Source organism: Amycolatopsis sp. NPDC104775 (genome assembly GCF_055583325.1).
The window spans coordinates 366,440-474,210 of sequence record NZ_JBVJOE010000004.1 but is presented as its reverse complement, the minus strand read 5'-3'; the positions used below and the strand labels follow the sequence as shown (position 1 = coordinate 474,210).

The 107,771-nt window shown below is 64.2% G+C and carries 138 protein-coding genes, 2 tRNA genes and 1 pseudogene (1 of these 141 cut by a window edge); 44 read left to right on the top strand and 97 right to left on the bottom strand.

Annotation, left to right across the window (positions count from 1 at the left end; all coding sequences use genetic code 11):
* The 16 genes from ACZ63D_RS20855 to hrcA all read right to left on the bottom strand — a co-directional run.
* Positions 1-301 carry the 5' portion of a hypothetical protein gene (locus ACZ63D_RS20855; RefSeq protein ID WP_465355967.1) on the bottom strand. It extends 119 nt beyond the left edge of the window, so 301 of the gene's 420 nt are visible here — the first part of the coding sequence; its start codon is at positions 299-301; the stop codon falls past the left edge of the window.
* A complete protein-coding gene (locus ACZ63D_RS20850) occupies positions 298-1,116 on the bottom strand; it encodes an isoprenyl transferase (RefSeq protein WP_465355966.1) in 819 nt (272 codons plus the stop codon). The genes ACZ63D_RS20855 and ACZ63D_RS20850 overlap by 4 nt, the downstream gene beginning before the upstream one ends.
* Positions 1,117-1,142: 26 nt before the next feature.
* A complete protein-coding gene (gene recO / locus ACZ63D_RS20845; protein WP_009080945.1) occupies positions 1,143-1,919 on the bottom strand; it encodes a DNA repair protein RecO in 777 nt (258 codons plus the stop codon).
* Between the two features lie 49 nt (positions 1,920-1,968).
* On the bottom strand, positions 1,969-2,427 hold the full coding sequence (locus tag ACZ63D_RS20840) for a CD225/dispanin family protein (RefSeq protein ID WP_465355965.1): 459 nt from the start codon (positions 2,425-2,427) through the stop codon (positions 1,969-1,971).
* 45 nt (positions 2,428-2,472) lie between these two features.
* Positions 2,473-3,843 carry an RDD family protein gene (locus tag ACZ63D_RS20835; RefSeq protein WP_465355964.1) on the bottom strand — a complete coding sequence of 457 codons (1,371 nt, stop codon included), beginning with the start codon at positions 3,841-3,843 and terminating at the stop codon, positions 2,473-2,475.
* Positions 3,844-4,018: 175 nt separating this feature from the next.
* Positions 4,019-4,468 (bottom strand): DUF2752 domain-containing protein, encoded by a 450-nt coding sequence (locus ACZ63D_RS20830; RefSeq protein WP_465355963.1) that lies wholly within the window; start codon positions 4,466-4,468, stop codon positions 4,019-4,021.
* Positions 4,465-4,794 (bottom strand): CD225/dispanin family protein, encoded by a 330-nt coding sequence (locus ACZ63D_RS20825; protein ID WP_465355962.1) that lies wholly within the window; start codon positions 4,792-4,794, stop codon positions 4,465-4,467. The genes ACZ63D_RS20830 and ACZ63D_RS20825 overlap by 4 nt, the downstream gene beginning before the upstream one ends.
* 75 nt (positions 4,795-4,869) lie before the next feature.
* Positions 4,870-5,769 (bottom strand): GTPase Era, encoded by a 900-nt coding sequence (gene era / locus ACZ63D_RS20820; RefSeq protein ID WP_465355961.1) that lies wholly within the window; start codon positions 5,767-5,769, stop codon positions 4,870-4,872.
* Positions 5,766-6,104, bottom strand: coding sequence for a cytidine deaminase (locus ACZ63D_RS20815; RefSeq protein ID WP_465355960.1), 339 nt, complete (start codon positions 6,102-6,104; stop codon positions 5,766-5,768). Before ACZ63D_RS20815 ends, era begins: the two co-directional genes overlap by 4 nt.
* Positions 6,097-7,422 (bottom strand): hemolysin family protein, encoded by a 1,326-nt coding sequence (locus ACZ63D_RS20810; protein WP_465355959.1) that lies wholly within the window; start codon positions 7,420-7,422, stop codon positions 6,097-6,099. Before ACZ63D_RS20810 ends, ACZ63D_RS20815 begins: the two co-directional genes overlap by 8 nt.
* 9 nt (positions 7,423-7,431) lie before the next feature.
* Positions 7,432-7,983, bottom strand: a complete 552-nt coding sequence (gene ybeY / locus ACZ63D_RS20805) for an rRNA maturation RNase YbeY (protein ID WP_043837412.1) — start codon at positions 7,981-7,983, stop codon at positions 7,432-7,434.
* Entirely contained in the window at positions 7,980-9,026 is a 1,047-nt protein-coding gene (locus ACZ63D_RS20800; protein ID WP_465355958.1) for a PhoH family protein, read from the bottom strand. Before ACZ63D_RS20800 ends, ybeY begins: the two co-directional genes overlap by 4 nt.
* Before the next feature lie 94 nt (positions 9,027-9,120).
* Positions 9,121-9,498, bottom strand: a complete 378-nt coding sequence (locus ACZ63D_RS20795) for a histidine triad nucleotide-binding protein (protein ID WP_465355957.1) — start codon at positions 9,496-9,498, stop codon at positions 9,121-9,123.
* 486 nt (positions 9,499-9,984) lie between these two features.
* Complete coding sequence (locus tag ACZ63D_RS20790; RefSeq protein ID WP_465355956.1) at positions 9,985-10,737, bottom strand: 16S rRNA (uracil(1498)-N(3))-methyltransferase; 753 nt, start codon at positions 10,735-10,737, stop codon at positions 9,985-9,987.
* A 2-nt stretch (positions 10,738-10,739) separates the two neighbouring features.
* On the bottom strand, positions 10,740-11,903 hold the full coding sequence (gene dnaJ / locus ACZ63D_RS20785; protein ID WP_465355955.1) for a molecular chaperone DnaJ: 1,164 nt from the start codon (positions 11,901-11,903) through the stop codon (positions 10,740-10,742).
* Positions 11,904-11,954: 51 nt separating this feature from the next.
* Positions 11,955-12,980 carry a heat-inducible transcriptional repressor HrcA gene (gene hrcA, locus ACZ63D_RS20780; RefSeq protein WP_465355954.1) on the bottom strand — a complete coding sequence of 342 codons (1,026 nt, stop codon included), beginning with the start codon at positions 12,978-12,980 and terminating at the stop codon, positions 11,955-11,957.
* A gap of 221 nt (positions 12,981-13,201) precedes the next feature.
* On the opposite strand from hrcA, the gene ACZ63D_RS20775 reads away from it, so the two are divergent.
* From ACZ63D_RS20775 to ACZ63D_RS20755, 5 genes are read left to right on the top strand one after another with little or no spacing between them, the layout of a single operon-like run.
* A complete protein-coding gene (locus ACZ63D_RS20775; RefSeq protein WP_465355953.1) occupies positions 13,202-13,696 on the top strand; it encodes a YbaB/EbfC family nucleoid-associated protein in 495 nt (164 codons plus the stop codon).
* On the top strand, positions 13,696-14,019 hold the full coding sequence (locus ACZ63D_RS20770; protein WP_465355952.1) for a type VII secretion target: 324 nt from the start codon (positions 13,696-13,698) through the stop codon (positions 14,017-14,019). The genes ACZ63D_RS20775 and ACZ63D_RS20770 overlap by 1 nt, the downstream gene beginning before the upstream one ends.
* A complete protein-coding gene (locus tag ACZ63D_RS20765) occupies positions 14,016-15,233 on the top strand; it encodes a PPE domain-containing protein (protein ID WP_465355951.1) in 1,218 nt (405 codons plus the stop codon). The genes ACZ63D_RS20770 and ACZ63D_RS20765 overlap by 4 nt, the downstream gene beginning before the upstream one ends.
* Positions 15,230-15,808, top strand: a complete 579-nt coding sequence (locus tag ACZ63D_RS20760) for a hypothetical protein (RefSeq protein ID WP_465355950.1) — start codon at positions 15,230-15,232, stop codon at positions 15,806-15,808. The genes ACZ63D_RS20765 and ACZ63D_RS20760 overlap by 4 nt, the downstream gene beginning before the upstream one ends.
* Positions 15,805-16,317: a hypothetical protein gene (locus tag ACZ63D_RS20755; RefSeq protein ID WP_465355949.1), complete on the top strand. Its 513-nt coding sequence runs from the start codon at positions 15,805-15,807 to the stop codon at positions 16,315-16,317. The genes ACZ63D_RS20760 and ACZ63D_RS20755 overlap by 4 nt, the downstream gene beginning before the upstream one ends.
* A 7-nt stretch (positions 16,318-16,324) precedes the next feature.
* Here ACZ63D_RS20755 and ACZ63D_RS20750 read toward each other — a convergent pair whose 3' ends face one another.
* Positions 16,325-17,818: a CoA-acylating methylmalonate-semialdehyde dehydrogenase gene (locus ACZ63D_RS20750; protein WP_465355948.1), complete on the bottom strand. Its 1,494-nt coding sequence runs from the start codon at positions 17,816-17,818 to the stop codon at positions 16,325-16,327.
* 130 nt (positions 17,819-17,948) lie between these two features.
* On the opposite strand from ACZ63D_RS20750, the gene ACZ63D_RS20745 reads away from it, so the two are divergent.
* The 3 genes from ACZ63D_RS20745 to ACZ63D_RS20735 all read left to right on the top strand — a co-directional run bounded on the left by ACZ63D_RS20745 (position 17,949) and on the right by ACZ63D_RS20735 (position 20,946).
* Positions 17,949-19,595 (top strand): PucR family transcriptional regulator, encoded by a 1,647-nt coding sequence (locus ACZ63D_RS20745; RefSeq protein ID WP_465355947.1) that lies wholly within the window; start codon positions 17,949-17,951, stop codon positions 19,593-19,595.
* A gap of 28 nt (positions 19,596-19,623) precedes the next feature.
* A complete protein-coding gene (locus ACZ63D_RS20740) occupies positions 19,624-19,995 on the top strand; it encodes an SSI family serine proteinase inhibitor (protein ID WP_465355946.1) in 372 nt (123 codons plus the stop codon).
* Between the two features lie 99 nt (positions 19,996-20,094).
* Positions 20,095-20,946, top strand: coding sequence for a hypothetical protein (locus ACZ63D_RS20735; RefSeq protein ID WP_465355945.1), 852 nt, complete (start codon positions 20,095-20,097; stop codon positions 20,944-20,946).
* A 6-nt stretch (positions 20,947-20,952) separates the two neighbouring features.
* On the opposite strand, the gene ACZ63D_RS20730 is transcribed toward ACZ63D_RS20735, so the two are convergent.
* The 3 genes from ACZ63D_RS20730 to ACZ63D_RS20720 all read right to left on the bottom strand — a co-directional run bounded on the left by ACZ63D_RS20730 (position 20,953) and on the right by ACZ63D_RS20720 (position 24,535).
* Entirely contained in the window at positions 20,953-22,446 is a 1,494-nt protein-coding gene (locus ACZ63D_RS20730) for a DUF4153 domain-containing protein (RefSeq protein WP_465355944.1), read from the bottom strand.
* A 368-nt stretch (positions 22,447-22,814) separates the two neighbouring features.
* Entirely contained in the window at positions 22,815-23,867 is a 1,053-nt protein-coding gene (locus tag ACZ63D_RS20725; protein ID WP_465355943.1) for a HAMP domain-containing sensor histidine kinase, read from the bottom strand.
* Positions 23,864-24,535 (bottom strand): response regulator transcription factor, encoded by a 672-nt coding sequence (locus ACZ63D_RS20720; protein WP_037813644.1) that lies wholly within the window; start codon positions 24,533-24,535, stop codon positions 23,864-23,866. Before ACZ63D_RS20720 ends, ACZ63D_RS20725 begins: the two co-directional genes overlap by 4 nt.
* Before the next feature lie 241 nt (positions 24,536-24,776).
* Between ACZ63D_RS20720 and ACZ63D_RS20715 the strand changes: the two are divergent.
* A pseudogene (locus ACZ63D_RS20715) lies at positions 24,777-24,941 on the top strand (cytosine permease); the annotation flags it as partial.
* A gap of 204 nt (positions 24,942-25,145) precedes the next feature.
* Entirely contained in the window at positions 25,146-25,349 is a 204-nt protein-coding gene (locus ACZ63D_RS20710; protein WP_465355942.1) for a hypothetical protein, read from the top strand.
* A gap of 459 nt (positions 25,350-25,808) precedes the next feature.
* On the opposite strand, the gene ACZ63D_RS20705 is transcribed toward ACZ63D_RS20710, so the two are convergent.
* The 4 genes from ACZ63D_RS20705 to ACZ63D_RS20690 form a co-directional block, all read right to left on the bottom strand.
* On the bottom strand, positions 25,809-26,210 hold the full coding sequence (locus ACZ63D_RS20705) for a hypothetical protein (RefSeq protein WP_465355941.1): 402 nt from the start codon (positions 26,208-26,210) through the stop codon (positions 25,809-25,811).
* A gap of 768 nt (positions 26,211-26,978) precedes the next feature.
* A complete protein-coding gene (locus ACZ63D_RS20700) occupies positions 26,979-27,248 on the bottom strand; it encodes a hypothetical protein (RefSeq protein WP_465355940.1) in 270 nt (89 codons plus the stop codon).
* Positions 27,249-27,892: 644 nt separating this feature from the next.
* On the bottom strand, positions 27,893-28,468 hold the full coding sequence (locus tag ACZ63D_RS20695) for a hypothetical protein (RefSeq protein ID WP_465355939.1): 576 nt from the start codon (positions 28,466-28,468) through the stop codon (positions 27,893-27,895).
* A 159-nt stretch (positions 28,469-28,627) separates the two neighbouring features.
* The gene (locus ACZ63D_RS20690; protein WP_465355938.1) at positions 28,628-29,275 is read right to left on the bottom strand and encodes a hypothetical protein; all 648 of its coding nucleotides are present in this window, start codon (positions 29,273-29,275) and stop codon (positions 28,628-28,630) included.
* A 637-nt stretch (positions 29,276-29,912) separates the two neighbouring features.
* Between ACZ63D_RS20690 and ACZ63D_RS20685 the strand changes: the two genes are divergently transcribed.
* Together ACZ63D_RS20685 and ACZ63D_RS20680 are read left to right on the top strand one after the other, a co-directional pair.
* Positions 29,913-29,984 (top strand) — tRNA-Glu (locus tag ACZ63D_RS20685).
* Positions 29,985-30,406: 422 nt separating this feature from the next.
* Positions 30,407-30,781 (top strand): helix-turn-helix domain-containing protein, encoded by a 375-nt coding sequence (locus ACZ63D_RS20680; protein ID WP_465356300.1) that lies wholly within the window; start codon positions 30,407-30,409, stop codon positions 30,779-30,781.
* A 12-nt stretch (positions 30,782-30,793) separates the two neighbouring features.
* Here the strand turns inward: ACZ63D_RS20680 and ACZ63D_RS20675 are convergent, their stop codons facing one another.
* From ACZ63D_RS20675 to ACZ63D_RS20530, 30 genes are all read right to left on the bottom strand, one after another.
* Positions 30,794-31,873, bottom strand: coding sequence for a hypothetical protein (locus ACZ63D_RS20675; protein ID WP_465355937.1), 1,080 nt, complete (start codon positions 31,871-31,873; stop codon positions 30,794-30,796).
* 73 nt (positions 31,874-31,946) lie between these two features.
* On the bottom strand, positions 31,947-32,261 hold the full coding sequence (locus tag ACZ63D_RS20670) for a hypothetical protein (protein WP_465355936.1): 315 nt from the start codon (positions 32,259-32,261) through the stop codon (positions 31,947-31,949).
* Complete coding sequence (locus ACZ63D_RS20665) at positions 32,258-33,256, bottom strand: glycoside hydrolase family 25 protein (RefSeq protein ID WP_465355935.1); 999 nt, start codon at positions 33,254-33,256, stop codon at positions 32,258-32,260. The genes ACZ63D_RS20670 and ACZ63D_RS20665 overlap by 4 nt, the downstream gene beginning before the upstream one ends.
* Entirely contained in the window at positions 33,249-33,614 is a 366-nt protein-coding gene (locus ACZ63D_RS20660) for a DUF1003 domain-containing protein (RefSeq protein WP_465355934.1), read from the bottom strand. The genes ACZ63D_RS20665 and ACZ63D_RS20660 overlap by 8 nt, the downstream gene beginning before the upstream one ends.
* Before the next feature lie 2 nt (positions 33,615-33,616).
* On the bottom strand, positions 33,617-33,916 hold the full coding sequence (locus ACZ63D_RS20655; protein ID WP_465355933.1) for a hypothetical protein: 300 nt from the start codon (positions 33,914-33,916) through the stop codon (positions 33,617-33,619).
* Positions 33,913-34,449, bottom strand: coding sequence for a phospholipase D-like domain-containing protein (locus tag ACZ63D_RS20650; protein ID WP_465355932.1), 537 nt, complete (start codon positions 34,447-34,449; stop codon positions 33,913-33,915). The genes ACZ63D_RS20655 and ACZ63D_RS20650 overlap by 4 nt, the downstream gene beginning before the upstream one ends.
* A gap of 10 nt (positions 34,450-34,459) precedes the next feature.
* Complete coding sequence (locus ACZ63D_RS20645) at positions 34,460-35,395, bottom strand: hypothetical protein (protein WP_465355931.1); 936 nt, start codon at positions 35,393-35,395, stop codon at positions 34,460-34,462.
* A 3-nt stretch (positions 35,396-35,398) separates the two neighbouring features.
* Positions 35,399-36,553, bottom strand: a complete 1,155-nt coding sequence (locus ACZ63D_RS20640; protein ID WP_465355930.1) for a siphovirus ReqiPepy6 Gp37-like family protein — start codon at positions 36,551-36,553, stop codon at positions 35,399-35,401.
* Positions 36,554-36,576: 23 nt separating this feature from the next.
* Positions 36,577-37,449, bottom strand: coding sequence for a phage distal tail protein (locus ACZ63D_RS20635; protein WP_465355929.1), 873 nt, complete (start codon positions 37,447-37,449; stop codon positions 36,577-36,579).
* Positions 37,446-40,517: a transglycosylase SLT domain-containing protein gene (locus ACZ63D_RS20630; RefSeq protein ID WP_465355928.1), complete on the bottom strand. Its 3,072-nt coding sequence runs from the start codon at positions 40,515-40,517 to the stop codon at positions 37,446-37,448. Before ACZ63D_RS20630 ends, ACZ63D_RS20635 begins: the two co-directional genes overlap by 4 nt.
* Positions 40,518-40,636: 119 nt before the next feature.
* Entirely contained in the window at positions 40,637-40,975 is a 339-nt protein-coding gene (locus ACZ63D_RS20625) for a hypothetical protein (RefSeq protein WP_465355927.1), read from the bottom strand.
* Positions 40,975-41,478 (bottom strand): HK97 gp10 family phage protein, encoded by a 504-nt coding sequence (locus ACZ63D_RS20620; protein WP_465355926.1) that lies wholly within the window; start codon positions 41,476-41,478, stop codon positions 40,975-40,977. The genes ACZ63D_RS20625 and ACZ63D_RS20620 overlap by 1 nt, the downstream gene beginning before the upstream one ends.
* 66 nt (positions 41,479-41,544) lie before the next feature.
* Positions 41,545-42,579 (bottom strand): phage tail tube protein, encoded by a 1,035-nt coding sequence (locus ACZ63D_RS20615; RefSeq protein WP_465355925.1) that lies wholly within the window; start codon positions 42,577-42,579, stop codon positions 41,545-41,547.
* Entirely contained in the window at positions 42,576-42,812 is a 237-nt protein-coding gene (locus ACZ63D_RS20610; protein WP_465355924.1) for a hypothetical protein, read from the bottom strand. The genes ACZ63D_RS20615 and ACZ63D_RS20610 overlap by 4 nt, the downstream gene beginning before the upstream one ends.
* A 9-nt stretch (positions 42,813-42,821) precedes the next feature.
* Positions 42,822-43,334, bottom strand: coding sequence for a hypothetical protein (locus tag ACZ63D_RS20605; RefSeq protein WP_465355923.1), 513 nt, complete (start codon positions 43,332-43,334; stop codon positions 42,822-42,824).
* Positions 43,331-43,780 carry a hypothetical protein gene (locus tag ACZ63D_RS20600; protein WP_465355922.1) on the bottom strand — a complete coding sequence of 150 codons (450 nt, stop codon included), beginning with the start codon at positions 43,778-43,780 and terminating at the stop codon, positions 43,331-43,333. Before ACZ63D_RS20600 ends, ACZ63D_RS20605 begins: the two co-directional genes overlap by 4 nt.
* On the bottom strand, positions 43,777-44,655 hold the full coding sequence (locus ACZ63D_RS20595) for a head-tail connector protein (protein WP_465355921.1): 879 nt from the start codon (positions 44,653-44,655) through the stop codon (positions 43,777-43,779). Before ACZ63D_RS20595 ends, ACZ63D_RS20600 begins: the two co-directional genes overlap by 4 nt.
* Before the next feature lie 12 nt (positions 44,656-44,667).
* Entirely contained in the window at positions 44,668-45,018 is a 351-nt protein-coding gene (locus tag ACZ63D_RS20590) for a hypothetical protein (RefSeq protein WP_465355920.1), read from the bottom strand.
* A gap of 2 nt (positions 45,019-45,020) precedes the next feature.
* Positions 45,021-46,151, bottom strand: a complete 1,131-nt coding sequence (locus ACZ63D_RS20585) for a hypothetical protein (RefSeq protein WP_465355919.1) — start codon at positions 46,149-46,151, stop codon at positions 45,021-45,023.
* A 17-nt stretch (positions 46,152-46,168) separates the two neighbouring features.
* On the bottom strand, positions 46,169-46,795 hold the full coding sequence (locus ACZ63D_RS20580; RefSeq protein ID WP_465355918.1) for a hypothetical protein: 627 nt from the start codon (positions 46,793-46,795) through the stop codon (positions 46,169-46,171).
* A 14-nt stretch (positions 46,796-46,809) separates the two neighbouring features.
* Positions 46,810-47,055, bottom strand: coding sequence for a hypothetical protein (locus tag ACZ63D_RS20575; RefSeq protein WP_465355917.1), 246 nt, complete (start codon positions 47,053-47,055; stop codon positions 46,810-46,812).
* Complete coding sequence (locus ACZ63D_RS20570) at positions 47,052-47,588, bottom strand: hypothetical protein (RefSeq protein WP_465355916.1); 537 nt, start codon at positions 47,586-47,588, stop codon at positions 47,052-47,054. The genes ACZ63D_RS20575 and ACZ63D_RS20570 overlap by 4 nt, the downstream gene beginning before the upstream one ends.
* Before the next feature lie 4 nt (positions 47,589-47,592).
* Positions 47,593-49,020 carry a hypothetical protein gene (locus ACZ63D_RS20565; protein WP_465355915.1) on the bottom strand — a complete coding sequence of 476 codons (1,428 nt, stop codon included), beginning with the start codon at positions 49,018-49,020 and terminating at the stop codon, positions 47,593-47,595.
* A gap of 191 nt (positions 49,021-49,211) precedes the next feature.
* Positions 49,212-50,210, bottom strand: a complete 999-nt coding sequence (locus tag ACZ63D_RS20560) for an HK97 family phage prohead protease (RefSeq protein WP_465355914.1) — start codon at positions 50,208-50,210, stop codon at positions 49,212-49,214.
* 14 nt (positions 50,211-50,224) lie between these two features.
* A complete protein-coding gene (locus ACZ63D_RS20555; RefSeq protein WP_465355913.1) occupies positions 50,225-51,418 on the bottom strand; it encodes a phage portal protein in 1,194 nt (397 codons plus the stop codon).
* Positions 51,419-51,423: 5 nt separating this feature from the next.
* A complete protein-coding gene (locus ACZ63D_RS20550) occupies positions 51,424-51,621 on the bottom strand; it encodes a hypothetical protein (protein ID WP_465355912.1) in 198 nt (65 codons plus the stop codon).
* The gene (locus tag ACZ63D_RS20545; protein WP_465355911.1) at positions 51,618-53,027 is read right to left on the bottom strand and encodes a hypothetical protein; all 1,410 of its coding nucleotides are present in this window, start codon (positions 53,025-53,027) and stop codon (positions 51,618-51,620) included. Before ACZ63D_RS20545 ends, ACZ63D_RS20550 begins: the two co-directional genes overlap by 4 nt.
* Positions 53,028-53,079: 52 nt before the next feature.
* Complete coding sequence (locus ACZ63D_RS20540) at positions 53,080-53,622, bottom strand: hypothetical protein (RefSeq protein ID WP_465355910.1); 543 nt, start codon at positions 53,620-53,622, stop codon at positions 53,080-53,082.
* Complete coding sequence (locus tag ACZ63D_RS20535) at positions 53,619-54,131, bottom strand: methyltransferase domain-containing protein (RefSeq protein ID WP_465355909.1); 513 nt, start codon at positions 54,129-54,131, stop codon at positions 53,619-53,621. Before ACZ63D_RS20535 ends, ACZ63D_RS20540 begins: the two co-directional genes overlap by 4 nt.
* A 15-nt stretch (positions 54,132-54,146) precedes the next feature.
* Positions 54,147-54,638 carry a hypothetical protein gene (locus ACZ63D_RS20530; protein ID WP_465355908.1) on the bottom strand — a complete coding sequence of 164 codons (492 nt, stop codon included), beginning with the start codon at positions 54,636-54,638 and terminating at the stop codon, positions 54,147-54,149.
* 921 nt (positions 54,639-55,559) lie between these two features.
* On the opposite strand from ACZ63D_RS20530, the gene ACZ63D_RS20525 reads away from it, so the two are divergent.
* The 16 genes from ACZ63D_RS20525 (at position 55,560) to ACZ63D_RS20450 (ending at position 64,130) form a co-directional block, all read left to right on the top strand.
* Positions 55,560-55,925 (top strand): hypothetical protein, encoded by a 366-nt coding sequence (locus tag ACZ63D_RS20525; protein ID WP_465355907.1) that lies wholly within the window; start codon positions 55,560-55,562, stop codon positions 55,923-55,925.
* Positions 55,926-56,010: 85 nt separating this feature from the next.
* Complete coding sequence (locus tag ACZ63D_RS20520; protein WP_465355906.1) at positions 56,011-56,223, top strand: hypothetical protein; 213 nt, start codon at positions 56,011-56,013, stop codon at positions 56,221-56,223.
* A 367-nt stretch (positions 56,224-56,590) separates the two neighbouring features.
* Positions 56,591-56,761 (top strand): hypothetical protein, encoded by a 171-nt coding sequence (locus ACZ63D_RS20515; protein WP_465355905.1) that lies wholly within the window; start codon positions 56,591-56,593, stop codon positions 56,759-56,761.
* Between the two features lie 86 nt (positions 56,762-56,847).
* Positions 56,848-57,204, top strand: a complete 357-nt coding sequence (locus ACZ63D_RS20510) for a DUF8033 domain-containing protein (protein WP_465355904.1) — start codon at positions 56,848-56,850, stop codon at positions 57,202-57,204.
* Positions 57,205-58,152: 948 nt separating this feature from the next.
* A complete protein-coding gene (locus tag ACZ63D_RS20505; RefSeq protein WP_465355903.1) occupies positions 58,153-58,323 on the top strand; it encodes a hypothetical protein in 171 nt (56 codons plus the stop codon).
* A gap of 1,254 nt (positions 58,324-59,577) precedes the next feature.
* On the top strand, positions 59,578-60,657 hold the full coding sequence (locus ACZ63D_RS20500) for a DUF3631 domain-containing protein (protein WP_465355902.1): 1,080 nt from the start codon (positions 59,578-59,580) through the stop codon (positions 60,655-60,657).
* Entirely contained in the window at positions 60,654-60,881 is a 228-nt protein-coding gene (locus ACZ63D_RS20495) for a hypothetical protein (RefSeq protein ID WP_465355901.1), read from the top strand. The genes ACZ63D_RS20500 and ACZ63D_RS20495 overlap by 4 nt, the downstream gene beginning before the upstream one ends.
* Positions 60,881-61,210: a hypothetical protein gene (locus tag ACZ63D_RS20490; protein ID WP_465355900.1), complete on the top strand. Its 330-nt coding sequence runs from the start codon at positions 60,881-60,883 to the stop codon at positions 61,208-61,210. The genes ACZ63D_RS20495 and ACZ63D_RS20490 overlap by 1 nt, the downstream gene beginning before the upstream one ends.
* On the top strand, positions 61,207-61,455 hold the full coding sequence (locus tag ACZ63D_RS20485; RefSeq protein WP_465355899.1) for a hypothetical protein: 249 nt from the start codon (positions 61,207-61,209) through the stop codon (positions 61,453-61,455). Before ACZ63D_RS20490 ends, ACZ63D_RS20485 begins: the two co-directional genes overlap by 4 nt.
* A gap of 254 nt (positions 61,456-61,709) precedes the next feature.
* Entirely contained in the window at positions 61,710-61,877 is a 168-nt protein-coding gene (locus ACZ63D_RS20480; protein ID WP_465355898.1) for a hypothetical protein, read from the top strand.
* On the top strand, positions 61,870-62,088 hold the full coding sequence (locus tag ACZ63D_RS20475; protein ID WP_465355897.1) for a hypothetical protein: 219 nt from the start codon (positions 61,870-61,872) through the stop codon (positions 62,086-62,088). Before ACZ63D_RS20480 ends, ACZ63D_RS20475 begins: the two co-directional genes overlap by 8 nt.
* 108 nt (positions 62,089-62,196) lie before the next feature.
* Entirely contained in the window at positions 62,197-62,595 is a 399-nt protein-coding gene (locus tag ACZ63D_RS20470) for a hypothetical protein (RefSeq protein WP_465355896.1), read from the top strand.
* A 6-nt stretch (positions 62,596-62,601) separates the two neighbouring features.
* Positions 62,602-62,817 (top strand): hypothetical protein, encoded by a 216-nt coding sequence (locus tag ACZ63D_RS20465; protein ID WP_465355895.1) that lies wholly within the window; start codon positions 62,602-62,604, stop codon positions 62,815-62,817.
* 80 nt (positions 62,818-62,897) lie between these two features.
* On the top strand, positions 62,898-63,119 hold the full coding sequence (locus ACZ63D_RS20460; RefSeq protein ID WP_465355894.1) for a hypothetical protein: 222 nt from the start codon (positions 62,898-62,900) through the stop codon (positions 63,117-63,119).
* On the top strand, positions 63,116-63,817 hold the full coding sequence (locus ACZ63D_RS20455; RefSeq protein WP_465355893.1) for a hypothetical protein: 702 nt from the start codon (positions 63,116-63,118) through the stop codon (positions 63,815-63,817). Before ACZ63D_RS20460 ends, ACZ63D_RS20455 begins: the two co-directional genes overlap by 4 nt.
* 25 nt (positions 63,818-63,842) lie before the next feature.
* Positions 63,843-64,130 (top strand): hypothetical protein, encoded by a 288-nt coding sequence (locus ACZ63D_RS20450; RefSeq protein WP_465355892.1) that lies wholly within the window; start codon positions 63,843-63,845, stop codon positions 64,128-64,130.
* A gap of 41 nt (positions 64,131-64,171) precedes the next feature.
* Here ACZ63D_RS20450 and ACZ63D_RS20445 read toward each other — a convergent pair whose 3' ends face one another.
* The 37 genes from ACZ63D_RS20445 to ACZ63D_RS20265 form a co-directional block, all read right to left on the bottom strand.
* Positions 64,172-64,504: an HNH endonuclease gene (locus ACZ63D_RS20445; protein ID WP_465355891.1), complete on the bottom strand. Its 333-nt coding sequence runs from the start codon at positions 64,502-64,504 to the stop codon at positions 64,172-64,174.
* A 203-nt stretch (positions 64,505-64,707) separates the two neighbouring features.
* Positions 64,708-65,379 carry a DUF7340 domain-containing protein gene (locus ACZ63D_RS20440; protein ID WP_465355890.1) on the bottom strand — a complete coding sequence of 224 codons (672 nt, stop codon included), beginning with the start codon at positions 65,377-65,379 and terminating at the stop codon, positions 64,708-64,710.
* A 105-nt stretch (positions 65,380-65,484) separates the two neighbouring features.
* Entirely contained in the window at positions 65,485-65,838 is a 354-nt protein-coding gene (locus tag ACZ63D_RS20435; protein ID WP_465355889.1) for a hypothetical protein, read from the bottom strand.
* Positions 65,839-65,847: 9 nt separating this feature from the next.
* Positions 65,848-66,192: a hypothetical protein gene (locus tag ACZ63D_RS20430; RefSeq protein ID WP_465355888.1), complete on the bottom strand. Its 345-nt coding sequence runs from the start codon at positions 66,190-66,192 to the stop codon at positions 65,848-65,850.
* Between the two features lie 359 nt (positions 66,193-66,551).
* On the bottom strand, positions 66,552-68,816 hold the full coding sequence (locus tag ACZ63D_RS20425) for an AAA family ATPase (protein ID WP_465355887.1): 2,265 nt from the start codon (positions 68,814-68,816) through the stop codon (positions 66,552-66,554).
* Between the two features lie 143 nt (positions 68,817-68,959).
* Positions 68,960-69,739, bottom strand: coding sequence for a hypothetical protein (locus ACZ63D_RS20420; protein WP_465355886.1), 780 nt, complete (start codon positions 69,737-69,739; stop codon positions 68,960-68,962).
* Between the two features lie 12 nt (positions 69,740-69,751).
* Positions 69,752-70,081 (bottom strand): hypothetical protein, encoded by a 330-nt coding sequence (locus ACZ63D_RS20415; RefSeq protein ID WP_465355885.1) that lies wholly within the window; start codon positions 70,079-70,081, stop codon positions 69,752-69,754.
* A gap of 37 nt (positions 70,082-70,118) precedes the next feature.
* The gene (locus tag ACZ63D_RS20410) at positions 70,119-70,952 is read right to left on the bottom strand and encodes a hypothetical protein (protein WP_465355884.1); all 834 of its coding nucleotides are present in this window, start codon (positions 70,950-70,952) and stop codon (positions 70,119-70,121) included.
* Between the two features lie 97 nt (positions 70,953-71,049).
* Positions 71,050-71,427, bottom strand: a complete 378-nt coding sequence (locus ACZ63D_RS20405) for a hypothetical protein (RefSeq protein ID WP_465355883.1) — start codon at positions 71,425-71,427, stop codon at positions 71,050-71,052.
* The gene (locus tag ACZ63D_RS20400) at positions 71,424-71,789 is read right to left on the bottom strand and encodes a hypothetical protein (protein ID WP_465355882.1); all 366 of its coding nucleotides are present in this window, start codon (positions 71,787-71,789) and stop codon (positions 71,424-71,426) included. Before ACZ63D_RS20400 ends, ACZ63D_RS20405 begins: the two co-directional genes overlap by 4 nt.
* Positions 71,790-71,805: 16 nt before the next feature.
* Positions 71,806-72,249 (bottom strand): DUF3310 domain-containing protein, encoded by a 444-nt coding sequence (locus ACZ63D_RS20395; RefSeq protein WP_465355881.1) that lies wholly within the window; start codon positions 72,247-72,249, stop codon positions 71,806-71,808.
* 7 nt (positions 72,250-72,256) lie between these two features.
* Positions 72,257-72,559, bottom strand: coding sequence for a hypothetical protein (locus ACZ63D_RS20390; protein WP_465355880.1), 303 nt, complete (start codon positions 72,557-72,559; stop codon positions 72,257-72,259).
* 60 nt (positions 72,560-72,619) lie between these two features.
* On the bottom strand, positions 72,620-72,811 hold the full coding sequence (locus ACZ63D_RS20385) for a hypothetical protein (protein WP_465355879.1): 192 nt from the start codon (positions 72,809-72,811) through the stop codon (positions 72,620-72,622).
* A 5-nt stretch (positions 72,812-72,816) separates the two neighbouring features.
* The gene (locus ACZ63D_RS20380) at positions 72,817-73,128 is read right to left on the bottom strand and encodes a hypothetical protein (RefSeq protein WP_465355878.1); all 312 of its coding nucleotides are present in this window, start codon (positions 73,126-73,128) and stop codon (positions 72,817-72,819) included.
* 228 nt (positions 73,129-73,356) lie between these two features.
* Positions 73,357-73,602 carry a hypothetical protein gene (locus tag ACZ63D_RS20375; RefSeq protein ID WP_465355877.1) on the bottom strand — a complete coding sequence of 82 codons (246 nt, stop codon included), beginning with the start codon at positions 73,600-73,602 and terminating at the stop codon, positions 73,357-73,359.
* 547 nt (positions 73,603-74,149) lie between these two features.
* Positions 74,150-74,221, bottom strand: a tRNA-Asp gene (locus ACZ63D_RS20370).
* Positions 74,222-74,457: 236 nt separating this feature from the next.
* Positions 74,458-75,201: a DUF7873 family protein gene (locus tag ACZ63D_RS20365; RefSeq protein WP_465355876.1), complete on the bottom strand. Its 744-nt coding sequence runs from the start codon at positions 75,199-75,201 to the stop codon at positions 74,458-74,460.
* Positions 75,202-75,232: 31 nt separating this feature from the next.
* Entirely contained in the window at positions 75,233-75,718 is a 486-nt protein-coding gene (locus ACZ63D_RS20360; RefSeq protein WP_465355875.1) for a hypothetical protein, read from the bottom strand.
* On the bottom strand, positions 75,711-76,019 hold the full coding sequence (locus tag ACZ63D_RS20355; RefSeq protein ID WP_465355874.1) for a hypothetical protein: 309 nt from the start codon (positions 76,017-76,019) through the stop codon (positions 75,711-75,713). The genes ACZ63D_RS20360 and ACZ63D_RS20355 overlap by 8 nt, the downstream gene beginning before the upstream one ends.
* A 20-nt stretch (positions 76,020-76,039) precedes the next feature.
* On the bottom strand, positions 76,040-76,384 hold the full coding sequence (locus tag ACZ63D_RS20350) for a hypothetical protein (RefSeq protein ID WP_465355873.1): 345 nt from the start codon (positions 76,382-76,384) through the stop codon (positions 76,040-76,042).
* A complete protein-coding gene (locus ACZ63D_RS20345) occupies positions 76,381-77,145 on the bottom strand; it encodes a hypothetical protein (RefSeq protein WP_465355872.1) in 765 nt (254 codons plus the stop codon). The genes ACZ63D_RS20350 and ACZ63D_RS20345 overlap by 4 nt, the downstream gene beginning before the upstream one ends.
* On the bottom strand, positions 77,145-77,366 hold the full coding sequence (locus ACZ63D_RS20340; RefSeq protein WP_465355871.1) for a hypothetical protein: 222 nt from the start codon (positions 77,364-77,366) through the stop codon (positions 77,145-77,147). Before ACZ63D_RS20340 ends, ACZ63D_RS20345 begins: the two co-directional genes overlap by 1 nt.
* Positions 77,367-77,631: 265 nt before the next feature.
* A complete protein-coding gene (locus tag ACZ63D_RS20335) occupies positions 77,632-77,916 on the bottom strand; it encodes a hypothetical protein (RefSeq protein WP_465355870.1) in 285 nt (94 codons plus the stop codon).
* Between the two features lie 93 nt (positions 77,917-78,009).
* Positions 78,010-78,288: a hypothetical protein gene (locus tag ACZ63D_RS20330; protein ID WP_465355869.1), complete on the bottom strand. Its 279-nt coding sequence runs from the start codon at positions 78,286-78,288 to the stop codon at positions 78,010-78,012.
* Entirely contained in the window at positions 78,264-78,458 is a 195-nt protein-coding gene (locus ACZ63D_RS20325; RefSeq protein WP_465355868.1) for a hypothetical protein, read from the bottom strand. Before ACZ63D_RS20325 ends, ACZ63D_RS20330 begins: the two co-directional genes overlap by 25 nt.
* Positions 78,451-78,861, bottom strand: a complete 411-nt coding sequence (locus ACZ63D_RS20320; protein WP_465355867.1) for a hypothetical protein — start codon at positions 78,859-78,861, stop codon at positions 78,451-78,453. The genes ACZ63D_RS20325 and ACZ63D_RS20320 overlap by 8 nt, the downstream gene beginning before the upstream one ends.
* Entirely contained in the window at positions 78,833-79,084 is a 252-nt protein-coding gene (locus ACZ63D_RS20315) for a hypothetical protein (RefSeq protein WP_465355866.1), read from the bottom strand. Before ACZ63D_RS20315 ends, ACZ63D_RS20320 begins: the two co-directional genes overlap by 29 nt.
* Entirely contained in the window at positions 79,084-79,329 is a 246-nt protein-coding gene (locus ACZ63D_RS20310) for a hypothetical protein (protein WP_465355865.1), read from the bottom strand. The genes ACZ63D_RS20315 and ACZ63D_RS20310 overlap by 1 nt, the downstream gene beginning before the upstream one ends.
* On the bottom strand, positions 79,326-79,553 hold the full coding sequence (locus ACZ63D_RS20305; RefSeq protein ID WP_465355864.1) for a hypothetical protein: 228 nt from the start codon (positions 79,551-79,553) through the stop codon (positions 79,326-79,328). Before ACZ63D_RS20305 ends, ACZ63D_RS20310 begins: the two co-directional genes overlap by 4 nt.
* A gap of 238 nt (positions 79,554-79,791) precedes the next feature.
* Positions 79,792-80,127, bottom strand: a complete 336-nt coding sequence (locus ACZ63D_RS20300; RefSeq protein ID WP_465355863.1) for a hypothetical protein — start codon at positions 80,125-80,127, stop codon at positions 79,792-79,794.
* Positions 80,124-80,420, bottom strand: a complete 297-nt coding sequence (locus ACZ63D_RS20295) for a WhiB family transcriptional regulator (RefSeq protein ID WP_465355862.1) — start codon at positions 80,418-80,420, stop codon at positions 80,124-80,126. Before ACZ63D_RS20295 ends, ACZ63D_RS20300 begins: the two co-directional genes overlap by 4 nt.
* Before the next feature lie 133 nt (positions 80,421-80,553).
* On the bottom strand, positions 80,554-80,895 hold the full coding sequence (locus tag ACZ63D_RS20290) for a hypothetical protein (RefSeq protein WP_465355861.1): 342 nt from the start codon (positions 80,893-80,895) through the stop codon (positions 80,554-80,556).
* Positions 80,896-81,359: 464 nt separating this feature from the next.
* The gene (locus tag ACZ63D_RS20285; RefSeq protein WP_465355860.1) at positions 81,360-81,701 is read right to left on the bottom strand and encodes a hypothetical protein; all 342 of its coding nucleotides are present in this window, start codon (positions 81,699-81,701) and stop codon (positions 81,360-81,362) included.
* Positions 81,702-81,704: 3 nt separating this feature from the next.
* Positions 81,705-82,004, bottom strand: a complete 300-nt coding sequence (locus tag ACZ63D_RS20280) for a hypothetical protein (RefSeq protein WP_465355859.1) — start codon at positions 82,002-82,004, stop codon at positions 81,705-81,707.
* 389 nt (positions 82,005-82,393) lie between these two features.
* Positions 82,394-82,963, bottom strand: coding sequence for a hypothetical protein (locus tag ACZ63D_RS20275; RefSeq protein ID WP_465355858.1), 570 nt, complete (start codon positions 82,961-82,963; stop codon positions 82,394-82,396).
* 397 nt (positions 82,964-83,360) lie between these two features.
* On the bottom strand, positions 83,361-83,813 hold the full coding sequence (locus tag ACZ63D_RS20270; RefSeq protein ID WP_465355857.1) for an SAP domain-containing protein: 453 nt from the start codon (positions 83,811-83,813) through the stop codon (positions 83,361-83,363).
* A gap of 280 nt (positions 83,814-84,093) precedes the next feature.
* Positions 84,094-84,393: a hypothetical protein gene (locus ACZ63D_RS20265; RefSeq protein ID WP_465355856.1), complete on the bottom strand. Its 300-nt coding sequence runs from the start codon at positions 84,391-84,393 to the stop codon at positions 84,094-84,096.
* Between the two features lie 1,026 nt (positions 84,394-85,419).
* On the opposite strand from ACZ63D_RS20265, the gene ACZ63D_RS20260 reads away from it, so the two are divergent.
* From ACZ63D_RS20260 to ACZ63D_RS20230, 7 genes are all read left to right on the top strand, one after another.
* On the top strand, positions 85,420-85,839 hold the full coding sequence (locus tag ACZ63D_RS20260; protein ID WP_465355855.1) for a hypothetical protein: 420 nt from the start codon (positions 85,420-85,422) through the stop codon (positions 85,837-85,839).
* A gap of 877 nt (positions 85,840-86,716) precedes the next feature.
* The gene (locus ACZ63D_RS20255; RefSeq protein WP_465355854.1) at positions 86,717-87,157 is read left to right on the top strand and encodes a hypothetical protein; all 441 of its coding nucleotides are present in this window, start codon (positions 86,717-86,719) and stop codon (positions 87,155-87,157) included.
* Positions 87,158-87,253: 96 nt separating this feature from the next.
* Positions 87,254-88,780 carry a recombinase family protein gene (locus ACZ63D_RS20250; protein WP_465355853.1) on the top strand — a complete coding sequence of 509 codons (1,527 nt, stop codon included), beginning with the start codon at positions 87,254-87,256 and terminating at the stop codon, positions 88,778-88,780.
* Positions 88,781-88,785: 5 nt separating this feature from the next.
* Positions 88,786-90,141 carry an NCS1 family nucleobase:cation symporter-1 gene (locus tag ACZ63D_RS20245; protein WP_465355852.1) on the top strand — a complete coding sequence of 452 codons (1,356 nt, stop codon included), beginning with the start codon at positions 88,786-88,788 and terminating at the stop codon, positions 90,139-90,141.
* Positions 90,134-90,976 (top strand): nitrilase-related carbon-nitrogen hydrolase, encoded by an 843-nt coding sequence (locus tag ACZ63D_RS20240; RefSeq protein WP_465355851.1) that lies wholly within the window; start codon positions 90,134-90,136, stop codon positions 90,974-90,976. The genes ACZ63D_RS20245 and ACZ63D_RS20240 overlap by 8 nt, the downstream gene beginning before the upstream one ends.
* Positions 90,976-92,358, top strand: coding sequence for a dihydropyrimidinase (gene hydA, locus ACZ63D_RS20235; protein WP_465355850.1), 1,383 nt, complete (start codon positions 90,976-90,978; stop codon positions 92,356-92,358). The genes ACZ63D_RS20240 and hydA overlap by 1 nt, the downstream gene beginning before the upstream one ends.
* 63 nt (positions 92,359-92,421) lie before the next feature.
* Positions 92,422-93,420, top strand: a complete 999-nt coding sequence (locus ACZ63D_RS20230) for a TIGR03842 family LLM class F420-dependent oxidoreductase (protein WP_465355849.1) — start codon at positions 92,422-92,424, stop codon at positions 93,418-93,420.
* A 7-nt stretch (positions 93,421-93,427) separates the two neighbouring features.
* Here the strand turns inward: ACZ63D_RS20230 and ACZ63D_RS20225 are convergent, their stop codons facing one another.
* Genes ACZ63D_RS20225 through ACZ63D_RS20210 form a run of 4 tightly spaced genes read right to left on the bottom strand, consistent with a single transcriptional unit; the run spans position 93,428 to position 96,300 of the window.
* Positions 93,428-94,660 carry a serine hydrolase domain-containing protein gene (locus ACZ63D_RS20225; RefSeq protein ID WP_465355848.1) on the bottom strand — a complete coding sequence of 411 codons (1,233 nt, stop codon included), beginning with the start codon at positions 94,658-94,660 and terminating at the stop codon, positions 93,428-93,430.
* Positions 94,661-94,669: 9 nt separating this feature from the next.
* Positions 94,670-95,488, bottom strand: coding sequence for a siderophore-interacting protein (locus ACZ63D_RS20220; protein ID WP_465355847.1), 819 nt, complete (start codon positions 95,486-95,488; stop codon positions 94,670-94,672).
* 57 nt (positions 95,489-95,545) lie between these two features.
* Entirely contained in the window at positions 95,546-95,896 is a 351-nt protein-coding gene (locus ACZ63D_RS20215) for a hypothetical protein (protein WP_465355846.1), read from the bottom strand.
* A complete protein-coding gene (locus ACZ63D_RS20210) occupies positions 95,893-96,300 on the bottom strand; it encodes an SgcJ/EcaC family oxidoreductase (protein WP_465355845.1) in 408 nt (135 codons plus the stop codon). Before ACZ63D_RS20210 ends, ACZ63D_RS20215 begins: the two co-directional genes overlap by 4 nt.
* A gap of 95 nt (positions 96,301-96,395) precedes the next feature.
* Here ACZ63D_RS20210 and ACZ63D_RS20205 point away from each other — a divergent pair, with 95 nt between their 5' ends.
* On the top strand, positions 96,396-97,103 hold the full coding sequence (locus ACZ63D_RS20205) for a TetR/AcrR family transcriptional regulator (protein ID WP_465355844.1): 708 nt from the start codon (positions 96,396-96,398) through the stop codon (positions 97,101-97,103).
* Here ACZ63D_RS20205 and ACZ63D_RS20200 read toward each other — a convergent pair.
* Entirely contained in the window at positions 97,093-98,013 is a 921-nt protein-coding gene (locus ACZ63D_RS20200; RefSeq protein WP_465355843.1) for an NADP-dependent oxidoreductase, read from the bottom strand. The genes ACZ63D_RS20205 and ACZ63D_RS20200 overlap by 11 nt on opposite strands.
* A 185-nt stretch (positions 98,014-98,198) precedes the next feature.
* Here ACZ63D_RS20200 and ACZ63D_RS20195 point away from each other — a divergent pair, with 185 nt between their 5' ends.
* Positions 98,199-99,812 (top strand): eCIS core domain-containing protein, encoded by a 1,614-nt coding sequence (locus ACZ63D_RS20195; RefSeq protein WP_465355842.1) that lies wholly within the window; start codon positions 98,199-98,201, stop codon positions 99,810-99,812.
* Between the two features lie 9 nt (positions 99,813-99,821).
* Here ACZ63D_RS20195 and hemW read toward each other — a convergent pair whose 3' ends face one another.
* Positions 99,822-101,036 (bottom strand): radical SAM family heme chaperone HemW, encoded by a 1,215-nt coding sequence (hemW, locus tag ACZ63D_RS20190; protein ID WP_465355841.1) that lies wholly within the window; start codon positions 101,034-101,036, stop codon positions 99,822-99,824.
* 259 nt (positions 101,037-101,295) lie between these two features.
* On the opposite strand from hemW, the gene ACZ63D_RS20185 reads away from it, so the two are divergent.
* The 7 genes from ACZ63D_RS20185 to ACZ63D_RS20155 all read left to right on the top strand — a co-directional run bounded on the left by ACZ63D_RS20185 (position 101,296) and on the right by ACZ63D_RS20155 (position 107,668).
* Positions 101,296-101,382 carry a putative leader peptide gene (locus tag ACZ63D_RS20185; protein WP_465356299.1) on the top strand — a complete coding sequence of 29 codons (87 nt, stop codon included), beginning with the start codon at positions 101,296-101,298 and terminating at the stop codon, positions 101,380-101,382.
* Between the two features lie 115 nt (positions 101,383-101,497).
* Complete coding sequence (locus tag ACZ63D_RS20180) at positions 101,498-103,198, top strand: nitrite/sulfite reductase (protein ID WP_465355840.1); 1,701 nt, start codon at positions 101,498-101,500, stop codon at positions 103,196-103,198.
* Positions 103,195-103,890 carry a phosphoadenylyl-sulfate reductase gene (locus ACZ63D_RS20175; protein WP_465355839.1) on the top strand — a complete coding sequence of 232 codons (696 nt, stop codon included), beginning with the start codon at positions 103,195-103,197 and terminating at the stop codon, positions 103,888-103,890. Before ACZ63D_RS20180 ends, ACZ63D_RS20175 begins: the two co-directional genes overlap by 4 nt.
* A 10-nt stretch (positions 103,891-103,900) precedes the next feature.
* The gene (cysD, locus tag ACZ63D_RS20170) at positions 103,901-104,821 is read left to right on the top strand and encodes a sulfate adenylyltransferase subunit CysD (RefSeq protein WP_037714927.1); all 921 of its coding nucleotides are present in this window, start codon (positions 103,901-103,903) and stop codon (positions 104,819-104,821) included.
* The gene (locus ACZ63D_RS20165) at positions 104,821-106,083 is read left to right on the top strand and encodes a sulfate adenylyltransferase subunit 1 (protein ID WP_465355838.1); all 1,263 of its coding nucleotides are present in this window, start codon (positions 104,821-104,823) and stop codon (positions 106,081-106,083) included. The genes cysD and ACZ63D_RS20165 overlap by 1 nt, the downstream gene beginning before the upstream one ends.
* A complete protein-coding gene (locus ACZ63D_RS20160) occupies positions 106,080-106,823 on the top strand; it encodes a sirohydrochlorin chelatase (RefSeq protein WP_465355837.1) in 744 nt (247 codons plus the stop codon). Before ACZ63D_RS20165 ends, ACZ63D_RS20160 begins: the two co-directional genes overlap by 4 nt.
* Positions 106,824-107,038: 215 nt before the next feature.
* Positions 107,039-107,668: a cyclase gene (locus ACZ63D_RS20155; protein WP_465355836.1), complete on the top strand. Its 630-nt coding sequence runs from the start codon at positions 107,039-107,041 to the stop codon at positions 107,666-107,668.
* Positions 107,669-107,771: the final 103 nt, after the last annotated feature.

The following is a 107,771-nucleotide window of genomic DNA, read 5'->3' as shown; positions in this document are numbered from 1 at the left end:
TCACGTCCACCCCGCGCTCGGTGTGGCCGACGCCCAGCGTCCCGAACAGGCCCTGCCCGGCGCGCTCCGCGACGGCCACCGCCAGGGCCGGGTCGTCGGGCATGTCCCAGGCCACCACGCAGGTCAGGCTGAGCACGGTCAGTCCGTCGGCGAGGCGGGTCGCCTGGATGACGCACGGGACCTCCGCGTGGGAGAACGTGATCGCGCCGTCGTCGTCGACGTGGACTTCCAGGTAGCGTTCCAGCGCTTCGCGCGCCCGGGTGAGCAGTGCGCCGGTCTCGGCGGCTTCCGCGGTGCTCATTTCGTGCTCCCTGCCTGGTCCACCGCGCCGCCGAACCGGCGGTCGCGCTTGGCGAAGTCGAGGCACGCCTGCCACAGGTGCGTCCGGTCGAAGTCCGGGAACAGCGTGTCCTGATAGACCATTTCCGCGTACGCCGACTGCCACAGCAGGAAGTTCGACGTCCGCTGCTCCCCGGACGGGCGCAGGAACAGGTCGACGTCCGGCATTTCCGGCTGGTACAGGTACTTCCCGATGGTGCGCTCGTCGATCTTGTCCGGGTTGATCTTCCCGGCCGCCACGTCCTGGCCGATCCGGCGCATCGCGTCGCCCAGTTCGGCGCGGCCGCCGTAGTTGACGCACATGGTCATGTTGAGCTTGGTGTTGTTCTTGGTCTTCTCTTCGGCGATCTGCAGTTCCTTGATCACGCTGGCCCACAGCTTCGGCCGCCGCCCGGCCCAGCGGATGCGCACGCCGATCGAGCCGAGGTAGTCGACCTGGCGGCGGATGGTGTCGCGGTTGAAGCCCATGAGGAACCGCACTTCCTCGGGGCTGCGCTTCCAGTTCTCCGTCGAGAACGCGTACACCGACAGCCATTTCACGCCGATCTCGACCGCGCCGCTCGCGACGTCGATCATCACGGCCTCGCCGCGTTTGTGGCCCTCGATCCGCGGCAGGCCGCGCTGGTTGGCCCAGCGGCCGTTGCCGTCCATGACGAGCGCGACGTGCTTCGGCAGCAGGTCCGACGGGATTTCCGGCGGTTTCGCCCCGGAGACGTGCGGTTCCGGCGCCCGCAGCTCGTATCCCGCCGGGCGGGTCTCCCGTCCCCTGCGCAGCACTCTCGGCCTCCTGATGACTGGACTTCCTACCCGGCCGACCCTACTGGGCCGGGCCCGGCGGCCTCCCGGGCACGCCGCTCCACGAGCGGGAGCGACCGCAGCTGCCGTTCCAGATGCCACTGCAGATGCGCCGCGACCAGGCCGGAGGCGTCCCGGCGGGTGATCCCGGGCGACGATTCCGCGACCGCCCACTCCCCCTGCAGCAGCGCGTCCAGCAGGGTCAGCACCTCGGGCGCGGGATGCACCGAGCCGGCGATGCGGCAGTCCGGGCACATCGAGCCGCCCGCGGCGACGTTGAACGCCGCGTGCGGGCCGGGAAGTCCGCAGCGGGCGCATTCGGTGATCGCCGGGGCCCAGCCCGCGTAGGCCATGGCCCGGAGGAAGAACGCGTCGAGCACCAGCGACGCGTCCCGCTGCCCGCCGGCCAGTGCCCGCAACGCGCCCACGACCAGCAGGTACAGCTTGAGGACCGGCTCGCCTTCCTCAGCGGAAAGCCGGTCAGCGGTTTCCGCGATCGCGCTCGCGGCGGTGTAGCGCTGGTAGTCGGCCACCAGCGGGAGGGCGAACGCGTCGACGGTCTCGACCTGGGTGATGACGTCGAGCGACCGGCCGGGATAGAACTGCACGTCCACGTGCCCGAACGGCTCCAGCCGCGCCCCGAACCGCGACGACGTGCGCCGCACGCCCTTCGCGACGGCCCGGACCTTGCCGTGCCGCTTCGTGAGCAGGGTGACGATCCGGTCGGCCTCGCCCAGCTTGTGCGTGCGCAGCACCACCCCGGTGTCGCGGTAGAGGTTCACCACCCCGACATCGTCGCACTTCGCCGTCGATGCCGGGGCGGGACACCCTGGTTCAGCAGTAGCTGCCGGTGCAGTAGTAGCTGTGCACCTCGGACGCGGCCACGATGCTGATGATGATCATGATGATCGCGAACAGCCAGCCGAGCGCGCCGATGATCGTGGCGACCAGGCACAGCGTCCGCGTCGTCTGCGAGGCCTGCTGGGCCATCGCGTAGTTGCCCTGCATCTTGTACGACTGGACTTCGTTCGACTTCATGATCGCGAAGATCGCGACGATCCACATCAGGAAGATGCAGCCGATCGCCCAGCCCTTGTAGTCCTTGATGGCGCTCATGTCGCCGCCGGGCGCGCCGCCGAAGGCGGGCTGGCCGTACGGCACGGGCTGGCCGTAGGGCTGCTGCGGGTACGGCTGCGCCGGCGTCGCACCGGACTGCGGGTACGGCTGCTGGCCGTAGGGCTGCTGCGGCTGGCCGCCGTAGGGCTGCTGGGGCTGGCCGTAGGGATTGGTCATCTGGGTTCCCCCGAGTTCCTCGTACTTACCGTGATCCGGTGCGGATCAGGACTGGGCCGGACCGGGCTTCGGCGTTTCCGGCTTGATCATCTGCGTCGCTTCCGGCTCGGCTGCCGGGTTCGCGACCTGGGCGCGCCCGGCGGAGCCGGACGCTTCGGACGGTGGCTGCGGGGGCGCGGGCGGGCGCACGACCTGGGTCGGCTCGGGCTGCTCGAACGCCGTCGGGCCGGGCTGGCCCGACGCGGGCTGGGGCGCGAGGCCTGGCTGGCCCGACTGCGGCTGAGGCGGGACGCCTGGCTGGGCGAATCCTTGCTGCGGCGAGGTTCCCGGGACCGGCTGGCCGAATCCCGGCTGCGGAGTCCCGGATCCGGGTGCCGCGGCGGGAAAACCGGCGTTCGGCGACGGCTGTGCGGGGAATCCGCCCGGCGCGAACTGCCCGGATCCGGGCTGCGGCGCGGGGCCCGGCTGGCCCGGGAAACCGCCCGGCTGACCGGGAAACGCTCCCGGTTCGGCAGGCTGGCCTGGCTGACCGAAGCCGCCGGGCTGGCCGAGGAATCCGCTGGGCTGACCCGGCTGGACGAAGCCGCCGGGCTGATCCGGCTGGACGAAGCCCCCGGGCTGATCCGGCTGCACGAAGCCGACAGGCTGACTTGGCTGGCCGAAACCACCAGGCTGGCCGGGAAACCCGGCTGGCTGCCCCGGCTGACCGAAACCACTAGCCTGGCCGGGCTGGCCGAAGCCAACGGGCTGGCTTGGCTGACCGAAACCACCAGCCTGGCCGGGCTGACCGAAGCCAACGGGCTGGCTTGACTGCCCGAAACCACCAGACTGGCCGGGAAACCCGCCCGGCTGGCCGAATCCGCCGGGCGCGCCCGGGGTCGCGGGGTGGGCGGGCACCACGATCGTGCCGAGGATCTTGTCCGAGAAAGTCTGCGCCTTATCGTCCCACAGCGGCCACAGGTAGCCGAGCGCGAACGCCATGCTGTCCAGCGCGTGCGCGAGGTCGCGGACGAACGCCATCCCGGCCCCGATGGGTTCGCCGGTGGCTTCGCTGACGAGCTTGATGCCGACGATCCGCTTGCCCAGCGACTGGCCGGTGCCGCCGCCGTTGATCCAGCGGTTGAAGACCGACCAGGCGAGCGTGCCGAGGATCGCGAGGAGGTAGACGATCGTGCCCGCGACGCCGGAGGCCAGCGACACGAGCACGGCGAGCAGGAGCCCGCCGAGAAGCGGGGCGAAGTCGATGAGGTAGGCGCCGGCGCGCTGGCCCCAGTCCGCGTAGACCCGGCCGGGGCCGTACGGCTGCCCGAATCCCGCCGGCTGGGGGTAGCCGCCCGGTGCCTGCTGTCCCGGCGGCGCGCCGAATGACGGTCCGCCTTGAGGCGGGCCGCCGGGCTGGCCGTAGGGATAGGTCATCGAGTGTTCCCCTCGTCACTGCGCGCTGAACCTGGCCGAGTCCACTGCGGACACGCCAGTGCGCGGGAGCGTACCTGGTCCAGCGGGGCGAGGCCGAGCAGGTATCCGCATCGGGTGACGCGTTGGACGAGACGGCCGCCGGACCGGTTCCGGGGACGGCGAAAACGGGGCTAACTCACACGGACAAGCCGGTGAACGGGGCGAACGGAATGTTGCGCACGACAAACCACAGGACGAACACCACAGCCACGACGTGCGGTGTCCAGCGCCAGTGCAGCCAGGACCGCATCGCCCGGCCGCGCAGCCTTCCCAGCGTCCAGGCGAGACCGCTCCACGCGAACAGCGCGACGAACACCATGGCCACCGCGTTGTAGTGCACTGCCGCGGAAAAATCGCCGTGCAGCACGCTGTAGGCCATGCGGAGCCCACCGCAGCCGGGGCAGTCGATCCCGAAGAGCAGCTTCGTCGGGCACACCGGGAGCGGGCCGCCGGGCGTGGTCGGATCGCCGAGCCACACCGCGACGCACGCCAGGCCGACCCCTCCAGCCGCGGCCGCCGGACCGGCGAGAGCCCTTGCCACCGCACGGGTTCCGCGCGCCGGCTGTCCGGTGTAGACGGTGGTCAATGGAACCAGAGCACGTTTCCGGCGATCAGCAGCACGACGAGCGCGACGATCACGTACAGCCCGATCAGGATGGCGACGGAGAGCGCCGACCACATCGCCCACTTGCGCGCCTCGTCCGCCGCGCGGTGCGCTTCGGCCGCGTATCCCTGATACCACAAGGTGTTCACCTGGCTGGCTTTGACGATCGCGACGATCCCCAGCGGCAGGCAGCAGAACACCGTCGCCAGGATCGCCCACACCAGGTTGCTGTCCGGCGGCGGCGGATACTGCGGCGGATACCCGTACGAAGGAGGGTACGGGCCCTGCGGCGGATACGGGCCGGTCATGGGATCCCCCTGGACAAATCGGATGCGGTTCGCCCTGACGCTACCCGCCCGCGCCGCCGCCCGCGTTCACCACGGTCAGAAACCCAGCCGGCGCAGCTGTTTCGGGTCCCGCTGCCAGTCCTTGGCCACCTTGATGTGCAGGTCGAGATACACCTTCGTGCCGAGCAGCCGTTCGATGTGCTTGCGCGCGGTCGCGCCGACCTCGCGCAGCCGTTCGCCCTTGTGCCCGAGGATGATCCCCTTCTGGCTGGGGCGTTCCACGTACAGCAGCGCGTGGATGTCGATGAGGTCGTCGCGGTCTTCGCGCGGCAGCATCTCCTCGACGGTCACCGCGATGGAGTGCGGCAGTTCGTCGCGGACGCCTTCGAGCGCGGCTTCGCGGATCAGCTCGGCGACGAGGGTCTGCTCCGGCTCGTCGGTGAGCTCGCCGCCCGGGTACAGCTGCGGTCCTTCGGGCAGCCGCCGCACCAGCAAATCGGCCACGGTCTGCACCTGGAACCCGTCCACGGCGGACACCGGCACGAGGTCGGCGAACTCCATCACTTCTTGCAGTGCGACCAGCTGCTCGGCGACCTGTTCCGGTTTCACCAGGTCGGTTTTGGTGACGACGCCGATCACCGGGGTGCGCCGGGCGATCTTCGTCAGCTCGGCGGCGATGAACCGGTCGCCGGGGCCGATTTTCTCGTTGGCGGGCACGCAGAACCCGACGACGTCCACTTCGGACCAGGTCTCGTGCACGATGTCGTTGAGCCGCTGGCCGAGCAGGGTGCGCGGCCGGTGCAGGCCCGGGGTGTCGATGATCACCAGCTGCGCGTCGTCGCGGTGCACGATGCCGCGGATGGCGTGCCGGGTGGTCTGCGGTTTGCTGGAGGTGATCGCGACCTTCGTGCCGACGAGCGCGTTGGTGAGGGTCGATTTGCCCGCGTTGGGACGGCCGACGAAGCAGGCGAAACCGGAACGGTGCGGTTCGGTCACGGCTGCAGCACCTCGACCACGGCTCCGGACGGGTCGGCGAAGATGATCGGCGCTGTCTTCGTGACGTCGCGGACCGCGTGCACGGACGCCTCGGCGACGAGCGCGTCGGCGGTGACGACGGCGGCGGCTTCGAAGCCTTCCGCGCCGCTGGACAGCGCGGCGGCGACGGCGGCCTGGACGGCGGTGAGCTTGAACGAGGGCTGGTCGATGGTGGTCGCGGCGTAGGTGCGGCCGTCGGTGTCGCGGACCGCGGCGCCTTCGTCCGCGCCGGTGCGGGCGCGGGCCGAACGGGCCAGCGTGACCAGCTTCTGGTCCTCGGCGTCGAGGTCAGGCATGTTCGACTCTCCTGTCGTGCTCTTCGGGCTGGGGCGGGCGGGTGCGCGGGCGCGCCGACGACGGCCGGACGACCACGGACGTGATGCGCATCCGGCCGCGGCGGTCCTTGCCCCCTTCGGCGAACAGCCGAAGTCCGGCGACCTCGGCTTCGGCCCCCGGCAGCGGGACCCTACCCAGTCGCTCGGCGAGCAGCCCGCCCACGGTCTCCACGTCGTGGTCTTCGAGGTCGATGCCGAACAGTTCGCCGAGGTCGTCGACGCCGAGCCGGGACGAGACCCGGACCGAGCCGTCCTCGAGCTCCTCGACTTCGGGGCGTTCGTCGGCGTCGGATTCGTCGGTGATCTCGCCGACGATCTCCTCGAGGATGTCCTCGATGGTGAGCAGGCCCGCGGTGCCGCCGTACTCGTCCACCGCGATCGCCATGTGGTTGTGCGTGCGCTGCATTTCCTTGAGCAGTTCGTCGAGCCGTTTGGAGTCGGGCACGAAGCTCGCCGGGTTCATCACCGCGCCGACGGCCGTGCTCGGCCCGTCCGGGCCCATGTACGCGGGCATGAGGTCTTTGATGTTGACCACGCCGACGATGTCGTCCACCGAATCGTCGATCACCGGCACGCGGGTGAAGCCGGTGCGCAGCGCGAGCGCGAGGGCCTGGCGGACGGTTTTGGTGCGCTCGATCCACACGATTTCGGTGCGCGGCACCATGACCTCGCGGGCGACGGTGTCGCCGAGTTCGAACACCGAGTGGATCATCTCGCGTTCGGAGTCCTCGACGACGCCGCGTTCCTGGGCGAGGTCGACCAGTTCGCGCAGTTCGACTTCGGAGGTGAACGGGCCTTCGCGGAAGCCGCGACCGGGCGTGATCGCGTTGCCGAGCACGATCAGCAGCCGCGACAGCGGGCCGAGGACCGTGCCGAGGGCGCGGACCGGCCCGGCGACGATCGTGCCGACGCGGTACGGGTGCTGGCGGCCGATGGTGCGCGGGCCGACGCCGATGAGGACGTAGCTGACCACGACCATGACGACCGCGGACACCAGGATCGCGAGCCACAGCCGGTCGAACCAGGCGACGAAGGACACGGTGACCAGCACGGTGGCGGTGAGTTCGCAGGCCAGCCGGAGCAGGAGCAGCAGGTTGATGTGCCTGCGGCGTTCGGCGACGACCGCGGCGAGCTGGCGGGCACCGACGCGGCCGTTGCGGACCAAGCCGTCGACGCGGGCCTGCGACACCGTGCCGACCGCGGCGTCCGCGGCCGCGAACACGCCCGCGAGCAGCACCAGCGTCACCGCGATGACGACCTGTGCCGGGGGGTTTCCCATCGTCGGAGCCTAGGGCGTTTCCCCGGGCCGCGGCGCGTCGAGCCCGGCGATGCCGAGGACGCGGTCGTCGACGTCGCGTTGCGCGTCGCGGGCCTGGTGCGCGGCGACCGCGGCCTGGAATTCGCCGAGGATCCGCTTCTGCAGCCCGAACATCTCGCGTTCCTCGGCGGGTTCGGCGTGGTCGTAGCCGAGGAGGTGGAGGCAGCCGTGGACGGTGAGCAGGTGCAGTTCGTCGATCAGCCGGTGGCCCGCGGTTTTGGCCTGGTCCTTGGCGAAGGCCGGGCAGAGCACGATGTCGCCGAGCAGCGCCGGGGACGAGTCGGGCGCGTCGGGACGGCGCGAGGAGTCGAGCTCGTCCATCGGGAAGGCCATGACGTCGGTGGGCCCGGGCAGGTCCATCCAGCGTTCGTGGAGGTCTTCCATCACCTCGAGGGTGACGCACAGGATGGACAGCTCGGCGAGCGGGCTGACCTCCATTTTCTCCAGCGTGTAGCGCGCGGCGGAGACGATGGACGCCTCGTCGACGTCGACGCCGGATTCGTTGGCGATCTCGATGCTCATCGGCGGGAGCCTTTCCAGCCGCCGGTCTGCTGCTCTTGCGCGTCCTGCACGGCCTGCCACTTCTCGTACGCGTCGACGATGTCGCCGACCAGTTTGTGCCGGACGACGTCCTGGCTGGTGAGCTCGGCGAAGTGCAGGTCCTCGACGCCGCCGAGGATGTCGCGCACGACGCGGAGCCCGCTGCGCTGCCCGCCGGGGAGGTCGATCTGGGTGATGTCGCCGGTGACGACGATCTTCGCGCCGAACCCGAGGCGGGTGAGGAACATCTTCATCTGCTCGGGCGTGGTGTTCTGCGCCTCGTCGAGGATGATGAAGGCGTCGTTCAGCGTCCGGCCGCGCATGTAGGCCAGCGGTGCGATTTCGATCGTGCCCGCCTGCATGAGCCGCGGAATCGACTCCGGTTCGACCATGTCGTGCAGCGCGTCGTAAAGCGGCCGCAGGTACGGGTCGATCTTCTCGTTCAGCGTCCCCGGCAGGTACCCGAGCCGCTCGCCCGCCTCGACCGCGGGACGGGTCAGCACGATCCGCGTCACCTGCTTGGCCTGCAACGCCTGCACGGCCTTCGCCATCGCCAGGTACGTCTTGCCGGTACCCGCGGGCCCGATGCCGAAGACGATCGTGTGCTTGTCGATCGCGTCGACGTACCGCTTCTGGTTCAGCGTCTTGGGCCGGATGGTCTTGCCCCGCCGCGACACGATGTTGAGGCTCAGCACCTCCGCGGGCGACGCGTCCCCGCTGGACAGCATCCCCACAGTCCGGCGCACCGTGTCCGGCCCGACCTGCTGGCCTCCGCCGGCGAGCTGCACCAGCTCGATGAACACCCGCTCCGCGAACGCCACGTCGGCAGCGGCACCGGTCAGCGTGACCTCGTTGCCGCGCACGTGCACGTCGGCCGCCAGCAGCTCTTCGGCCACCCGCAAGTTCTCGTCCCGGGACCCCAGCAGGCTCAGCTGAGCCGCCTCCGGGATCGGGAATCGAACCTGTGCCTCGGCCGGCACCCGATTGTCGCCTCGGGCGGCTCCGCCCGTTTCAGTTCCGGCCACGTGGCCTCGGTCCTGCTTTCTGCGCACTTCGCAAAGTCAACGTACAGGGACCCTTGAATGCTACTTGTCCTGCTCCCTGCCTCGCAGCCCGGTTTCAGCGCACTCCGGCCTGCGGCCGCCCGAACAACCCCAGCTGCTCCCCGCCGAGCACATGGGCGTGCACATGAAACACCGTCTGCCCGGCGTCAGCGTCAGTGTTGAACACCACCCGATACCCGCTCTCGGCGACCCCCTCGATCTCCGCCACCTTCCGCGCCGTCACCAAGACCGCGCTCAGCAACTCCGGGTCCGCCTCCGCCAACTCCCCCACGTTCCGATACCTCTTCCGAGGCACCACGAGCACATGCACCCGCGCCTGCGGATTGATGTCCCGAAACGCAAACGTCGCCTCGTCCTCATACACGACGTCCGCCGGAATCTCTCCGGCGATAATCCGCTCGAACAACGTCTCCGCCGCATCGCCCTCGCTCATAACAACACCCTACAAACAAGACAGCGACCACGACACGAACCCTCAAGAAGGCGACCGACACGCGCCCCGCAACCACCGACACTCACCAAGGCGACCGACTCACCTCACGCAACCACCAACACTCACCAAGGCGACCGACCCACCCTCCGCAACCACCGCACCGCGGGGGTCCGGGGGGCTCGGCCCCCCGGGAATGATCGCGGAACCGCGGCGGCGAAGAATCGCGCCAGCGATTCGAAGACGCCGCGGCGCGGTGGAGCCTGGGGGTCGCTCCACCGCCGCCGCGGCTCCGCCGGACCGAGGGGGGAGGTGCCCGGCGGGGCATGAGTTCGCGTACCCAAGAGTAATGCCCGCCCGGGGGCGGGCTGAAACCCTTGTGTTCGCACGTTGCGAAGCAGAGTAGCCGTCGGGGGTGCGGCGCGCCATCACCTGGTGCGGATGTTTAGGGGTTCTGCCGGGTTTTGCTGGTTCGGCGGGTCCCGGCGGTCAGTGCCAGCGGCCGGTAAGCACGCCGAGCGCGCCCAGTGCGACAGCCGCCGCCGTGGAGGTGCGCAGGACGGTCGGGCCGAGGCGGACGGTGGTGGCTCCGGCGTCTTCGAGAATGGCGAGTTCGTCGTCGGTGATCCCGCCTTCGGGGCCGACGACGAGGAGGAGGTCTCCGCCGTCGGGGAGGTCGAGTTCGGTGAGTCTGCTGGTGACGCCGGATTCGAGGACGAGGGTCGCGGACATGGTGCCGGCGAGCTGGGCGAGTTCGCGGGTGCCGACGGGTTCGGCGACGGCGGGCACGTGGGCGCGGCGGGCTTGTTTGGCGGCGGAGCGGGCGGTGGCGCGCCAGCGGGCGAGGGCTTTCTCGCCGCGGGGCCCGTCGTCCCAGCGGGCGACGCTGCGGGCGGCGCGCCAGGGCACGATCGCGTCCGCGCCGGCTTCGGTGGCCAGTTCGACGGCCAGTTCCCCGCGGTCGCCTTTGGCGAGCGCCTGGGCGACGTGGACGCGCAGCGCGGGCGGTTCCTCTTGCCAGCGTTCGAGAACGGTGAGGGTGACCGAGGCCGCCCGGCCCGCTTCGACGGCGTCGACGGCGCAGCGGGCCATCGCGCCGGCGCCGTCGGAGAGCACGAGCTGCTCCCCCACGCGCAGCCGGCGCACGGTGGCCGCGTGCCGGGCTTCCTCGCCGTCGAGCAGCGCCCGTCCTTCGGCGGGCACCGCCGGGGCGAGGAAGACCGGCAGTGTGGTGTCCGGCACAGTCAGCGGTTCTTCGCGCGGAGCTTGGAGAACAGGCCGCCGTGCTTGCTGCCGTTGGCGGCGAGCGTCGGGACTTCTTCGCCGCGCTGCTGGGCGAGGTCGACGAGCAGTTCGCGCTGGGCCTCGTCGAGTTTGGTCGGCACCACGACGTCGATGTGCACGTGCAGGTCGCCGCGCCCGTCGACGCGGCCGGACGAGCGCAGCCGCGGCATGCCCTTGCCGGTGAGCACCAGTTCGGTGTTGGGCTGGGTGCCGGGTTCGATGTCGAGTTCGTAGTCGCCGTCGACCAGCGTGGCGATCGGCACGGTCGCGCCGAGCGCCGCGGTGGTCATCGGGATGCGGAAGTTGCAGTGCAGGTCGTTGCCCTCGCGGACGAACACCTCGTGCGGCGCCTCGTCGATCTCGACGTAGAGGTCGCCCGCCGGGCCGCCGCCGGGGCCGACCTCGCCCTGTCCGGACAGCCGGATCCGCATGCCGTCGCCGACGCCGGGCGGGATCTTCGCGGTGACGCCGCGCCGCGACCGGATCCGGCCGTCGCCGCCGCACTGGCGGCACGGGTCGGGGATGACCTCGCCGAAGCCGCGGCACACCGGGCACGGGCGCGCGGTGACGACCTGGCCGAGGAACGACCGCTGCACGGACTGGACCTCGCCGGCCCCGCCGCAGGTGTCGCAGGTCTTGGTGGTCGTGCCCTCGGCGGTGCCCGCGCCGCGGCACAGGTCGCAGACGATCGCGGTGTCGACGGTGATCTCGCGGTCGACGCCGGTCGCGCACTCCTCGAGGGTGAGGCCGAGCCGGATCAGCGCGTCGGAGCCGGGCTGCACGCGGCTGCGCGGCCCGCGGCCCCGTCCGCCGCCCCCGCCGGCCGCGCCGAAGAAGGCGTCCATGATGTCGCCGAGCCCGCCGAAGCCGGCGAACGGGTCGCCGCCCCCGCCGCCGCGCCCGCCCGGGTCCATCGGGTCGCCGCCGAGGTCGACGATCTTGCGCTTCTGCGGGTCGGAGAGCACCTCGTACGCGGTGGTCACCTCGCCGAAGCGGTGCTGGGCGTCCTCCGACGGGTTCACGTCGGGGTGCAGCTCGCGGGCCAGCTTGCGGTACGCGCGCTTGATCTCCTGATCGCTCGCGTTCTTGGCCACCCCGAGGATCCCGTAGTAGTCCCTCGCCACGTTGCTCTGCCTTCTCCTTCGTGTTCCGCCGCGTCCCCGGCCTGCCGCCGGTCAGCGGCCGGACAGGATCTGCCCCACGTAGTTGGCGACCGCGCGGACCGCCGCGATCGTGCCCGGGTAGTCCATCCTGGTCGGCCCGACGACGCCCATCCCCCCGAGCAGCATGTCGTCCCGGCCGTAGCCGATGGACACGACCGAGGTGCTGCGCATCTGCTCGTCCTCATTTTCCTCACCGATGAGCACGGTGACCGCACCGGGGTTGCGGGCCGCGGCGAGCAGCTTCAGCACCACCACCTGTTCCTCGAGCGCTTCGAGCACCTGGCGCAGCGATCCGGGGAAGTCCGCGACGTTGCGGGTGAGGTTGCCGGTGCCGCCGAGCACGATCCGCTCTTCGGGGTGCTCGACCAGCGATTCGACCAGGGTGGTGCAGATCCGGGTGAGGTGGTCGCGCAGGTCCGGGGCCGCGCCTTCGGGCAGTTCGGCCACGTTCGCCGCCGCGTCGGCCAGCCGCCGCCCGCCGAGCGCGCCGTTGAGCGCGGTGCGCAGCCGCAGCACGGTCTCCTCGGTGACGACGTCGCCGAGGTCGACGGTGCGCTGGTCGACGCGGCCGGAGTCGGTGATCAGCACGAGCATCAGCCGCGCGGGCGTGAGCGGGACCACCTCGAGGTGGCGCACCACGGTGTTGGTGAGCATCGGGTACTGCACGACCGCGACCTGGCGGGTGAGCTGCGCGAGCAGCCGGACCGACCGGCGCAGCACGTCGTCGAGGTCGGTGCCGGAGTCGAGGAAGGTGGTGATCGCGCGCCGTTCGGCCGCCGACAGCGGCTTGATCTCCGACAGCCGGTCGACGAACAGCCGGTACCCCTTGTCGGTCGGGATCCGCCCGGCGCTGGTGTGCGGCTGGGCGATGTACCCCTCTTCCTCCAGTGCGGCCATGTCGTTGCGCACGGTGGCGCTGGAAACCCCCAGGTTGTGCCGCTCGACGATCGACTTCGACCCCACCGGCTCCTGATTCGACACATAGTCGGCGACGATCGCGCGCAGCACCTCGAAGCGACGCTCTTCCGTGTTCGCCACCGGCACCTCCTTCGCGGTCCTCCTGCTCCTCACAACGAGTTTACGGACCCGGGAGTGCCCAGCGCGCCCTCCGGTCCGGACCGGGCCGGGTAAAAGGCGGGCAAACAATTTTTAATAGCGACGAACCGGGCAACTCGGAACTTCGCTTGCACGGGGAACCGGAAGCGGGTTTTCTGCCTCGGAAAGACCATGAACCACTCGATCCGAAAGCAGTGGCCGACATGAAGGCACTTTCTCCCGAAATCGCCGAAATCCGGCAGCGGGCCGCGGAGGCGCGGGAACGGCTGAAGCACGTGTCGGCGACCGCGACGAGCCCGGACGGGGCGGTCACCGCGACTGTCAACACCGCCGGTGCGCTGCAGGAACTCCAGTTCGGCTCCCGCGCGGACGAGATGCCGCGAACCGCGCTCGCGGCCGCCGTGCTGGCCACCGCGCGGCGCGCCCAGGCCCAGGCCGCACAGCAGCTGACCACGATCATGGCACCGGTGATCGGCGAGCACAGCGACGCGATGAAATTCCTCGAAGAACAGATCCCGGAACCGGAAATCCCGGAGGAACCGGCCCCGCCTTCGACGCCGCAGCCGCAATTCTTCGACGCGCAGGAAGATTCCCCCGCCCCGCCGCCCGCCCGGCCCGCGCGTCCGGCCCGTCCGGCCCCGGACCCCACGGATGACGACGACTACTACGGCGGCGGCTCGTTCCTCGGGAGGAACTGATGGCGGACGGATCGAAGGTCGACCTCCCGGCGCTGCGCGCGCACAAGGGCGAGGTCGAGGACATCGCGGCCGGGGTGCACACCGCGGCGCAGGCGACCGAGTCCGGCCAGTCGTTCGGCGACGACGCGTTCGGCCTCGTCGGCCAGGTGTTCGCGATGCCGCTGCAGATCTGGATGTCGGTGGCGACCTCCTTCGTCAAGGACGTGGCGGACACGGCCGACGACATCGCCGAGCGCTTGGGGCAGGCGCACGATCACTACGACAACCACGAGAAGCAGACCGTCGGGCACATCAACGGTCTCGGCAAGGAGCTGCCGGAATGACCGAGACGCAGGAAAACCCGCTGGTCGCGAAGTCGGAGTCGCCGGGCGGCCTGACCGCGAACATGGGGTCGTCCCCGAACGAGCTGGACAACCTCAACGCCCAGACGTCCGGCTCCGGCATGCTCAACGACGTCGCGGCCACGCTCACCGACGCCCGGCACGGCGACTGGGGCAACCTCGCCGTCGACGTCGCCACCGACGGCCTCGACCTGCTCGGCGCGGCGATGGACCCGCTCGGCACGCTGGCCAGCGCGGGCGTCGGCTGGCTGATCGAACACATCAGCTTCCTCAAGGAGGGCCTCGACCAGCTCGCGGGCAATCCGGAGGCAGTCACCGCGAAGGCCGTGACCTGGTCGAACATCTCGAAGCAGCTGAACGAGAGCGCGGACCAGTACGAGCAGGCCGCGAGCAAGGTCGCCCCGGATTTCCAGGGCCAGGGCGGAGAGGCGTACCAGAAGACCGCGAAAGACTACGCGGACACGCTGCGGGGCGCGGCCGGGCACGCGAGCAGTGCGTCCACCGGGATGAACGTCGCCGCCGCGCTGGTCGGCACGGAGCGCGGGCTCATCCGCGACATGATCTCGTCGTTCGTCGGCGAGCTGATCATCAAGGGCCTCGCCGCGCTCGCTTCGTCATGGTGCACCTTCGGCGGGACGATCGCCGCGTTCATCGCCGACACCGTCGTCGAAGGCGGGATCCTGGCGGAGAAGATCGGCACCCGGATCGCGAAGGTCGTGGAGAAGCTGGACAAGCTCGCGGAGAGCGCGGGCAAGTCGAAGGCCGCGATCGAGCAGGCCGCGAACGCGCTGCGGAAGGCGGGGAAGGCCGCGGGCAAGATCACGGACAAGAGCGTCGACATCGCGGCGGGTCTCGAGAAGAAGGCGGGCGAGCTCAAGCAGGCGGGCAAGGCCGAGAGCGCCGCGGACAAGGCTGAGCGCTGGACCACCAACGTCAAGGAGAAGGTGCCGGGCCGCGAGCACTTCGAGGGCGCGGGCGAGGCTTACTCCGAGGACGGCCGCAGCGTGCTGAACCAGAAGAAGTGGCGCGAAGGCGACGGAGTCCCGGGCTGGAATCGCGCGGACACCGTCGGCGTCGGCGCGGAAGCCCGGCGGCAGGAGAACGAGCAGTACGACCGGTACTCCGAAGGCTCCGAGGCCTACGAAAAGGAGCACGAGAAAGCAGAGGGCGGCGGCGAAGGCGGCACTGGAGAGTGAGCAGCGAAACCGTGCAGGCAGCCGCCGACCAGGCCAACCGGGAAGGCCGCCTGCACCCGTCTCAGCGGACAATGGTCCTGAACGCGGGCTTCTCGATGGCTGTCGTGTGGATCATCCTGTTCGTCGCCGCAGCGATCCTGGCGCCGATCGTCATCGGGGTAAGCGGCGACGAACTGCGAAGCCTCAACGCGGTGCACGCCGACGTCGGTTTGCCGCCGGTGTCGTACTGGTCGCTGAACTGGCAGGTGTATCTCCTGACGGTGTTCTTCCTCGCGCTCGCGGTCGTCCCCGGCCGGGTCGCCTGGCGGCGGCTGGCGGAGGTGCGCAGCGGCAAGCTCGACGTAGTCCGCGGGTGGACGTACGACTACGGCCACGTGCACAAGGCGCCGTCCGGCGGGCAGCACGCGATGTACCTGTACGAAGTCACCGAGCGGATGACATTCACCTATTTCGTCGTGCGGGGGAAGTCCCACCGGCTCGATTACGACCTGCGGCAGCGAGTGCTCGGCAACCGCACGAACGCCGCGATCCTCACTCCGCGAAGCAAGATCCTGGTGAACGTGGTCGCGGCGTGACCGCGAAGGCCGACCCCGGCGAGGTCGCCGCCGCCAATCTCGCCGGAAGACTGCACCCAAGCCAGCGCGGGGTGGTCTTGGGCTGGTTCTTCTGGGCGGTCTGGGTGTTCGTCGCGATCGAGGTGACGATCGCGGTCGTCGCGCTCGTCACTTCCGGCTTCACGGCGTCCGCGTTGGTGGCGACGGCGGTCGCCGTGGTCGTGGTCGCGCTGGCGATCCGGTTCGGCAGGCGGCAGTTCGCCGAATACCGCGCGCCGCTGACGGTCGTCCCCGGGCCGGTGCACGATTTCGGCACCGGCCCGATCACCGACGACTACCCGGTCGGGTTCAAGCACACCCCGCGCGGTCCGGGGACCGTCGAGAAATGGCAGCTCCGCGCGGGCGGCCGCACCCTCCGGGTCGATCCGGCCCGGGGCAAGCGGCTGGCGGCCGAGCGGGTCGTCGCGGTGTGCCTGCTGGGGAACAGCGGCTCGGTGGCGAGCATCGTCGGCGAGAACGGCGTGTGGTGAATCCGGTTCAGGAGTTCTTCGGGAACCCCAGGTTCACCCCCGCGTGCGAAGTGTCCGGCCACCTCGACGTGACCACCTTTTTCCGCGTGAAGAAGTGGAATCCCTCCGGCCCGTACGCGTGCGTGTCGCCGAACAGGGAGTCCTTCCAGCCGCCGAAGGAGTAGTAGCCGACGGGAACCGGGATGGGCACGTTGACGCCGACCATGCCGACCTCGACCTCGCTCTGGAAGCGGCGCGCCGCCCGGCCGTCTCCAGTGAAGATGGCGGTTCCGTTGCCGTAGGGATTGGCGTTGACGAGGGCGAGCGCGTCGTCGAAGCTGGCTGTTCGTGCGACGGACAGCACGGGACCGAAGATTTCGTCGCTGTACACCGCCATACTTGGCGTGACGCGGTCGAAAAGCGTGGGGCCGAGCCAGAATCCGTCGTCCGCGCCGTCCGCTTCCACGCCGCGGCCGTCCACCACCAGTTCCGCGCCCTCGGCCAGCCCAGTGTCCACATAGGACACCACTCGTTCGTGGTGTGCCCGGGTGACCAGCGGTCCCATCTCCGACGAGGGCTTGCTTCCGTCTCCGACGCGCAGTTTCCCCATCCGCTCCGCGATTTTGGCCACCAGGTCGTCCGCGATCGGCTCGACCGCGACCACCACCGACACCGCCATGCACCGCTCCCCCGCCGACCCGAATCCCGCCGACACAGCGGCGTCGGCGGCCAGGTCCAGGTCGGCGTCCGGCAGCACGACCATGTGGTTCTTCGCCCCGCCGAGCGCCTGGACGCGCTTTCCGTGGCTGGTGCCGGTTTCGTAGACGTAGCGGGCGATCGGGGTCGAGCCGACGAAGGAGATCGCCTTGACGTCCGGGTGCGCGAGAAGCCCGTCGACCGCCACTTTGTCGCCCTGCAGCACGTTGAACGCGCCGGACGGCAGGCCCGCTTCGGCGAGCAGTTCGGCGATGAACAGCGCCGCGGACGGGTCCTTTTCGCTCGGCTTGAGCACGACGGTGTTGCCGCACGCCAGCGCGTTCGGCACGAACCAGAGCGGCACCATGGCGGGGAAGTTGAACGGCGAGATCACGCCGACCACGCCGAGCGGCTGTGCGATCGAGTAGACGTCGACGCCGGTGGAGGCGTTCTCGCTGAACCCGCCCTTGAGCAGTTGCGCCGCGCCGCACGCGTATTCGACGTTTTCGATCGCGCGCGCGATCTCGCCCGCCGCGTCCGATTCGACCTTGCCGTGCTCGCTCGTCACGATCTTCGCCAGTTCGTGTTTGCGGGCTTGGAGCAGCTCGCGGAAGGCGAACAGCACGCGCGTGCGCCCGGCCAGCGACGTCCCGCGCCAGCCCGGCAGCGCGGCGGCCGCCGCCGCCACGGCCTGGTCCACCTCGGCCGGTCCGGCGAAGTCCACCCGCGCGCTGACCTGGCCGGTGGCCGGGTCGTACACGTCGCCGGTGCGTCCGGTGCCGGCGACCGGCTTGCCGTCGATCCAATGGCTGATGCGGTCGGTCACGACGTCCGCTCCTTCCGGTCGGGTGTTCACGAGTCTCCGGGCGAGGCGCCCGGCTCCGCCATCGACAACGTGTACGGACTACCCCTCTCCGCCGTACAGTCTGTGCCCTGCCAGCCAGCAAGGGGGACCGATGTACCCGACCGTCGCCGAGGCGCTCGCGTTGCCGGTGCTGCGCCAGGGGTGTCCGCGCGTGGTCGCGGGCAGCACCGGGCTCGAACGGCGGGTCCGCTGGGCGCACGCGGCCGAGGTCGCCGACATCGCGCACCTGCTGCGCGGCGGAGAACTCGTGCTCACCACGGGTGTCGCGCTCCCCGACGACGACGCGACGCTGACCCGGTACGTCGCCGACCTCGCCGAGGTGGGCGTCGCGGGCCTGGTGGTCGAACTGGTGCGGCACTGGAACGACCGGCTGCCGCGCGCGCTCGTGACGGCGGCCGAGCAGCGCGGGCTGCCGCTGGTGACGCTGTCGCGGGAGACGCGCTACGTCGCGGTGACTGAGGCAGTGAACGGGATGATCGTGGACGCGCAGCTCGCCGAGCTTCGGGCGGCGGAGCGGGTGCACGAAACGTTCACCTCGTTGACCGTCGCGGGAGCCGAACCCGCCGCGGTGCTGGCCGAGGTGGCCCGGCTGACCGAACAGCCGGTCGTGCTGGAAACCCTGGAACACGAGGTTCTCGCCTATGACACGGCGGGCACGGATCCAGGCGAATTGCTGGTCGGCTGGCCGGCGCGGTCGCGGGTGGTGCAGGTCGGCGAGCGCACCGGATACCACTCGGCGGCAGGCTGGCTGGTCACCGTGGTCGGCGCGCGCGGGCACGACTGGGGACGGCTGGTGCTGGTGTGCGCCGAGCCGCCGCCGCACCGGTATCAGGTGGTCGCCGAACGGGCTGCGTCCGCGCTCGCGGTGCACCGCCTTGTCACGCGCGACTCCAACACTCTCGAACGGCAAGCACACCGCGCGGTGTTGACCGAATTGCTGAATTCTCCCGCGCCGACAGCCGAAATCCTCGCGCGCTCTTCCGCGCTCGCGGTGCCGCTTACCGGACGGCAGTTGGTCGGCCTCGCGGTACGGCCGCGCGTCACCGCGACTACGCGACCGACGCTGTCCACGCCGCCGCTGTTGCGCGAACTGGCGGAAGCGACCGCACTCGCGACGCGTCGGGCGAAGGTATCCGCGCTGGTATCCACGGACGAGACCGCCGTACGCGCGCTCCTCGCACTCTCGCCGGAAGCCAACGCCGACGCGGTACTCCAGCGTCTAGCCACCGACATCCACGACGCACGCGCCTCCGCACCAGCTGCCATCGGCGTCGGCACCACTGTCACCGGACCCGCTGAGGCACAACGCACTCTGGTCGAGGCCGCGCACGTCGCTGCCGCGGCCCTCGACGAGGACGACGGCCAACCGTTGCACCGTCTCAAGGACGTTCGGCTGCGCGGCCTGCTGCACCTTCTCGCCGACGACGAGCGCGTACACGCCTTCGCCGCGCGAGAGCTAGGCCCGCTCCTGGAACGCGACGCCGCTTCCGGCAGCCGCCTTGTTCCAGCACTGCGGCATTACTGCGCGCACGGCGGCAACAAGTCCGCCGCGGCCGTCGCCGCGCACACCTCGCGGACGGCGTATTACCAGCAACTCGCCCGCATCGAACAGGTGCTGGGAGTGCGACTGGAAGATCCGGAGTCGATGCTGTCGCTGTACGTGGCATTGCTCGCGTACGACCTCGGCGCCGCCACCCGTCCGAGCGAGGAAAACCCACCCGGACGTGGAGCACAGTGATCGGGTCCGGAATGCCGATATCCCTCCTATGGTGTTCTCTTCTTTCGCTCCGGTCGCCGCTTGCCTGATCGGGTTCGGCGGTCTGGCCGCGCCGCACGTCCCGGAGTCCGCGATGCAGCTGACCGTGCACGAGACTTCCGGGCGCGTCACGAGCTCGTCGCTGACCTGCGACCCCACCGGCGGCACGCACCGCCACCGCGACGCCGCCTGCGCGACGCTCGCCGCGGTGGACGGCGATTTCGCCCGCATCGCGCCGCACCGGCAGAAGTGCACGATGATCTACTCCCCGGTGGACGTCACGGCTCTGGGCAGCTGGCGCGGCACGCCGGTGACGTACCGGGCGACGTACCCGAACAAGTGCGCGGCGGACAGCCAGTCGAACGGGGTGTTCGCGCTTTAGCGCCCGGCGGCGACCGGTTCCGGCGGTCCCGGAATCGGTTGTCGCGGCGGGCAATTCGGTGGGGAACGGACGCTGTCGTGCCTAGGCTGCGTCCTCGTGATGACCCCGACGACCCTGCGCGAGCTGTACTTCGCGGTGCAAAGCTACCCCGGCTCGGCGCTGTTCTCCGACGTGCTCTCCCCGTGGCTCGACGAGCACGCCGCCGCCGCGCGCGAGATGCTCGCGCCGCTGGCGGTCTGCGGAGAATGGCAGCGGACGGAATACGTGTGGGGCGATCTGCTCGAGCAAGCGTATGCGCTCAGCCGGATCAGCGATCTCCTGGTGCTGGGCTTCCAGCCCGGCCTTCCGGACGGAGCCGAAACGCCGTTAGCGCACCACCTGCACCTGCCCGGGCACGACGTGCCGGTCACCGTCGAGGAGTACGTCGGCTTTTTCTCCGCACTCGGCATGCGGCGGGTCGAAGAGGCTCGGTTCGATCCGTTCTTCCACGAGATCGCGGCCGTCGAGCAGAGCGGTGATCCAGACGAGCCGATCGGGATCACCGCCGAACAGTGGCCGTGTCTCATGCTCGGAGAGATGCTGTTCGCCCGCGCCGGTGTCCGCGTGCGAGCGGGGGAACGCCACGCGAAAGCCGGGATCGCGGACCGGTCGACGCTGCACGAGTCGTTTCTCCGCCGCCATCGGCCGACCATCGACGGATCGCACGGCTGGGGCCACAACTCGCAATGGAAGACCGACTTCCGGCGCGACTACCTGACCGAGGATGCCTATCGGTTCAACGTCGACGCGAAGGCGGACATCGACCAGAAAAACCCGTTCGACGATACGGAACTGACCCCGGCGCAACGCCGCGACCTGGTGCGGCATCGCTGCGCGGTAAACCTCGACACGTATTTCCCGGAGCCCGAAGAACCCTTGGCCGACTGGCGGCTGACCCTGCCCCGCGACTGAACCCCGTCACGCGCACAGCGGCATCTCCTGGATGATTTCCCTGGCCTGGGAACGGCTCCAGTTCCAGGCGGGCCAAGCGTCGTCAGGCAAGGAATGGGCGAGCGGCCGCAAGAGGCAGGCCGCGTCGGGGCGGCGCTGCGCCACCACCGGGGCCACGTCGGCGGAGAACCCGCTGAGGTAACGGAAGTCGAGCGGCTTGCCCTGCTCCGCCCGGTCCAGGTTGGCGTCCGCGATCGCCGCCTCCGGGTTCGCCGCGGCCAGTCCCAGCAGCGCCAGCGCGGCGGTGGCGATCGCCGCGCGGGGCAGCCAGCCCGGGCGAAGCGTGCCCAGCGTCGCTCCGATCAGGACGAACACCACGCCCAGCCAGATCTCGCACACCTCCACCAGCAGGCGCAGCACGGTGAATCCGTAGGCCTGCTGGTAAGTCCACATGCGACTCAACGCGGACAGCACCACGACCAGGCTCAGCACGGTCAGCGCACCGAGCAGCGCCCGCAGAACCGTTCGGTCGGCGCGCGTGGCTTTCGGCGCCCAGCGCAGTGCCGCGGCGACGATGCCGAGAGTCAGCACCGTGCAGGCGCAGAGCTGCCAGAAACCGCCGCGCGCGTAGTCCGCCGACGTGAGGCCGTCGGTGCGGAGGACGTAGTCCGTGCCGCCGAAAAGAGCGGTCGCTTGCACGCCGACGTAGGCGGTGAACAGCACTGCCAAAGTGCCCAGCAAGGACGTCCACGAGCGCCGGTCGCCGACCGTCGTGTTCCGGTTTTCCCGCTCCGGCAAGGGATCCGCGGAGATCAGGAAGGTCGCGGCCATCGCGGCGAAGGCCACGACGAACACCAGCACGGCTTGGCCGGCCGAGACGGGACGCACCTCCGGGACGAGGTCGCCGACGAACTGCGCGAAGCGCGGGTCCGCGCTGACCAGCAACGGCACGAAGACCACCAAGACCAGCCCGGACAGCAGGACCGGCCCGAGGACCCGTCCCCGCTGCCGACCGGTGCGGGGACTCCGGCGGAGCAGCCACGGCACCGCGCGGAACGCTTCGAGCGGCACCGCGAGAACGTCGTACGTCGTGCCGTGCACCGTCCGCTTGCCGACCACGGCGAGCGACGCCGCGACTGCTGCTCCTACCGCGCACAACGCGAACAACCACTCGGCCGCTCGCACGGCTCCGACCGCGAGCAGGGCGATCGCCAGCACCGCCCAGGCTGCCTGCCGCCAGCGTCTCGCCTTGGCGGCTCGTTTCTGTCTGCCGCACAGTTTCGCGCACGTCAGGAGCGCCACGACCGCGATCAGCAGGGCGAGCACCCAGCCGATCCCCGGCCGGTCCACCGGCACGACGACCGCCCCGGCGACCGCGACCGCCAGCGCGGCCAGCTTCGCGCCGCCGGGTACCGCGGCCTCGGCCCGCTCGAACAACGGCCTCGGTCCCGGCTGCCGGACGACCTGCACCAGCCAGGGCGGAACGGCATGCGCGGGGTGCTTCTGAACCTGCTCGGACATGGAAGTCCTCTCTCTTAGCGATAGCAAATGGTTGTGGATGCGGCGGTCTGCCGGAGCAGCCAGGGCGCGGGGATTCCTCGCCCCGCCGGGCAGGCCTCATGCGCGTGGCGGCCGAGACGCAGTTGTTGCCCGGCCGAGCCCGCACCCACGCCGAGTTCGCTCTCGGCGGCCAGCTCGGTTCGGAGGTCCGTGAGGGGAACCCTCAAGGAATCAGATTCCGTCAGGGTTCCCCTCACGGACTTCTGCGAAAGTGCGGCCGTGCGGGCCGCGGCACGATCCGGAACCGGTCCGCCGGGGTCGGTGCCCTGTCCGGGGACGGGCGCGGTCGGCTGGTCGAATTGCGAGAACGTCGCGCCGGACGCTCGCCGTCAAGCTGGCAGCGTCACCCGGATCCGGCACCCCGGCCCGCCGCCGCCAGGCGCCGCCTCGACCGGATCCGGGTCGACCACCGCGACCGTCCCGCCGTGCAGTTCCACCACCCACCGCACGATCGACAGCCCCAGTCCGGTGCCGCCGCCTCCGGCGCGTTCTCCGCGGGTGAAGCGTTCGAACACCCGGTCCCGGTCGGGTTCCGGGATTCCCGGGCCCTGGTCGTGCACCTCGATCCGGGCCTCCCCGGCCTCGACGCGCGCCAGCACCGCCACTTCTCCCCCGGCCGGGCCGTGCCGGGCGGCGTTCTCCAGCAGGTTGAGCACCACCTGGTACAGCCGTTCCCGGTCGGCGGGCACCGTCGCGCCCGCCGGGGTCACCGAGACCGCGAACCGCACGCCGCGACCGGCCGCCGCGGCCATCGCCTCGGCCTCTGCGGCGACCTCGGCCAGCAAGCCCGCCAGATCGACTGGAGTGCGGTCGAGCGGCAGGGTTCCGGCGTCGATCTGCGACAGGTCCAGCAGTTCGGTGACCAGCCTGCCCAGGCGTTCGGTCTGGTGCAACGCCGTGCGGAGTGTCGCGGGGTCCGGCGAAGCGACACCGTCCACCAGGTTCTCCAGGACAGCGTTCAGCGCGGTGATCGGCGTCCGCAGTTCGTGCGAGACGTTCGCGATCAGTTCCCGGCGCTGCCGGTCCGCGGCGGACAGGTCGGCGGCCATCTGGTTGAAGGCCGCGGCCAGCGAGCCGACCTCGTCGCGGGCGGTGGCGCGGATCCGGCGGGTGTAGTCGCCTTTCGCCATCGCCCGGGCGGCCGCCGTCATCTCGCGCAGCGGCCGGGTCATGCCGTGCGCGAGGATCTGCGACGTCAGCAGCGCGATCACTACCGCGGTCACCGTCGTCCGCGGCGGCAGCCAGCCGATCTGGTAGCGGAAGAACGCGAACGCGATCGCGCCGGACGCGACCATCAGGATCGCCAGTTTCAGCTTGATGGAGCGGATCCCGTCCAGCGGCCTCGGCAGGAAATCGACGGCCTTCGCGAAAAACGGCTTCACGCGGGCACCTCCAGCGCATAGCCGACGCCGTGCACGGTCCGGATCAGATCCGCGCCGAGCTTCCGCCGCAACGCTTTGATGTGGCTGTCCACCGCCCGGGTGCCGGCTCCGGTCGCCTGCACGTCCCAGTCCCACACCTCGCTCAGCAGCCGCTCCCTTGGCTGCACCGCGCGCGGACGACGGGCGAAATGCACGAGGAGATCGAATTCGATCGGCGTCAGCTGGGCGGGTTCGCCCCCTCGGCGAACCCGACGCTCCGCGATGTCGATCTCCAGATCTCCCAGCACGATCCGTTCCTCCGCGGCGGCCGACGAACGCTCCACGCGGCGCAGCAACGCCTGGATCCGCGCCGACAGCACGCGCATCGAGAACGGCTTCGTGAGGTAGTCGTCCGCGCCGACGCCGAGGCCCACCAGCAGGTCGGTTTCGTCCGCGCGGGCGGTGAGCATCAGCACCGGCACCGGCCGTCGCGCCTGGATCCGGCGGCACACCTCGAGGCCGTCGAAACCGGGCAGCATCACGTCGAGAACCACCAGGTCGGGGCTGGTCGCCGCCTCCGCGTCGACCGCGGCGGGGCCGTCGTGCGCGACGGTCACGGAGAATCCTTCCGCGCTCAGCCGGGCATCGATCGACGCGGCGATGGTGAGGTCGTCCTCGACGACCAGCACCCGTCTTCCCCCGTTGTCCATGCCGCCGACTTTAAGCAATCGCCGTGGAGGCCATCCGGGCGAGTTGTGGAGATCCGGTGGAGATGTTTCCGCCTTTTTGCCCCGGGATGACGGACAGGTTGTGACGCAGGTCATGCATTTCGGCGCGGTTCGGCGCAATCGACAGACTGCGCCGAGGGCGGCCGAACAGTGAACAGACTGTCTCTGCCCCCGGCCCCCGCCCGGCGCGCAGGATTCCGCAATGGAGCCGACGACACGTGAGCACAGCCGGGTGGACCTCGGTGACGTGCGGGCGCTGCGCGACAGCCGGTTCTTCAACGACGAACTGGCCCCGGTCCCGGTCGAGAAGCGGACCTGGACGACGTACAACTATTTCGCGCTGTGGATGGGCATGGCGCACAACATCCGGGGCAAAACACATAAGTGACCGAAAGGCCCTCTGACCTGCGGGTATACGGACCAGAGGGCCTTTCGGCCACCTCGCGAGCTGCTAGTATGGCCCCGCGATCTCGAAGGGATTGCACACGAACCGAGGCGGCCCCGCTCTCCGCAATCTGGCAAGAGACCGGAGGGGGGCCGCCCACGGCCTCAGCGGGGGGAGGTAGACGCGATGGCGATGCACAGCCCGTACCACGAGCTGGACGGCCCGGAGCTGCGTGACGCCTTGTTCGCCGCGAAGAACCCCCAGCCGATCAGTTCCTCCCTGGACGAATGGGCCTGCGAGGACGTCTTCGAGCCCGGTGAGCTGTCCGAGTTCCGGGACTGGGTCCGCGCCGAACGCAGGGCCGATCTTGCGCTAGACTCTCGCGCCTAGGTGGCCTGGACAGCCAGGTAAGAACAGCGAAGTGAGCAGCGGGCTGGTCGGCTGCGTTACCACAGCCACTTCGCTGTCGCCACCGTTACTTCTTCTTCGCCAGCCTCAGACACGACAGTGCCCCGGCCGCCTTGTGAGCGACCGGGGCACTGCTCTCCCATATGGGAACCCGGCTGGCGCGAGTCGGTCGGGGGGATAAGGTGCACGCCCCACGCCAGACAGGCGATCTAGCTATTCACTTCAGCTCGTTGAATCGCGATCCACAAAGCCGACATGTCGGATACCTCAGATTCACGTCGATTGAGATTTGGTGCTTGTCGTGCCGCTCAGGCAAATCACCAATCTCGCACAATGAGATCACCAGGTAGAATGCTGGCTCTGCCAAATCCCGCTTCGGGTAGTAGTGGCTCAACTTGGTTTTGACGTGATCCCTGAGGGTGTAGTCCCTCCGGTACAGCATTACGTTTCGGAGGGATTACGAGCCTCGGAGCCCTCCGAAGCCCCGGGTTCCTCAGCCACCTCATTCGCCGAAGCCCCGGGTTCCTCCGGTTCTTCTGGCTTCTCAGGTTCCTTCGGGTCTGCAACCCACCGCCCAGCGGCACGCGGCCTGTTCACTGTCCGGGGAGCCCTCGACCGGCCACGGGTTGGATACACGATCTCGTCGTCTATCCTGGTCAGGTCGCCTACCGGGATCGCCTCGGTGATCCCATAATCGATGGCTACAGGGATGGTGTAGCCATTGAAGCAACTGGGTTCGAAATGCGCGACCGTACCTCGCAGCGGATAGCCTTCGCGGAAGGTTCTTTTCTCCCCTTCCTCTTTTGGCTCGACCACAACGTACGTCCTAATCTTCACGCGCATGTTAGGACGGAATTTCGTGGTGCGCGGCATCAAAGCACTCACAGCCGCCTCACCTTCTCCAGCGGGTGATGAAAGTTCATCCACCAACACCGGACCCGGTTACCTACAGACGTTCGTTCAAGAAACTCGGGAACGAGCGCCCACGCGGTTACCGCCAGGCTCACAACAGTGAGGATAATGAAGATGCTCAGCATGACTCGGCCTCGCCGGGCGAGCCGAGAGCACGTGCCGCTTGCTCTGGGCCACCATTGGCGGGCCGAAAGTCAAGCGACGTTCCCAGCGCAATAGCGCTGTCCGCTTGGGTGTCCATGGAGTTATACCTCGGTTCAGATGTTCCGTGACCAACCGGAACGATGGGCAGGTTATAGGTCGTAAAAGCAACCAGCCCGCCTCTTCGGGCCGAAGGGCAAGCGAACTCTACTTGCCCTCCTGACCCAAAAAGACGGGCTGGAAGTCAAGCGACGTTCTCAGCGCTTGGGGCGCTGTCCGCTTGGGTGTTCATGAAGTTGTACTGACTCTGTAGCTTCTGCTCCGAGATCAATCGGCGCAGGTCACACAAGCTACCGCTTGACTAGTCGTCTGTCACCTCGTAGCAGGTCACACCCACTCGAACGGACGAATATCCTCGTTCGAGCAGGTCAGCAGCCTTCTTGGCCTCGTCGACACGCTTCTGAGGCTTGCCTAAGTGGAACCACGCCTCCGCCTTCTCGCGCAACAAGGCGACCATCTCCACACGCGTCCCATGCTCGTTCAGCCGAGCCTCTCCACTCACGGTGCCCCCGACTTACCCATCCAGTTGCGGACTGACATACGGCTGACCTGAAGCAACTTGGCAGCCTCTTTTTCCGACACGTCGTATTTCTCCGCATCAGTCAGAAGATCGCGAACTTCGCCATTGATTTTATCCAACTCGCGCCGCAACTGGATGCGCTTGGCTCCAATCTCCTTGAGATGCTCGCGATATTCCACCTTGGACATATCGCCAGGGTCAACCTCATTGTCTTCCAAGAGTGCGTCACCCCCGAGCAGCTCAGGCATTCTCATTCCTCCTCAGTTCACACCGAATTTCCAGCGGCAAGACGTGTCTCGGGTGGTAGCTGCACGGACACGTCCGATCATGTCCGCCGCCCGGCGCGCAACCAGCGCAGTGCCCGGCCTCCTCCGTGCATTTACCGCATCGCCACCGCCCCAGTGCGTCCGGCCGCTTGGCATCTTCGCAGGTGACATACAGGGCCTGGCCATCGCAGCCCGGAGTGAAGCAACGCTTGTTGAACATTCCTCTTATTCCACTCACTACTCTTCCCTGTTCCTCAGAAGCGGCTCCAACGAATCGGACTCGTTGTACAACGGCTGCCCGCTCTTACGCCTCTTAACATTCGCCGCTGTACAGCAGCTCGGACAGATGGGCACCTTTATAGCGCGATCAGGGTTCCCGCCCGTGTCTGGCGACAATCCGGTTTCCGGGTCGATAGGAACGCTCTGCACGGTCTCCGGATTGAATTGGAACGGCGTCTTGCAGTTGAAACACGGACCTACAGCTGTCCTCACGCCCATGGCTTCCCCTATTCCTTGCCCTGAAGCGAGTCCAGGTCGACCGCTCCCCGATCATCGTGCCTCCTGCCGTTTAAACGCTCCGAGCGAGCGGCTCGCGGGGTAGCTACCCTCTATCCCGCGAGCCGCATTCATGCGCTCCTCCCCCTGGCTCGCCTCGGCCTCCGCTTCGGAAACTCGTCAAGAACCTCACATTCCTCGTCCGCGCTAACGACCGCACGGCCCGCGTTCCCGTGTTCGTCGACCACGGTCATATGCACCAGCCCGGTGCTAGCGCCCACACCGCCCCGGGTCTCGATCCGGAGCCACGAGTCGCCAACCTTGACCACCTTTCCAACCCTCAGATACCGGCCTTTGATCAAGCCGTTGTGAGCCTCACCAAGCTCCGAGTCGTGTTCCTTGGCAATCTCGCTCTCCGCCCTCCGGCGAATTCTCTTCTGCATGGTTTCGAGCAGCTTCAGCGCCCTCTCACTGGAATCAACAAAAGCACTGAATTGCTCGCCAGAACTATCTTCGAATTCCAATTCACCTTTCCCGACCTGGCGAAACTCTTCGAACAGCTTACCCCAGTCCGCACTCGCGATTGTCATCGAAGACAACTCGCTCCGGTCGCCGAGCCACATTTTCGCCATCTTCTCGAAATGTTCTTTCGAGTCTATCGGGAACTGATCCGCTGCCATATCGGCAATGAGCCGTCCGTCCTCCATGACCCGCCTGTACAGGTTGCGCCTCACGTGATACGTGCTCAGACCGTTCGATTTTCCCGCCATCTGTTCCCTGACTCTTCGTGTCGTACCGTTTAAACGCTTGATGCTAGAATGCGCGGTGCCGTCCGGGGTAGCTACCCACTACCCCGGACGGTCTCATCACGACACTTTCTCCATCGTGTCTCCAGTGGGACACTTCGGGTATCCCTTCTCCAGCCATGTGCGCGTCGTGCGCACCGTGTATCCGCACTTCGGGCAGCTTAGCTTCAACATCCGAGTACCCTGCTTCTTCGGCCCGCTGTGCAGCTTCGACGGTTTCGAGATCGGTTCGCCATCCGGCCCGACCGGCATCTCGACCGGCTCCAGCTGCGGGTGCAACACACCGTGTGGGTAGGTGCCTAGCGAATCGGCGATGGTCAGCAGCTCTGCTTGGACTGCCGGACTGGCCGGGCTGAAACTCCAGGGCTTTTGCAATCCCAGCGCAGCTGCGATGTTTGCGAACACGCCACGATGCCCGCTCTGGCAATCGTCGGCGACGTGCACCAGCACGTGCAGAAGCGTCTCCAACACATCGAACGTGTCTCCCAGCTCGGGTGAGATGAAGACATGGTTCGCGCCATCCTCGGAGGCGGATCGCGCCCAAGCCGTACCCATCACCTTCGCCTCCGCCTTGGCTCCGTAGCCGAAACCGACCGACACGTGGATGACGTCTGGCAACGGGTACTCGATCTCCTTGAAGCGCGGCCTAAAAATCTCGATCGCTTCTTCCAGCCATGCCTCTCGGTTCTTCTTGGCCGCCTCGGTCATCGCCCGCCTCCTTCCCTGGATTGTGCGCGTAGAGCCGACCTGCCCGACCGGGCCGAATGCCAATCCTTCGTCCGCACACGGGACACGCAGCCTTCCGTCCGCGTCGCATGCCGCCTTGTATGCCACCCATCGACGCATTGGTGCCTAGGCACAGCTCAGTGCGTTTGCTCGCACTCGTCATCTCTCTCCTCCGTCCAAGCGCATCCCGTGGCATCCACGTGGTTCACGCCGTCGCAGTACGAAGCGATGCACCACCCGCTCTTGCAAGGGCCGCGCCCGGTGTTGCCGGAGTCCGGTGACGCCTCCGCTGTCCCGTTAGGTTCATCCATGTCCTGTACAGTACAGGACACCCCCGAGGCGCGCAAGCATGCCTCGAACACGAAAGAAGCCCCCTGGTCAGACCGTAAAACGATCACAACCAGGGGGCCGAGGTACCGCTACCTCGTTGTCGGCAAGGAACGCGGCACAACGCCACCAAAAGGGGGCACTCGCAAGCTTATCAGCCACGGGACCTGTTGCAGCGGGCAGCTGATCCGCTACCGTGCTCCGCCGTGACGATGCACCCCCGAAGCACGCGCGAGAACCGGACGCAATCGTTGACGAATGGCCAGCAGGCGCTTCCGTTGGCAACGAACCATGCCCCGTGGCGAAATCGGCAACGCTCCAGGATTTCATCCAGGAATTCTAGGTTCGAATCCTAGCGAGGCAACGTGGCTACCAATAAAGAGAACAACAGCAATGAAAATAGCAAGAACTCCATGACCCGAGGATTTCGAGTCTGGGGGGAGAAGTGCGATCAGACCAATCGTCTTACTCCGGAGGAGATCCGCAGGGCCAACAGCCCTTGTCTGCCTTGGGGCGACGAAGACGAGAATGAAACCACAACCGACTGATCTGCCTGCCTAAAGAACGCTTCGATGTTGCGGCAGGGGCGTCGCCGCCCCGTGCGAATCAACACTCTTGCCGCGCCTAGCATTAATGCCATCATGAGGGGTTAGTACTGCCGTGAAGAATAATGAACCTCCCGGTCCGCTGCCTGAACTCGACCGCAACACCGCTATCCTCCAAGCATGGCTAAACGGCGCAACGCTGTCCTCGCTAGCCAAACAACACGACTTGAGCCTGTCATGGATGAGCCGACTCGCGAAACGCATCGCCGATGAGTGTAATATCGATCCTCCAGAGGAAAGACGTGGATATAAACGCAACGATCTCGACTGGGAGAAGATTGTACGGCGCTACGTTAATGGCGCAACCTTTCAGGCGATAGCAGAGGAACACAGTGCCGGGTATGGGACCATCCGCCGGGGACTCGTCCGGATCGGAATTCGGCCCCGGCCGAGAGGAGGCGACCAATCCGCGCTTCGCACCGATCAGGCCCGCGCCGACTGGATGCAGGTCAACGTTCCCGACACCTGCACACAGTGCTGGTTCGCAGCGATGGGATTAACCGACCACTGCGAACAATGCGCATGCTGCCAGACCAAACCTCAAGCTCACTCCTAGTCGGGCACCGCGCTACTTCCCCCCCATCGGCGGCCTGCCGCCGGGCGGTCGGTCTAAAACCTTTACCGTGGTCGCCTTCGTCGAGAAGGGTGCCCCATCAGGGCCACGGACATAGCTTTCGATCCAGATGGGTTCGATCACGTCGCGAGACGGGTACGGTTGCCAGCGCACATGCCCAGCGACGTGCGAACGAACCTTCACCTTGTAACCGCTGGGATGTTCGCCGCCACGGGCAGCCTGATGGCGTTTATGCAGCGTGATGACACGCACCGGAGAGGAATTGAATCCCTCACTGCTCATGCGACGCCGAACAGTTTTCGACAGCGGAAGCTCCTCGATATCCGCGATCGGCCGATTCTTCTGCGTGTCCTGCTTCAACAGCAACCACGCGGCGCGCACGGTCTGAATCCAGGAAAGCGTCGTCTGAGAGAGAAGACTGTGATCGGCCGGGTCTACCTTCCTGGACTTGCCGTCAATCGTCGCCGTCACGTCCGACGAGTTGAACTTCAGCAGGGCTTCGTTGTCCCACGAATACGTGCCCAACTGCTCCTGCAAGTACCGAGCTTGACGATAGGACAATCCCATCTCGTGGGCGCTCTCCACTCCTATTTCTGTGTGGTGCAGCGACCAGAACGTCACCCACACGTGATTATCGGGATCTTTCACGATATGGGTCTTGCCCCAGGATGCCGCAATGATCGAAACCATCTTCGGTTCTTCGTGGGGCGCTTGGGTCTCGTAGTACCCTATCGGCTCGTCGAAAACCATCAAGCCGGACTCTGACGGAATGTCCTCCGGCCGGACTTCCCAGGTCGGGAGCTTGGCCCCGGCACTGATCGTCACCTGCGTCATCTCACCCGAGATCGAATACAGGTCGGCCGACATCAGGCGGCTGCGCTCTTCGATGAGCAGGATGGCGGCTGCCCTGTCCGGGTCATCCGGATCGGGGTTGACCGTGCCAGCGCCGTTCGCGAGCAGCACAGAGACATGCTTCGCCAGCAATGGGCTGAGCATCCGATCCGCCATCTCCTCGCGCATGGCAGGGAGCTGGCGCGGCTTCGGGGGGTTCCACTCCAGCGGCTCGGGGCTCATCAGCGGACGCTCCTCCTCGAACTTCGACTTGGAACGCCGATAATACGTGAACCCCGAGCCGCATCGCCCCGCGTCAGACCTTGGCGAGCATCGAGCTGGGCGCTCCCAACAGCAGCACGTTCAGCACCTTCGCGGCAGCGGCAGCCGCGCCCGCCCACGGCTTGCCCTTGACCAGCTGCGGGACCTTCTGCAAGCCAACCTCAGCGAGGTGACACACGGCGTACACCAATGCGAGCAGAGCCGGGACGACCACGGTCGCACCGAAGTTCGAGGCAAGGTCGACCGACGCTCCGGTCAGCACGCCGTGAGCAGCAAAAAACGCGATGAGCGCAGCCCACCAGCCAGGCACCAGGGTCCTGATGACGTTGAGCAGAAGATCGCGGATCATGCCTGCTTCCCGGTGATCTCGACTGTTCCCGTGATCTGGACATGCTGAGAGACAGCCTCGTCAAGCATGGCCTTCAGCGTCTCCGGCGTGATGTCCGGCGACGCCGCCAGCTTCGCAACCGCGTTCGAGAGTGCGCCGACCTGTGCGCCCAGGGAGTTCACCATCCCTACGAGACGCCGCACGTCCTCAGCCGCGTCGTAGACGGCAATCCCGCTCTTGTCGTGGTCGCCGTTCGTCGCCGAATCCGGGTAGCGGCTGAATACCTGCTTCAGGTAAGCCACGTCCTGAGCAACGGTGGACAGCTGTGCCGACTGGGTTTCGTTCATGTCATCCTCATTTCCGAGAAGCAGGGCACGGAGCTGCTCGACCGTGCCGCGATACGCGTTTACGTCAGTGCCGACATGGCCTGCCACGGTCGCCGAGCTGCTGAATTGCAGTACGGCGACTCCGAGGTTTCCGTAGCCGTTCCAGGAATCCGCCGAGATCCGCGCGTAGATCTGACTGGCATAGCCGCCGTTCATGTCGGGGTACTTCGACGGCCACAGTGGACAGCGCAGAGCGCTCATGTCCGGACTGCCCCAATGCGCCCAGTACCAGTGCGGAATGTAGGCCACCGGAACGGGATGCCCGTACTGGCGCATAAGGTTCACCCACTCCAGCGTGGTGGGCCAGTCGACCGCCGAAGTGATGTTCCCACTCTTGTCCTTAATCCATTCGGCATCCGGCGCTACCGGGCACCCCGGCGGAAGGACCGTGCATGCGAAGTCCGCCTGAGCCTTCGCGCTGGACTTCGATTCCAGGAACACATACGGAACCGTGATCAAGCCAGCCTGGTTCGAGCGCCCGTACTGACTGCCGAAGTACGGATTCTTGTACCAGTTCCCCTGTGTGGCTTTGACGAAGACGAACGAGAAACCTTCGGCCTTCGCTCGAACGGGATCAATATTGTCTGCCTGATAGCCCGAGATATCGTATCCCCAGACAGGGTCACTCATCTTTTGGTACCTCTTCCAGGTGAGACGCAATGCGTTCCAGGATTTCCAGAGTCCGCCGGTTCACCTCGTAGTCGTGGTTCGCCAACTCCATGGCCACCTGGTCTGTGCGCTTCGCAGCGATCAGCAGAATGAAGCATTGCAACGCGGCGAGGCAGGAAAGACACAGATTCAGCAGGATGAATGGGAACGTATCGGCACCAAATCCGCATGTTGCGATCCAGATCCCCATGACCGCGAGGATGGCCAACAGCGCTCGCCAGGTGGAAAACCCGGCCTTCAAGATATCGGCAGCCTTCTCCCCAAAAGACAATTGCGCGCCACTGCGGACCGCCGGATGGTTTAAACGCTCTATGCTCATGTCTACCTCGCCGCCAGCATCGGCCCCACCAGCGTGGCGACCACGATTAACACTCCGATCAATAGCGAGGGCAACCACTCTTTCAGCTTGTCGAGGCGGGTTTCCGTTCGCTTGCGGTGTTCCGATTCGGTTTCGAGCGCTGATACCCGAGAAACGACATGATTCACGCGGGAGTGCAGCGCGTCGATATCCTGCCGGTCTGCCTTGTGATCCAGAGCGCCTGAGAGTCGGTCCACTTTCGACTCGATGCGTTCCAGGATCTCTTGCACGGTATAGCTGATACGGGGGGCGTCGTCGCTCATTTGCCGCGCCGCTTCTGAGCATCCAGCATGTGCTGATGAATAGCGCATAGTCGTGCGGTAGCTTCGGCAGCGACATCCATGCTTCTAATTACCGTAAGCTGGTTGTCCTGTTTGGTTTCTCCGGCCTCGCTCCAGTTCGTGGAGCCGTTGGCCGTGTCCTGGCCGTCGATGACGATCATCTTCAGGTGCATGATCGCACCCTTTTCGGAGCGGCCGATCGCCACGGAGTTGCTCGGGTAAGAGTCCCTCGCCAGAAGCTCCCGCTCGTGAACTCCTCCAGCCTGAGAAGAGTCGAGCGTCAGGTTGACTGCGCAGTGCTCATCGTCAAGCTTAGATTTGATGACATCCGAAAGCTCGTCATCGTCGAAGCCGTACATCGCGATGTCCAGCCTGAACGAGGCAGATTTGACCAACGCAACAAGGGCACCGTGCACGTTGTCAACAGGACTGTAAAAGGTTCGGATATCGTCAGGGTACCCGGCGGGGAATCCGCCAGTCTTGTATTTGTCCAGTTCGGAAAGGCTGGCCAGCATCGGTAGCCTCCTACGCCGTGTTCGGCGTGTCGTTCGTCTTTCTGACGAAGATCTCTGTGTTGACATTGAAGACGGTGGCCATCAGCTGACATCCGACAGAGGCCCAGTTCCCCCAGTACAGCTTGTCTCCCGCGTTCAGCTTTACTTTTCGACTGGCGAAGAGCCACGTACCGTCGCCACCGCCAACCACTGCTGGCTTGCTGTCGCGAACGACAGAGGCACCCGCAGTGCGGCTGTTCACTGTCACGTAATTGACCGCGATGCCGCTCGTGCAGTTGTAGTTGGAGCGATAGGTGACTTCATACCAACCGCTGACGGGGATCAGGATGTAAGAGAATCCCGCGTCTCCGGAAGGATGAAAAAGGTCAAGAGCGTCATAGTCCGCGCCCCAGCCGCCCTGCGCATAGATGTCTGTGTTCGCCGGAATTCCCGCACTGGTCCCGAGAAGGTGAACTCTGACCAAGAAAGCGGCATCCGACCACAACCGCGTGTCTCCGACGTTCCCCGCCGTGATCGTGGAAGCGTTGTTAATTACCGTCACCGGAGCTAGAGGAATTTCCCATTTCGTCGCATCCTGAGTCACCGAGGGAGGCAGCGGACTCGCCCCCGGAGTACCCTGGAGAACATCGATGACGATGTCGTGAGCCACGAAGTCATTGCGCAGAACCACAAGATCGATGCGCGTTTGCCCTGATGTGTTAGCTGCGATGCCGAGCGTTCGCTGAGAAAGGTTCTGACCCCAGTTGCCCTGAATCCAGCACTCGCCGGAATTAACCTTTACCTGCATACCCGACGAATCACCGATGACTAGGAATTCCCCGAGAACCTTCTCGATAACACCATCGATAGTGGCGCGCTTCATCATGCTGCGCCATAGATTCTCAGTTACGGATTGACCTGCACCGGTGCCATATGGGATGTAGTTGTCAATCAGAGTCCCAGTCATGAGCTAATGCCTCTCAATGTTGATGACGCGACTTCGGAGTTCCCGGAATGCGCGCATCAGTCGGAAGACCTCCAGCCGACCGGGAGTGCCGATGCTGGGCACGGCGGAGTTGAGCCCGTCCACGGTGAGGTTCAGCTGTACTTCTCGGATGATGTCCTGGAGCTGGCCGGACTCGTAGCCGGGTGTAGCGGCAGGCCCCTCCACCTGCAAGGTGACCTTGTCGCCCAAAAAGTAATCCCGCCCGAACATCATGCTCGACGTATCAATCGGCGTGATGCTCAGCGTCGCTTTCTCCTGGTTGTCGGTCAGGGCACTGGTCCCCGCTTGCTGCATCTGTGTCGAGTCAGTCGTGTCGCTCCGGTTGACGAGATCCGGTTCAATGCGCCCCCATACCGCTATCGACGTCGAATCCTGATATTCGCGGATAGTGCGCGCAGTGCCGTCGCCTGCCCCTCCGACGTAGACGTAATTGCCTTCCGGGGCCGTCGTGTCGTAGGTGAATTCGGATAGGTTGCCAAGCTCCTCGGAGAAAATAACCGAAGCAGTTCGATCGGCAGCCTGATACGGAGTGAATTGGATGAACTTGTTGCGCGGATATGTCATGCGGAACCCGATGTTCGAGCCGCCGGAAACTGCTAGCTCCTGAAGCATCTTCAGTAGATTCTGCCAGCGCGCCGATCCACTCACCTGTGCGCCGATCACCGGGTCCAGGCTCGTAGTAAATCCCGGCACCTTCCGCGCCGCGAGAGCATTTACACCAACGTTCCTATCAACGTAGTAATCCAGAACTGTAGAACAGGTCCCGGAGAAATTATCGAACGCACTGGTCGTGTACGGTGGAGCAGCGGTCAACGGCTGTGGGTGCGCTTGGCGACGCTTCAACCAGACCATGTCGTCGAACCCATTGACAGTGATCTTCCGCTCATCAATCGTAACTTTGTGCTGCCGGTAGTTAACCGGGCCTCCGAGGAGTACCGGATTCGGGAGATCGAAGTTGATGACCTTGATCCCGTACCCGGGCGTAGTCAGATAACCAGCCATCGGCGACGCCCGATCCAACACCATTTGCCAGGTGCCGACGTCGTTCCATCGCTGAATCACTTGCAGGCTGTCATAATCATCGCACTCGCCGACCTCGTTGAGGTACTGGTCGCGCACTCGGACTGTCCAGGGATTTGTCATCAGGGGCTCAAATACTGTCGGGTCAGCTGGATTGACAGTTGCGATTTCCCGGCCAGCGTTCCGGTCATTTGCAGTTGGATGCTATTCATTCCTCGCACGAGTTTCCACAGCTCAGAAACAGCGCTCAACGATCCGAACATATTCGTGATCACGCCACCGTTGTTCAGCGTCACAGATTTATACCCCGGTCGCATGTCAATCGTGAGCAGCTGTCCCGCTAGGAGGTTGACCGTTGATAAGTCCGTGGTCTTTCCGGTAGTCGTGTTGACTAGCACTATCCCGCTGCCAGGCCCATTGATCACTACAACCGGCCAAGCGTCGACATCGCCGTCATTGTCGATCGTTTGCTCGGTGGCGACCACTGAATTTGTAATGTTGAGGGGAAAGAAGGGATTGCTCAAGAACGCTACTGGCGCACCGGTACCGAACGTCCAACTAATGGGTACAGCGTCCTGCCAGTACGGCCATTGAGCACGGAAGTGCACAACGAGGCGCTGCGAGCTGAGTCCTGAAGAGTCGCCTAGCCGTTCGACTACCTCCAAACCGCTCGAAGCCACACATTGCAGAACTCGTTGATTGCCATCCAGCCCGGTGACTCTGATAATGCCGGGACCGCGTTCCGGATTCATCGCGACCATCAGATCCCGGAGCGCAAGGCGCAGGTTAGCGTCCGTGTCGGATGCCATCCAAAACGTGAGCATCATGTCTCGAACATCGTGACGCTGCGACCGGAGGATTGCCCCGGGCCGACCAGGCGATCCCTGTTCCACCAGCTTCACAGGGGGCATGAATCGGCCCGAGACATCCCAATCGACGTCAAGCGTTGTCGAGACACCGGATGGGTCAACCCATTCGGTAATCTCGCCGCTCATAAATACATGTCCTCCACCCGCCGCAGCACTTCGACCACGTCGTTGCCGTCCACGGACTGCGCGTAGATGTTCACTTCAATCTTTCGGCCGCCATTTTTGGCAAGCGAATCCCACTGTTCTTTTGTGAGAATCATTTCCGGGGTGCTTGTCTCGTTATATGCAAGCTGACCCGGGTAGAACATTCCGCCGTCCTTGTATCCGCCCGGCTTGTCCATCGCATATTGCAGCGAGGGGTAAGCGTGAAGCCCGTAGTTCAAACCCGCGTAGATCGACGCCATCGGATTGAACGGCCCTAGATTTCGGAACGGGCCTGAATAAGCGTCGAACGTGCTCTGAATCGTCTGCATCAAACCCATGGACGGGTGTCCCGCGGCAGCATTGGAATCCCACAGGTTTATTGCGTTCGGATTGCCGCCGCTTTCCTGATTCATGCGTCGCAAGACGTTCGGCAGAAGCGACGGCGACTGCCCCAGCATTGCCAGGGCTTGCAGGACCAGCGGTGCCCATTGGCCTACACCTGCGCCATAGCTGCCACTGGCCTGCGCGATGAACCGCTGAACCGCACCGGCGATTTGATCCCCGAACTGTGCAGTCTTCTCGTCCAGCCACTTGTTCGCACCACTGATGAGGTCGCCCTCATCCGTATGCCACCTGAGTCCCACCGAGCCGCCGTTGGCGAAACCAGGAAAAGTTCCCTCGTTGATGCGGTCCAAAAACGCTGTGCCGTACTTGCGGTGCGACGCAGCCCGGATCACATATTCGTTCCTGGACAGCCTGAACAGGTTGGCGTCATCAGTCTCGCCGCCGACTCCATCGATCGGACCACCTTGCGCCCGACCGCCGACGAGCGGCAAAGGTGGAGCGCCGGGCGCAGACGGCTGGTCGCCGCCGATCGCGCTTCCTAGAAAGCCGCTGATCCATTTGCCGTAGGCAGTGACCTGGATGTTCCTGTCGGGAATCGAGTTCAGGGCGTCTTTGGTCTTGCTGGCGAAATTCTGCATCCCGCCAAGCGCCGTGTCGGCCTGACTGGGCAGCAATCCCAGTTTCTCCATGAGCGAATGCACCGCATCGCGGTTGCCGTACGTCTTCGCTGCGTTGGTTTCTAGAACGCCCTCGTCAGCCTTAAGTGCGTCCTTCGCTGCGTTGATGTCGCCGGTCTGCTTAAACACGGCCGTCGCGTGGTCAAGCGCCGCTTTGCCTGCGTTCTCAATCGCCAACCGATTGTTGATGGCGGCAAGCGAGTTTCCCTCAAGCGCCTTGCTGCCCTTCTTGTCGATACTGTCGGAGAGCTGCTGCACCACTTTGTTGAAATTATCGGCCGTCTGCGCCGCACTGATATTGTTCCCTGCCAGAATATTCAAAGCATCACTTAGCGCCTTGACCTTCTCGGAAGCTTTCTTCGAGTTGTCGCTAAGCTCGATCATGTCCTGCTGAAGCGGCGTGATCTTTGTATGCGTAGCATCGAGCGAATTGGCGAGGTTGATGTTGTACTGATTCGCGTGGCCCATCGTGTCGCCAAAGTTCGCAATAATGTCGCGAAGCTGGGCGGCCGACTTTCCCGTACCGTCCAGGGCGAGGATCGTTCCATCGGCACCGATCTTCATGTCGCTGAAGTTGGTCGTCAACGCCTGAATCGGCGTGATCGCCTGGAAGCTTCCGTTCACCACTCCGTTGAGCTGGTCAACCAACGTCTTCTGCGCGGTCGCGTTGCCCTCATAAGCCTCGGTGAGCATTGGGAGCGCCCCTGGCCCGAGAAGGTTTTGCGTGTCCTTGAGAAGGTTCCTCGTACCGTCGCTGAGCTGATATTGCGCGAGTTGCTGCGCCACTAGCTTGTCAACGTTTTCGTCGATAACGCCATTCGAGTCGCGCAGCGCAGCCGCCAGGTCCCGTTCTCTGTCCTCTTGCCGCTGTGCGTTGGCAGTTGCATCCGCATGTGCTTGCCCCAGCATTTGCAGAGCAAACACCACAATCGACACAGCAGCCGAGACCGGTCCGGCGGCTGCGGAAGCAAAGTTTCCGAGTCCCGTGTTAAGTTTTCCGAGTTTGGAAGCCGCTGTATCGAACCAATCCGACACTGTGCTGAAGACCTTAAACGCCAAGTAGGCGTCCACTGCCACTGCGGCGATTCCGCCGAGAGCACCGGAGATCGGGGCGATTGCCTCCATTAGCCCGTTGAAAACGTTCAGAACAACCTTGAGCGTGCCACCGAAAATCGCGAACGCACCATCCAGCGATCCTGACAACACGCTGGCCAGATTGTGGAACAAATCCACCATCTGGCCAGCGTTCTCGGCCCAGGTTTTAGTCAGGGTGTCGAAGATGCTGGTCACCAAGCGGAAAACGTCTTGAACGGTGGCGCCAAACGTCTCTAGCCCAAGTGCGAAACTATCGCTGTGAGCGGACCAGTCCAAGAACATGTCAGAAAACGCGGTTCCGGTTTTTCCGAGCAAGTCTTCGAATCCACCGAACACTTGAGACGCCGTACCGGTGACTGCGATCAGGCCAGGCATGAGATTGCTGACGAATTTACTCAGCCCGGTGCCGACAGTCTCAATGCCTGGGCCAATGTTCCGGAAAACCGCCGAAAAGTCGTCCGCGAGTCGCTGAGTGCTGACCCGAAACTGATCCATCGCGCCGGTCAGATATGGAATGTCACTGGATGCCCATTCCTTGGCCCCGTCACTAAGCTCATTCTTCAGTTGTTTCCAGGAATCCTGGACATCGTCATTCGACTTTTCCGCTATCACGGCTAGGGCCATGAAAGCTCCGCCGACGCCGGTAACGAGCAATCCTTCAATGGCCGGACCGAACGCAATTAGGCCGACAGCGATCGCCTCGGCTATAAGCTGCCACCTCGACTGCGTATGGTCGGCGATCGTATCGGCCTTGTGGTTAAGCTCATCGAGTTTTGCGTTCGCCTCTTCGTCGTTGACTCGTACGCCAATCGAGACGTCTTTGGCATCCAGACGGTCAAGCTTTTCCGCAAACCTGTCGATATGTTCGGCCAGAGAAATGAAAGTTTCGGCCGCATGGTCCAGTGCGCGGACGTCAAAGGTCAAGTCCGCCATGACTTACCTCTTGCTGTGCTCGATCATGTAATCGAGTCGATCGGCGAAAACATCAAACATCGGCAGTTCCATGCGCTGGACCTGGTCCGGGTCCAAATGGAAGACTTGAGCGAAGGCAGTCACGTATGTGAAGTAGCGCGCTTTCGGGTCTTCCCACCGTTGGATGCGGGAGGGTCCACCTTCTTCTCACCGCTCTCTTCGGTCAGGTTCTCCTCCGGTGGCACGACACGGAATGTCAGCAGATCCAACTGAAGGATCTCCTCCCAAGTCACCGCTTCCTTTGCTCTGCGCTTGCACACGTAGATGAATGCCGCGATCACCGACGGATTTCCAAGCTTGATTTCGTTCCAGAACGTGGAGAGGCCAACGCCGCCGCTCTTCTCGTAGATGAACATGGCCTCGTGGACCTGCAACTTGTCTTCGAACTCGATGATCTGGCCTTCAATGCTGAACTTCATCATCTCTCCAGTTCGCGCTTGACGTCCTCTAGAGCCTGTTCAAGCGCCTCATTGAAACGGCCCTGTTCTTTTTCGATGGTGTTCCGGAACCAGGGTCCGCCGCGTTCGTGATACCAACGTTCTCGGTCGCCGAAGAGCGGGTGCCGCCACCCCTCTTCGGAATCCAGATGCGCGGGAAGGTTCCGTTGGCTCGGAGGCATCTGACTGTCTTTGCAAATAAAACGGATACCGTCCTGGCGAACGTTGAGTTCCGTCGCACGCGCGACCGAATCCCGCAAGCTGTGGCTTCGGACTTCCGCGCGCCTCCGTCCGCCTTCGGAGCGCGTGCGGCCCACTGCATATGCTCGTCGTATCGCGGCTCCCCCGCCGGGTGTCCCCTTAACTGGAAGCGTCCGGACTGCCCTTCTGACCTTCTCCAGCACGGGTTGACCGGCATCCTTGAGCGAGCGGTCGAGTTTCTTTCGGAGATCCCCGCGCCCGAGGCGCTGAAGCTTGCGGGCCATAGCTCGGAAATCCTCAGCGCCCCGGGTATTGAAGGCAACCCCCAACTTGGCATTGACCATGTCTGCCTACAGGGTGGTTTCAGTGCTCACGATCTTGATCTGAATGACCGGGTTCACCTCGTCCGAATAGACTTCGAAGTCCTCGGTCATTTTGACGATGTCGGGACCCTTGATGTTCGGCGACATGTCCTTGAACTTGCAGGCAGGCATAATCACGTCGAACAGGTAGCTGTTTCCGCCACCGATCGCCGCCCCGGTGAACGTGAACTGGATCGGAATCGTGGTGACACCGCTGAAGATCTGGTAAAGCTCGGCGTATCCGAACTCGCCGGAGATCTTTCCTTTAATGGTCGGGGTGGCGTTCTCCAGCTGCTTCGCCTTCAGGCCAGCGTTGCCGATGCCGAACCGGGTGCCGTCCATCGGGGTTGCACCAGTAATAGTGATCTGGTCCAGGATCGTGGCCGCTGCGATGCCGCCGCTGATGCTGGTCTCACCGGCCGCAGTGCTCGCGGTACCGCCAAGCTTGATCGTCGACTGACTGAAGTCGAAGACCGTGCTTCCGGCCAGATAGTTCGCCACGGCCAGTGGAGCAACCGTGGTGTCCTCCTGGCGACCATCGATCTGCAACTTAAGCGTGGGGATCGCGTTGTCCTTGAGGTCGAGATCCCATTGCGTGATCTTGCAGCCAGACCAGGTGAACGGGCGCACCGTGCCGGTGCCCGGCTCTGGTCGACCGACCTGAAGCGTGAAGCTCAAGCCCCACGAGTCCCCCGGCGTGTGGATCTGCTTGTATGCGGTCGTGGTGCCGATCTGCGCAGGCGTCGTCAGCGAAGAGTTGAGCATGTAGTGCACCAGGCGACCGATGCCGAGCGTCGCCAGCTCGTGCGTGATGTCGCCGCCGACGCTCAGCTCGCTACGGCGAAGCCGCGATGCCCTCTTGTACTTGATGCCCGTGTGCAGGCCGGTCGGCTCCAGCCATTTCGGGTTCAGCTTGATCGTCTCGTCGTTCATCTCCAGCGTACGGTCCGGGGTAACCGCAGTCCCCCACGTGACCTCGGTGCCGTATGCAACTTGAGAATCAAGTCCGGTACCTGTAGTCATCGGTTCTCCTTATCGCCGGACTTTTCGCCGGACGATTCCTTAACCAGTTCCCAGCGCGCCTTCGGCCACGCCATAATGCGGTCTTTGGTGCCGATGACATATGCGTCATCCAGTTCATTGATCAGGTCGCCCGTGATCGTGGTCGTCTCGCCTGTGTCGATGACCAGTGCGCGAGCATCGCCCTCGGGGTAGAAAAGGCTGACAGCGGCCAGCTTGTTCCTGAGTTTGACCATCGATTTTCCTCAAATGCCACGGCTGTAAGCGCCGATGTTGTAGTGAAGGTGAACTGGCCTTACGTCCCACTCGATCGACACCGCCTTGCTCACGTTTGCGTAGTGCCATTCGGAAAATTCGGTGTCTCCTACACGCCCCGTCGGTCCGCTCGCAAAGAAAGCTCGAACGACGCTCAGGGGAAGGTAGATAAGGCCGAACCCGAATAACGCACAGGTCGGTTGCCGGTAAGAAACGCTGCTTCCGTCGATATTGCGGTGAGCCCAGTAGGTCCCCGGCAACTCCGGACGGTAGAGGTAGTACGGAGCAACTCTGACAGCGTCGCGTTCTCCATATGCCTTGTCGGCGAAGTGGAGGAGATCTTCACGGCCTACAGCGATGTCCCACTCCAGCAGGATCACGTCTTGGTCTAGCGAAGCGAGCTTCTTGTAGTCGTGACCCGAAATAACTACGCGTTCGACATCATCCTGAACACATGAGCGGCCAGCTGGATTCTCCGACGGCCATGATCTGACTACTTTCATATGCGCGTTTCTACTTCTACGTGAAACACGAGCCGGCCTTGCAATCCTGTATCACTAAAAGGTTCGTAGAAAAACGACTTCGGAACAACCGACGATATGTACGGCGACGTGAATCCTAAGCTCACGTTGCTGCGCAAAATATTCTCAACCTGGTTGTAGAGAGTGAAAACCGAGTCCCGGCATGTCTTCGAGTTCGAGTCGCCGCTGATGATGACTACGGCGCAGATCACGGCGAATCTCTCGTCACGCTTGTGCGCGCCTACGCTTCCCGCCCACGCCGCATGCATCTGCGCTGCTTCGAAGCTTCCCCCGGGGTCCCCGTCGTATCCGATATAGACAGTCGGATCGGTCTCGGATGTGGTGTACGGGCCGTCCGCGACGATGAATCCCTGCCCCGACAGGACGCTCATTAGCGCATCGATCGTTGCGGGTAGACGACTGCTCACGCGAACCCCGCCTTCCCGCCCGGCCCCAGCAGCTCGATCGCACGCTCAGGGATGGCGATGCCGAGATAGCTGGCTCCGTACCCGTGCGGCTCGCCCAGCGATGAGACCTTCGGCGACCCCTTCTGCCCGCGCTGGGTCTCGTAGAGGTGTTGGACGATGATCCCTGCCGCCAGGATGTAGTTCGCGGGGATGACCGTCAGTCCGGCCGTGTACACGACTTTGATATGCCCGGATAGCGGGTTTCCCCAGATCACGTCGATGATCCCGCTGGGATTGAGGTGCAGGTTGTTCACGACGTCCCACGCCAGCGTGTTGTCGTAACGCGTAACGGAGACGAGCGCGTTGGCCGGACGCTTGCGCAGTGCCAGACGCCTGGCCGGTACCCCCCACGCCGCCGGTTGGCCATAGTTCTGACCGAGCCCCCAGCTGTAGTCGGTGAGGTAATGCTCCTCGGAGATCGTTCGCTGAACGACAACCTGATCGGTGTACTCCTCGATCACGCTGGTGGCCGACTCGATATAGTACTGCAACTCCTCGTCGTGATCGGTCTGCGTGATATTCAGCTGGTTCTTTACGTCAGCCAAGCTAATCAGTGCGTTCGGCGACGACAACATGACATCAAAAGTGTCCGTCTTCGCGCCCGGATTAGTGCCGGTTGCCAGCCATCGGACCATATGCCTGCCCGGCTGGACTGTCACATAGTCATAGTGGTATTGACCTGTAGTGTCCGGCGTAAAGGAAGACGAACTCGTGACAGACCCATCCGGCAATGTGATTGTCAGCGTCAGCGCGCCAGGGTCCGCATTGACCAAACCGCCCGACGGAGAAGTAAGCGTGAACGTCAGGCGGTAAACCTCGCCTAGATCGATAGCCATTCGCCACGCCTCTCACATGCGGACGACGGTTAAAACTCCATACACCGCCGTCTTTCTCTTATTACTGGCGCTCAGCACATCGAGACGCCACCATCCCGCTGTTGGAACCACCGCAGACGCCGGAATCATGACTGTCACTTTTCCGTTTACGGCGTCAGTGACGCTGATCTGGCCACCGACTGAAGTGCCCTTCCACGTGGCAGGATCAGAATCCGGCGTCGAGTTCGACGTTTTCACATAGCACTCAAGCGTCATGCCGGTTAGATTCAGCACGGTTCCGGTTGCGGGATTGTTCGTAGTCAGGACGCAATTGATATTCTCGTCATTGTCCTGATTGAGAGTGATATTCTGCTGCGTCGCCACTGCTACCTCCCGCAGTTCGCGGCAGTGCCGTCGTATAGATCAATGGACAACGTCGTGGAGTAGGCGTCCACGGCACCGGCCCCGTCGTATGAATCGACCGCCGCAGTTCCAGCGAAGTCCTGGCAGACAAAGAAGGATGTAGGGTCCGTGCGCGATATGAACTCCATCGGCGGGCGACGGAGCAGAACCGTTCCGGACGTATCGCGAAGAATCAGTGTGTAAGCAAGTGCATCGAACGTCTTGCTAACCTGTACCCCCGACGCGATCGCATCAATGAGCGCGACTCCACGAGAAATCTTCTCCCCGACGATCCGCGCAGCCCTGACCGTCTTGACCGAGGGATCTGCTGCGCGTGTGGCGGTAATCGCAGTCTCGCCCAGCGGGTTGAACGCACGGATCGCACTCGGAGTGTCCGCGTAAACCATGCCCACCGTTGTCGGCGGTGTGGTCGAATTCCCGCAACGAGCTGTTCCGACCGAAGGATCGGACAGAGTTTTCGTTGTTCCGGCGTTCTTAACCAGAACTGAGATTCCGAGGTATGAAGTCGACCCCGAGCTTGTCGCCGTCCTCGTTCCCGTCGCGCCAGACGTCGTCAACTGCTGACTGGCAGTCAGGAAGGTGATGAACGAGCCGACCTTGACCATGGGGTACGAGGTCATTCCGGCGGGCGCGGTTATGTTCGGAGTCGATGCTTCGTCGGTGTTGCACCACATGCAGAGCAGCAGATCGTCAGACCCCGCCGCTGATGCCGATGGAGCAATGTACGACGTCGTCGCCGCCGAACTAGACTGGTTGCCGCCTGTGTCGTAAGTTCCGCTTTGCAACACGAAACAAGCGGCGAACCGTTCCTCATCCGTCGTGGAGTTGTTGACCAGGACAGTCCCGTTCGCCGTAGACACCGTTCCCTGCCATACCTTCGCGTGACAGGCATTAGTGCCGTTGTCGTAGGTCTGCACCAGCGTCCATCCGCCAGCAGCGACGGCAGTACCAGTGGGTGTCTGGAGATTCGAAAGCGAATACCAGTCGTTCGCTTGGACGAGAATGATCGTATCGCCAACCACCGAGGTCGTGGTAAAGCTGATCGCTGCGGTATCCGATCCCGCTGCTTGTTGTTGTCGGATAGTGATAGCCACCTGGCATCACTCCCCGTCTACGGCACGAAAAGCGCTAGCACGCCCAGCGTGTTGAAGTTGATTTGGAGCGCCCCACCGCCACCGGTCTGATCAGTGACAAAGTCGATAATTCCGATAAGTGGCTGGGTGGCCGCCGTAGCGGGCGTCCGGTCTGAAATCACTGCATATCGGAACGGCCCCGCAGAGAATGGGCTGGTCCACGATGGACTCGCAGCAGTCAGCTGGATGATTCCGCTTCCCACCGTTTCCCAGGTGACGGTTCCGTCCGTTGTGGACGCGCCTACCGTGGTGCTAAACGAGGGCGCGGATGCGCCGGACGAACCAGCCACCGTGCAGCGGTACAGGAAACCATTGCCTGTGGACGGGCGCACAACCGCGCCGACTGCGTAGCTCGTAGATGCTGACCAGCTAGTGCCGAAGCTGTTGGCCGCCGTATAGGTCTTGGACACCGAGGTCAGAGTGACGCCGCCGACTGTGTATCCGTTACCTGTGGCCAACTCGTTGCTCAAATCGGAGACGTAGGCATGCGTATCTAGGTTGTAGATGTAAGACGACGTGTGCAGCGTCATCACAATGGTGTCGCTGTCCCAGTCCGCCTCTTTGTTCAGAAACTTCGTTAGCGCTTGGCGATACCACTGCGCCATGGCGGATCACTCCCTTACTTGGCTGCCTTCGACTGGCGAGCCTGCGGGGCGGACCGGCCCTCCGGGGCCTTGGTCGACTCACGCTGCTCGGGTGCGGCCTCTTCGGCCGCCCGTTCGGGCTCGATCCCGTACTGTGCTTCGAGCGCGGCAATGGTTCGCTTCAGAGAAGCGATACGGTCGGTGTTGCCGTGCAGCTTGCACACTTCCAGCTCAGCCTTCAGCTGCGCCATCTGCGGAACCAGCGGTTCGGGAATGCTCATATCAGTCCTTCGATGCTGTAGTTCAGATGGACCGGGCGTGTGTCCCAGTCGACAGGCACCCATCGGCTTACGTTCCGGTAGTGCCACATGGAAAACTCGACGTCTCCAACGTGACGTGAGTACTCGGCTTGAAAGAACGCATGTGTGATCTTTTGCGGTAGATAGCAGAGTCCGAGTCCGAAGAGGTTGCATCCCGGATTCTCGTCCGGAATCGGCTTCGCCCCTGATGGATGATTGCTGTCGGGCGGATTCCCGTCCCACAAACGGTGTGCCCATGCCGGTGCAGGAAGCTCCGGGTAATACAGCTTGTACGGAGCCACGAGGACGCGATCGGGATTCTCTTTGGCTCTGCGGACGAAGCGCCGTAGTTCGTCTCTCTCTACCGCCATGTCCCATTCGATCAGGACAACATCGTCTTGAACGCCATCGAGCGGCCGGTAATCGCAATTCGCAATCACCAGCCGCTCGATGGAGTCTTCGACGTAGGCTCGCCCAGCGGGAATGCTGAACGGCCACGAACGAATCAGCTTCAACGGATTAGCTACCCGAGAAGGTCGGAGGCACCATGCCAGCGCCGTTGAGCTTCTGCGGAGCACCCGGGTAGCGCCCGAAGGTGTACGCGAAATAGCCGTACAGCACCAGCAAAACGCCGAGGTTCGCAGCGGCAGGCTGCTCGGCCCGGATGAAAACCGGGGCGCTCGGGTCCTCCCACAGGTGGCACTCCTGCGAAGCGATCACGTACGCCTCGTCCTGCGTACCGGCGGAACCGCCGATGTTAGTGGGAACGTTGTTGTCCACCACAACGAGCATCCCGTTCGGCAGACGACCGCGAACACCGGCCGAGTATGGCCGACCGTCGCTCGCACCAGCGTTGCGCGGGTCGTACCCGAGCTGCTGGATGGCGGGCCACGAGGTCGTCAGGATGTTCTGGAGCCAATACCAGCGCCGGTTGTGCATCACGACGTAGTCCGGGAACGCCTGCGCCAAAAGGGCGGTTTCCGCGTTGCTGGCCGCCTGCATCACGGTCGGGTAGAAGCCGCCCGCGCCGGTGAAGGTGGTCGCCGTCACAGAGTTCGAGTTGGCCACGGCGGAATACCCTGTCGCTGCCTGGTTGATCAGCGTCGAGTCGAGGTTCGTGGCGTAGCGCCGAAAGAGGTCGCTCATGGTGACTTCTTCGATGCCCGTGCCACGGTCGATCGCCTGGCGGCTCAGGGTTTCCTGGCCAGCGGCGGTCTGCACGTTGATCGTCAGCAGGGTGTCCTGCATGTCCTGCCCAGGAACAGCCGTGTTCTGGGTCGTCTGGAGCCCGACCTGAGACGGGGTGGTGATCCGCGAGATGTTCACGGTCATGCCCGACTCGGGAAGGTCGTGGTGGGTGCAGACATCCGCGAACGGACGCATCGCAGCCACGGCCGGGGCGTACAGGTCGGTCAAGTACTGCGGGACGGTCAGGCCAGTGAAGTTACCGGTACCAGCCGCACGCTCCAGATATTGACCCCGCTCTACGCGCTCTTCCTGCATGTGCTTCGCGAGCCGCATCCCGGCATCCAGGTCATTGAACATAAACTGCCGCGTCACGTCCTGGAGGAACTTCGTCCCGCGACGATCCTTCTCCGGGTTGTAGGTGCGCTCTTCAGCGCCTACACGGGCAACGGCGTCGTATGCGGGAGCCGAAGCACCAGACGGCACGCGCTGCGCAAGATGCTGTTCGTTCTCCAGCTCCTCTTTCTTGGCGCGCTTCGCCATGTCGAGCTTGGTCTCGATGCCTTTGATTTCGGCCTTGAGACGGTCGCGAGTGGCGAACAGCTGGTTGACCCGCTCGTCCTCGTCCGCCGTCAGCGAGCCGCGACCTTCTTTGTTGGCATTCTCAAGAATGTACTTGACTTCCGCGACAGACTTGTCGCGCTGTTTGACGGCCTGCTCAAGCTCCACTTCGATGGAGTTGATCATGTCGTCGATGATCATAGGCATTTAAATGCCCCGCCAATGTCGCCTCAGCGACGTAGAACCCTTTCTGACTGGTTGGCCGACTACCGCTCTGACTGGCGGATGTCTGACTCGTCTACGTTCTGACTGGCGCTTGACGAGAATATGCCGTGCAACTTTGGTGCCTACGGTCTGACCGCCGCTTGGCGAGCTATTCAGTTGTTATTCAATTAGAGATCGAGAAGCTGCTGGATCAACTGGATCGAACGACCCCCGGGCTTCGCGCCTCGCGTCTCCTGGTGCTGCTCGACCGAGCGACCAGAATAACCGCTGTCATCGGTGCCCGTAGTTCCATTCGAAGACGCACCGCCATCGTCGTCCGGGTCCGGAATGCTCATGCACTCCATCACCTGGTCGATGATGCTGTCAGCTCCTTTGACCAGGTCGATCGCCTGCGCGACAGCCGCCGGGAGCGAAGCCGTGTCCGTCCCGCCGAACAGCTCGATGGCCTGGTCGATATTGGCGTCTACGGCCGCGATGAGGTCGTTGGTGTTCCCGTCGGCGGCCGGGGCACTCATGGCACGGGCGAGGCGTTTAAACGCTGCGCGCTGCGCTCCGGCGGGCAGGTGCTCCAGGTCGGCCAACAGCTCGCCGGAGCGGGCGGCGATGCTGGTGTAGGGGTTGGCACCGTAGTTGACGGCCGACACATCGCCACGGTGGAGGTTCACCTGGTGGATGCGGAACTTGTCGAAGTCGTCGTTCCACTCGCCGTCCTCGATCATGAAAGCGAAGCTCATCTCGGTCACGTCGCGATCGTTGATGGCCGCCACCAGATCCCGCACATCCTGGCGCTCAGGGTTGAGGTAGGCGATAGAACGCAGCCCCATGGGGTCGACGGACAGCTCCAAGGTTCCGTTCGTCGTACGGGCCATCGTGACGCCCCGATGATTCGTCAGGAATGCCACATCAGGGTTGTTGGTTAGCGTCTGATCGAAAGCGCTGTGTGAGATCACTTCGCGATACTCGCCGAACATGTCGTACATCTCGTACTCGCGCTCAACGATCGATGCGTAACCCTCCACGCGGATGCGCTCCTGCCCGTTGCGGAAGACAGTCGCGGCACGTAGCTCGCTGGAAAATGCATGCATGCGCCCCGGAGCGCCGTTAGGAATTCCCGGCTTCGCCGCTGCACGAGCTGCGCGAGCCGATCCAAGGTCGACAGATTTCATGTTGAATTTCCTCGTCAGCTCTGCGCCAGAGGCAGAAGATGTTGGGCCTCATGTTCCCCGGCGACATCATTGAACCCGCCCATGACCGGGAACAGAGTGTTGAATTCGTCGATCTGGTCCTGAGTCAGCGGAGGAAGGTTCAGAAGCTCCCTCTCCTCACTCGGAGTCCTCAGACGGGAGTCGACTTCTAGCTTCATCAACTGTGCGCGCGTCAGCGGGTCCATGCGCAGCAACGCATCAGTATTGAATTTCACATATTGCGGTTCCGGGTACAGTTCACCCAGGGCCAGTTCACGTCGAATGAGTGCAGGTCCGAGATGCATGATTAGAAACTGGAGGTTTCGTTGCGTGATGTTTGCATAGGTGATGTTCCCTGATTGCACCACCGCATCGATGAGATCTCCGGGGCAGTCAAAGAACCTGGCGATATCGGACACGGACGAGTTCTTTGCCTCAATCCATTCCCTGCCTGTTTGCTGCGCCTGGATCATCTGGTATTCCCAGTCTGCACCGGACACGAAAATGTCGCCACTGGATACCGCAGCCTTGAAGCGATCCTTCGCTTCTCCTGCTTCCTGCGCCGTCATCGTCGGCTTTGTGGTGTTCTTCAGCATCGCTTTTGGAACACCGCCATTGCCGAACCAACCCATTGCGAAATCCTGGATCGACAGATACTCGCCAACGGTCCATGCCGCATATGCCAGCGGTGACAAGCCAAACGGGAGCCCGCTGATCGTGTACTGTTTCTCGTGCCAGATGTCCCTCGGACTGTATTCCTGCCCGGCCACGCGGTATTTTTTGACCGTTCCGCCCTTGCTGATCACCGACACTTCAGAGACCGGAACGAGCTGAATGGTATGCGGCATGTTTCCCACGTGCCAGCGTTCCGTGATGACCCCGAAGGCGTTTCCAGATCGGTCCAGGTCGAGCTGTGTTGAATAGAGCCATTCATTGAACCTGATCTGCTCTCCGCCAGGGTTGACAAACGTCGACTGTTCGACCTGGATTCCGTTGACGCGTCGGAACACGTCTACGGGCAGTGTTGAGATTAGGTTTGCGCGCAGCCTCAGGCACGCCCACACGGCACTGTGCCGCATTGCCGTCTCATTGGTGACGACCGCAGTTCCGAGAGCTGTCGCAGGTGGACGACGGGGAATGTAATCAGATGCCGGGATATTCGGTGCGGTTGCCCGATAGAATAGTCCCATTTAGTTCACCTCCCCCGTTCCTTGTCTTTCGTCAAGTACTGCGCCAGCCACGAGGCGGCCATCACGATTGCACCCACGACGATCAGGCCGACAGCCCAGCCCAGCGATCCGCCTACCAGGGTTTTTATTCCCCATCCGGCTCCGCCTGCAATGCATGCGAGGCCGACAATATCGAGAACATCGGTCAACTCGATTTTGCTCACCACAAAGACCCCGCGATTTCGTAGTCGCTAGCCAAGACCACGTCTGCGCGCTCCATTTGCCCCCAGCGGGCGAGAGTGGCGACGACGATCGGGCTGATGTCGGTGTTCGAATCCTTACGAGCCCAGGCGATGGAGTCGGGAAGCTCCTTCGTCTTCGCTCCTGCCACAGCGGCGTTCAGAGCGATCTCGTCCAGGTGCCGCACCTTGCTGTGCCTCACGGCGTCGATGAAACCCGCGCACGCCGCGCCCATGTCGCTGGCATTGGTCACCAGCAGATCACCCCGCCGAGGCTTGTCCTTGTCGGCCGATTCCTTCAGTCCGGAGGCTTCCAGCTCCGCCTTGATGGACTTGAACGTTCCCGCGCCCATGACGATCGCGATCGGATCGAGAACCCTTTTGAGTTCGATGATCCGGCCAATCAGCCACTCGGTGCCGGGGTTGTAGTCCAGCAATTGGATGTGTCCGAGACCATCCTCACGCGTGCCGAAGAGCCCGATCGCAGCGAAGTTCCGGTTCGGCTCAATGTCCACGGCGATGGTCACGGAGCCGCGACGACGCGATTTCAGGTCTTTGAGCCCGAACCAGTGTTCGATGTCGATCGTTCCGCCCTCGGGACTGATTTCCCTTGGCCAGATACCGATCCGCTCGCGTGCGAAGTCCAGCTTGGACATTGCCCGTCGCTCGTGCCCAACAGTCTCCTCGGTGATTCGGATTCCGAGCGCTGGATTGGTTTTGCGCCACAGTTCCGGGTCGGACAGGTCGACGCCGTCCAGATCTTCGAGTTCGCCCGCTGCGCCCCAGTCCCGCCAGCCGATCGACGGGTCGTCGCCCGATTCCGCCCGCTTGCGCAAGGCGTACAACACCTCGCCCGTGTCCCCGGTCAGCGGCGGAGTCGAAGTGTAGATGATCTGAGGGTTCTCCCTCGCGCTCATCGTCGGCTCCAACGCGGCCTGCTGCGTTGCCGTGTAGGCGAAAGCCTCGTCTATGATATTCACGTCGCCGGAGAAGCCCCGACCGGAGGACTTGCTTCGCGCGATAAACTTCAAACGACGCTCGATCAAGCCGCGCTTGTTGAAGATCTCGAAGCCCTGTTCGCCATGAGAGCTGACGGTCTTGATCGACCCGTCTTTGACGATTCCGACTTCTTCCAGCGTTTTGATGTGGTTCTGAACGCGCAGGAAAGCTTCCATCGCGGTTTTATATTCATGCGCAGACCACATGATCAGTTTTTCGCCGAACAAGAAGAGCCCCGCTAGCACGCGGGCCTCCATGATCGCGCCTTTTCCGTTCTGTCGCGGCACAATCTCGCCGTAGTCGCGGCATGCCCACTTGTCGTCTGCTCGTCTCGCCAGCAGAATCCGCAACGCGTCCTTCTGCCATGGGTCGAGCGTCAGTCCGGCCAGCAAACAGAAGTCTGCCGCTTCCTCGTACGGGCTGTACTTGTACGGCGGGCAAACGCTAACCCGTGGAGTCTTCCCGCCGTTTGGCGATGCGCTCCATGATGTCGGTGACTGCATTGCTCAGATCTCCGCCACCGCTGCCGCTGTTGTTCTTCGGAATCACCTGCCGAAGTTCGGCAAGAATTCCCTTGAGGGCAGTGGCTTGTTCCCGTGCTTCTGAAAGCACCTTGTCCACGTACACGTGGATTTCGTGATCTTCCTGCGGGCTGTGCCGAAACCTCAGCCAGTCTTCCCCTCGGAGCTGCGCGTCGAGCTGGTCGAGCCAGTCGGCGATCCGACATGCTTGCAGCAACAAAACCGATGGCATGGGACCAATCGGCCCACCGGCGGTCATCTCATCCCAGAGAACCTGTCCGGTAGGCCCCAGCTCCATCCTCTGTTCTAGATCCGCCTGAGCGTTGGCTCGAACCTTCGCCGGACACTTTCCTTCCTCACACAGCGAATGGTCGCCTTTCTTGTGCCTCGAAAGCCTTCGCTGGTAATCCCGCCGCTTCACAGCCTGAGGACTCTTATCCGTCACCGGCCGCCCGACGCCAGTCATCGGTCGCCCTTGCGCGCCCATGCGTAGGCATCGCCCGGCGGGAATTGGTACCGCACAACGGAAAACGCGAAGAGATCCTCCAGGACGACGCGAAGCTCTTCAGTTTCGACGTTGCCGTAATGCTCGCCTGCCGGGACGAGACGTTCGCCGGTCGCCGAATGTTCGGGCCTGCCGGTCGACGCGCACGTCAAGATCAGCACGCCGCCGGGGGCCGTGGCCAGCCAGGCCGACTTGATGACGCCTTTCCAGTTGTCGACGTGCTCAAGCACCTCCGTGCACATCACCAGGTCCCATTGACGATCCGGAATCCAGACGCGAGCATCGGTGACGATGTCGATCTCAGGGGCGGCAACGATGTCCAAGGTGGTCCAGTCCGTGGCGGCGAAGTGGCTGCGCACGGTGCCGTTGATGTTCCTGCCGCCGATGTCCAGGACGGACAAGTCGGTCCGATCAGCCGTGCCGGAATCGTGCGCCATCCGGGCCACTGCTGCGAAAGCCTCATCGTGCATATCGGTCTCTCCTGATCACGGGATGCACCCATGTGTCGCTCGTGGATGTAGGTGATCCACTGGTGTGGCGTGGACGTGCCGCGAGACGTTGAGGCTTGTCAGCACCGAGGTAAGGCGGTCATCGAGCGCGCACCAGTGGCCAGGCGGATGTACCGCGTCGGCATAGGCCGCCCACGTCTGGCCAACAGCGGTGGGGTGCTGTTCCATCAGCTCGCGGCGAAACCTCGTGCAGCCCAGTCCCGCGTGCGTACTGCCACCGAACGGGTAGGCGAAGGCGCACCACCGCTCCGGGCACTCCTCAAGCTCCTCAAAAGCCCCAGAAAACGGCACGATGTCGTGCTCTACCAGGCAAAAGTCTGCCGCAGAGGCCCATAAATCAGCCAAAAGCTCCGTATAAGCAGTTTGAGAATGGGAGACATCGCGCAAATCGAATTCCGTAACGTGCATTTTAAGGAAATCGAGGGTTTTCAATTCCACTCGCGTTACAAAGGGCACTACGATGTGCATAAATCTTTCCGTTTCGAGCATGCCTCATCAGGCATAAGTGCAGGTCAGAGGCGTTTTCAAAAGTTGATCTCGGGGGGAAATTTAGCGGCCGAGCCCGAGGTCCGCCGCCCAGTTGATCTTAAAAAGACCTTTACTTGATTATGGCTTGCAATTTGCATGGCCCATTTCACCCGTTCGGCGGAACGCTCAGGCAGGGGTGTCCTGTACAGTACAGTACATACCAAGAGAGAGGGGCCACCGGCCCCCTAGCCCCCGCCCCGTCCGGGCACCACACCCCCGGCGGATGGCATGAGACAAGCGGTGAGCCGAGTACGCGCAGCCTAGGGCCGATAGCGGTACGGGCGTAGCACAGGGCGCGGCATCCGCACCACACCCGAGACAGGGCAGACGTATCCGCGCCGTGCCATGACCGTGCTGGTGAGAGCAGCACGTGAGCACGGTGGACACTCCGGACGGCCGGACTGCGGCAACGCGGACGCTACCCCTGTAGGGCACCCCGCATCACGGGGTGTGCAGTAGGCCGCGAGACACGGTGTGCGGCCGGGGCTCATACCCCCGGCAAGCGGGTTCGACCCCCGCGCGCGGCACGCATGGTTCAGACCACATGAGAGGTACGCACCAATGACAGCAACCACGCAAGCGGAACAGTACGACGAATTCGTGCGCACGCGTGGTCTTGAATGGACAGACCACGCCGCGCGCATGTTGTTGGGGCACAGAGATTCTGACCGTCTGCGCACGGAGCACATGCAACGGGCACTGTCCACTGTATACCCGCCGGATGATGTCGCGGAGTTCAGTGATACCGAACTCGCCGAAGCATATCGCCGGTATTGCTAGGTCCGCCCGGAAGGTCAGTGCGGGGGTTCGACTCCCCCGCCGGGCACGTCGGCAAGGCACATTCCCGGAAGGGGAAGGCACATGATCACTAAGGCACGCAAGGCATTCGGCGCGGCACTCGCGGCCGGTGCGATGATCACGGCGTCCGCCGTTGCGCTCGCGTTCCCGGCGGAGTTCGCTGCCGCTCCGGCGTCGGACCGGGTGACCGCGCACGCGGGCTCGCTCGTCACCCCTGACATGACGGACGCGCAAGCGGACGCAATCGCGTTCGCGGAGTGCATGGCGCAGTACCGCGATGCGGACCACTGCCAGGGTGACGTCTACGCCTACCGAGAGGTAGACGACGGAACGGTCACCGATGCCCAATGGGACGCGCTGCTGGCCGCCGGTTGGCGCGGAATTCCCACCGACGGCAAAGAGGCGCTCTACCCGCCCATCGGAAGCTAGCTAGGTCGCCCGGATGGTCGGTGCGGGGGTTCGACTCCCCCGCCGGGCACGTCGGCAAGGCAGGCACAACGTTAGGGGAACGATCATGCGCACTATGTTCGCGGCGCTAGGCGAGGAACACACCGTGATGGGCGGGGCGTATATGTCCGCCGGGATCATCGGTCACGAATCCGCCATTGTGATGGGATTCGCCTACCTGTTCGTCGCTAGTGGCCACTTCTGGGTGGTCTGGAACAAGCGGAAGTGCCGCAACCACACTGAAACCTGTCCGGCGCGGAGCGCGGGCGGTGCGCGATGAGCTTCGAATACTCGCCCGCGCGCGGAGTGGTGTACCCCATCCCGGAACCGGAATTGCCCCCCTCGCCGGTACGCGTGGCATATGACCACTGCCCGGCGCTTTATGACGCTGGTGTGGCGTCCGGGATGCGGGCAGCTCGCCGGAACCGAAGCGACCGCACCGAGTACGAAGCTCACGCGCGGATGCTGCGCGGTGTCTACGGCACTCCTGCTACGTCCCGCGCGTACTCGCAAGGGTATATAGCCGGTTGGGCCGCAATCGCAAGCGGCGTAATGCAGTAAGGCACAACCGCCCGGATGGTCACTGCGGGGGTTCGACTCCCCCGCCGGGCACGTCGGCAAGGCAGGCACAACGGAAGGGTAAGGCAATGGAAACCACGATCACGCGCGACGAATTGTCTGACATGATCCGCCGGTCGGGAGATACCGCGCGATGGAACGGCAACACGGTGACGTTCTCGCGCTTCCCGATCGACTACCGCGCAACGGTTTGTGACGACGGAAGCGTGGTGCTCAACTGCACCAACCGCATCGCTTAGGCAGTAGCCGCCCGGATGGTCACTGCGGGGGTTCGACTCCCCCGCCGGGCACGTCGGCAAGGCAAGGCACAACGAAAGGGTTACCAATGAACAGATACCGCACACGCGGACGCGACTACACGGATTTTCGGACGTTCGCGAAGTGGCTGGATAACCGGGAACCGTTCGAGGGGAGCAACTTTGAGGGCTTCCCGGTCACGCACCCTCGCGACGCACGCGGAACCGGTCGGCTCTACGTTGATCCGGAGTGGTCGCAAACCTTCAATGCCCGGCTGAACAGCGGCGGGATTGACTACCTGATCTACTCATATGGAACGCCGATCGGTTGGCACGATGAGAAAACAGGATGGGTTATCCCGGACGTGACCTACTCGCAGACCACTACCCGCCAGCAACACGCGGTGCGGGTAGCCGTCTCCGAGCTGGAAAGTTACGTCGGTTGACTCACGGTAGCCCGGATGGTCGCAGCGGGGGTTCGACTCCCCCGCCGGGCACGTCGGCAAGGAAGCACAACGGAAGGGAGCAACTATGGCCAGCGTGTGGGAACTCGAACTGGACATAGTTCGGGTCGAGGTTCCGGCGTATACCGACGCGTGGATACGCGGAGACCGGTTCGGCGAACTAATCGCGTACAACCCGAAGACGCGAATGTATCGGGTGAGACTGGATGTCTCTCAGAGAACCATCAAGGTGCTCGCAGCCGACACCCAGGAGATCTCTCGCGAGCAACGCAAGCACTAATCACGGTAGCCCGGATGGTCGCAGCGGGGGTTCGACTCCCCCGCCGGGCACGTCGGCAAGGAAGCACAACGGAAGGGAGCAACGGTGCGTAGGAGATTCACAGCGGATGAACGGGCCGCGTTCACGGTGGGCGCGCAGGTGGAATGGCGCAACGGTACGCATTGGCACCCCGGGACCGTGACGGCCGAAGTCGCCACGGATGACTTCGGCGGGCAGTACATCACCGTTCGCCATGATGGACCGGCAACGCGAACTCTCTTCCGCCATGACATCGTGGAACCCCGCCCAGGAGGTGTCCGTCTGGCCAAGTGATCGAGTACGCGTGTCGGGCATAAAGATGTGTCCCACATGCGTTACAACGTAACCGCATTACACAACCGGGAGCAGGAATGAAGCAAACCGTTTCGGAGCGGCCTAGCGGCCGGAAGTGTCAATCGCTCAGGGATGGTTCCGTGTGGGTACGGCAGGGAGAGACTGAACGATGGTCTCAGCCGGGCGTGAACACGCATGTCATCCCGACGCCGACCACAGAGCAGTTGACCCCGTGGGGGCCGTTTGAGGTCCTGGAGAAGTAGCTCATCGGGAGGTGCAACCTCCGAGTTAAGATACGCGCGATCGCAACAATAAGTCACCCAGGAAGGGATGCCAGGATGTTGAAAGATCTTCTCGACGCGGCACGTGATCTGGCCAGCGATGGAAGCAACCCGGAGTATGACCGTGCGCTAGTCGAATTGATCACATCCGTGTCGGGCCTCGGCGGCGATTCGGCGAAGGACGCCGTCGCCGAGGCTATCGGAGTAGCCGACTGGGTTTCATCCTAGGAACGCATGCACTAATCACGGTGGCCCGGATGGTCGCAGCGGGGGTCCGACTCCCCCGCCGGGCACGTCGGCAAGGCAGGCACAACGGAAGGGGTACCATGCCCTCATACGAAGAAATTCGCGAGATGCGCGATCTTGCAAACCAAATAAGACATGACGCGTACTACCTTTATATGGACGCACTGGAAGCGAGTAGGCGAACTGGCGTGGACACTAGTCTCGCGTTCGCAAATCTCGTCACGGCAGTTCACGTGTACGAAACGCTCTACTTCGCAACGCTTCGCGCTATCGGTTAAGGCACGGTCGCCTGGATGGTCGTAGCGGGGGTTCGACTCCCCCGCCGGGCACGTCGGCAAGGGCAGGCACAACGAAAGGTATTTCCGATCATGAGATACAACGCAGAAAAATTTGAGGAACTCATCTCGTCCGGACGCGTCAAGACGTGGACGGACGGGTTCGGTCAGTGGCGCGTGTCCGTTCCTAAATCCATGGCGGCCCCGAAACTGGTCGCAAGAGGCGCGATCTGGCACGAATTGCGCAAGCGCGAGACCAAAACAGACGGTACGATACCCCGACGTCCCAGCGTGTATCTCATTCAGGAAAGCGAGAATGATCAAACGTGGGGTGAGCGTTAGGTGTCCGCTACGGAGAAGGTAGCCGCTCGAAATATTGCCGGTGCCTTCGCCCTAGCAGACGGCGCGATCATCGTTCGAGTATTTATCGGACGGGAGCGGGTGCGAGTTACCGCAGTGAAGAACGGTCGTCGAGTAAGACGCTCGTATCGGCTAGATCAGATGATCGAAGTTGAGTGGTAAAGGATGGTTGCCCGGATGGTCGCTGCGGGGGTTCGACTCCCCCGCCGGGCACGTCGTGCCGAGGCATAAGATGCACTCGGCATACCGCTGCAAGATCACGAAGGGAATCGAGAATGGTCACGCGAATCACTCCCATGTCTGAGACGGAACTGACCGGCGAGCAAGGCATGATCGAGTTCGCGCGAGATCTCATGGCCGCGCAAGCGCGGGGGCCGCTTCCGAAGATCCATCTGTCGACAGACGGAAGGATCACCCTCCGGTGGGAAGATGGAACCAAGGTCTCGTACGTCACTGGAGAGAGCACGGATTCCGTGCCAATCGCAGAGAAGTAGAAGGTCGCCCGGATGGTCGCAGCGGGGGTCCGACTCCCCCGCCGGGCACGTCGGCAAGGGAAACGTAACGCGGTAACGCGTAACGCGAGATTAGGAAGGGGTTAGCTATGGCCAAGACTGGCGCAACGGACAAGACGGAAGCGTTGCTGTCCGAAACGCTAGCCGAGTTCACGCGTCACGCGCTGGACGCGGTCGGCGAGCAATTCGACAAGTACATCGTGTTTCCGTCGCCGGAAGCACGTGACGCGGTCGTGCTGTGGACGTTGCACGCGCACGCATTCCGCGCGTTCGACACCACTCCGCGACTGAGCATCCGCAGCAAGGAACCCGGTTCGGGCAAGTCGCGCGTGCTGGACATCCTGGAACGGCTGGTGCCCAACCCGGTCAACGCCGTGGACCTCACGCCGGTGGTGTTGTGGCGGCTGATCGAGAACGGCAATCCGACTATTCTGATCGACGAAGCGGATACGGTTTTCGGCAAGGCTGGTTCCGGCAGCGCTCACCGGCAACTGCGCAGCATTCTCAACGCTGGTCACCGCGTCGGAGCGTCCGTGCCGCGCGCAGTCGGCACCGAGGACGTGAAACAGTTCCACGTATTCGCGCCAGTCGCACTGGCGGGCATCGGACGCTTGCCGGAGACGATCGCTACGCGCAGTGTGGAAGTCGTCATGCGCAAGCGCCGAGAGGGCGATCCGGAGGTTTTGCCGTTCCGCGCGAAGTACGCGGCGGAAGGTCTCGCGTCCGCATGCAAGGCAGCGGAAGCGTGGGCCAGCATCGCCGAGAACGCGTTGTTCACCGCATACCCGGAGCTTCCCGTGTCCGACCGCAACGCGGACGTCTGGGAACCGCTGGTGGCCATTGCCGACCTTGCCGGGCCGGAGTGGTCCGAGCGTGCTCGCCGGGCGGCTGTACGACTCACGACGACCGACGCACCGGTCTCGATCGGCACCCAATTGCTGCGTGACCTGCGCATCGTGTTCACCGAGGATGCTGCCACGCCCGGCGTTCTCGTAGACCGTTTACACGCCCTGTCGGAGTCGGCATGGCAGCAAACATTCAGCTCACGCGATATGGCACGCATCCTCGCCGAGTACGGCATCGCAGCGACTACAGTAAGGATGGCAGGCAAGCCCACCCGGGCATACAAACGTGAGGCGTTCGAGCAAGCATGGAAGGAAGCGAAGTGAGCGACAAGGTGGAAGAGGTGATCGTCCTAACGGACGGATCTTACCGCATCGGCTGGAGCGGAGGACAGACGTTCAGCGTCTACCTCCTGGATTCGGAAGTCAACGCGTTCAACCAAGGCGAGCCGATTCTCACGATCGAAAAAGCCAAAGACGCCGCAGACGAATGGTGGCGCGAATCCGGCAAGGAAGAAACTCAGGACGTCGTCCGCGAAAGCAATTACTGATGGACGGCAACGGCAACTACACGGACCGGCGCGGGCGCAAGCTCGACGTCGGCACCCGTGTCCGCGCGATCCGCGATGAAAGCGGCGTCTTCGGCGACGGGACGATCAAATCGCTTCCTTCGGAAGGGAACGACTGGCACTCGTTTCCTTATGTACAGTTTGACCACGACGGCAAGAGCAGACATGTAGCTGACACCTTGCTCGAACGCATAGACAGTGACAACCCGCAAGTGCAAGCCCTAGAGAATGCGGTCAAGACGGCTAAAGCCTACAACGAATCGCTTCGAAGGATTGCCTCAAGTGAGCAAGAACGAAAGGAAGCGAAGTGACAGAGCGATCGTTCGATGTGGCCAAGTGGCTGGACGCATGCGGATGGACTGGCGAGATGAGAGAGCAAGCCCGCAAGGGATTCAATGCTGGATACCACTGGGCAGAGAACGACTACCTCGGCATCGCCCAGCAGACTGAGGAAGAGGCGTATTCAGCAGGAAAGGGAGCTTTCGCAAATGGATTCGACCAAGGCAAAGATGTCTACCACTCAGAAGAATACCCTGGCGGAATCGAGAACTATTGACCGCGCAAGAGTGACAACCAAAGAACTCGATCGAATTCTTGACACACTGCGGTCACAGGGGAAGCTTGACTCTCGGTGGTTTCTCGCATACTGATCGGTGGCCCGGATGGTCGCAGCAGGGGTTCGACTCCCCTGCCGGGTACGTTGGCAAATTGCGCAGAGAAGGGGAAACGAATGGATCAGAACAAAACCGTGACACTGGACCAGGACACGATCCGCACGCGCGCGCAACAATTTATCAGCAAGGAGAACAGATGAGCGAGCTGTCAGCCCAAGCCGTGGCGGCTATCCCGGAGATGGCGGACTTCTTGAGGAAGAAAGCTGAGGACATCAAAGGTAACACAGTGAAAAACGGGCTGTGCGCCGCAGCGACCATTCTTGAGCAAGAGTTAAACGTTGACCAAGGTGCGAGAGATGAGTGAAGCACAGGAGGTCCGGCACCTCACCGTTGAACTGGCGAATATCCGATGGTCTCTCCAATCGTTGGCGCGCTACCAAAGCCGCCTGCTTCCGCCGACCCCAGACGGCCCGGTGGCAGTCGCAGAACTGTCCAGCCGTCTCAAGGCGGTCATCGAGCAAATCAAGCTGCTGGAAGCTCGATACACGGAACCGATCGACATGGAAGAGGATTGAGAGACGGAACGTTACTACATGAGCAACAAGGAGCCCGGATGGTCGCAGCGGGGGTCCGACTCCCCCGCCGGGCACGTCGGCAAGGACACGAACAGAAAGGCACAAACAATGGGACACATCTTCGCGTTCCTGACCGCGACGGCGGTCAAGCGCACCGGAGACAGGAAAAACGACTACGAAGAGAAGCACGGCTGGATCGACCCGCAATGGTCGCGCACAGAACTTCTGGACTCGCGCAACGACGCCACGCCAGTCATCGACCTCGACGAGAACGACGAAGATCTCGCGGACTACGTGCGGGACGAGATCGCAGTTCCGGGAGTGGAAGACAACGGCAACGGATCGTTCTACTTCTCCGACGAGCGCACCGAAGGAGACTGGTCGTACACGTACGCGCTGCACTTCGTGCGGAAGTTCTGCGGAGACAAGGGTTGGACCGAAGAGCCGTGGAACCCCGCAGAGCACGGCATCGACATCACTCCGGACCTCTACTCAAAAGAAAGCTGAAGCACAGTGGCACGACAGTTCAAATTGAGCAAGAGCACGATGAGCCTCATAGAGCAGACGGTCAGCGCCCTTAACGAAGAAGCGGAAGAGCATCGCGCAACGTGGGACGATCGCTCTGAGAAGTGGCAGGAATCCGCCCGCGCAGATGAGGTCGAGGCGTGGATTGAAACCATTCTGGACGCCGCTCAAGGTTTAGAAGATCTTCAAGAGAAGCCTGAGTAACCGCAAGACGGCTTGTGCGACCGGCGCGAGGGAGCGACCCCTCCGCGCCGGTCGCCACATCTGGAAAGGAGAGCAATCCGATGGTATTCGAGAATGACAGCGTGTTCATGGATATGTCGCAATTCAGAGTGGACGAAGACGGCCAAGACTTTGAGTTTCAGGCACTAGAGGTCTCGGACCGCCGCAGAGTCAGCCGCATCGTGCACATCACCATGAGTCGCGAACAACTCGGAAAAGTCCGCGACCGCATCAGCGAACTATTAGGGCAGCACCCGGCACCGACGGAGGCGAAGAAAGAATGACGGACGACATCAGCCCGGAGGCTGACGCGGCACGGAAGGCGCGTTCGCTTCGCGCGCGGTTTGGCGAGAACGATCTTCCGGACATCGGCGGCGACGCTCCGGAAGAGCAACGGCTTGAGTACCTGCGGATGCTCGCCCGGGTACGCAGCGAGGATGCGCTTCAGCGCGCGCAAGGCAAGCTCGGGTGGAACAAGCTCCTCGAAGAAGAGCTGCTGGAGATCCTGACCGCTGCCAACGATTCACTCCGCTATGCGGAGATTATGGACCTCGCGAGCGCGTTGCTCGAATACGCGAGCGCGCTGAAGCGACGCGACGAGGGTCGGATCTTCTACACCGCCTCTCATCGGCACACCGCCGACGACAATGGGGACCATGTCCTCGTCCGGTTCTGGCTCTCCACTCGGATGGATGAAGTCGAATGCGAGAACGGACCGTCTTTCGTACCAGAGTTTATCGTGGTTGCCTTCGACAGGAACGGCAATGGCCCGTGGTCGATGAACCGCCTGAGTACTCGCATCGAAGGGTCTATTGCGATCGAGCGCCAAGGCACGCGCGGCCCGATGGATATCAAGGCGCGTTGGGCTGACTTTCCGGTGTGGGCTCGCAGGTTCACAGAGGTGGACGCACAGGAGTGGATCGAAGCGCATTACGGAGATGCGAAAACCGCAGGGGATGATATTGATGACTTCGGACTCTGAGGACTAGATAGCCATGCTTTGGTATGTGTGCGACATGGACAAGGGCGTATTGCGTATCGAATCCTCGCGCCGCGCCGCAGTGGAGTGGTGGAAGAGCAACCAGGACGCGGCCCGCGTGATCGAGCGGTTCACATATTGCCCCGGGTACTACAGCTATCTTGTCGGAGACAAGGACGATGCCGCTGAGGCAGCCATCGTGCGGGAGGACAAGCTTCCGAATTACGGCATCACCACACCGCCCTCGTTGATTGAGCCCCTCTACCCCTTCAAGGACCGGCCTCACGAAGAGCGCGAAGTACAGCGTTGTCCGTAGTTAGCTGCGACGCGTGCCATCAACCTCATGGAATGCCACAACTAGATGAGCGATGCGTTCACGCTCACGAACGCATCGCTCAGGCGCGCGCACGGCCGGTTGAGTCGGCAGGCGCATTCCTCGATCGGCACGGCGCGGATGCGATTCCCGCGTGCGGCGTTGCATTTGTTGTGCGCCAAGCGGAGATTCCCGCGTGCCGCCGGTGGGCCTCCGTGCGCCAGTCCGATCAGGTGGTCGGCGGTGCGCGCCAGCGGATGCCCGACCGGCAGCAGTTGGTCGACCGGCTGCCCGCAGATCCAGCACACGCGCTCTTCGGCATAGCAGCGCGCCGCCGCGCGCCGAAAGGGCCTCCCGCTGCGTCCGCGACGGTCCATGTGCGCTCCCCGGACATGCGAGATCCCCCGAGGGGAACCGGGCACGACTCCGGCTCGACCCTCGGGGGCTCTCGTCCCTCCACCCAGCACGGCTTTCGCAGGGGAGCAACCCGGCAGAAGAGACACGTGTGGTTGAACAATGTCGATCATCGACTGCGGGGCCTCAAGCCCGCACATCCATCCATGATCACGGTTCGGTAACGCTAGCCCGCGTCGGACTCCGGGAAATCGGCCCTCAGATCGCCTGAGAGCGGCTGAGAGCCGCCCGCTTGCCCGATGACGCTCGCGAGCCATTCCAGGCGCTCCAGCGGCCAGCGTGCGCCGCAGGCGAGGCATTCCGCTCCGAAGCTCGGATGCACCGCGAGCGTCGGCGTGCGGACCACCTCCCCGGAGCCGTCCGGCCGGGAGGTCATGCGCTTGCCGCACTCCGGGCACGCGGCAGCCTGCCCCTGCCCGTCGCGCAGGTGGAATTTGCGCGGCGGAACGAGCACGTTGCCGATGCTGGCAGACAATCGCTGGACTCCGCGCGCCTGTTCCCGCAACAGTGCTTCGTCGTCCCATGTTTCGCACTCGACGGTCAACCGGTGCAAAGACGACTCCGGGGGATCTCCCCACTCTGCGCGGATCTCCTCGTACAGGTCGAGAGCGTCCACATGGATGGGAAGCTTCCCCTTGAACCCGGAGGCACCTCCGTCGATCTTCGCCAGCTTCGTGCGAATGGCGATGCGCAGCTGCGCGAGTTGAGAGGGAAGCCGAATGAAGCCGCGTTCAATCCCATCCTCGTCGATCTGACGGACAATCGCAGGTTCGATCAGTTCCGCAACGCTCGCATGTATTTGCGCGCGGAGGCTTCGGAGCAGGTTGTCCCGATGCATATTTGTCATACCAAAACCCCTGGCACATTTCGCAGCAGAACTCCAAGGACTGAATGGCGACGCGTTTGCAAGTGAAGGAGTGCTTTGCCTTGTCGCACCACGGGCTCACGCATCGCTGAGCGTTTGCTGACTCTTCCATCGCAGGTATTCCTTCACTTCGCCCCACGTCATGAATGCCACCCATTGGTCAATGCACGCCGGTCCTTGCCCGTTCATCCTGCACACCACGATGGGCGTGTCCCCCGCTCCGGCATTCGCGGTCGCCTGCCGGAGCGCCGCGACTGGCTGGAAATCGGAACGCGCCTTGACTTCGATCGAAGCACCCGGCGTGTTGAGGATGTCCTGTCCTGTTCGACCTGCTCCGACGTCCGTCGCGTACGGGTAGATGCCGGATTGTCTCAGGTCTTCGGCAATGAGGGTCTGCGTGTGTATCCCGCGATGCTTCCTGTGATTGGTCAATGCTTATCCTCAAAACGGCGCGTCGCCGCGATAACGTTCGATGATTCTGCCCTTCAGCAGATCACCGATCAGGTACAAAGCTTGTTCTTCCGTGTCATCCACTTCCTCCGGCGGATGCGTGGATATCAACTCTACGAATGCAGCGACCGCTGCGGCGTGGCCTACATCGATGGCTTCGGCGAGCGAGGCCCCGCACCGATGGTTCGCGAACACGGGCGGGCGGGCGTATTTCTCGTCAAGCGCCATTCTTCCCTTGTCGCGATAGCAGATGTAGTGGCCGTGCTTGGCGTACAGCCTCCTCCCGGTCATCCACGCTGCTATCTCTCCGTTGAGGCTGAGCGGAATGACGTCCACCCTGTACGGCACTCCTTCGTCCACCCCTGTGAACATGAGGCATCCGCATCGGGGACAGGATCGACATGTCGGTCTTCGCGAAATCAAATGCACGGCTCCCATGCGCGCAACCCTCTCGATGAGACCAGGTCCCGTCACTTGGTCAGTTCGGCCGACCAAGCGGCCTTGGTTTCTCTTGGTCAGTGAGCACCCCCTTTAGGGGGCTCTGACTAAGCACTGACCAACCAAGCTCTGACCAAGTGACTAAGCCCATTTGGGTGAATCTTGGTCGAGCCATTGTCGGCCGCCGACCAAGCTAGCGGCTTTTCCGCAGGTCGCTGCTTGGTCAATGCGGCCGACCAAGTTGCCGACCAAGCTGACTAAGAGCCCGGATCGAAGAACCCGCCCGACCGGCGATCCGACAGCGTGATGATCTTGGGCGAGGTGGCCGAATTTCCTTTTCGCTGCTCCTTGAGCCGTCCGCTCGAAACGTATGCCGTGACGGCTTCCTTGATTTTGGCTCTGCCTCCCACGTTCGACCCGTCGTACACCGCAGTGACGAGCGCGTTTTTGGAGACTCCTTCGGGAAATTCGTCCAGCACTTCCTTGATGGCCTTCCACATGTCGTCCTGCTTTTTCGCGGTGCGACTGCCGCCGACCAGGCTCAGATGCCGGTTGGCGGAGTTGTAGAAGACTTCGCTTTCCTCCACATGCACATCCCGGCCGAATGCCGAGAAGAACCGTGTGGAGGACGGGTCGTCGGTTTCGCGGACGAGTTTCCATTCCACGTCCGGCCAATCCCTGATGCGGGAGTCTCCTCGCGACCGCTCTTGCTGATGTCCCATGTGGTGCACGACCATGCCGTTGTCGATTCCCGATTGCTTCAGCAGCTCGTCGAAGTACACGAGAAACTTGCCCGCGTCCTTGTCCTCGGCGAGTCCCAGTGAATCGAGCACCGGTCGCAGGCAATCCAGGATGAGCACGTCAAGGCGAGCCCGCTCCAGCGTCGCCGCCATATCCGTACGCGTCGCATCGTCCAGGATGTCCAGCACGGAGACCTGTCCCCGCATGGCGTACACCTCCACCGAGGCCGCGTTCTCGATGCCCTGTTCGTGAAGCCAGAGCTTGATCATGTCCCGCGTCATCTCGGTGTCAATCAGGCCGACGCGCATCGGCCGGTGCACCTCGAACGACTCCAGGAAGCCGCCCTGGTCCACCAGGCAGCGGATGAGATTCCCGGTGAGCGTGGTCTTCCCGGCCTTGTACTGCGCCGCGAGCAGCACGCGGGAGCCTTCCGGCCACAATCCCTCGATCACGTACTTCTGCGGCTTGTCCGGCTCTTCCATGAGCGTGTCGAGGCGCACGCTGGCGAATCCCGCGCCCGCCGCGAGGCTCTCCGCCTTGTACCTCCGCCGCGCCCGGTCGCGAGCCTTGAGCTTGAGAAGCTCGAAGTCGGCCAAGGCATCGATCCGGCGCTCGACAAGATCATCGGCATTCGGAATGTCCACCCCGGGGGGGTTTTCGGTTCCAGGGGTTTCGTAACGCTGTCCAGAAACGTCCTGGAGCGGCGATCCCGGGGCCGCTGGCGTGGCAGGACCGGACAGCGCGGGCGGAAGCGAGCCCGGTCGGAACAGATCCAGCGCGGGCGTCTCCCAGTCCGGCCGCACCGAGCCGTAGCCCAGCGCGCGCAGCTCCCGCGCTGCCGCGGAATAGTCCTCCGCGTGCCAGAGCTTCGCGTACACCCGCCAGGGGCTCATCGCCGTCTCGGCAGGCAGCTCGGTGCTCGTCGACCAGACGTAGAGGAAGTTCTCCCCTCCCCCGCCGGTGACGGCCGAGATCCCGTGCCGCTTCCCCGGCCGCCGCCAGTACGTGCGCTCCCCGGCCTGCCATACCCGCGTCCATCCGGCGGGCTCCAGGATCGAGGCCCAGTCGGCGCGCGCGTTGTAGTCCTCCCCCGGATGCTGTTCGCCTTCTGGCAGCTGTTCGGAGCGTTTAAACGGGTCCGGGAGATGGCGAACAGGCCGCGCGTCCAGTGAACGGGCCACCGAATGCAGCCGATCGCGCTCGTCCGGCGTGATCGACGCGATGCTGCCCGGCGCTCCGGCCATGACTTTCCACGGCCTGCCGCTCTCGTGCGCCGTGCCCGGCGTCGGCGCGACCACCACCTGACCGTGCTCGCCGCGCGTCTCGATCAACACCCGCAGTGCACGCTTGCCGGTGCGGGTCAGGACGTCCTGCTCGTCCCCGGTCAGCTCCTCGTCGCGGGCCTCTCGCTGCGCGAGCTTCGTGTTGCCGTCCACCTCTCCGTCGACGCGATAGAACAGGTGCAGGCCGCCGGAGGGCGAGAGTTCGCAGTAGCCGCCGATGACGCGTTTAAACGTCTCGCCGATTCCCGCGTCCCGCACCCTCGCGGTGAACTGCTCGAAGATCCCCTCGGCGACTGCGCGCCCTTCGAACTCCAGCATCTCCAGCTGCCCGCTCGCCGAACCGCAGATCACCCCGAGCGCATAGGCATGCTCCGATCCGAACCACTTCTCGATCTGCTCTTCCGTCGCGCGAGTCTCCGGCCAGTCCTTGTGCAGCGGAGCCTTCGACCCGTCCACCCGCACGGGTATCACCGCGCATCCCGCGTCACGCCAACCCATGGCAGCGCTGAATATCTCCGTCAACGCGATGCCTCCCAATGCACAGTTGCATGTGCAAATTCGTTGGGCAAAAAAGAAGGCCCCCGATCAGACAAGCGCGTGAACACTCGCTGATCGGGGGCTCTGTCCCAGTTGGATCGGCTTTACTGCTGCGGTGCGGTGCCCTGCTGGCGACGAATCAGCTCTTGGACCTCCGGCGGAAGGTGGCTGATGTCGAGCTGCTCCGGCGCGGGCGCGGGCGGGGCCTGCTGGAGCGGAACCTGCGGCGACGCGGGAAGCTGCTGCGTCACCACCGGCTGAGTGACCGGCGGAGCGACCGGAACCTGTTGCGCGACAACCGCAGCAGGCTGGACATGGCCTCCCTGCGCGTACTGCTGCGGCTGCTGGTACTGCTGCGCCGGAGGCTGTGCCGACTGGAACTGCCCCGGGTTCTGCTGCCACTGCTGCACCGGAGTCGGCTGAGCCTGCTCCGGTTGCCCCATGATCGCCGACTGGCCCGACGACTGCGGGGGCCGGTAGGACGCGGTGTACATCTTCGGCGCGTTCTTGCCCTTGGTCTTCTTCTCCCCGTCTCCCGTGTAGTGCATCGAGAGCAGGCACCCGACGTCGAACGACTGGCTGCCCGTGGCGCGCACGGCCTGCGCGATCGCACGCTGGCGGTTGCTGCCCGCCTGAACGAAAAGCAACCTCTGGCCGTCGTCGTTCGGATCGCTGCGCTGGTTCTGCGGGAGCACGATCGTCAGTACGGTCTGGAGTACCGGCCGCGTCTTCGCCGGGTCCCAGAAACGGGGCTCCCCGGTGTCGAGGTCAGTGGCCTGCTGCTCGTCGCTGATGTTCGTCACCAGCGCGTCCACGAACCCGTCGCCGATGTTGTCGAAGGCGAACGACTGTCCGCCTCCCATCAAGAGGTCGTTACCCGACATTGAGTTCCTTTCTCACCGCGCGGGATGCGCGGCCTCGTTCTCCGGCATCGGCATGTCATCAGCCTTCTGCCACTGGAGAGCGCTGGATAGGAATTTCCTCGCGTTCACCAGTTCGTCGATGAGCGCTTTGTGATAGTCGATATGAGTGTCGATGGAACGGAGTTCCGATTTCAGCTCCTTCATGAAGCCGTCGGTCTTTCCGTAGACTCGACGCTCAAGCTTGTCGCGCTCCTCGTCGAGCTTCTTGCCTAAAACTTCGGTCTCGTCGGTCTCAACCGTCTTCTCCGCGAAGAGATCGGGCGGATAGACCGGGGAAACTCGATCGTAGTGTGCTGGTGCCATGGTTCCCGTCTTCTTCGATCACTCCGCATAAAATGGTTCAGGTGCCACTCACGACGGACATGCGTTCAACGGCCGCCACCGTGATCTCGGCGGGAGTCTCCACCGGCTGCGTCTCGGCGAGGCGATGCCATTCGGAGATCGCCCAGCGTGCGTGCTCCAACCGGAACGATGAATCGTTCCACGCCGCCGCCTTCACCGCGTTGGCATACGACGCGGCAGCCGCCTGACTGATCGCCGATTCCTTCGCATCTCCGCGTTCGAACTCCCGCATTGCATATGCGGCACGGGCCGCACACGAGAGCGCGTAGGATTCGACAATCGCAGAGCTGTACGGCTGGAAGAGGCTGAGCTTCGAAGCGAGCGAATACGCGTAATCGTACACATTGAGCCATGCCGTATCGTCGGTGCTTTTACTATCCTCCGCCAGCATGTTAGCGATCCGCGAAATAGTCGAAGGAACGACCGACAACGATCCGAAGTAGCTTCCCGAATCAGGTGGCGGAGCCGGAATGTTCGCCAGCAAGCCATGAACCGGAGCAACGAGCAGTTCGCGCATCCATCGCCGAACCATCGCAGGCGAGTAGTCGGACGTGCCCACCGTAGCGTGACCCAGATCGAGGACAGTCATCGAGCACGATGGGCAGAGCAACCTGGCCTTCAACTGGGGCTGCTCTGCCGGATTCGCATGTGTGCAGATTGTGTCGTTGACCGACTGGACCAGGACTGCGAGCGGACGCGCGGAACACGAGGGGTAGTCCGTGATTTCCGTGTCGCCGTTCTCGTAGCTGATAACGTTCATCGCGCAGCCTCGGCCGGAGCCAGCCTGATGGCTCCCGACTGCAAGCCGCAACGGGTGAGGGAATTCAGTCACTTCGATTTTCCTTTCGGGACGATGGGACTACTCATCACCGAGACGAATGCGCCGATGCCGACTAGCGCGAGCAGGCCCGCGAGAATCACCCAGATCACTACAGATGCTCCTCGATCAATTCGGCGATCTCCGGGAACGTCTTGCCCTCGTTGTCGTTCAAGCCGACCAGGGAAACATCCCCATTGATAAGCGGACTCTCCGACCGGAGTCCAGCCCATTCCTGCACCTTCACCGGAACGAATTGAGTGCAATCCGCATAGGACATGATCTGGTGTTCACTTGCCGTATAAGAACTGATCGGTTCGGACTCGATCACTCCGGCCTTGACCGCCAGATCGCACAAGACGCCAAGGCAACAATAGCCAGCCGTGCGCACCGGTGATTCGTCGTCGATGCGATGCAGCACGCCTTTAGTCTGCGGGTATTCGCCGCTGCGGAGGGCCTCCAGCCATTTCGCCTTCACGTCAGGGTTCACAGGTGCTCCTCGATCAGGTCTGCGATCTGGTTGAAGTCCGCTCCTTTGATGTCATTCCAGGAACTCAGATTGTGTCCGTCGACAGCCGGGTCGCTCGATTTCAGCCCCGCCCATTGCACGACCTGCTCAGGAAGAGTCGCCCCGGTATAGGCGTACATGACCAGGCCACAGCATTTGGTGTGGTCGTTTGCAGCTACGTCCACGCCGTTCTTGACCGCCAGATCGCACAGGACGCCGAGGCAGCAGAATCCGACCGGGTAATCACCTCCCTGTGACACCGTTCGATGCAGCGTGCCCCGCGTCTGCTTGTACTCACCGTTGCGAAGCGCGTCCGTCCACAGCTTCTTGACTTCCGTCTTCATAAGGGTTGCTCCCCTGCTATTTTGCGCTCTCGCGCCTTGCGATTTCTCTATCTAGGTAGAAGCGCGCCTTCTTCAGGTCTTCGACCGCGTTGCCCTTCAGGTCGGCACGCCAGATGTACTTGACCGCGTTCCCGGTATTGAAAGCCATATGCTCGGTGATCTGAATGCACTCGACGCCTGAGGGATGGCTGGTGTAGTGCTTCGGATGGTGCACGGGGTCATGCCCCTTGTCGGCAGTGTGGCCGTGCGGCTCACGCACCTCGAAATGCTTGTGCTCGACGTGACTCAGAATCCTGCCGATGCGCGGGTCGTACCGTACAGGATTCTCTACGATGTATTTGAAATCCTTGCCGCACTGAGAGCACCTGAAAGCCAGCGTCTCCCCGTTGACCCACAAGAACCTGATGCCCTTCGGAAGAATGAACCCGAATGCATTGGTGCTGCTGATCAGTGTCGTCATTGCTGCCTCAACTAGGTACCGGGTTGTTATTGTCGAGGGATGTCGCCCAGGCGAGGTATTGCGCCTGCTTCGACGCGCAGGCATCTGCGTTCACGTTGTCCCCCGCTCGATTGAACCCGATAACCAATTCCTCTTGATGTTGCGCGAGCCTCCGAAATACCTCAGCCATGCCCGCCCGAACGAAATAGTCAATGTTGCCTGCGATGCTCACGCTGTCGGCGTACTGACCTGCCGTCTTGGCGTTGATCATTCCTTGTTTTGCCGCATTAGCAAGATCGAGCGGGAAATGCGCAATTGCTGCGGAAGTCACAGACCACCTCTTTCTCCGCGTTCCAGATGGTTACTCGCTAGGGTGGCGTCGCCGCGACCATCACTTATCCAGACTCGTCGTGACGAGAGGAAAGCCGATCGCTCTTGCGATGCCAGGTCCGGCCAGTGCTGCGGTCACGAAAACTGTCACATGTCCGTGCTCGCACACGCTGATCTCAGCCTGCATCAAGAACCGGTATTCACCATGCGCCCGGATGCCCGAAGCAAGAAGTTCCATCGGCTGCGTGGTCATTCTCGTCACTCCTGTTCTATGAAGGTGATTTCTCCTTGAAGAAGCCATTCGACTTCGTCGACTTCTCTGTCGCATCTCATGTGGGACTGCGCGCCCGGCATGAGGTCTTCGATGACTTCGAATATCGGCCCCGCATAGCAGCCGGGAACGTCATCGGAGTCTGGATCTTCGCTGCGCGGACCGACTGAGCGAATGCCGTCCACGGTCATCTCAAACCTCGGCGAATTGGGCCAGGGACCTATCGCCAGCACGTGTTCAAGCCAGGCAGTCAACTCCACGCCCAAGGTTTCTTCCACGAAGGAACGCGGGTCTTCCATGTCACCGCGACACCGTGACGCGCTCGACCCAATACTGCGCACCCGTCAGCTGGAGATAGACTCTCTGGTCCTTCAGCGTCTCGTATCTCCGGCACACGAACACCCCCGGCGAGCCGTTCGGCTCCAACCAGAACAGGGCGTACACTCTGCGCCGTCTCAGGACCCGCTCGAATGCGTTCCGAAGTGACGCCTGGACGATGATGAACAGCCACGCCATGGCGAACATCGCTACCGCCTGACGCCGTCTCTGCTGCCGGAGTTGAGGCGTTCGATGTAGATCAGGCAGTTCTTGTGGACCGTGTAAACGCACTCGCCTTCGGAGTTGATGAACTGGATGAACATGTCCTCGCCGGACACCGCGCTTCCACTTCGGTAACGATTGGCTCGCACGCGCTGCGTGTAATGCTCGCCCAAAAACGTGTACATGACGTCGAAGTCGTACGTACTGGGCTTGTCTTTCGATCCAGCCTCCACGGGGCTGCTCCTTGCATAGTTCCATTAGGAGAGGTAAAGAAGGCGGGGGCCGCATATCCGGCGACCCCCGCCAAAGGGATGTGTAGGTAGCTGGAATCGAACCAGCAACAAACAGTTTTCAAGACTGTCGCTCTGCCAATTGAGCTATACCAGTTCCCGTCACGATTCTCGTGGATGCATCGGCGTTTAAGTCTGCCGGTCAGCGATGACAACTGTACGTGCTTCCATTGCACCACGGTGGCACGAGGTTTCCAAAGTTCACACAAGGGGGGTTTTGGGTTTTTGGAGCCACCGGCCGGACTCGAACCGGCATCTTAACAAGTTTCGCCAGCAGACGATCGATATGCACTCCCGTGACAATACTGAAAATTGGGCAATAACATGAGCGGTCCGGAACGCGTCGCACGCCTCTGCCAATTGGGCTACGGGCTCATGATTGGAGAGCCCGCCAGGATTCGAACCTGGAACTGACTGCGATATTCGTCCGTCCGATAACACTGAACATGACACTGACACTGAGCATGCACCCAACCCTCTTTCGAGGGAGCGCGAATGACGGGACTTGAACCCGCAACCACTGGCTCGACAGGCCAACGCTCTACCGTTGAGCTACATCCGCTTGACTAGAGGCCCCACGTCCTCGACCTCTAGCGTTCACCTGATGACTATGTTTCTCTCTAGCTCGGAACATCATGGAGAGACATTGCATGAGTAAGGCCAACATGCGTTGCTGATGTCAGCAGGCTACTGGTTGCTCGTCGGAACGAGCAGGGAAGCGCACAGGCGGATCGAATGAGCCCTGTGCGCAACCCTGCCTGAGCGGGGAGCAACCCCGTCAATCTCCAGGCCAGTCTCTCACGCGCTCGGTGAAAAGAGATACTCCATTACCGCCCGGCCGACGTGTTTCTGGTCCACGGCAATGCTGTTGGCCTCCTCGCGGGCGAGCTTCACGGCCTTCTGCAATGCCTCCACCCGCTCCAGCATCTCCGCGACCTTGGCCACCGGTAGCGCTCCGGAATACTTGGTCGTGGTCCAGGTGCCCACGGTCACGTCTTCGTGGTACATCTCGACCTGCGCCGGGTGATGCTCGGTCGCCGGTGCGAGCACGTGGTTGCGCCGCACCTTCTTCGTCTTCGACGTTTGAGAAGGATCAGTGGCGTAGCAGCCCTTCTCCATGTCGAAGTGCCACCGCTCGGAGGGGTCGAGAATCGGCAGCTTCCGCACCATGGTGAAGATGTCGTTCAGCTGCTTCTCCAGGAACAGGATCAACTGGATCGGAGCATCTTTTACGATCACCGTGCCGTCCTCCAGCTTGATGTCGGCGTTCGCCTTCAGGTTGCCGTGCTCCTTGGTGGCAACCACGTCGTACATCCTGGCGAGGCGGTCCCCCAGCGCCGCAAGCTCATCCGAGACGCGAATCTGGACCAGCGTGCCTTCCGGCGGCAACTGGTCCCCGTCGTCGTCCTTCGGCGTGTAGGTGCGCGCCACCCCGCTCAGCAGCGGAGTCGTCTGGAACCGCTGGTACGCGTTCGTCAGCGCGCGCTGGCCGTGCGCCTTGGCGTCCTTCTCGACAGCCAAAATTTGGTTGAGCTTGGTCACTTCTATTCCCTTCTGGCCCGCAGGCCGATGTTCAGACTTCCCACGTTCTTGGTTCGTCCTTGTTCTGGACGAATTCGACTATCTCCTTGCTGCGATGAAGTGTCTTCCTGCTCAGGAAGAGCATCGCCCCGTCGATCATCAGCCACGCAGACATGACGATGATTCCGACGACGAGCGTCGGGAAAGCGAACACGCCAGACGGGAAAAGAATGAGCCGCCTCACCACCTGAATCATCCATGCCCATCGCGGCGTTTTTGTCCATCTCTTCCGCGTGCAGAATGCGATATACATCCACAACAGGTTGAGGATGGAACACGTGCCCAGCACGGCGATCGCTGTCCACTTCAAGCTGCCTTCCATGGAGAAGGCACCGATGTAGGCCACTGTCCAAAGGCCGACGATCAGTCCGAGTTGGACGACAATGCTCAGCCAAGTGACCAGCACGTACTTGATGAGGTGGAGAATGAAAGTCTTCTGCACTTCCTCTTCGAGGCCGCTCAGACTGTCCTCATCCATGAGTCTCCTCTTTGGAGTGCTTGCCTCCAGGATCGCCCTTGACTTCCGTGCGCCCTGCCCGATGAATCACTTTGACCGGTCCGCGACTGGCCAGCAGCATCGGGAACGGGAGCGTGTGACCGTTGTCCTGCAATCGAAAGAAGCCCGGATGTTCGACGCGTTTCCACAGGCCGCCACCCACCGAAGCGAACGGTGTGGTGGCGGGGACGCGCTGCCATGCCACCTCATGCCGGTCGAGCACAACCGAGTTCACCGGAGGCTCCTCGGGGATCAGCGCTACCAGCGATTCCACCTCTGACATAAGGGTTGCTCCCCTGCTTTCTATCCGTCGATTCTTTTGCCGTCGCTGAAGACTGCGATCTCCGCATTCGGAAACGTGGATCTCGCTTCGGACAAAATCCGGAGAGCCGAAGCCTCCGGGCGATCAGTCACCGCTTGAATTTTCGTCAGCGTGTCGAATGCGACAGCGACGTCGTAGCCGTCCCACTCGGACAGCACGTTCCTGATCTCGTCCAGCCGATCCTGCACGGGACGCCATCCTGCGGCGACGACCGAATCGGCTGCCAGTCGTGCATCGCGGTCGCGGATGGTCAGGCCCGTGGGAGCGTCCCTGCACAGGCAGAGCGCATCGTGAATGGCCTCGGCGAGGCTGTCGAGTTCGCTCATTGCTCCGTCCATCCCGGACACGTCTTTCCGGTGTCCTCGCCGGGCTTCCACCAATCGCAGTAGCGGCAGTGCTCGCCACGGTCCATGTGAAAGGCCGCGTATCTCTCCGGGTGGTTCTCGACGTCGAGCACCATGCACTGCTCGGTCACCCAGTACCGTCGCTCAATCGCACGGTCCGCGATGGACTCGTCATAGGGTTCGCTCCAGATGAGGCGGCCGTATTTGCCGTACAGGCGACCACCGCGAGGGAAGAACACGATCGCCACTTCGCGCACCGGCAAACCGAGCTTCCGCCAGCCCTTGCCGTACGTGTGGGCCTGGACGCGGTACAGCTCGCTCGGTCCGTTGGCGCGGTACTCCCGCATCGGCTCGGCACCGGGGAACTTCCAGTCCACCACGGTCTGCGTAGGCACGTGGTACACATCAGAGTGCCCGATGAGGCCCGGTTCGATCTCGATGGCCAGCTCGGCTATCCAGTCGATGCGCCCGATGTGGTCGTTCCAGCGTCTACAAGCTGCTTCCATCCAACTGTGCGCGGCCGTGCCCACGATGGACGGCAGTGGATCTCCTTCGTTGATCTCCGGCTCGCCCATGATCTTCATGGCCAGCTTGCGCGTGCACGGCTCGCCGATCTCGGAGGGGCCTAGCTCGACCTGGAGATTGCGCGGCGTGCGCCGGTACTGGAGCAGCATCATGTCCTCGACCGGCTTGGCTAGCGGGTGTTCCGGCGGCTTGCCCATCGCCATCAGGTTCGCGGGCATCAGGACATCACATCCTCAGTCCACCGCGCCCCGTTGGTCGGCCATTTCCAGTTCGGCAGTCCCGCGCACTGGTCGATCGCGTCGTAGCAATTGCATTCCCAGTAATCGCCGACTTTAGTGCCGTGCATTTGCTGCTCTTCGTCTTTCAGCCTGACAATTTCCTGGACGTAGACGTCGCCACCCTCGTCAGCTTGCGCCAGCTGGGAAACTATGCCGTCCACGACCATTCTTCTTCTCGCCAACGGAAGCGGCCCCTTCAAAAATCATGGGTGCAATGCGGGCAGAAGGGTAGATGCCGGTGATTCGTGCGAACCCACTGAGGACCGAGCGCGCGCCGCATCTCTTCGTCCATCTGCTGGACGTCCCAGCGAAACGCTGACCTGGTCTGCCAGACGTGGCCGCACTCGCCACAGACGCGAAAACTCCAGCGGAACCACCATTCCCAGCGGTCATGAATCTCGCAGCGCCCCCGGCTCGCGAGCCGTCTCAGTCGGTATCTTCGCGTTCGTCTCGGAGTTCCTCGTAATACTCGTCCGATCCGGACTGCCATTGCGCTACCCTCTGCTCGAACTTTCGCCACTCTTCCGCCCGCAACCGCTGCCTGTGCCGGTGTTCAAGAACGACAATTGAAACCAGAATTCCCGCCGCCAGCACATTGCAGACAGTCCACAGCCAGGCCAGTCGCTGAGGAACGAAAAGACCGACGACGAGCAACCCCAGCGAAACAGAATCGAGAAGCAGGAACCTACCGTTGCGCGTCATTGCCTTCACCGCTTCCCGCTCCTTGCCCCGAATCCCTTCTTGCGGTTCTGCGAACCTGGCTTATGGAACCGCATGCCGTTAGCGCCCACCGGCTGCCAGGCATCAATCCGTGCCCTCAACGCCTGCGCCGACTTCCTCTGCCTCTTCGCCATCTTCGGCCTCCTCAAAAATCTTGTCCCAGCACTCCTCGTGGGTTCCCGTCAGCAGCAGCTCGCGCTGACTTGCATTCAGCTCCGGAAACGCAGACTGCGCGTGTGTGTCGCGCTGCCATGCTTCGACGCCTTTGCGCGGCAGCGCCATCACTGATGTTTTTCCGCAGTAGATGCAAGGTGGCGTCGTCACCTCGACTTTGTCGCTCAGCCTTGGATCTTCATCGGCCATAACTCACCCCAGTTGTATGCCGCGCGCGCGGTCACGTCGTAGCCGGAAGACTGGATCGCCGACGAACCCGGCTCCTTCGACGCGAGGAACGCGGCGAACTTCATGGCTGCTCGCCAGTTGTTGAAACCGCCGAACACCTTCTCTTGCAGGACGAAGCCGTAGCTAGGCAAACGGATCTGCCACGATCCGTTCCGTTTCTCGATCTTCGGCTTTGGCTTCACTCGGCTTCTTCTCCTTCCTGATCCAGGGAAGGCGCACAGCCGTATAGCCACGGTCCAGTGACGCGTTGGCATAACCGGGCTCGATGACCCCGCAGAGGCTCAGCGCGCGAAGGAGAACCGCATAGTCGTCCCAAGGAATTTCTTTGTCTATAAAGAGATGGAAGTGCCCCTCGGTGCTCGACGGGATGAGCTTCGCGGGCATGTCGAGGTCAAGCACCGGCTTGTGGAGGAACAGTGATCCGGCAACCTCGGAGGTGACCAGGTTCGCGCTGTCCACATCGGACGTTCGCGCGGGTTGGTCGTCGTAACCGCTGGATGCGAAGTCAACCTTCCGCATCTGCTGCGTCGGCAACGGATTTTCCTTCACTCGCTTCCAATCCCAGTACGTCCAGGAGGAGTGCGCAGTCTGCCGCGTCGCGGGCCATCGATGCCACTGTGCGCGCTGCCTTGTGCCGCTCCTCGGGTGTGCTCTTGGTGCTTTCTTTCGGAGGCATGAAAACGTCGTCGTACGTGAGCTTCCCGCATGCGCCAGGCTTCTTCCGCTCGAAGTACGGCCTCCAGGCGTCTTCGCTCATCAGGATTTCACCTTGCGTGCTAGGGCTTTCTCAACTTTTGACTGCCAATCATCGCCGAATGCTTGGCACAAGCGAAGGGTCAAAGTGTCGTAGTCGCGCAACAGATCATGGTGCGCCTGTGCCCAATTGGCCGCCTGCGCGCGCCAGTATCCGAGCACGATTCGGGCGTCGGACGGCATCTCCTGACCGGGAACCCAGCCGGGCATGATCAGCTGGTCGAACGTCTGAATATCGGTTTCGCTCACGCGATCTTCCCCGCTCGCCGTTTACGGCCGACACAGGCCGAACTCACGCCACGCGAGTTGTTCCAGGCATACTCATGCCGCCAGCGCAGATGCTCCGCCAGCGCGTCTACCGCGTTCTCCCGCAGGTAGTACGGACCAACCTTGCGGCTGCACTCGGGACACTTTCCTTCGTACGGCGGGGTCCCGCCGCACAGCTTGTCCAGCTGGCCGGGCGTGAGCCTCATGCGTGCATCAACCTCCGTCGTTCGCGCCGGTTGAGTCGAATCCACATGGCAGGCAGGGCCTTGTCGTTGTCAGCGATTTCTTTCCTCACGACAGCTTTCGTACGCTGCCACCAGAAGCCACAGACTGAACAACGAAACAGGCGTCCTTTGCTCTCGATATCGCACTCGTGCGCGACCTGGATCTCCCTCTTTCGCTTGACGGCCTGTGCCCGCATGACGCGGTATCGCTGCCCCTTGCTCATACGGCAAACCTGCTCTGCGGTCGTAAGAACGTGTATTGCTCAACGAGGTCGGCATGGTTTTCGCCGAACTTTGTCTTGTCGAAATAGCGCTGTTCGTACTCGGTATAAGTCGCGACGCGTTTGCCGTTGACCGTGGCGTGCAGGGTTCTGCTTTCGCCAGGAAGTGGAACCTCCGTGGTCGCGCGCTCGATCAGCGCCTCCCGCAATTGCTCCTTGAGCTGGTCGGCATTTGCCTTCCACTTCGCCTCAAGCGCCTTGGCCTGCTTGTATGCCGTGAAATAGGCTTCGAGGTCGTTACACTCGACTTCCTCGGTGATCTCTTTTTTGCTCATGCCGCCCTAACGTTATCCAAGCTTCCGAGAAGGTCCCACGGGATCTCGTTCAAGTGGTTGCGCATGCGCCTGCGTTCCTTGGTGCTGTATCCGCCCCAGATGCCGTACTCTTCGAACATTCCAGCGAGCAGGCATTCGGCTCGCACCGGGCACTGTTCGCACAATTTTCGCTGTTGCATCACAGGCTGCCCGCGTTCTACGAACATAAAGTCCGGATCGGGATTCTCTGCCGGATAGTTGATGCACAGCCCGTGGCGCTTCCATTCGACGTCATGCTGAATGGACTCGTTCACGACGTTCTGAAGAAGGGATCGGTTGTGTGCAGCGTCCTCCCGGCAGCGACGGCAGTTGTTTTCATATAAGCCGGTTGAGTACGTGTTCGCTGGGGTCAGATCGTGGCCGTTCTTGCAGCGATCGTAAGTCTTGCTAACTGCTGGACCGCACATCATCGATATCACGCTCCCGCCACAGCTGTGCATGCTCGTGGCAAAGATCTATATGCACCGGATGCTCTTTCTTGTCTGGGCATCGCTCGCAGACTCCGGGACCTAGCCGCTGGACGCGCACAGCCCGCTTCGGGCCAAATTTTCCTCGGCTTTCATGCTGAAGATAGGCGCACTCTTCGCAAGCGTGGAATTTCGTCAGGGCCTTCTTGCGATAGCTGACCTTGGAGCCCTTCACCATGCGGTATTCGTAGGTGCCGAAGTGAACCGAGAGTGAGACCTTCTGCGGCTCCGGCTCCGTGAACAGCGCACCATCTGAAGTCATTCTTCTTGCTCCCGGAGCACATAAGCGAAGTGCTCGTTTCGATGCCGTTCGCGCAGGTGCTTGTCGACGTTTGTTATTACTCGGTCGAACGCTGGTGCTCGCTGCGGATAACTTGACCAGGTCGAGACCCGGCCTCCCGTATTGCAGCACGGACAACGCCATTTCCAACCGGGGTATCTATTCCAGCGCAGGCCGTCCGGATTGCCTGCACATCTCCGAATGGAGATCTTCATGTCGTCCCCTTTGGTGGAGCAGGGACGGGAAAGCGGAGAGCCTGCATGAGCCGTCCCTCACGCCGCTCGGCCGCCAAGACGAGCGACACGCATGCGTCTACGATCCGCTTTCCCGTCCCCCGTGGAAGCCAGAGGAATCGCACCTCGACTGATATGTTCCGAGCCCGCCGCGACGCATTATCGGAACCTTCAGCCTCCGCCTGATAGATAACGGTTGACTTCCGAGCCTTACTAAATTCCTTCCGGAATCTCAATCTCGCCATTGGTCAGCTCGTTGGCCATGCACCACAGGTGAGACAAGGTATTCCCGCTGTAGAACAACATCAGGGCATCCGCGAACCTAATTCCGAGTTCCCGTTCCGCCACCGCCGCAACGGGCTCTCCCTCAGCGGTCAATGCAGCCTCGCCGTCATGACCGTACAGCAGCGCATGTCCGGTCATGAGCACTGTGTGCCCGGCAAGGCATGCCGTCGTCCCGCAAGGCGTGCGCTTCCCCCAGACTCCCTGATCCCACACTTCTCGATGCTCGGTGATGTGTTCCAGCACCTTACGGAGCAACGGAACGTTGACCATCGGCTAACTCGCTTTCTGCATGTAATTCCGGACGAGATCGACAACCGCCTTGCCGTCGCCACCGCGCAGGCGCGTGGCCAACACCGGGCAGATCTTTGCCGACGTGTCCCGCCCGCTGAGCAACATCGTCGTCATCAACGACGTCACCGGAAACGATCCTCCGGCGGCTCCCGTCAGCTCGGCCTCGCGCGCGTCCTTCTCGTCGACTGCCCGCGCCTCTTCGATCTGCTTCTGAACGTCCTCCTGCGTCATCTCCGGCGGCTGGATGCAGAATCGATCCCACGGGCAGGTCATGCAGATCATCGCGGGGTCGGCCCCTCGCGCTAACGCGTCTTGAACTTGCCGATAATTCGTCACGTGGCGGCTCCCGTGTAAGTTTTGACCTTCTTGTGGTTTCTCTTACGAGCGCTACGAGGGACAGCGAAAACGGTCAAGCGGCCGGGAATCAGCTGCGTGTCGTGTCCGCAGTAGTCCCGGTAATCTTCGCGAAGCCTGACCAGCTCAGCCTGATCATCGCTGCGGATGATGAGATTCTTGATGCGCAATGATGGTTCCCTCGTGTCGAATAATGAATGTGGCCCCGAGCCCGTCCAGTCGCTCTCTGCTTTCCGCTTACGGAGTTGTGCGCTGCCCCCGCCGGATGAAACGGTGTCCTGCTCGGTGTTACCTGCGACTTGGCCACGAAGATGGATTCAGGCGGAGACGGCTACCCGTTCGGACTCAGCTCGCGGCACGGTGATCATTCCTTCGGTCACACGCGTGCCGTCCACGACACCGAACGCCGAAAGCGGATTCAGCACGGCAGCGGCCAGCTGATCCTGAATCGCCTGTTCGATCTCCTTCACGCGCTGGTAGCACGCATCCAGCTCGGCCGCGTTGGTTGACTTCGGTTCTGCGAACCGTTCCGGAACCTCGATCTCCCCGTTCGTGATGACGTTCGCGATCTGCCAAATGTCGTGCATTTTGTTGTCAGCATCGAACAGCACCACTGCGGAGTGTTGGTCGAGACCCAGGGCTTCCCGAGCAACCTCTTCGATTTCCCGGTTATCGGTCGTGACTTTCGCCCATTTGTAAACCGGTCCGCCTGCTTCCCCTCCGCCCTCGAAGTGGAATTCATGCCCGGTCATCGCAGCGGCGTGCCCGGCAACGCAGTATGCGGTGCCACACGCGAATTTCATGGCCCACTGATCCTGCTGCCACGTCTCGGGGTGGTTGGTGATCTGATCGAGTACGGTTCTGAGCAGAGGGACGTTTATGCTCATAGTCGTGCTTTCCTTTCTTGGGTATGAAAAAATGGCAGCGACCGTTTGTTTCACAAGGGCCGGAGTTAAGCCCGTTCCGGGATCTCCCCGGACACCATTCCGGTCGCTGCCATTGATCCAATCGGATTCCTGGCTGGAATCCCTAGCGGCGGATCACTCCGCTAAGTTCTCTCCGGCCAATGCCATGTGCCGCCCTGCATCGGTTCGCCCGCGTGGTTGCCGTAGAGGCATTGCTCGTCGAAGAACAAGCCTGTGGGGTTCAGGACGCACAGGGACACGGCTACATCCGTGTGTACAGCCGTGACCACGGCGGCCCGGCATTCAGGCTTGTAGGCCCCGTCGGCCGATCCGCGCGAGACGTAGTGGACCATCCGGCCCACGGTGGGACGGTCGGACATCAGGCTTCGCGGTCGCCGGGCAGGTCGCCGCGCGCCTCCAGAATGCGGGTCGCCACCTGGAGACGGGTGCCGGACACGGGCAGGCCCAGCTCGCGCGCCTCGTCCTTCAGCTGGGCCACGGTGTGCTCCTTGGCGTACAGCTCGGCCGGGTCGAAGTTCTCCCCCACGTAGCGAACCCACACGCCGAACCCTTCGCCGTCGGGCATCGGCCGACCGGCCGCTTCGAAGTGGCCAGCGGGCTCGAAGGCGCGACTCTGGCCGGAGCGAATGCGAGCCGCCAGGCTGTTCGCCTTAGACGCGGTGTCGAACGGCTCCTCGTCTTCCAGCGGCGCGACGCGGGCGAACTTGCCTTCCGCGTTCCGCAGTGCCTCCGCGATGCTGACCCACTTCTCTGAGGGCGCGCGACCGCCAGTCGCCGGAGCAGCGGGAGGCTCTTCGAAAATCAAGCTCACGTTGGACTCTCTTTCTTTCTTCCGGATTTCGGAAGCGTTTAAACGGTTCATGCGGCCAGCATTCGCCGACGGCACAACAGTGTTAGAGCACTCAGGATGAACCAGTGCCGCGAATCGTTGGCGCTGAGCAGAAGCCGCACAGTCTGGCCGTCTGGACTGATCTGCACGACCCGGCCGATCATCCCTGCATGGAACCCGTGATCAATTCTGACTAGATCGTCAAGCTGCGCCGATGACATCAAGGCGCGTCATCTCGCTTTCGGGCTGCGTGATGTGGAACCTACGCGCCCAGCTCCAGCGGCGGGGCTGACTGGTGGTTCCTCATGAGCAGGTCGCACAGGTCCCGCCTGCGCCGCACCAGTTTCTCCGCTCGGAGCATGTTCCCGATCGGGTGCGCCTTGATCCAGGCAAGCTGTTCGTCGATGTCCGCGATCTGTACTCGCCACGAGTCAGTCATCTGACTCGCGGCCATCTCCATCTTGGACTGGATCGGGGTGTAGCCGCTGCCCTTCTTGACCTGATAGTGCCCCGCCCGTCCGGTGGTGTTCCGAACCCCGGTTGCCCGCCTGATGTCAGCCATTGTGTTCTGAAGGGACCGAGCATCTGATGGAGTCTTCGGGATGGTGATCTTTCCGGCAGTCGGGTGCTCCATGAGGTAGTGGTTGGTTTCGCGGATGCACTTGAAACCAAGGCTCACGGCAAAGTCGAAGACCCGTCGTACGTCTGATCGCATCCGCATGATCCCTTCTTGCCCATGAAACCTGCGTGCGTTCGCCCGACTCGAACGGGCTGGTGGCAACACGTCAATAGTCGGGTCGTTCGACCTGGTTCTGACGTTACACGGAACGCTCCGATCTCGATGTCCTTGGCGCGGATAGAGATCAACTCCGCGATGCCGCAGGGAGCGTTTAAACGCTCTCTAACCTCGACCTGCGGCAGCCTGATTGTTTTTCGGAGGGACTGCGTCTACCTCCGGTCGGTGCGCTTGGATCGTTCAACCTTAGCTTCGCGCACGGACCCCGACGTTTCTAGACGCCGGACCTTTATTCGTTAGGTCTCTCAGCTGCCCTTCGGCCCAATTAAGCGAGATTCCCTTTGATCAGCACGTCGATCAGCGCTCAGGACTTGAGGGAACTGATGCGCACTTCGAGTTCTGCGAGGCTGGGGCCGTACCCCGGGTCATAGGCCCGGAGCGCGGCCTCGTGAGGGTCGGCTTCCGACAAGTACTGCCGTGCCAGTGCGAGCTTGTAGGCCGCTCGCCCGATCGCCTCCCCACGGGAGATAAGCCGATCTGGTTCAACCTGGCTTCCGAGTTCCTGGTCGATCCTAGGTGAGTCTTGGTGTAACTGGTCGCTTCTAGGTGAAGCTGTTCTCACCTGTCCGAACGTACGTGCGGCTCCTCACAGAAGCAAGTCACGAACCGGTAACAAACTGGCTGTTCCCAGTTTGATATGCGCAGCTCTGGGCATTCCTGGTCGTTCCATATGCGTGGAACTAGCCGTTGATCATGGCTTCTGCGTAGACGTGGCGGAACATGGGGACTACAGTCAGTGCCGCCCTCGCTACTACTGACCCGATGCCCGTCAAACGAACGGACTAGAAGGAAATGCGCAAAACGGTCGAGGACTGGATGAACGAGTACCGCGCCCCCCTAGGTTTGACCTGGGAGGCCGTTGCGGAGCTGGCAGGAACGACGACGACGACGCTGTTGCGCGCGCGCAGAGGTGAAGCCGTCCGGGCCAAGCAGGAAGGGCAGATCGAAGCAGCCTTGAAGATGCCATACGGCTCTCTTGCGGCTCTCCGCAGAGGGGAAGTCCCCGATGCTCTCCAATCCACGCCGACTGATCAACCACCGCAGCCATCAGAGCCGAGCGACTTTGAACTTCTCGATGACACGGAGCGTGAACTTTGGGCTGCACTTGTAAGAGTCAAACGAATGACACATGCCGAACGCGTCATGATGGTCCGCATCCGACGCGCAACGATCGGACATTCGGGTGATGGTTCGGAGTCCTCCGCAATGTAGCTTTGAATTCGTTACCCGACTGCCGAACACACGTGCTACACCGGTTGAATGCGCGATGTACTACTCACTGTCTGCCTGTTTGCGCTGACTGGAAGCCTGATGGCACTTGCTCTGGTCGCCTCGAACAACCGACGCACCATCAGGCATCAGCGCGCGCAGATAGAGCGTTTAAACGCGCAGCACGAGCGGCTTGAGTCCAAGCTGGACGACTACATGACCGGAATGGACGCACTGACAAGATCCATTCCCCGCCCTGCCGGGAAGGAGACGCCAGGAGACCGCAAGCGTTGGCTGCGTGCGGTCCCTCCGCTGAGCTTGCTGGGCGCGCTCTTGCTTTCGGTTCAGCGTCACACCGGAACCATCGTGGCGGCTGCCAGCGTGACGGCAGCCGCCTCGACAGTCGGTCTGATTACGGTGATCGACATTCCGACCCAGCACATGCCCTACATCAGCGCTCCGGGCCGGACTCACTCTCCGCATCAGCCTGCGGGACCTGGTCCTCACTCGTCCCCTTCGTCGCCGAGTACCCCGCCGACGGTTTCCAGTTCCCCGTCCTCGCCTCAGTCTTCTCTGCTCCAGCTGACGACGGCGCTGACCGCAACGGAGCAGAACACCTCCGCTGCAACGTTCTCTCTGCCTACAACGACAGGGAAGTCAGAGACCACTGGACCGAACGGCGGAGATGGTGATGGTGGCGGGGATGTCACTCAGAATCCTCCCTCAACGTCAAGCGACCTTCCCTCGCCTCCGCCGACGCACCCGACACATCCGCCACACCCCGGTCCGCCGACTCCGCACCCGGCCCCGCCGACCTGCTTGGTCCGCTTGCACGTTCCCCCGCTCGTGAGACTCGATATCTGTTGAGAAAGGACACCGGATGGCGCACACCGTTTCGCGGAGGATGCTGCTGACCGCAGTGGGCTTGCTTGTCCTCGCCTGCGTGGCACTGGTGCTGTTTCTCGTCGTGGACAGCGATTCCCCCGCACAGCCGAACTCAGCCACCGCCTCAACGACCCCCGCGACGTTCACGGCGAGCGGAGAACTGGACTGGATCGGCAGTCTGGACGAGCTGCACAACACGGGCTCCGCATTGCAAGTGACCGTGCTAGGCAAGAACCGCCAGGTGATCAGTGCAGTAACCCCCACCTGTCCGGAATCGCTCATCAAGCGATGCACCTTCACTACGAAAGCCATCCCCGCAGGAGAGGGCATGTACGGGCTCTCTGTCACCCACAACGGAAGGAACGAGAAGACGACCTGGATTAGCGAAGCAGATCTCACTGCACAGAAGCCGATCACGATCAACTACACGGAATAGGATCAATGAAGGTTCTATACGCACGCGACGAAGCGACCCGTTGCACTGTCGCGTACCTCGTCCTTACGGACTATCAAGATGCCCAGTACTAGACGCTTGAAGGCAACTGCCCCCCGTCGCGCGATCTTCTACCTCCGCCAGTCGGACGAGTCGAAGGGCGAGGAGACGATCTCCGACGAGATCCAGAGACGCGCCTGCCAGAAGTGGTGCGACGAACATGGAGTGGAACTCGCCACGGATGTCAACCACGGCAAGTGCAAGAACGGCATCATCTGGGAGCAGAAGAGCGGGCGAGTCTGGTTCAAACGCAAAGGCGTGCACGACGCCATGCACGTGATCAAGGAGAAGCAGGCTGACGTCGTCGTCCTGTGGAGATGGAACCGGCTGAGCCGTAGGCAGAAGCATTGGGGAATCGCTGAGCAGTTGTTCGAGGAGATCGGCGGCCAGGCAGTGTCGGCCACCGAGCCAGCCGACCTGAACACCAAAGAGGGCCGCTTCATGAAGGGGATGGCCATCCTCCTCGGCGAACTGGAATCGGACGGCATCGGAGACAACTGGAAAGCCACCCACGATGTTCGCCGGTCGAAGGGTCTTCCCGCGAGTGGCGGCAAGAGGTTTGGATACATCCGAATCACCACCAAAGGAGAGCTGGAGCGATACGAAATAGACGAAGACGTGAGGGACAATGTTGATTGGATGTACGACAGTTACATTGAGGGAAGTTCGATCGCTGACATCTACGGGCACCTCAACGAGTTGGATATCAAGAACACGCGCGGAGACACCTGGAAGGAGAGCGGAACCCAGTACTACCTTGACAGCGGATTCTCCGCAGGTCTTCTAGTTCGCACTTACTGGGAGAACGATAAGGTCATCGTCCCCAAATTCGCCGATATGGAATGGATTAAGGGAGCGCATAAAGCAATAATTACGCCCAAAAAGTGGGAAGCCTACAAAAAGGCGCGCATTGCGCGCTCGTTCGTTAGAACTCCTCCGCGCGTCTCCAACCCGGTGCATCCGCTGTCTGGACTGATTCGGTGCGGCGACTGCACGGGACCCATGCACCGGCATATTGCAAACGGAGATGGATACATGACGTTCCTGTGCAACGTGTGGAGGGAGCAGCGTAGCGTACGATGCGTATCGTGCTCCTACAAGCGGGCGATGGACTATCTGCTCAACTGGCTCAGGATGGAGGTCGCCTCGGATATCGACACCGAGGCCGACAAGGTCCGGCTGATCGAGCAGAAGCGTTTGCGTGCCCGCACTTCCGTCGAAGAGATCGAAGACCGCATCATCGACCTCGACCGCCAGTTGGCCGATCTCACGACGCAGAAGTTGTCCGGCGAGATCCCGGTAGCGGCGTACAACGCCACCATTGGGCCGCTGACGGCCGCACGGGAGGCCGAAGAGCAGAAGCGTCGCGCCATCCTTGCCGCGCGTGTCACGCCCATTGTGCCGCCCCGCAAGCTTGCACTGGAGCTTGTCCGCGACTGGTCGGTATTGCCGATCAAGCAGCGACGAGACATGGTGGCGTCGATCGTCGCCAAGTTCGAGGTGTTTCCGCCGATCACCCGAGGTCAGAGGGCTACTTTCAAGATCACCCCTACTTGGGTTGCTTAACCCGGATGCTGCACAACATCCCGTCTTACGCTCTGGCCGCGTCGCTCATCGCGCTCGGCATGAACTGGCTGCAAGCGCTGATCACGATCACCGTCGGCAACCTGATCGTGCTCGCGCCGATGCTGCTCAACAGCCACGCTGGCACCAAATACGGGATCCCGTTCCCAGTATTCGCTCGCGCTTTCTACGGCCTGCGCGGCGCGAACCTCGCCGCGCTGCTGCGCGCGTTCATCGCGTGCGGCTGGTTCGGCATCCAGACCTGGGTGGGCGGTGAGGCGATCTACGTGATCGTCGGGCGGCTGGCCGGGTCCGGCTGGCGCGATTCGGCGGTGATCGCCGGGCAGCACTGGACGCTGTGGCTGTCGTTCGCGGTGTTCTGGCTGCTGCAGATGCTGATCATCTGGCGCGGCATGGAAGCGGTCCGCAAGTTCGAGAACTGGACCGCGCCGCTGGTGTCGGTCGGGTTCCTGATCATGCTCGGCTACGTGCTGGTGAAGGCGGGCGGGCTCGGCCCGATCCTGCACGACGCCGGGAAACTCGGCTGGGGGCCGGGGTTCTGGAAGGTGTTCGCGCCGTCGCTGATGGCGATGATCGCGTTCTGGTCGACGCTGTCGCTGAACATGCCGGACTTCACCCGGTTCGGCGGCAGCCAGCGCAAGCAGATGCGCGGGCAGATCCTCGGGCTGCCGACGACGATGACGTTCATCGCGATCGTCGCCATCCTCACCACGTCCGGCGGGCACGTGCTCTACGGGCAGGACATCTGGGACCCGGCGCAGCTGGCGGACAAGTTCTCCAGCCCGGTCGTGGTGGTCGTCGCGCTGGTCGCGCTGGTGCTGGCGACGATCTCGGCCAACCTGGCGGCGAACGTCGTCAGCCCGTCCTACGATTTCTCCAACGCCTTCCCGAAGCGGATCACCTTCGCGCTCGGCGGGCTGATCACCGGCGTGATCGGCGTCCTGATCCAGCCGTGGCGGCTCTACTCCGACCCGGACATCTACATTTTCGCCTGGCTCGGCTTCTACGGCGGCCTGCTCGGCGCCGTCGCCGGGGTGCTCGTCGCCGGGTACTGGGTCGTCAAGCGGACGCGGCTGAAACTGGCCGACCTGTACCTGCCGAGCGGGCAGTACTGGTTCACCGCGGGCTGGCACTGGCGGGCGCTCGTCGCGACCCTGGTCGGCGCGGTGCTCGCGGTCGGCGGCGCCTACGGCGGGCCGTTCCCGGCCGACGGGCTGATCCCTTTCCTGAAACCTTTGTACGACTACAACTGGGCAGTCGGTTTCGTCGGCGCTTTCGCCGGCTACGTCCTGCTCAGCCTTCCTGTGAACGCGCACCGGAACGAGGAGGAAACCAGTGTCTGACACGGTCCGAGCGGCCTTGATCCAGCAGCGGTGGACGGGCGACAAGGAGTCGATGATCGCGAACGCGGTCGACGCCGTCGGCAAGGCGGCTTCGCAAGGCGCGCAGGTGGTGTGCCTGCAAGAACTGTTCTACGGCCCGTATTTCTGCCAGGTGCAGGACGCGGATTTCTATTCCTACACCGAGGCGATCCCGGACGGCCCGACCACGAAGCTCATGCAGGAGGTCGCCGAGCGGCACGGCGTGGTCCTCGTGGTGCCGATGTACGAACAGGAACAGCCGGGCGTCTACTACAACACCGCGGCGGTGATCGACGCCGACGGGAAATACCTCGGAATGCACCGCAAGAACCACATTCCGCAGGTGAAGGGATTCTGGGAGAAGTTCTACTTCAAGCCGGGCAACCTCGGCTATCCGGTCTTCGACACCGCGGTCGGCCGGATCGGCGTGTACATCTGCTACGAACGGCACTTCCCCGAAGGCTGGCGCGCGCTCGGACTGGCCGGGGCGCAGATCGTGTTCAACCCGTCGGCGACGAGCCGCGGGCTGTCGGAATACCTGTGGCGGCTGGAGCAGCCCGCCGCCGCGGTGGCGAACGAGTATTACGTGGGCACGATCAACCGGGTCGGCGTCGAGCCGTTGGGCGACAACGACTTCTACGGGCAGTCGTACTTTGTGGACCCGCGCGGCCAGCTCGTCGGCGAGGCAGCTTCGGACACCGAGGAGGAGATCGTGGTTCGCGATCTCGACATGGGCAAGCTCGCCGAGGTCCGCGATCTGTGGCAGTTCTACCGCGACCGCCGCCCGGACACCTACGGATCCCTCTCGGAGGCCTGATGAGCATCCTGCTCTCCGGCGGGCAAGTGGTTTCGCCGTCCGGCGCGGTCGTCGCCGACGTGCTCGTGGACGGCGAAACCATCGCGGCGGTCGGCGCGCCCGGCACGCTGACCGGCGACGAAACGATCGACGCGACCGGGAAGTACGTGCTGCCCGGCGGCATCGACGCGCACACGCACATGGAAATGCCGTTCGGCGGCACGCATTCTGTCGATTCCTTCGAAACCGGCACGATCGCCGCCGCGTGGGGCGGGACGACGACGATCATCGACTTCGCCGTGCAGGCCAAGGGAACCTCTCTGCTGTCCACACTGGACAAATGGCACGCCAAAGCGGACGGCAATTGCGCGATCGACTACGGGTTCCACATGATCGTGTCGGACGTCAACGACTCCTCGCTCAAGGAAATGCGGGCGTGCGTCGACGGCGGCGTCGGCAGTTTCAAGATGTTCATGGCCTACCCGGGCGTTTTCTATTCCACCGACGGGGAAATCCTGCGCGCCATGCAGCAGGCGCGCGAGATCGGCGCGACGATCATGATGCACGCGGAAAACGGCATCGCGATCGACGAACTGGCCGCGCAAGCCGTCGCCGCCGGACACACCGAACCGGTGCAGCACGGGCTCACCCGGCCGCCCGAACTGGAAGGCGAGGCGACCTCGCGGGCGATCCGGCTCGCGCAAGTGACCGGAGCACCGCTGTACATCGTGCATTTGTCGGCTGCCCAGGCACTCGCCGCGGTCGCCGAAGCGCGGGACAACGGGCAGAACGTCTTCGCCGAGACCTGCCCGCAGTACCTCTATCTGTCCATTGAGGACCTGGCGAAACCGGATTTCGAGGGCGCCAAGTTCGTGGCTTCCCCGCCGCTGCGGGAGAAGTCGCACCAAGCGGACCTGTGGCGCGGATTGCGGACGAACGATCTGTCCGTGGTGTCCACCGACCATTGCCCGTTCTGCTTCAAGGACCAGAAAGAGCTGGGGCGCGGCGACTTCCGGGCGATCCCGAACGGCATCCCGGGCGTCGAGCACCGGATGGATCTGCTGCACCAGGGCGTTGTCGCAGGCGAGATCTCGCTGGGCCGGTGGGTCGAGACGTGTTCCGCGACGCCTGCGCGGATGTTCGGGCTGTACCCGCGCAAGGGCGTGATCGCGGCGGGCTCGGACGCGGACATCGTGGTGTACGACCCATCCGCGCGGCAGACGCTTTCCGCGGAAACGCACCACATGAACGTGGATTACTCGGCGTACGAAGGGTTTTCACTCACCGGGAAGGTCCACACTGTACTGTCGCGTGGCCGTGTGGTGGTGTCGCCGGACGGCTTCCACGGTGGTCCTGGACACGGAAAGTTCTTGTCTCGCGAACTCAATCAGTACTTGAATTGAGCCGGAAAGAACAGAGCGCGGCGAAGCCGCTCCGTTGAGGGCGGTGGAGGGGAAGAAGGTCGGATGGATTTCGGGATCGTGCTGCAGACCGACCCGCCCGCGGCGGAGGTCGTGCGGATGATGAAGGCCGCCGAGGACGCCGGGTTCCGGTACGGCTGGACGTTCGACTCGTGCGTGCTGTGGCAGGAGCCGTTCGTGATCTACGCGCGGATCCTCGAAGCGACGTCCGCGCTGGTCGTGGGGCCGATGGTGACCAGCCCGGGCACGCGCGACTGGTCGGTGATGGCGTCGACTTTCGCGACGCTCAACGACATGTTCGGCAACCGCACGGTGTGCGGCATCGGCCGCGGCGACTCCGCGCACCGGGTGGTCGGCCGTCCGCCGTCCACTTTGGCCACCGTGCGGGAGTGCATGCGCGTGGTGAAAGATCTCGCCGAGGGCCGCGAGGTCACGATGAACGACACCGCGGTCCGCATCCCGTGGATCCGCGGCGGGCGGCTGGAAATGTGGATGGCCGGATACGGGCCGAAGGCGCTGCGAACCGTCGGCGAACACGCGGACGGGTTCATCCTGCAGTGCGCCGATCCGGCGATCGCCCGCTGGACGATCGGCGCGGTCCGCGACGCCGCCCGCGCCGCCGGGCGGGACCCCGGCGGGATCACGATCTGCGTCGCGGCCCCGGCGTACGTCGGCGAAGACCTGGCGCACCAACGGGAACAGCTGCGCTGGTTCGGCGGAATGGTGGGCAACCACGTGGCGGACCTGGTGGCCCGCTACGGCTCGTCCGGCCCGGTGCCGCGCGAGCTGACCGATTACATCCGCGAGCGCGAAGGCTACGACTACTCCCACCACGGCCGAGCCGGAAACCCGTCGACCGCGTTCGTCCCGGACGAGATCGTGGACCGGTTCTGCCTGCTCGGCCCGACGTCTGCGCACATCGCGCGGCTGGAGGAACTGGCGGAGCTGGGGGTGGACCAGTTCGCGCTGTACTTGATGCACGACGAGCGGGAGGAAACGATGGCCGCGTATGGGGCGCAGGTGATTCCGAAGCTGACCGCGTGATCCGGGCTCAGTCCACCATCGCCTGATACACCAGCTGCCGCAGCTGCTGCCGGATCGGATGGGTCGACGACGGCAGCAGCTGCGTGTAGAACGCCACCGTCAGATCCTCGTCCGGATCGACCCAGAACGCCGTCGAAGCCGCCCCGCCCCACGCGTATTCCCCGGGCGTGGACAGGGTTTTCGCCTTCACCGAGTCGATCAGGACCGAGAAGCCCAGCCCGAATCCGTACCCGTCGAAGGGCATCTCCGCGAACAGCGGACGGCCATATGCCTCCAAGTCGACATGGCCCGGCAGGTGGTTGGCCGTCATCAGGTCCACGGTGCGCGGGCTCAGCACCCGCGTGCCGTCGAGTTCGCCGCGGCGCAGCAGCATTTGCGTGAACCGGTGGTAGTCCGCCGCCGTCGAGACCAGACCGCCGCCGCCGGAGAGGCACGTGGGCCGCGACGTGCCGACAGCGCCGAAGGTGTCGTTGCGGACCAGCTTGTTCGTGCGAGGCGCGGGCAGGTACAACGCTGCCAGGCGGTCGGTGTCCGAAGTCCAGAATCCGGTGTCGGTCATGCCCAGCGGGCCGAAGATCCGCTCGGCGAACACCTCGTCGAGCGGCTTCCCGGCCAGCACCTCGACCAGCCGGCCGAGGACGTCGCTGGCCACCGAGTAGTTCCATTCGGCTCCCGGCTGGAACACGAGCGGGAACCGCGCCCACGCCTGGGTGCACTCCGCCAGGTCCAAGCCCGGCGGCGTCCCCCATTCGTATCCGCCGGCCCGGTAGATCGCGTCGACCGGATGCGAATGGTGGAAGCCGTAGGTGAGGCCCGCGGTGTGCGAAAGCAGGTGCCACAACCGGATCGGTTCGGTCGCCGGCTCGGTGACCGGAGCCAGCGCCGAACCCTTCGCGTACACCCTCGGCTCGGCGAATTCCGGCAGCCACCGCGAGATCGGGTCGGTGAGGTCGATCAGGCCTTCCTCGACGAACGTCATCGCCGCCACCGAGGTGACCGGCTTCGTCATCGAGAAGATCCGCCAGATCGTGTCCGTCTCGACCGGGGCGCCGGCCTCGACGTCCCGCGCGCCGTGCGACGCGACGTGCACGATCCGGCCGTGCCTGCTCACCACCGCGAGGAAGCCCGGCAGCAAGCCGTCCTCGACGTACCGGGCGAAATGCCGGTCGATCCGCCGCAGCCGTGCCCCGTCGAAACCCGCGTCGGCCGGATCGGCCTCCACCTTCACCTCGGTCGCCATGCGGCGACCTTACGCCGGACTGGCCGCTTTCCGCTCCGCCGCTTTTTCCTCGCGCCAGGCCTCGTCGTTCTTGCCCTCGCGCCAGTATCCCGACAGCGACACCGCGTCCCGGGCGACGCCGCGCTCGTCGAACAGGTATCGCCGCAGCTCGCGCACGAACCCGGCCTCGCCGTGGACGAACGTGTGCACGTCCTGGTCTGGCCACGGCAGCGCCTTCACCGCGGCGACCAGGTCGTCGGACGCCGAGCGGTGCAGCCACGTGACCTGCGCGTCGGCCTTCGTCACGAGCGGCTGGTGCTCCGCTTCGTCCGCCACGAGCAGGAAGACGTGCGCCAGCGCCCCCGGCGGAAGCGCCTCCAACGCGGCGGCGATCGCGGGCAACGCCGATTCGTCGCCCACCAGGAGGTGCCAGCCGGCGTCGGCGCGCGGCGCGTACGCCCCGCCCGGACCGGCCAGCAGCAGCTCGTCGCCAGGCTGTGCGCGCTGCGCCCACGGCCCGGCGAGTCCTTCGTCGCCGTGCACCACGAAATCGAGCACCAGCTCGCCCGCGGCCTCGTCGTACGAGCGGACGGTGTACGTGCGCAGCCGCGGCGCGTGCTCGCGCGGCAGTTCCTCGCGGATCCGGTTCAGGTCGAACGGCTCCGGATACTCCACCCCGGGCACCTTGAAGATCACCTTCACGTAGGCGTCGGCGAATTCGTTCGGGCGGAAATCCCGCAGCCCTTCGCCGCCCGCCACGATCCGGATCATGTGCGGGGTGAGGTGCTCCTTGCGCAGCACCTCCAGCCGCACCGCGGTCCTCCCCTTGCGCGCCGGACCTTCGGCCATCGAACACCCCTGTTTCAGTAAGGTATACCTAAGTCGTGTCCCCCACGGTACGCGCCTTCACCCGCCCCGCCCAGCTCCGCTGTCTCCGAGCCCGGCGAGCATTGCCCGGAAACCCTCGTCGACCCGGCCCCGGAACCCGACGAAGAACCGGTTCGCCAGCAGCACACCCCACCACTGCCCGACCGCGGCGTTCCGGACCCGGTGCGTGACACGGGATCCGGCCGGATCGACGGCGACCTCGTACTCCCCGCGGTACCACCAGCCGCCCTGCGCGGCGAGGAACCGGCGTTCGCGGTCCACTTCCAGCCTCATCGGATAGTCCGAGGCGGTCAACTGCTTTTCCAGCCGCGCGAACACGTCCGCGGGCGCGGCGGGGACGACGCCGGAGACCTCGACGATCGTTCTCATGCTTCCCACGGCTTCGACACCCGCGTGTTCTGGAACGCGGTGATCTGCCAGCCCTCGTCCCCGCGCACCAGGACGTAGGTCAGTGTGCTTTCGCGGCCTTCCGCGGCCGGGTCGTCGCCTCCGGTCAGCGACGAACCTCCGCCGGCCACGACGACCGCGACATCGTCCCGCAGGAACCGCACCCGCGGTTCGCCGAAACCGGCGAGCTTCGAGCCTTTCAGCGGTCCCTGGAACAGCTCCCGGTGCGAATCCGCGATGGCCTGGCGGCCGGTGAACCGGAGCCCGAAGAACGTCACGTAATCGGCGTCTTCGGTGAACAGGTTCCCGTAGGCGTCCGCGTCGCCGCTGTTCCAGGCGTCGACGAGGCGGCTGAGAACGGACAGGACTTCTTCACGCTGTGCCATGCTGTTTCTCCTTAACGAACGTCGTTCGCGTACGAGGCCAGTTGTACTCACGAACGCCGTTCGCGTCAAGGTCGGGGCTCGTCTAGGCTTCGGGCATGACCGCACCGCCCCCGCCCTGGCGGCGGACGCCGAGCCCGCGCCGGCGCGCCGCGAAGCAGATGCTGTCGCAGGAATTGATCGTGAAAACCGCGCTGGAAATCCTCGCCGCCGAGGGCATCGACGCCGTCTCCATGCGCCGGGTCGCGCAACAGCTGGAGACCGGGCCCGCGTCGCTTTACGCGTACGTGGCCAACAAAGAGGAACTCGACGAGCTGATGCTCGACGCGGCCTTGAGCGAGGTGCCGTGCCCGGAACCGGATCCCCAGCGGTGGACCGAACAGGTCAAAGAGCAAGTGGGGCACCAGATCCGGGCGATGATGGCGTATCCGGGCATCGCGAAGGTCGCGTGGCAGACACCGATCCCGGTCACGCCGAATTCCTTGCGGCAGGGCGAAGTCATGCTCCAATTGCTGCGCGCGGGAGGCCTGGATCTGCGGCAGGCGGTGTTCGCTGGGGACGCGCTGAGCACGTACGCCAAGGCTTTCGCCTACGAAGCGAGCGGCTGGACGTTCGGCGAGTACGACCCGGAGAAAATGGGCGAGCGCGGGCGGCAGATGGCCGACTACATGCGCTCGCTGCCCGCGAGCGCGTTCCCGAATTTGTTGCGGGCTGGCGAGTTCTTCACCGCGGAAACCAGCCAGCCCCGGCTCGAATTCGCCCTGGAGGCGTTCGTGGCGGGGCTGGCGGCGATGGTCAGAAAGTGAGCACGATCTTTCCGCGCGTGTGGCCCTGTTCCAGCTCGCGATAGGCGGCCTTGACCTCGGCCAGCGGGTACGTCGCGGCGATCGGGACGTCGAGCAATCCCTTGTCCGCCAACGCGACGAGGTCGCGCAGCACCTCGGCACTCGCTCCGGCGATGTTGCCCTCGGTCTTCACCCGGTACTTCTCGGCGGCGGCGAAGTCGACCACTGTGTCGATCCGGCCGGGGTAGACGCCCAGCCGCAAGGCGAGTTCGACGTAACCCTCGCCGTAGGTGTCGATGAACGCGTGCACCTGGTCGCCGGTCAGCTCGCGGAGCCTCTCTTCGAGCCCTTCGCCGTACGCGATCGGGACGACATCGTGCTCGCGCAGCCATTCGTGGTTCGCTTCGCTGGCAATGCCGATCACGGTCGCGCCGGTGAGCTTCGCCAGCTGCACGGCCAGCGAACCGACCCCGCCGGCAGCCCCGGACACGACGACCGTCTCGCCCTCGCGCGGGCACACCGCCCCGACCGCTGCGTACGCGGTGGTTCCGGCGACGAACAGACCGCCCGCCACTTCCCACGACAGCCCGCTCGGCTTCGGGACGAGGTGCTCCGCCGGGACGAGCACGTACTCGGCGTGGCTGGAACGGGTGTGCACGAAGCCGACGACCTCGTCGCCCACCTGGATTTCCTCGACGCCCTCGCCCAGCTCGGCCACGACCCCGGCCAGGTCGCTGCCCTGCCCGGACGGGAAGGTGGACGGCCAGCGGTCGGCCAGTGCGCCGACCCGGATCTTCGTTTCCCCCGGATTGATCCCCGCGGCCCGGACCTGAACGAGCACCTGCCCGGATTCCGGCGCCGGCCGGGGCACTTCGGCCAGCTGGAGCACTTCGATCCCGCCGTGTTCGCCGTATCTGACCGCTTGCGGCATACGCGTTCTCCCTCGCTCGTATGGTTAGCCCAACAAACGATCGAACGGATTTATGCCCGGCGGGCGAAAATTCACGCCGCCCTCACCGGTTCAGCGGCGTCAGCCGCCCGGATCGGTGACGCCGCGGTGACGGCCTGCCGGGAAGCTGGCGGTCTATTGCGTCGGCACTGTTGTGGGGCGATGTCATGGATGGGTCCTTTGCCGCGGCATCGCGGCGGAACACCGCAGACGCCACCGCGCCGCCGATCGTGCACGAGGTCCTGAACTCTCCTGGCCAGCCGCTCGCCCAGGACACCCAAGCCGTCATGGGCGCCAAAGCGGACTGGGACCTCAGCGGAGTCCGGGTGCATACGGACCCGCGCGCCGCCGAATCCGCCGCAGCGGTCAACGCCGCTGCCTACACGGTCGGCCAGCACATCGTGTTCGGCACTGGCCGATACCAGCCGCGCTCCGCCGAGGGCCGTCGTCTGCTGGCCCACGAACTCGCCCACACCCAGCAGCAGCCAGCCGTACCCGCCCCAGCGGACCTGCGGATCGGCGCGACCGGTGACAGCGCCGAACGCGACGCGCGCCAAGTTGCCGCGGGCGGACGAATTCCGGTCTCCACGGGTCCGGTGGTGCTCCGCCGAAGCCCGCTGACCGACGAGTTGACGACCGACCTGCGCACTGGCGGCAAGGCCAGCGTTTTCGACAAACTACGGGCTCGGGGTCCGGTCGGCCAGGATCGGGACCTCGGCCCCTGGATCGACCGCAACTTTCCCGGCGACACCGACGATCGCTGGCTGGCCCGGGAACTGGCCGCGCACGGCGCGGAGCCCCGTTGGACGGCCGCAGCCTTCGCCGAACGGGAGCGCCGGGCGAGCCAAGGCCAGTGGAAAGCCGAACCCGGCAACATCGAAGCGCGCTTCGACGTCGGCCACGGCCCGAACCCGATCCAGGCGTTCTACTTCCCCGGGCGAACCAGCCGCCACGCCATGATCGTCGGCGGCGTGCACGGCAGCGAAGCCGCCGGGATCCAGGTGGTCGAAATGCTGCTGCGGATCCTGCGGACGCCGGACAGCCAGGGCAAACCACGCGTACCCGCGTTCAGTGTCATCGTCGTGCCCACGTTGTTCCCCGCGAACTACGCGGTCCGCAGCCGGCAATCGCCGGGCGGCATCGACCCCAACCGGAATCTCCCCGAGCGCGGAAAGGTGGTCAGCAGCAGAGTCGACGAGCACCAGGGACCGATCGACGCGAACGACGACCCCGTCCGGCCGGACAGCACCGCCCCGGTCGACCGGCAGCACCGGCCGCTCGACGCCCAGAACCGGCCGATCCTGCCGGAAAACCTGGTGCTGCTCGATCTGATCGACCGCTTCCGCCCGGAGCGCATCGCCATGGTCCACGGCGTGACCGGCGGACCCAACGCGGGCGTGTCCACCGACCCGCGGCCCGGTCACGACCAGCCCGCCGTCGCGGCCAGCGCCGGAGCCGCGGCGGTTCCGGAAGGGGACGATCTCGCGCTGACCCGGGCGATGGGCGAACAGGCGATCGCCGGAGGGGCGCGCGCCCCGCTGAACGAGCGGGGCAGCGTCACCTATCCGACGCAGTCGGTGCCGCATCAGGAAGGCGTGACGTTCGGGATGTACGGCTCCCGGGCGGCAGGCAACCGCCCCGCGATGAACGTCGTCCTCATCGAAACCCTGGGAAACACCCGGTCCGACGAAATCAAGAACCAGGAGGCCGCGAAGAAACGGCAGATCGAACTGCAGTCGTTCGCGACCGTGCTCAGAGAAATCTTCCTCGAACGGCCCTGAACCGGAAAATCAGCCGGCCAGCCTGCGGACCACGGCGTCCGCGAGCAGCCGCCCCCGATCGGTGAGCACCGCGCGCCCACTGTCCAAATCGGACACTTCGAGCAGCCCCTCCGCGGCGGCCTCCCGGGCTTGCCCGAGCCCGGCCTCGTCGAGCGCGGACACCGCCAGGCCGTCGGAGATCCGCAGCTCCAGCATGATCCGCTCCAGGTGCCGGTCCTCGTCGGTGAGCACCTCGCGATCGGCCTCCGGGCTCTGCCGCTGGGCGAGCAAGCTGGCGTACTTCGCCGGATGCTTGACGTTCCACCACCGCACGCCGCCGACGTGGCTGTGCGCGCCCGGTCCGGCGCCCCACCAGTCGCCGCCCCGCCAGTAGCCGAGGTTGTGGCGGCACCGCGCGGCCTCGTCGCTCGCCCAGTTCGACACCTCGTACCAGGTCAGGCCCGCACCGGCGAGGACGGAGTCGATCAGTTCGTAGTAGCTGGCCAGCGTGTCGTCGTCCGGGGCGGGCAGCTCGCCGCGGCGCACCCGCCGGGCCAGCGCGGTGCCGTCCTCCACGATGAGCGCGTACGCCGACACGTGATCGACGCCAGCGGACAACACCGCGTCGAGCGACGCGCGCAGGTCTTCGACGCGCTCCCCCGGCGTGCCGTAAATAAGGTCGAGGTTGACGTGCTCGAACCCGGCGGCCCGGGCTTCGCGGGCGGCGTCGACCGGACGGCCGGGCGTGTGCACGCGGTCGAGCACCTTCAACACGTGCCTGGCCGCGGACTGCATGCCCAGCGACACCCGGGTGTAACCCGCGTCACGGATGCCCGCGAAGAACTCCGGCGAAGTGGACTCCGGGTTCGATTCGGTCGTCACCTCCGCGCCCGGGGCGAGCCCGAACACCGACCGGACGCCGTCGAGCACCTCGGCCAGCCCGTCCGCGCCGAGCATGGACGGCGTCCCGCCGCCGACGAACACCGTCTCCGCCCGCGGCGCGTTGCCGAGGATCTCCGCGCCCAGCTCCAGCTCGCGCCGCAACGCGTCCAGCCACGACCGCGGCGAGGCGGCGGTGCCCAGCTCGCCCGCGGTGTAGGTGTTGAAGTCGCAGTAACCGCAGCGGGTCGCGCAGAACGGCACGTGGACGTACACGCCGAACGGACGGGTGCCGAGGCCGGCGAGCGCGGTCTCGGGCAGTCCGGCGGGAGGACGGTGGGTGTCGGGAACAGGCACGACGTCCATTCTCCCCCGCCGCGCCACGGCTCCCGCGCGCCCCTGCGCCACCCGGAGGAAAGTTCGGCCGCCGAACGATGCGGCACGCGCGGCCGTCTTCGCCAGCACGCGGCCAGTACTGTCTCACTAGGAGTCCGAAGTACGGGAAACACCTGGCAGATGGCCCGGCCGATGCACATCCAGCGCGGTTTCGCACCCCTCGAGTGAGCCTTCTCCCACGATCCGGACGCCCTTGGACGACGTTCGGCCCGCGTGGCAATCTGAGCCGGTGAGTCCAGCCGGTGTCCTTCTCGTGGCGCGCCGCCACGTCGACCTTCTCCGGGTCGCGAGCGCGCTCTGCCCGCCTGTTCGCTGACTCCCGCTCAACGACTGCCCAGCCCACCACCTGGACCACCGGCCCCGCCCAGCCCCGCGCCATCGCCGCCGCAGGCCGCCGGAGCCGCCTCGACAACCCCGCCCGGAGGATCTCCATGTCCGCACCCCCGCGTGAGACGCCCGCGAAGGCCCGCACGCCTCGGACTCGCCAGAAGCGCGGCGAGGGTCAGTGGGCGCTCGGCTACCGGGAGCCGCTGAACCCGAACGAGCGCTCGAAGAAGGACGACAGCCCGCTCAACGTCCGCGCGCGGATCGAGAACATCTACGCGCACCGGGGTTTCGACTCGATCGACCCGGGCGACCTGCGCGGCCGGTTCCGCTGGTTCGGCCTCTACACCCAGCGCAAGCCCGGCATCGACGGCGGCCGCACCGCGCTGCTGGAGCCGGAGGAACTGGACGACCGCTACTTCATGATGCGCGTCCGCATCGACGGCGGCGCGCTCACCACCGAGCAGCTGCGGGTGGTCGGCGAGATCTCGCAGCAGCACGCGCGCGACACCGCCGACATCAGCGACCGGCAAAACATCCAGTACCACTGGATCCAGATCGAGGACGTGCCCTCCATCTGGTCCCGGCTGGAGAACGTCGGCCTGACCACCACCGAGGCGTGCGGCGACTGCCCGCGTGTCGTGCTCGGTTCGCCGGTCGCCGGCATAGCCGAGAACGAGGTGCTCGACGCGACCCCGGCAATCGACGAGATCCTCAGCCGCTACATCGGCGACCCGCAGTTCGCGAACCTGCCGCGCAAGTTCAAGACCGCGATCTCCGGGCTGCCGGACATCGTGCACGAGATCAACGACATCGCCTTCGTCGGCGTCGACCACCCCGAGCACGGACCCGGCCTCGACCTGTGGGTCGGCGGCGGGCTGTCCACGAACCCGATGCTCGCGCAGCGGCTCGGCGCGTGGGTGCCGCTCGACGAGGTGCCCGAGGTGTGGGCCGGGGTCGTCTCGATCTTCCGCGACTACGGCTACCGGCGGCTGCGTTCGCGGGCCCGGCTGAAGTTCCTGGTCAAGGACTGGGGCATCGAAAAATTCCGCGAGGTCCTCGAAACCGAGTACCTCAAGCGGAAGCTGATCGACGGCCCGCCGCCGGAAAACCCCGCGACCCCGGTCGACCACGTCGGCGTGCACCGGCAAAAGGACGGCAACTACTACGTCGGGGCCGCGCCGATCGCCGGACGCGTCTCGGGCAGCACGCTGGTCGCGGTCGCCGACGCGGCCGAGCGCGCCGGATCGCGGCGGGTGCGGCTGACCCCGCACCAGAAGCTGGTCGTTCTCGACGTCCCCGAGGCGAAACTCCCCGCGCTGCAAGCGGAACTGGCCGAACTGGGCCTGCAGACCAAGCCGTCGCCGTGGCGGCGCAGCGTGATGGCGTGCACCGGGCTGGAGTTCTGCAAGCTCGCGATCGTCGAAACGAAGGTGCGCGCGCAGCAGCTGGTGACAGATCTGGAGAAATCGCTCGCGGACATCAACGCGCAGCTGGAAACGCCGGTGACGGTGCACCTCAACGGCTGCCCCAACTCGTGTGCCCGCGTGCAGACCGCGGACATCGGGCTCAAGGGCCAGATCGTCACCGACGCCGACGGCAACCAGGTCGAGGGCTTCCAGGTGCACCTCGGCGGCGGGCTCGGCCTCGACGCCGGGTTCGGCCGGAAGCTGCGCGGGCACAAGGTCACCGCGGGCGAACTGGTCGAGTACGTGGAACGCGTGGTCCGCGCGTACGTCGCGGGCCGCGAGCCGGGCGAACGGTTCCCGCAGTGGGCGCTGCGGGCGGACGAAGGGGTGCTGCAGTGACCGCGGTGGCGGATTACCGGGCGCTGGCCGAACGCGCCGAGAAGGAACTGGCCGAGGCGACCGCCGAAGAGGCGCTGCGCTGGACGGCCGAGACCTTCGGCGACGACTTCATCGTGGCGTCGAACATGCAGGACGCGGTGCTGATCGACCTCGTCACGAAGGTCAAGCCCGCGGTGGACGTGCTGTTCCTGGAAACCGGCTACCACTTCGCCGAAACCCTCGGCGTGCGCGACGCGGTGCAGACGGTGTACCCGGACGTGCGGATCGTCAACGCCCAGGCCGAGCAGAGCGTCGCCGAGCAGGACGCGGAGTACGGGCCGAAACTGCACGAACGCGATCCCGGCCAGTGCTGTTTCCTGCGCAAGGTCGTGCCGCTGCGCCAGACGCTCGGCAAGTACTCGGCGTGGGTCACCGGCGTGCGCCGGGTGGACGCGCCGACGCGCGCGAACACGCCGATCGTCACCTGGGACGAGCGCAACGGCCTGGTGAAGATCAACCCGATCGCGGCGTGGACGGACGAGGAGTTCAACGGCTACCTGCACGAGAACGGGATCCTGGAGAACCCATTGGTGTCGATCGGCTACCTCTCGATCGGCTGCGCGCCGTGCACCGCGAAGGTCGAGCCGGGGCAGGACCCGCGCAGCGGCCGGTGGGCGGGCCAGGCGAAAACCGAGTGCGGATTGCATGGCTGAGGAAGGAAGCATGACGACCTTGGAACCGGCCGCCGACGCCGCGGTGGACAACCTGGCCGCCCTCGAATCCGAGGCCATCCACATCTTCCGCGAGGTCGCGGGCGAGTTCGACCGGCCGGTGATCCTGTTCTCCGGCGGCAAGGACTCGACGCTGATGCTGCACCTGGCGATCAAGGCCTTCTGGCCCGCGCCGGTGCCGTTCCCGCTGCTGCACGTGGACACCGGGCACAACTTCGACGAGGTCCTCGAGTTCCGCGACCGCGTCGTCGAAAAGCACGGGCTGCGACTGGTCGTCGCGAAGGTGCAGGACTGGATCGACGACGGCAGGCTCGAGGAGCGCGCCGACGGCCTGCGCAACCCGCTGCAGACCACGCCGCTGCTGGAGACGATCGCGGAGAACAAGTTCGACGCGGTCTTCGGCGGCGGCCGCCGCGACGAGGAACGGGCGCGCGCGAAGGAGCGGATCTTCAGCCTGCGCAACGCTTTCGGCCAGTGGGAGCCGCGCCGCCAGCGGCCGGAGCTGTGGAACCTCTACAACGGGCGGCACCGTCCGGGCGAGCAGGTCCGCGTGTTCCCGCTGTCCAACTGGACCGAGGCCGACGTGTGGAACTACATCGCCCGCGAGAAGGTCGAGCTGCCTTCGATTTACTACGCCCACCAGCGCGCGGTCTACCAGCGCGACGGCATGTGGCTCAGCGAGGGCCCGTGGGGCGGACCGCGGCCCGGCGAGGAGGTGCGCGAGCTGAGCGTGCGCTACCGGACCGTCGGTGACGGTTCGTGCACCGGCGCGATCGAATCCACGGCGTCCACTGTGGAGGAAGTCATCGCCGAGGTGCAGGCTTCGCGGCTCACCGAACGCGGCGCCACCCGCGCCGACGACCGGATGTCCGAGGCGGCCATGGAAGACCGCAAACGGGAGGGCTACTTCTGATGTCGAGCCTGCTGAGGCTGGCCACCGCGGGCAGCGTGGACGACGGCAAGTCCACGCTGGTCGGGCGGCTGCTGTACGACACCAAGTCCGTCCTCGCCGACCAGCTCGACGCGGTCACCCGCGCGTCCGTCGACAAAGGACTGTCCACTCCGGACCTTTCGCTGCTCGTCGACGGCCTGCGCTCGGAGCGCGAGCAGGGCATCACGATCGACGTCGCGTACCGGTATTTCGCCACGCCGAAGCGGTCTTTCGTGCTCGCCGACACCCCGGGGCACGTGCAGTACACGCGCAACACGGTCACCGGCGCGTCCACCGCGCAGCTCGCGGTGCTGCTGGTCGACGCACGCAACGGGGTGGTCGAGCAGACCCGGCGGCACGCGGCCGTGCTCGCGCTGCTCGGCGTGCCGCAGCTGGTGCTGGCGGTGAACAAGATCGACCTCGTCGGCTATGACGAGAACACCTTCGGCGTGATCGCCAAGGAGTTCACCGCGCACGCGGAATCTCTCGGTTACGACCCGGCGTCCGTCGTCGCCATCCCGGTTTCCGCGCTGGTCGGCGACAACGTGGCCAGCCGGTCTGAGCGAACCCCGTGGTACGACGGGCCGTCGCTGCTGGAGCACCTCGAAAACGTTCCGGTGGCACCGGATCCGCACGATTCCGCGCTGCGGTTCCCGGTGCAGTACGTGATCCGCCCGCGCACGCCGGAGTACCCGGATTACCGCGGCTACGCCGGTCAGATCGCGGCGGGCACGGTGCGTCCCGGCGACGAGATCGTCGTGCAGCCGCACGGGATCCGCAGCCGGGTCGAGCGCATCGACACCGCGGACGGGCCGCTGGAAGAAGCAGGCGCCGGAACCTCGGTGACCCTGCTGCTCGCCGACGACATCGACATCAGCCGCGGCGACCTCATCGCGGCCGCCGACGCGCCGCCGGAAGTCGCTGACGAGATCACCGGCACGCTGTGCTGGCTGTCCTCGAAGCCGCTCAAAACCGGCGCACGGGTGCTGATCAAACACGGCACCCGGACCGTGCAGGGGCTCGCCACCGAGTTGCACGCCCGGTTCGACGAGCAGACACTGTCCAGTGTGGACTCCCCGGAAAGCCTGGAACTCAACGACATCGGCAGCGTCAGCCTGCAACTGGCCGAGCCGCTGCCGGTGGACGACTACGGTGTCAGCCCGCGCACCGGCGCGTTCCTGGTGATCGACCCGAAGGACGGCGACACCCTCGCCGCCGGTCTCGTCGGAGAGCGGTTCTCGTGACGCCGCCCCTGGTCGCCGTCGCACACGGCAGTCGCGATCCCCGCTCCTCCGCGACGGTGCGGGCGCTGGTCGACGTCGTCCGTGCGCAGGCGCCGGGGCTGGACGTGCACGAGTCGTTCCTCGACCTGTCGGAGCCGCGCGTCACCGACGTGCTGCGCGGGCTGTACGCACGGGGGCACCGCTCGGCGGTCGTCGTGCCGTTGCTGCTGGGCAGCGCTTTCCACGCCCGGGTCGACCTTCCCGCGCTGGTCGACGAGGTGACCGCGGAATGCCCCGGGTTTCGCATCCAGTGCTCGGACGTCCTCGGCGCCGACCCGGCCCTCGAAGCCGTCGCCCTCGACCGGCTCGCCGCAGCGCGCCGCCGCGGCGGAACCGGGATCCTGCTCAGCGCGGTCGGTTCCTCCAACCCCGAGGCCAACGCTGTCGTCGCCGGACTGGCCGCCCGCTGGGAAAAGCAGCTCGGACTCCCGGTGAGCGAGGCGTTCGCCAGCGCCACGCAGCCGGACATCCCGACCGCCGCCGCTCGCCTGCGCGACCGGGGCGTCCGGCATCTCGTGGTGGCGTCGTGGTTCCTGGCTCCCGGCCTGCTGCCGGACCGGATCGCCTCGCTGGCCCGCGACGCCGACCCGGGCGCGTTCATCGCCGAGCCGCTCGCGGACGACCCGCGCGTGGCCGACGTCGTGATCGGCCGGTACGCCGCCGCGGCGGCCGGTCTCCTGCGGACCGCGCGAGCCGCCTGACCCGCTCGGCTCGCCCTGTCGGTCCACTGTCGGTAGGCCCGAACGGCCGATCAGTCCACTCCTACCGCCACAAGGTGAGCAATATTCACATTCTCTGTCACGGTGCGCGCCTGTGAACGGTCACTTCTTGACGCGTTGCTTAACTTGCCGGTAACTCTCTAATCGCTGCGCAGCTTTCTCTCTCCCCCGTGAAACCCGCAGGTAGGAGCACACAGATGAAAGCACCTCATCTTTACCGGCTGGCCGCGCTGACGGCGGTCGCCGCTCTCCCGCTCGCCTTCGCGGCCCCGGCGTCCGCCGCGACCGCCGTCACCTTCGACTGCCAGGCCGACGCTCCGGTAGTCGGCCCGCAGCAGGTGTCGCTGACCCAGAACGCCGACGTCACCGCGCCCGCGACGGTCGCGCCCGGCGGCGCGTTCGACGTCGTCATCGACCCCGCGCCCAACACCGTCCCGAGCGACGTGGGCGGCAACAAGGTCAAGAACATCAACACCTTCGCGCTGAAATTCCCCATCCCGGCCAACTCGACCTACGTCAGCGCCGACCTCGCCGGCGGTTCCGGCCTCGGCGACACCGCGCCGACGATCAGCGTCGCCGACGGCGTCGCGACCCTGAGCTTCCCCGGCCCGATCGCCGGCGGCTCGACCTTCGAACTGCCGACCATCACCGCGCATCTCAAGGCGGGCGATTCCGGCACGATCGAGACGAAACTGTCCGGCACCAGCTACAGCGACCCCGGCCTGACCTTCAAGGCCGTGGCCGGAAGCATCATCGGCGACGTGACCGCGCCGACAGCGTGCTTCCCCAACCCCAGCCCGGTGTTCACCACCACGACCATCGGCTGACCCGGACTGGGGGGGGGGGGGGGGGGGGGGGGGGGGGGGGGGGGGGGGGGGGGGGGGGGGGGGGAAAGGGGAAAGAGACAGCGAGAAAAAAAGAAAACATACA

Bases quoted from the DNA above. Each gene is read 5' to 3' on its own strand.
- ACZ63D_RS20840 (WP_465355965.1), bottom strand. From the start codon at position 2,427: ATGACCAATCCCTACGGCCAGCCCCAGCAGCCCTACGGCGGCCAGCCG.
- ACZ63D_RS20835 (WP_465355964.1), bottom strand. From the start codon at position 3,843: ATGACCTATCCCTACGGCCAGCCCGGCGGCCCGCCTCAAGGCGGACCG.
- ACZ63D_RS20825 (WP_465355962.1), bottom strand. From the start codon at position 4,794: ATGACCGGCCCGTATCCGCCGCAGGGCCCGTACCCTCCTTCGTACGGG.
- ACZ63D_RS20815 (WP_465355960.1), bottom strand. From the start codon at position 6,104: ATGCCTGACCTCGACGCCGAGGACCAGAAGCTGGTCACGCTGGCCCGT.
- ACZ63D_RS20810 (WP_465355959.1), bottom strand. From the start codon at position 7,422: ATGGGAAACCCCCCGGCACAGGTCGTCATCGCGGTGACGCTGGTGCTG.
- ybeY (WP_043837412.1), bottom strand. From the start codon at position 7,983: ATGAGCATCGAGATCGCCAACGAATCCGGCGTCGACGTCGACGAGGCG.
- ACZ63D_RS20795 (WP_465355957.1), bottom strand. From the start codon at position 9,498: ATGAGCGAGGGCGATGCGGCGGAGACGTTGTTCGAGCGGATTATCGCC.
- ACZ63D_RS20775 (WP_465355953.1), top strand. From the start codon at position 13,202: ATGAAGGCACTTTCTCCCGAAATCGCCGAAATCCGGCAGCGGGCCGCG.
- ACZ63D_RS20770 (WP_465355952.1), top strand. From the start codon at position 13,696: ATGGCGGACGGATCGAAGGTCGACCTCCCGGCGCTGCGCGCGCACAAG.
- ACZ63D_RS20765 (WP_465355951.1), top strand. From the start codon at position 14,016: ATGACCGAGACGCAGGAAAACCCGCTGGTCGCGAAGTCGGAGTCGCCG.
- ACZ63D_RS20745 (WP_465355947.1), top strand. From the start codon at position 17,949: ATGTACCCGACCGTCGCCGAGGCGCTCGCGTTGCCGGTGCTGCGCCAG.
- ACZ63D_RS20740 (WP_465355946.1), top strand. From the start codon at position 19,624: ATGGTGTTCTCTTCTTTCGCTCCGGTCGCCGCTTGCCTGATCGGGTTC.
- ACZ63D_RS20735 (WP_465355945.1), top strand. From the start codon at position 20,095: ATGACCCCGACGACCCTGCGCGAGCTGTACTTCGCGGTGCAAAGCTAC.
- ACZ63D_RS20730 (WP_465355944.1), bottom strand. From the start codon at position 22,446: ATGTCCGAGCAGGTTCAGAAGCACCCCGCGCATGCCGTTCCGCCCTGG.
- ACZ63D_RS20710 (WP_465355942.1), top strand. From the start codon at position 25,146: ATGGCGATGCACAGCCCGTACCACGAGCTGGACGGCCCGGAGCTGCGT.
- ACZ63D_RS20705 (WP_465355941.1), bottom strand. From the start codon at position 26,210: ATGCGCGTGAAGATTAGGACGTACGTTGTGGTCGAGCCAAAAGAGGAA.
- ACZ63D_RS20700 (WP_465355940.1), bottom strand. From the start codon at position 27,248: ATGCCTGAGCTGCTCGGGGGTGACGCACTCTTGGAAGACAATGAGGTT.
- ACZ63D_RS20695 (WP_465355939.1), bottom strand. From the start codon at position 28,468: ATGGAGGACGGACGGCTCATTGCCGATATGGCAGCGGATCAGTTCCCG.
- ACZ63D_RS20690 (WP_465355938.1), bottom strand. From the start codon at position 29,275: ATGACCGAGGCGGCCAAGAAGAACCGAGAGGCATGGCTGGAAGAAGCG.
- ACZ63D_RS20680 (WP_465356300.1), top strand. From the start codon at position 30,407: ATGAGCCGACTCGCGAAACGCATCGCCGATGAGTGTAATATCGATCCT.
- ACZ63D_RS20675 (WP_465355937.1), bottom strand. From the start codon at position 31,873: ATGAGCCCCGAGCCGCTGGAGTGGAACCCCCCGAAGCCGCGCCAGCTC.
- ACZ63D_RS20670 (WP_465355936.1), bottom strand. From the start codon at position 32,261: ATGATCCGCGATCTTCTGCTCAACGTCATCAGGACCCTGGTGCCTGGC.
- ACZ63D_RS20665 (WP_465355935.1), bottom strand. From the start codon at position 33,256: ATGAGTGACCCTGTCTGGGGATACGATATCTCGGGCTATCAGGCAGAC.
- ACZ63D_RS20660 (WP_465355934.1), bottom strand. From the start codon at position 33,614: ATGAGCATAGAGCGTTTAAACCATCCGGCGGTCCGCAGTGGCGCGCAA.
- ACZ63D_RS20655 (WP_465355933.1), bottom strand. From the start codon at position 33,916: ATGAGCGACGACGCCCCCCGTATCAGCTATACCGTGCAAGAGATCCTG.
- ACZ63D_RS20650 (WP_465355932.1), bottom strand. From the start codon at position 34,449: ATGCTGGCCAGCCTTTCCGAACTGGACAAATACAAGACTGGCGGATTC.
- ACZ63D_RS20645 (WP_465355931.1), bottom strand. From the start codon at position 35,395: ATGACTGGGACTCTGATTGACAACTACATCCCATATGGCACCGGTGCA.
- ACZ63D_RS20635 (WP_465355929.1), bottom strand. From the start codon at position 37,449: ATGAGCGGCGAGATTACCGAATGGGTTGACCCATCCGGTGTCTCGACA.
- ACZ63D_RS20630 (WP_465355928.1), bottom strand. From the start codon at position 40,517: ATGGCGGACTTGACCTTTGACGTCCGCGCACTGGACCATGCGGCCGAA.
- ACZ63D_RS20625 (WP_465355927.1), bottom strand. From the start codon at position 40,975: ATGAAGTTCAGCATTGAAGGCCAGATCATCGAGTTCGAAGACAAGTTG.
- ACZ63D_RS20620 (WP_465355926.1), bottom strand. From the start codon at position 41,478: ATGGCCCGCAAGCTTCAGCGCCTCGGGCGCGGGGATCTCCGAAAGAAA.
- ACZ63D_RS20615 (WP_465355925.1), bottom strand. From the start codon at position 42,579: ATGACTACAGGTACCGGACTTGATTCTCAAGTTGCATACGGCACCGAG.
- ACZ63D_RS20610 (WP_465355924.1), bottom strand. From the start codon at position 42,812: ATGGTCAAACTCAGGAACAAGCTGGCCGCTGTCAGCCTTTTCTACCCC.
- ACZ63D_RS20605 (WP_465355923.1), bottom strand. From the start codon at position 43,334: ATGAAAGTAGTCAGATCATGGCCGTCGGAGAATCCAGCTGGCCGCTCA.
- ACZ63D_RS20595 (WP_465355921.1), bottom strand. From the start codon at position 44,655: ATGGCTATCGATCTAGGCGAGGTTTACCGCCTGACGTTCACGCTTACT.
- ACZ63D_RS20580 (WP_465355918.1), bottom strand. From the start codon at position 46,795: ATGGCGCAGTGGTATCGCCAAGCGCTAACGAAGTTTCTGAACAAAGAG.
- ACZ63D_RS20575 (WP_465355917.1), bottom strand. From the start codon at position 47,055: ATGAGCATTCCCGAACCGCTGGTTCCGCAGATGGCGCAGCTGAAGGCT.
- ACZ63D_RS20565 (WP_465355915.1), bottom strand. From the start codon at position 49,020: ATGATCATCGACGACATGATCAACTCCATCGAAGTGGAGCTTGAGCAG.
- ACZ63D_RS20560 (WP_465355914.1), bottom strand. From the start codon at position 50,210: ATGAAATCTGTCGACCTTGGATCGGCTCGCGCAGCTCGTGCAGCGGCG.
- ACZ63D_RS20555 (WP_465355913.1), bottom strand. From the start codon at position 51,418: ATGGGACTATTCTATCGGGCAACCGCACCGAATATCCCGGCATCTGAT.
- ACZ63D_RS20540 (WP_465355910.1), bottom strand. From the start codon at position 53,622: ATGACTGGCGTCGGGCGGCCGGTGACGGATAAGAGTCCTCAGGCTGTG.
- ACZ63D_RS20535 (WP_465355909.1), bottom strand. From the start codon at position 54,131: ATGCACGATGAGGCTTTCGCAGCAGTGGCCCGGATGGCGCACGATTCC.
- ACZ63D_RS20530 (WP_465355908.1), bottom strand. From the start codon at position 54,638: ATGCACATCGTAGTGCCCTTTGTAACGCGAGTGGAATTGAAAACCCTC.
- ACZ63D_RS20525 (WP_465355907.1), top strand. From the start codon at position 55,560: ATGATCACTAAGGCACGCAAGGCATTCGGCGCGGCACTCGCGGCCGGT.
- ACZ63D_RS20520 (WP_465355906.1), top strand. From the start codon at position 56,011: ATGCGCACTATGTTCGCGGCGCTAGGCGAGGAACACACCGTGATGGGC.
- ACZ63D_RS20515 (WP_465355905.1), top strand. From the start codon at position 56,591: ATGGAAACCACGATCACGCGCGACGAATTGTCTGACATGATCCGCCGG.
- ACZ63D_RS20510 (WP_465355904.1), top strand. From the start codon at position 56,848: ATGAACAGATACCGCACACGCGGACGCGACTACACGGATTTTCGGACG.
- ACZ63D_RS20505 (WP_465355903.1), top strand. From the start codon at position 58,153: ATGTTGAAAGATCTTCTCGACGCGGCACGTGATCTGGCCAGCGATGGA.
- ACZ63D_RS20500 (WP_465355902.1), top strand. From the start codon at position 59,578: ATGGCCAAGACTGGCGCAACGGACAAGACGGAAGCGTTGCTGTCCGAA.
- ACZ63D_RS20490 (WP_465355900.1), top strand. From the start codon at position 60,881: ATGGACGGCAACGGCAACTACACGGACCGGCGCGGGCGCAAGCTCGAC.
- ACZ63D_RS20480 (WP_465355898.1), top strand. From the start codon at position 61,710: ATGAGCGAGCTGTCAGCCCAAGCCGTGGCGGCTATCCCGGAGATGGCG.
- ACZ63D_RS20475 (WP_465355897.1), top strand. From the start codon at position 61,870: ATGAGTGAAGCACAGGAGGTCCGGCACCTCACCGTTGAACTGGCGAAT.
- ACZ63D_RS20470 (WP_465355896.1), top strand. From the start codon at position 62,197: ATGGGACACATCTTCGCGTTCCTGACCGCGACGGCGGTCAAGCGCACC.
- ACZ63D_RS20460 (WP_465355894.1), top strand. From the start codon at position 62,898: ATGGTATTCGAGAATGACAGCGTGTTCATGGATATGTCGCAATTCAGA.
- ACZ63D_RS20455 (WP_465355893.1), top strand. From the start codon at position 63,116: ATGACGGACGACATCAGCCCGGAGGCTGACGCGGCACGGAAGGCGCGT.
- ACZ63D_RS20445 (WP_465355891.1), bottom strand. From the start codon at position 64,504: ATGGACCGTCGCGGACGCAGCGGGAGGCCCTTTCGGCGCGCGGCGGCG.
- ACZ63D_RS20440 (WP_465355890.1), bottom strand. From the start codon at position 65,379: ATGCATCGGGACAACCTGCTCCGAAGCCTCCGCGCGCAAATACATGCG.
- ACZ63D_RS20425 (WP_465355887.1), bottom strand. From the start codon at position 68,816: ATGGGTTGGCGTGACGCGGGATGCGCGGTGATACCCGTGCGGGTGGAC.
- ACZ63D_RS20420 (WP_465355886.1), bottom strand. From the start codon at position 69,739: ATGTCGGGTAACGACCTCTTGATGGGAGGCGGACAGTCGTTCGCCTTC.
- ACZ63D_RS20415 (WP_465355885.1), bottom strand. From the start codon at position 70,081: ATGGCACCAGCACACTACGATCGAGTTTCCCCGGTCTATCCGCCCGAT.
- ACZ63D_RS20400 (WP_465355882.1), bottom strand. From the start codon at position 71,789: ATGAAGACGGAAGTCAAGAAGCTGTGGACGGACGCGCTTCGCAACGGT.
- ACZ63D_RS20395 (WP_465355881.1), bottom strand. From the start codon at position 72,249: ATGACGACACTGATCAGCAGCACCAATGCATTCGGGTTCATTCTTCCG.
- ACZ63D_RS20385 (WP_465355879.1), bottom strand. From the start codon at position 72,811: ATGACCACGCAGCCGATGGAACTTCTTGCTTCGGGCATCCGGGCGCAT.
- ACZ63D_RS20380 (WP_465355878.1), bottom strand. From the start codon at position 73,128: ATGGAAGACCCGCGTTCCTTCGTGGAAGAAACCTTGGGCGTGGAGTTG.
- ACZ63D_RS20360 (WP_465355875.1), bottom strand. From the start codon at position 75,718: ATGGATGAGGACAGTCTGAGCGGCCTCGAAGAGGAAGTGCAGAAGACT.
- ACZ63D_RS20355 (WP_465355874.1), bottom strand. From the start codon at position 76,019: ATGTCAGAGGTGGAATCGCTGGTAGCGCTGATCCCCGAGGAGCCTCCG.
- ACZ63D_RS20350 (WP_465355873.1), bottom strand. From the start codon at position 76,384: ATGAGCGAACTCGACAGCCTCGCCGAGGCCATTCACGATGCGCTCTGC.
- ACZ63D_RS20345 (WP_465355872.1), bottom strand. From the start codon at position 77,145: ATGCCCGCGAACCTGATGGCGATGGGCAAGCCGCCGGAACACCCGCTA.
- ACZ63D_RS20330 (WP_465355869.1), bottom strand. From the start codon at position 78,288: ATGGCCGATGAAGATCCAAGGCTGAGCGACAAAGTCGAGGTGACGACG.
- ACZ63D_RS20315 (WP_465355866.1), bottom strand. From the start codon at position 79,084: ATGAGCGAAGACGCCTGGAGGCCGTACTTCGAGCGGAAGAAGCCTGGC.
- ACZ63D_RS20305 (WP_465355864.1), bottom strand. From the start codon at position 79,553: ATGAGGCTCACGCCCGGCCAGCTGGACAAGCTGTGCGGCGGGACCCCG.
- ACZ63D_RS20300 (WP_465355863.1), bottom strand. From the start codon at position 80,127: ATGAGCAAAAAAGAGATCACCGAGGAAGTCGAGTGTAACGACCTCGAA.
- ACZ63D_RS20290 (WP_465355861.1), bottom strand. From the start codon at position 80,895: ATGACTTCAGATGGTGCGCTGTTCACGGAGCCGGAGCCGCAGAAGGTC.
- ACZ63D_RS20285 (WP_465355860.1), bottom strand. From the start codon at position 81,701: ATGGTCAACGTTCCGTTGCTCCGTAAGGTGCTGGAACACATCACCGAG.
- ACZ63D_RS20280 (WP_465355859.1), bottom strand. From the start codon at position 82,004: ATGATCTGCATGACCTGCCCGTGGGATCGATTCTGCATCCAGCCGCCG.
- ACZ63D_RS20275 (WP_465355858.1), bottom strand. From the start codon at position 82,963: ATGAGCATAAACGTCCCTCTGCTCAGAACCGTACTCGATCAGATCACC.
- ACZ63D_RS20265 (WP_465355856.1), bottom strand. From the start codon at position 84,393: ATGGCTGACATCAGGCGGGCAACCGGGGTTCGGAACACCACCGGACGG.
- ACZ63D_RS20260 (WP_465355855.1), top strand. From the start codon at position 85,420: ATGCGCAAAACGGTCGAGGACTGGATGAACGAGTACCGCGCCCCCCTA.
- ACZ63D_RS20255 (WP_465355854.1), top strand. From the start codon at position 86,717: ATGGCGCACACCGTTTCGCGGAGGATGCTGCTGACCGCAGTGGGCTTG.
- ACZ63D_RS20245 (WP_465355852.1), top strand. From the start codon at position 88,786: ATGCTGCACAACATCCCGTCTTACGCTCTGGCCGCGTCGCTCATCGCG.
- hydA (WP_465355850.1), top strand. From the start codon at position 90,976: ATGAGCATCCTGCTCTCCGGCGGGCAAGTGGTTTCGCCGTCCGGCGCG.
- ACZ63D_RS20230 (WP_465355849.1), top strand. From the start codon at position 92,422: ATGGATTTCGGGATCGTGCTGCAGACCGACCCGCCCGCGGCGGAGGTC.
- ACZ63D_RS20225 (WP_465355848.1), bottom strand. From the start codon at position 94,660: ATGGCGACCGAGGTGAAGGTGGAGGCCGATCCGGCCGACGCGGGTTTC.
- ACZ63D_RS20220 (WP_465355847.1), bottom strand. From the start codon at position 95,488: ATGGCCGAAGGTCCGGCGCGCAAGGGGAGGACCGCGGTGCGGCTGGAG.
- ACZ63D_RS20215 (WP_465355846.1), bottom strand. From the start codon at position 95,896: ATGAGAACGATCGTCGAGGTCTCCGGCGTCGTCCCCGCCGCGCCCGCG.
- ACZ63D_RS20210 (WP_465355845.1), bottom strand. From the start codon at position 96,300: ATGGCACAGCGTGAAGAAGTCCTGTCCGTTCTCAGCCGCCTCGTCGAC.
- ACZ63D_RS20205 (WP_465355844.1), top strand. From the start codon at position 96,396: ATGACCGCACCGCCCCCGCCCTGGCGGCGGACGCCGAGCCCGCGCCGG.
- ACZ63D_RS20200 (WP_465355843.1), bottom strand. From the start codon at position 98,013: ATGCCGCAAGCGGTCAGATACGGCGAACACGGCGGGATCGAAGTGCTC.
- ACZ63D_RS20195 (WP_465355842.1), top strand. From the start codon at position 98,199: ATGGATGGGTCCTTTGCCGCGGCATCGCGGCGGAACACCGCAGACGCC.
- hemW (WP_465355841.1), bottom strand. From the start codon at position 101,036: ATGGACGTCGTGCCTGTTCCCGACACCCACCGTCCTCCCGCCGGACTG.
- ACZ63D_RS20180 (WP_465355840.1), top strand. From the start codon at position 101,498: ATGTCCGCACCCCCGCGTGAGACGCCCGCGAAGGCCCGCACGCCTCGG.
- cysD (WP_037714927.1), top strand. From the start codon at position 103,901: ATGACGACCTTGGAACCGGCCGCCGACGCCGCGGTGGACAACCTGGCC.
- ACZ63D_RS20165 (WP_465355838.1), top strand. From the start codon at position 104,821: ATGTCGAGCCTGCTGAGGCTGGCCACCGCGGGCAGCGTGGACGACGGC.
- ACZ63D_RS20155 (WP_465355836.1), top strand. From the start codon at position 107,039: ATGAAAGCACCTCATCTTTACCGGCTGGCCGCGCTGACGGCGGTCGCC.